General features: G+C 38.5%; 134 protein-coding genes, 1 tRNA gene, 4 pseudogenes and 1 riboswitch (2 of these 140 running past the window's edge). Of the genes and pseudogenes, 15 read left to right on the plus strand and 124 right to left on the minus strand.

Annotation, left to right across the window (positions count from 1 at the left end; genetic code table 11):
• The 4 genes from T543_RS14910 to T543_RS16360 form a co-directional block, all read right to left on the minus strand.
• Nucleotides 1-649: the 5' portion of a DnaJ domain-containing protein gene (locus T543_RS14910; protein WP_051638441.1), read on the minus strand. 239 nt of this gene lie to the left of the window's left edge; only the first 649 of its 888 coding nucleotides appear in the window; the start codon lies at nt 647-649; the stop codon falls past the left edge of the window.
• 170 nt (nt 650-819) lie between these two features.
• Nucleotides 820-1,275: a flavodoxin family protein gene (locus T543_RS01050; protein ID WP_035764844.1), complete on the minus strand. Its 456-nt coding sequence runs from the start codon at nt 1,273-1,275 to the stop codon at nt 820-822.
• Nucleotides 1,276-1,292: 17 nt separating this feature from the next.
• Nucleotides 1,293-1,862, minus strand: coding sequence for a rhomboid family intramembrane serine protease (locus tag T543_RS01055; RefSeq protein ID WP_035764846.1), 570 nt, complete (start codon nt 1,860-1,862; stop codon nt 1,293-1,295).
• Nucleotides 1,859-1,993, minus strand: a complete 135-nt coding sequence (locus tag T543_RS16360; RefSeq protein WP_035765808.1) for an NUDIX hydrolase — start codon at nt 1,991-1,993, stop codon at nt 1,859-1,861. Before T543_RS16360 ends, T543_RS01055 begins: the two co-directional genes overlap by 4 nt.
• A 188-nt stretch (nt 1,994-2,181) precedes the next feature.
• Here T543_RS16360 and T543_RS01065 point away from each other — a divergent pair, with 188 nt between their 5' ends.
• Nucleotides 2,182-2,826, plus strand: a complete 645-nt coding sequence (locus T543_RS01065; protein ID WP_242839432.1) for a Crp/Fnr family transcriptional regulator — start codon at nt 2,182-2,184, stop codon at nt 2,824-2,826.
• Between the two features lie 72 nt (nt 2,827-2,898).
• On the opposite strand, the gene rhaB is transcribed toward T543_RS01065, so the two are convergent.
• From rhaB to T543_RS01080, 3 genes are read right to left on the minus strand one after another with little or no spacing between them, the layout of a single operon-like run.
• Nucleotides 2,899-4,281, minus strand: a complete 1,383-nt coding sequence (rhaB, locus tag T543_RS01070; RefSeq protein ID WP_035764850.1) for a rhamnulokinase — start codon at nt 4,279-4,281, stop codon at nt 2,899-2,901.
• Nucleotides 4,281-5,126, minus strand: coding sequence for a rhamnulose-1-phosphate aldolase (rhaD, locus tag T543_RS01075; RefSeq protein WP_035764852.1), 846 nt, complete (start codon nt 5,124-5,126; stop codon nt 4,281-4,283). The genes rhaB and rhaD overlap by 1 nt, the downstream gene beginning before the upstream one ends.
• A 15-nt stretch (nt 5,127-5,141) precedes the next feature.
• Nucleotides 5,142-6,563, minus strand: a complete 1,422-nt coding sequence (locus T543_RS01080; RefSeq protein ID WP_035764853.1) for an arabinose isomerase — start codon at nt 6,561-6,563, stop codon at nt 5,142-5,144.
• Between the two features lie 161 nt (nt 6,564-6,724).
• Here T543_RS01080 and T543_RS01085 point away from each other — a divergent pair, with 161 nt between their 5' ends.
• Nucleotides 6,725-7,639 carry an AraC family transcriptional regulator gene (locus T543_RS01085; RefSeq protein ID WP_051638442.1) on the plus strand — a complete coding sequence of 305 codons (915 nt, stop codon included), beginning with the start codon at nt 6,725-6,727 and terminating at the stop codon, nt 7,637-7,639.
• Between the two features lie 128 nt (nt 7,640-7,767).
• On the opposite strand, the gene T543_RS16615 is transcribed toward T543_RS01085, so the two are convergent.
• The 24 genes and pseudogenes from T543_RS16615 to T543_RS01180 form a co-directional block, all read right to left on the minus strand.
• Nucleotides 7,768-7,950, minus strand: coding sequence for a GNAT family N-acetyltransferase (locus T543_RS16615; protein ID WP_081829907.1), 183 nt, complete (start codon nt 7,948-7,950; stop codon nt 7,768-7,770).
• A 28-nt stretch (nt 7,951-7,978) separates the two neighbouring features.
• Nucleotides 7,979-8,563: a DUF1349 domain-containing protein gene (locus T543_RS01090; RefSeq protein ID WP_197023916.1), complete on the minus strand. Its 585-nt coding sequence runs from the start codon at nt 8,561-8,563 to the stop codon at nt 7,979-7,981.
• 549 nt (nt 8,564-9,112) lie between these two features.
• Nucleotides 9,113-9,313 carry a TraX family protein gene (locus tag T543_RS16535; RefSeq protein ID WP_334291515.1) on the minus strand — a complete coding sequence of 67 codons (201 nt, stop codon included), beginning with the start codon at nt 9,311-9,313 and terminating at the stop codon, nt 9,113-9,115.
• A 39-nt stretch (nt 9,314-9,352) separates the two neighbouring features.
• Nucleotides 9,353-9,742 (minus strand): hypothetical protein, encoded by a 390-nt coding sequence (locus T543_RS01095; RefSeq protein ID WP_035764861.1) that lies wholly within the window; start codon nt 9,740-9,742, stop codon nt 9,353-9,355.
• A 65-nt stretch (nt 9,743-9,807) separates the two neighbouring features.
• Nucleotides 9,808-10,998, minus strand: coding sequence for an ATP-binding protein (locus T543_RS01100; RefSeq protein WP_035764863.1), 1,191 nt, complete (start codon nt 10,996-10,998; stop codon nt 9,808-9,810).
• A gap of 173 nt (nt 10,999-11,171) precedes the next feature.
• Nucleotides 11,172-11,831, minus strand: a complete 660-nt coding sequence (locus T543_RS01105) for a CatA-like O-acetyltransferase, family 3 (RefSeq protein ID WP_330369903.1) — start codon at nt 11,829-11,831, stop codon at nt 11,172-11,174.
• 152 nt (nt 11,832-11,983) lie between these two features.
• Complete coding sequence (locus tag T543_RS01110; protein ID WP_035764866.1) at nt 11,984-12,979, minus strand: SIR2 family NAD-dependent protein deacylase; 996 nt, start codon at nt 12,977-12,979, stop codon at nt 11,984-11,986.
• Nucleotides 12,980-12,999: 20 nt separating this feature from the next.
• The gene (locus T543_RS01115) at nt 13,000-13,782 is read right to left on the minus strand and encodes a protein-ADP-ribose hydrolase (protein WP_035764868.1); all 783 of its coding nucleotides are present in this window, start codon (nt 13,780-13,782) and stop codon (nt 13,000-13,002) included.
• A gap of 56 nt (nt 13,783-13,838) precedes the next feature.
• A complete protein-coding gene (locus T543_RS15750) occupies nt 13,839-14,402 on the minus strand; it encodes a cyclophilin-like fold protein (protein WP_051638443.1) in 564 nt (187 codons plus the stop codon).
• Nucleotides 14,403-14,414: 12 nt separating this feature from the next.
• On the minus strand, nt 14,415-14,957 hold the full coding sequence (locus tag T543_RS01125; protein WP_035765813.1) for a flavodoxin family protein: 543 nt from the start codon (nt 14,955-14,957) through the stop codon (nt 14,415-14,417).
• Nucleotides 14,958-14,999: 42 nt separating this feature from the next.
• A pseudogene (locus T543_RS16620) lies at nt 15,000-15,104 on the minus strand (sugar O-acetyltransferase); the annotation flags it as partial.
• Between the two features lie 7 nt (nt 15,105-15,111).
• On the minus strand, nt 15,112-15,501 hold the full coding sequence (locus T543_RS01130) for an MATE family efflux transporter (RefSeq protein ID WP_035764871.1): 390 nt from the start codon (nt 15,499-15,501) through the stop codon (nt 15,112-15,114).
• 291 nt (nt 15,502-15,792) lie between these two features.
• The gene (locus T543_RS01135; RefSeq protein WP_035764874.1) at nt 15,793-16,035 is read right to left on the minus strand and encodes a hypothetical protein; all 243 of its coding nucleotides are present in this window, start codon (nt 16,033-16,035) and stop codon (nt 15,793-15,795) included.
• A 168-nt stretch (nt 16,036-16,203) separates the two neighbouring features.
• Entirely contained in the window at nt 16,204-16,716 is a 513-nt protein-coding gene (locus tag T543_RS01140; RefSeq protein ID WP_035764877.1) for a nitroreductase family protein, read from the minus strand.
• Between the two features lie 16 nt (nt 16,717-16,732).
• The gene (locus T543_RS01145) at nt 16,733-17,212 is read right to left on the minus strand and encodes a YbaK/EbsC family protein (protein WP_035764880.1); all 480 of its coding nucleotides are present in this window, start codon (nt 17,210-17,212) and stop codon (nt 16,733-16,735) included.
• A 259-nt stretch (nt 17,213-17,471) separates the two neighbouring features.
• Nucleotides 17,472-17,849, minus strand: a complete 378-nt coding sequence (locus T543_RS01150) for a zinc ribbon domain-containing protein (RefSeq protein WP_035764883.1) — start codon at nt 17,847-17,849, stop codon at nt 17,472-17,474.
• 22 nt (nt 17,850-17,871) lie between these two features.
• Nucleotides 17,872-18,048: a peptide deformylase gene (locus T543_RS16140; RefSeq protein WP_242839433.1), complete on the minus strand. Its 177-nt coding sequence runs from the start codon at nt 18,046-18,048 to the stop codon at nt 17,872-17,874.
• Entirely contained in the window at nt 18,045-18,656 is a 612-nt protein-coding gene (locus T543_RS01155) for a sugar O-acetyltransferase (RefSeq protein ID WP_035764885.1), read from the minus strand. Before T543_RS01155 ends, T543_RS16140 begins: the two co-directional genes overlap by 4 nt.
• 78 nt (nt 18,657-18,734) lie before the next feature.
• Nucleotides 18,735-19,511, minus strand: a complete 777-nt coding sequence (locus T543_RS01160) for a GNAT family N-acetyltransferase (RefSeq protein WP_330369905.1) — start codon at nt 19,509-19,511, stop codon at nt 18,735-18,737.
• Nucleotides 19,512-19,545: 34 nt separating this feature from the next.
• Nucleotides 19,546-19,695 carry a hypothetical protein gene (locus T543_RS15765; RefSeq protein WP_155843094.1) on the minus strand — a complete coding sequence of 50 codons (150 nt, stop codon included), beginning with the start codon at nt 19,693-19,695 and terminating at the stop codon, nt 19,546-19,548.
• Nucleotides 19,696-19,702: 7 nt separating this feature from the next.
• Nucleotides 19,703-20,251: a GNAT family N-acetyltransferase gene (locus T543_RS01165; protein ID WP_035764887.1), complete on the minus strand. Its 549-nt coding sequence runs from the start codon at nt 20,249-20,251 to the stop codon at nt 19,703-19,705.
• A gap of 130 nt (nt 20,252-20,381) precedes the next feature.
• Nucleotides 20,382-20,678: a HigA family addiction module antitoxin gene (locus tag T543_RS01170; protein ID WP_035764888.1), complete on the minus strand. Its 297-nt coding sequence runs from the start codon at nt 20,676-20,678 to the stop codon at nt 20,382-20,384.
• A 17-nt stretch (nt 20,679-20,695) separates the two neighbouring features.
• Nucleotides 20,696-20,953: pseudogene (locus tag T543_RS16540) on the minus strand (type II toxin-antitoxin system RelE/ParE family toxin); the annotation flags it as partial.
• Between the two features lie 254 nt (nt 20,954-21,207).
• Nucleotides 21,208-21,756 (minus strand): TetR/AcrR family transcriptional regulator, encoded by a 549-nt coding sequence (locus T543_RS01180; RefSeq protein ID WP_035764889.1) that lies wholly within the window; start codon nt 21,754-21,756, stop codon nt 21,208-21,210.
• Nucleotides 21,757-21,901: 145 nt separating this feature from the next.
• Here T543_RS01180 and T543_RS01185 point away from each other — a divergent pair, with 145 nt between their 5' ends.
• Complete coding sequence (locus tag T543_RS01185; protein WP_035764890.1) at nt 21,902-23,395, plus strand: radical SAM/SPASM domain-containing protein; 1,494 nt, start codon at nt 21,902-21,904, stop codon at nt 23,393-23,395.
• Nucleotides 23,396-23,538: 143 nt separating this feature from the next.
• Here the strand turns inward: T543_RS01185 and T543_RS01190 are convergent, their stop codons facing one another.
• The 4 genes from T543_RS01190 to T543_RS01205 all read right to left on the minus strand — a co-directional run bounded on the left by T543_RS01190 (nt 23,539) and on the right by T543_RS01205 (nt 28,922).
• Nucleotides 23,539-24,384, minus strand: a complete 846-nt coding sequence (locus tag T543_RS01190; protein WP_035764891.1) for a carbohydrate ABC transporter permease — start codon at nt 24,382-24,384, stop codon at nt 23,539-23,541.
• 16 nt (nt 24,385-24,400) lie between these two features.
• Nucleotides 24,401-25,324 carry a carbohydrate ABC transporter permease gene (locus T543_RS01195; RefSeq protein WP_242839434.1) on the minus strand — a complete coding sequence of 308 codons (924 nt, stop codon included), beginning with the start codon at nt 25,322-25,324 and terminating at the stop codon, nt 24,401-24,403.
• Between the two features lie 153 nt (nt 25,325-25,477).
• The gene (locus T543_RS01200) at nt 25,478-26,929 is read right to left on the minus strand and encodes an ABC transporter substrate-binding protein (protein ID WP_035764894.1); all 1,452 of its coding nucleotides are present in this window, start codon (nt 26,927-26,929) and stop codon (nt 25,478-25,480) included.
• A 52-nt stretch (nt 26,930-26,981) separates the two neighbouring features.
• Complete coding sequence (locus T543_RS01205) at nt 26,982-28,922, minus strand: glycoside hydrolase family 127 protein (protein WP_035764897.1); 1,941 nt, start codon at nt 28,920-28,922, stop codon at nt 26,982-26,984.
• 296 nt (nt 28,923-29,218) lie between these two features.
• Here T543_RS01205 and T543_RS01210 point away from each other — a divergent pair, with 296 nt between their 5' ends.
• Complete coding sequence (locus T543_RS01210; protein WP_242839457.1) at nt 29,219-30,232, plus strand: LacI family DNA-binding transcriptional regulator; 1,014 nt, start codon at nt 29,219-29,221, stop codon at nt 30,230-30,232.
• A gap of 220 nt (nt 30,233-30,452) precedes the next feature.
• Here the strand turns inward: T543_RS01210 and T543_RS01215 are convergent, their stop codons facing one another.
• The 13 genes and pseudogenes from T543_RS01215 to T543_RS01265 all read right to left on the minus strand — a co-directional run bounded on the left by T543_RS01215 (nt 30,453) and on the right by T543_RS01265 (nt 39,817).
• A complete protein-coding gene (locus T543_RS01215) occupies nt 30,453-31,424 on the minus strand; it encodes a DNA/RNA non-specific endonuclease (protein WP_051638445.1) in 972 nt (323 codons plus the stop codon).
• A 44-nt stretch (nt 31,425-31,468) separates the two neighbouring features.
• A riboswitch (cyclic di-GMP riboswitch) is annotated at nt 31,469-31,543 on the minus strand.
• Nucleotides 31,544-31,721: 178 nt separating this feature from the next.
• Nucleotides 31,722-31,898 carry a hypothetical protein gene (locus tag T543_RS15530; RefSeq protein ID WP_330369906.1) on the minus strand — a complete coding sequence of 59 codons (177 nt, stop codon included), beginning with the start codon at nt 31,896-31,898 and terminating at the stop codon, nt 31,722-31,724.
• Nucleotides 31,899-32,005: 107 nt separating this feature from the next.
• Nucleotides 32,006-32,419, minus strand: a complete 414-nt coding sequence (locus T543_RS01220; protein ID WP_035765819.1) for an EamA family transporter — start codon at nt 32,417-32,419, stop codon at nt 32,006-32,008.
• Nucleotides 32,420-32,540: 121 nt separating this feature from the next.
• Nucleotides 32,541-33,917 (minus strand): replication-associated recombination protein A, encoded by a 1,377-nt coding sequence (locus T543_RS01225; RefSeq protein WP_035765821.1) that lies wholly within the window; start codon nt 33,915-33,917, stop codon nt 32,541-32,543.
• Between the two features lie 160 nt (nt 33,918-34,077).
• A pseudogene (locus T543_RS01230) lies at nt 34,078-34,554 on the minus strand (virulence RhuM family protein); the annotation flags it as partial.
• A 215-nt stretch (nt 34,555-34,769) separates the two neighbouring features.
• Complete coding sequence (locus T543_RS01235) at nt 34,770-35,858, minus strand: hypothetical protein (RefSeq protein WP_035764903.1); 1,089 nt, start codon at nt 35,856-35,858, stop codon at nt 34,770-34,772.
• 99 nt (nt 35,859-35,957) lie between these two features.
• Nucleotides 35,958-36,371 carry a P-loop NTPase family protein gene (locus T543_RS01240; RefSeq protein WP_197023906.1) on the minus strand — a complete coding sequence of 138 codons (414 nt, stop codon included), beginning with the start codon at nt 36,369-36,371 and terminating at the stop codon, nt 35,958-35,960.
• A 43-nt stretch (nt 36,372-36,414) separates the two neighbouring features.
• Nucleotides 36,415-36,975, minus strand: coding sequence for an NUDIX hydrolase (locus T543_RS01245; RefSeq protein WP_035765825.1), 561 nt, complete (start codon nt 36,973-36,975; stop codon nt 36,415-36,417).
• A 33-nt stretch (nt 36,976-37,008) separates the two neighbouring features.
• Nucleotides 37,009-37,374, minus strand: coding sequence for a cupin domain-containing protein (locus T543_RS01250; RefSeq protein WP_035764906.1), 366 nt, complete (start codon nt 37,372-37,374; stop codon nt 37,009-37,011).
• A gap of 144 nt (nt 37,375-37,518) precedes the next feature.
• Complete coding sequence (locus T543_RS15775) at nt 37,519-37,656, minus strand: hypothetical protein (protein ID WP_155843096.1); 138 nt, start codon at nt 37,654-37,656, stop codon at nt 37,519-37,521.
• Between the two features lie 96 nt (nt 37,657-37,752).
• Nucleotides 37,753-38,778, minus strand: coding sequence for a virulence RhuM family protein (locus T543_RS01255; protein ID WP_026659688.1), 1,026 nt, complete (start codon nt 38,776-38,778; stop codon nt 37,753-37,755).
• Between the two features lie 21 nt (nt 38,779-38,799).
• Nucleotides 38,800-39,159: an NADPH-dependent FMN reductase family protein gene (locus T543_RS14920; RefSeq protein ID WP_155843098.1), complete on the minus strand. Its 360-nt coding sequence runs from the start codon at nt 39,157-39,159 to the stop codon at nt 38,800-38,802.
• A gap of 115 nt (nt 39,160-39,274) precedes the next feature.
• Nucleotides 39,275-39,817 carry a type IV toxin-antitoxin system AbiEi family antitoxin domain-containing protein gene (locus T543_RS01265; protein WP_035764909.1) on the minus strand — a complete coding sequence of 181 codons (543 nt, stop codon included), beginning with the start codon at nt 39,815-39,817 and terminating at the stop codon, nt 39,275-39,277.
• 534 nt (nt 39,818-40,351) lie between these two features.
• Here T543_RS01265 and T543_RS16145 point away from each other — a divergent pair.
• Both T543_RS16145 and T543_RS16545 read left to right on the plus strand, forming a co-directional pair.
• Entirely contained in the window at nt 40,352-40,678 is a 327-nt protein-coding gene (locus tag T543_RS16145) for a cyclic nucleotide-binding domain-containing protein (protein ID WP_242839435.1), read from the plus strand.
• Nucleotides 40,679-40,734: 56 nt separating this feature from the next.
• On the plus strand, nt 40,735-40,995 hold the full coding sequence (locus T543_RS16545) for a Crp/Fnr family transcriptional regulator (protein WP_334291516.1): 261 nt from the start codon (nt 40,735-40,737) through the stop codon (nt 40,993-40,995).
• Here T543_RS16545 and T543_RS16425 read toward each other — a convergent pair.
• From T543_RS16425 to T543_RS15785, 6 genes are all read right to left on the minus strand, one after another.
• On the minus strand, nt 40,893-41,390 hold the full coding sequence (locus T543_RS16425; protein ID WP_155843100.1) for a hypothetical protein: 498 nt from the start codon (nt 41,388-41,390) through the stop codon (nt 40,893-40,895). The two genes, T543_RS16545 and T543_RS16425, sit on opposite strands and share 103 nt — an antisense overlap.
• Nucleotides 41,391-41,418: 28 nt before the next feature.
• Nucleotides 41,419-42,828: a carbon starvation CstA family protein gene (locus T543_RS01275; protein ID WP_035764911.1), complete on the minus strand. Its 1,410-nt coding sequence runs from the start codon at nt 42,826-42,828 to the stop codon at nt 41,419-41,421.
• A 126-nt stretch (nt 42,829-42,954) separates the two neighbouring features.
• Nucleotides 42,955-43,653, minus strand: coding sequence for a 5'-methylthioadenosine/adenosylhomocysteine nucleosidase (locus T543_RS01280; protein ID WP_035765829.1), 699 nt, complete (start codon nt 43,651-43,653; stop codon nt 42,955-42,957).
• 200 nt (nt 43,654-43,853) lie between these two features.
• Nucleotides 43,854-44,180, minus strand: coding sequence for a hypothetical protein (locus T543_RS01285; RefSeq protein WP_035764914.1), 327 nt, complete (start codon nt 44,178-44,180; stop codon nt 43,854-43,856).
• Nucleotides 44,181-44,869: 689 nt separating this feature from the next.
• Nucleotides 44,870-45,955, minus strand: a complete 1,086-nt coding sequence (locus T543_RS01290; RefSeq protein WP_035764917.1) for a radical SAM protein — start codon at nt 45,953-45,955, stop codon at nt 44,870-44,872.
• 48 nt (nt 45,956-46,003) lie between these two features.
• On the minus strand, nt 46,004-46,147 hold the full coding sequence (locus T543_RS15785; protein WP_155843102.1) for a hypothetical protein: 144 nt from the start codon (nt 46,145-46,147) through the stop codon (nt 46,004-46,006).
• A gap of 219 nt (nt 46,148-46,366) precedes the next feature.
• On the opposite strand from T543_RS15785, the gene T543_RS16625 reads away from it, so the two are divergent.
• Nucleotides 46,367-46,456 (plus strand): TetR family transcriptional regulator, encoded by a 90-nt coding sequence (locus tag T543_RS16625; RefSeq protein WP_442856075.1) that lies wholly within the window; start codon nt 46,367-46,369, stop codon nt 46,454-46,456.
• A gap of 18 nt (nt 46,457-46,474) precedes the next feature.
• On the opposite strand, the gene T543_RS01295 is transcribed toward T543_RS16625, so the two are convergent.
• Nucleotides 46,475-47,317, minus strand: a complete 843-nt coding sequence (locus tag T543_RS01295; RefSeq protein WP_035764920.1) for a DegV family protein — start codon at nt 47,315-47,317, stop codon at nt 46,475-46,477.
• A 17-nt stretch (nt 47,318-47,334) separates the two neighbouring features.
• On the minus strand, nt 47,335-48,822 hold the full coding sequence (locus T543_RS01300) for a radical SAM protein (RefSeq protein ID WP_035764921.1): 1,488 nt from the start codon (nt 48,820-48,822) through the stop codon (nt 47,335-47,337).
• Nucleotides 48,823-48,985: 163 nt separating this feature from the next.
• Between T543_RS01300 and T543_RS14925 the strand changes: the two genes are divergently transcribed.
• A complete protein-coding gene (locus tag T543_RS14925; protein ID WP_051638447.1) occupies nt 48,986-49,570 on the plus strand; it encodes a TetR/AcrR family transcriptional regulator in 585 nt (194 codons plus the stop codon).
• A gap of 175 nt (nt 49,571-49,745) precedes the next feature.
• On the opposite strand, the gene T543_RS15790 is transcribed toward T543_RS14925, so the two are convergent.
• The 8 genes and pseudogenes from T543_RS15790 to T543_RS01330 all read right to left on the minus strand — a co-directional run bounded on the left by T543_RS15790 (nt 49,746) and on the right by T543_RS01330 (nt 52,508).
• Nucleotides 49,746-49,916 (minus strand): hypothetical protein, encoded by a 171-nt coding sequence (locus T543_RS15790; RefSeq protein ID WP_155843104.1) that lies wholly within the window; start codon nt 49,914-49,916, stop codon nt 49,746-49,748.
• Nucleotides 49,917-50,011: 95 nt separating this feature from the next.
• A complete protein-coding gene (locus tag T543_RS15795) occupies nt 50,012-50,164 on the minus strand; it encodes a hypothetical protein (protein ID WP_155843106.1) in 153 nt (50 codons plus the stop codon).
• A gap of 346 nt (nt 50,165-50,510) precedes the next feature.
• Nucleotides 50,511-50,747 carry a CopG family antitoxin gene (locus T543_RS01310; RefSeq protein ID WP_051638448.1) on the minus strand — a complete coding sequence of 79 codons (237 nt, stop codon included), beginning with the start codon at nt 50,745-50,747 and terminating at the stop codon, nt 50,511-50,513.
• Nucleotides 50,744-51,127, minus strand: coding sequence for a BrnT family toxin (locus T543_RS01315; protein WP_330369911.1), 384 nt, complete (start codon nt 51,125-51,127; stop codon nt 50,744-50,746). Before T543_RS01315 ends, T543_RS01310 begins: the two co-directional genes overlap by 4 nt.
• 29 nt (nt 51,128-51,156) lie before the next feature.
• Nucleotides 51,157-51,579, minus strand: coding sequence for a pyridoxamine 5'-phosphate oxidase family protein (locus T543_RS01320; RefSeq protein WP_035764922.1), 423 nt, complete (start codon nt 51,577-51,579; stop codon nt 51,157-51,159).
• 38 nt (nt 51,580-51,617) lie between these two features.
• A pseudogene (locus T543_RS15800) lies at nt 51,618-51,701 on the minus strand (TfoX/Sxy family protein); the annotation flags it as partial.
• Nucleotides 51,702-51,712: 11 nt separating this feature from the next.
• Nucleotides 51,713-52,162, minus strand: a complete 450-nt coding sequence (locus T543_RS01325; protein ID WP_035764923.1) for a GNAT family N-acetyltransferase — start codon at nt 52,160-52,162, stop codon at nt 51,713-51,715.
• 4 nt (nt 52,163-52,166) lie between these two features.
• Nucleotides 52,167-52,508 carry a hypothetical protein gene (locus tag T543_RS01330; protein WP_197023907.1) on the minus strand — a complete coding sequence of 114 codons (342 nt, stop codon included), beginning with the start codon at nt 52,506-52,508 and terminating at the stop codon, nt 52,167-52,169.
• Nucleotides 52,509-52,606: 98 nt separating this feature from the next.
• On the opposite strand from T543_RS01330, the gene T543_RS01335 reads away from it, so the two are divergent.
• Nucleotides 52,607-52,801 (plus strand): (2Fe-2S)-binding protein, encoded by a 195-nt coding sequence (locus T543_RS01335; protein ID WP_035764925.1) that lies wholly within the window; start codon nt 52,607-52,609, stop codon nt 52,799-52,801.
• On the opposite strand, the gene T543_RS01340 is transcribed toward T543_RS01335, so the two are convergent.
• From T543_RS01340 to T543_RS01370, 7 genes are all read right to left on the minus strand, one after another.
• Nucleotides 52,792-53,352, minus strand: coding sequence for an NUDIX hydrolase (locus T543_RS01340; RefSeq protein WP_051638449.1), 561 nt, complete (start codon nt 53,350-53,352; stop codon nt 52,792-52,794). The two genes, T543_RS01335 and T543_RS01340, sit on opposite strands and share 10 nt — an antisense overlap.
• Nucleotides 53,353-53,390: 38 nt before the next feature.
• Nucleotides 53,391-54,164, minus strand: a complete 774-nt coding sequence (locus T543_RS01345; protein ID WP_330369912.1) for a DUF6429 family protein — start codon at nt 54,162-54,164, stop codon at nt 53,391-53,393.
• Between the two features lie 159 nt (nt 54,165-54,323).
• Nucleotides 54,324-54,602 (minus strand): hypothetical protein, encoded by a 279-nt coding sequence (locus T543_RS01350; RefSeq protein WP_035764930.1) that lies wholly within the window; start codon nt 54,600-54,602, stop codon nt 54,324-54,326.
• Nucleotides 54,603-54,619: 17 nt separating this feature from the next.
• The gene (locus T543_RS01355; RefSeq protein WP_035764933.1) at nt 54,620-55,009 is read right to left on the minus strand and encodes a hypothetical protein; all 390 of its coding nucleotides are present in this window, start codon (nt 55,007-55,009) and stop codon (nt 54,620-54,622) included.
• 121 nt (nt 55,010-55,130) lie between these two features.
• Nucleotides 55,131-55,325 (minus strand): hypothetical protein, encoded by a 195-nt coding sequence (locus T543_RS01360; RefSeq protein ID WP_035764936.1) that lies wholly within the window; start codon nt 55,323-55,325, stop codon nt 55,131-55,133.
• 22 nt (nt 55,326-55,347) lie between these two features.
• On the minus strand, nt 55,348-56,019 hold the full coding sequence (locus T543_RS01365) for an SIMPL domain-containing protein (protein ID WP_035764939.1): 672 nt from the start codon (nt 56,017-56,019) through the stop codon (nt 55,348-55,350).
• Nucleotides 56,020-56,037: 18 nt separating this feature from the next.
• The gene (locus T543_RS01370; RefSeq protein ID WP_035764941.1) at nt 56,038-56,688 is read right to left on the minus strand and encodes a 3'-5' exonuclease; all 651 of its coding nucleotides are present in this window, start codon (nt 56,686-56,688) and stop codon (nt 56,038-56,040) included.
• Nucleotides 56,689-56,994: 306 nt separating this feature from the next.
• Here T543_RS01370 and T543_RS01375 point away from each other — a divergent pair, with 306 nt between their 5' ends.
• Nucleotides 56,995-57,315, plus strand: a complete 321-nt coding sequence (locus T543_RS01375) for a hypothetical protein (RefSeq protein ID WP_022770946.1) — start codon at nt 56,995-56,997, stop codon at nt 57,313-57,315.
• Between the two features lie 2 nt (nt 57,316-57,317).
• The gene (locus T543_RS01380) at nt 57,318-58,124 is read left to right on the plus strand and encodes a DUF6444 domain-containing protein (protein WP_035764948.1); all 807 of its coding nucleotides are present in this window, start codon (nt 57,318-57,320) and stop codon (nt 58,122-58,124) included.
• Nucleotides 58,125-58,336: 212 nt separating this feature from the next.
• On the opposite strand, the gene T543_RS01385 is transcribed toward T543_RS01380, so the two are convergent.
• The 21 genes from T543_RS01385 to T543_RS01480 form a co-directional block, all read right to left on the minus strand.
• Nucleotides 58,337-58,654, minus strand: coding sequence for a type II toxin-antitoxin system RelE/ParE family toxin (locus T543_RS01385; protein ID WP_035764951.1), 318 nt, complete (start codon nt 58,652-58,654; stop codon nt 58,337-58,339).
• On the minus strand, nt 58,651-58,935 hold the full coding sequence (locus T543_RS01390) for a type II toxin-antitoxin system Phd/YefM family antitoxin (protein ID WP_035764954.1): 285 nt from the start codon (nt 58,933-58,935) through the stop codon (nt 58,651-58,653). The genes T543_RS01385 and T543_RS01390 overlap by 4 nt, the downstream gene beginning before the upstream one ends.
• Before the next feature lie 694 nt (nt 58,936-59,629).
• Entirely contained in the window at nt 59,630-59,899 is a 270-nt protein-coding gene (locus T543_RS01395) for a hypothetical protein (protein ID WP_026492897.1), read from the minus strand.
• Between the two features lie 168 nt (nt 59,900-60,067).
• A tRNA-Ala gene (locus T543_RS01400) sits at nt 60,068-60,140 on the minus strand.
• A gap of 149 nt (nt 60,141-60,289) precedes the next feature.
• Nucleotides 60,290-61,522: a site-specific integrase gene (locus T543_RS01405; RefSeq protein WP_035764957.1), complete on the minus strand. Its 1,233-nt coding sequence runs from the start codon at nt 61,520-61,522 to the stop codon at nt 60,290-60,292.
• Between the two features lie 81 nt (nt 61,523-61,603).
• Nucleotides 61,604-61,855 carry an excisionase gene (locus T543_RS01410; RefSeq protein ID WP_051638450.1) on the minus strand — a complete coding sequence of 84 codons (252 nt, stop codon included), beginning with the start codon at nt 61,853-61,855 and terminating at the stop codon, nt 61,604-61,606.
• 65 nt (nt 61,856-61,920) lie between these two features.
• Nucleotides 61,921-62,130 (minus strand): excisionase, encoded by a 210-nt coding sequence (locus tag T543_RS15540; RefSeq protein ID WP_081679474.1) that lies wholly within the window; start codon nt 62,128-62,130, stop codon nt 61,921-61,923.
• Nucleotides 62,042-62,500 carry a type II toxin-antitoxin system PemK/MazF family toxin gene (locus tag T543_RS01415; protein WP_035765842.1) on the minus strand — a complete coding sequence of 153 codons (459 nt, stop codon included), beginning with the start codon at nt 62,498-62,500 and terminating at the stop codon, nt 62,042-62,044. Before T543_RS01415 ends, T543_RS15540 begins: the two co-directional genes overlap by 89 nt.
• 626 nt (nt 62,501-63,126) lie before the next feature.
• Entirely contained in the window at nt 63,127-63,330 is a 204-nt protein-coding gene (locus T543_RS01420; protein ID WP_035764959.1) for a hypothetical protein, read from the minus strand.
• Between the two features lie 75 nt (nt 63,331-63,405).
• Nucleotides 63,406-64,437 (minus strand): restriction endonuclease, encoded by a 1,032-nt coding sequence (locus T543_RS01425; protein ID WP_035764962.1) that lies wholly within the window; start codon nt 64,435-64,437, stop codon nt 63,406-63,408.
• 12 nt (nt 64,438-64,449) lie between these two features.
• Nucleotides 64,450-65,112 (minus strand): YARHG domain-containing protein, encoded by a 663-nt coding sequence (locus tag T543_RS01430; protein ID WP_035764964.1) that lies wholly within the window; start codon nt 65,110-65,112, stop codon nt 64,450-64,452.
• 208 nt (nt 65,113-65,320) lie between these two features.
• Complete coding sequence (locus tag T543_RS14930) at nt 65,321-66,106, minus strand: GIY-YIG nuclease family protein (protein WP_051638451.1); 786 nt, start codon at nt 66,104-66,106, stop codon at nt 65,321-65,323.
• 17 nt (nt 66,107-66,123) lie between these two features.
• A complete protein-coding gene (locus T543_RS01440; protein ID WP_035764966.1) occupies nt 66,124-66,774 on the minus strand; it encodes a hypothetical protein in 651 nt (216 codons plus the stop codon).
• Between the two features lie 94 nt (nt 66,775-66,868).
• On the minus strand, nt 66,869-68,356 hold the full coding sequence (locus T543_RS01445; RefSeq protein ID WP_035764969.1) for a hypothetical protein: 1,488 nt from the start codon (nt 68,354-68,356) through the stop codon (nt 66,869-66,871).
• Between the two features lie 45 nt (nt 68,357-68,401).
• Complete coding sequence (locus T543_RS01450) at nt 68,402-68,878, minus strand: hypothetical protein (protein WP_035764972.1); 477 nt, start codon at nt 68,876-68,878, stop codon at nt 68,402-68,404.
• Complete coding sequence (locus T543_RS01455) at nt 68,875-69,441, minus strand: NUDIX hydrolase (RefSeq protein WP_035764975.1); 567 nt, start codon at nt 69,439-69,441, stop codon at nt 68,875-68,877. Before T543_RS01455 ends, T543_RS01450 begins: the two co-directional genes overlap by 4 nt.
• Entirely contained in the window at nt 69,428-69,799 is a 372-nt protein-coding gene (locus T543_RS01460; protein ID WP_035764978.1) for a hypothetical protein, read from the minus strand. Before T543_RS01460 ends, T543_RS01455 begins: the two co-directional genes overlap by 14 nt.
• A 148-nt stretch (nt 69,800-69,947) precedes the next feature.
• On the minus strand, nt 69,948-70,529 hold the full coding sequence (locus T543_RS14935) for a sigma-70 family RNA polymerase sigma factor (RefSeq protein WP_081829882.1): 582 nt from the start codon (nt 70,527-70,529) through the stop codon (nt 69,948-69,950).
• A 324-nt stretch (nt 70,530-70,853) separates the two neighbouring features.
• Nucleotides 70,854-71,057, minus strand: coding sequence for a hypothetical protein (locus T543_RS01470; protein ID WP_026496681.1), 204 nt, complete (start codon nt 71,055-71,057; stop codon nt 70,854-70,856).
• 138 nt (nt 71,058-71,195) lie between these two features.
• A complete protein-coding gene (locus T543_RS01475; protein WP_035764981.1) occupies nt 71,196-71,774 on the minus strand; it encodes a hypothetical protein in 579 nt (192 codons plus the stop codon).
• A 137-nt stretch (nt 71,775-71,911) separates the two neighbouring features.
• Nucleotides 71,912-72,403, minus strand: a complete 492-nt coding sequence (locus T543_RS01480; protein ID WP_035764982.1) for a hypothetical protein — start codon at nt 72,401-72,403, stop codon at nt 71,912-71,914.
• Between the two features lie 339 nt (nt 72,404-72,742).
• Here T543_RS01480 and T543_RS01485 point away from each other — a divergent pair, with 339 nt between their 5' ends.
• A complete protein-coding gene (locus T543_RS01485; RefSeq protein ID WP_035764984.1) occupies nt 72,743-73,492 on the plus strand; it encodes a metallophosphoesterase in 750 nt (249 codons plus the stop codon).
• 46 nt (nt 73,493-73,538) lie between these two features.
• Here T543_RS01485 and T543_RS01490 read toward each other — a convergent pair whose 3' ends face one another.
• Genes T543_RS01490 through T543_RS01495 form a run of 3 tightly spaced genes read right to left on the minus strand, consistent with a single transcriptional unit; the run spans nt 73,539 to nt 75,569 of the window.
• Nucleotides 73,539-74,810, minus strand: coding sequence for a hypothetical protein (locus T543_RS01490; RefSeq protein ID WP_035764985.1), 1,272 nt, complete (start codon nt 74,808-74,810; stop codon nt 73,539-73,541).
• Nucleotides 74,804-74,950 carry a hypothetical protein gene (locus tag T543_RS15805; protein WP_155843110.1) on the minus strand — a complete coding sequence of 49 codons (147 nt, stop codon included), beginning with the start codon at nt 74,948-74,950 and terminating at the stop codon, nt 74,804-74,806. The genes T543_RS01490 and T543_RS15805 overlap by 7 nt, the downstream gene beginning before the upstream one ends.
• Before the next feature lie 7 nt (nt 74,951-74,957).
• The gene (locus tag T543_RS01495; RefSeq protein ID WP_035764987.1) at nt 74,958-75,569 is read right to left on the minus strand and encodes a DNA-3-methyladenine glycosylase I; all 612 of its coding nucleotides are present in this window, start codon (nt 75,567-75,569) and stop codon (nt 74,958-74,960) included.
• Nucleotides 75,570-76,236: 667 nt separating this feature from the next.
• Here T543_RS01495 and T543_RS15810 point away from each other — a divergent pair.
• Both T543_RS15810 and T543_RS01500 read left to right on the plus strand, forming a co-directional pair.
• A complete protein-coding gene (locus tag T543_RS15810; RefSeq protein ID WP_155829897.1) occupies nt 76,237-76,401 on the plus strand; it encodes a hypothetical protein in 165 nt (54 codons plus the stop codon).
• A 331-nt stretch (nt 76,402-76,732) separates the two neighbouring features.
• Nucleotides 76,733-77,002, plus strand: a complete 270-nt coding sequence (locus T543_RS01500) for a hypothetical protein (RefSeq protein ID WP_035764990.1) — start codon at nt 76,733-76,735, stop codon at nt 77,000-77,002.
• Nucleotides 77,003-77,122: 120 nt separating this feature from the next.
• Here T543_RS01500 and T543_RS01505 read toward each other — a convergent pair whose 3' ends face one another.
• The 25 genes from T543_RS01505 to T543_RS01625 form a co-directional block, all read right to left on the minus strand.
• Entirely contained in the window at nt 77,123-77,443 is a 321-nt protein-coding gene (locus T543_RS01505) for a TIGR04076 family protein (RefSeq protein ID WP_330363539.1), read from the minus strand.
• Between the two features lie 7 nt (nt 77,444-77,450).
• Entirely contained in the window at nt 77,451-77,864 is a 414-nt protein-coding gene (locus T543_RS01510; protein ID WP_026509216.1) for an EamA family transporter, read from the minus strand.
• A gap of 4 nt (nt 77,865-77,868) precedes the next feature.
• A complete protein-coding gene (locus T543_RS16160; protein WP_242839437.1) occupies nt 77,869-78,420 on the minus strand; it encodes a DUF4298 domain-containing protein in 552 nt (183 codons plus the stop codon).
• Nucleotides 78,421-78,745: 325 nt separating this feature from the next.
• Complete coding sequence (locus tag T543_RS01525) at nt 78,746-79,381, minus strand: tetratricopeptide repeat protein (RefSeq protein ID WP_035764997.1); 636 nt, start codon at nt 79,379-79,381, stop codon at nt 78,746-78,748.
• Nucleotides 79,382-79,466: 85 nt separating this feature from the next.
• Nucleotides 79,467-81,296, minus strand: a complete 1,830-nt coding sequence (locus T543_RS01530) for an IS1096 element passenger TnpR family protein (RefSeq protein ID WP_035764999.1) — start codon at nt 81,294-81,296, stop codon at nt 79,467-79,469.
• Nucleotides 81,297-81,473: 177 nt separating this feature from the next.
• The gene (locus T543_RS01535) at nt 81,474-83,498 is read right to left on the minus strand and encodes a tetratricopeptide repeat protein (RefSeq protein WP_035765002.1); all 2,025 of its coding nucleotides are present in this window, start codon (nt 83,496-83,498) and stop codon (nt 81,474-81,476) included.
• 15 nt (nt 83,499-83,513) lie between these two features.
• Nucleotides 83,514-84,761 carry a hypothetical protein gene (locus T543_RS01540; protein WP_035765004.1) on the minus strand — a complete coding sequence of 416 codons (1,248 nt, stop codon included), beginning with the start codon at nt 84,759-84,761 and terminating at the stop codon, nt 83,514-83,516.
• 391 nt (nt 84,762-85,152) lie between these two features.
• Nucleotides 85,153-85,350, minus strand: a complete 198-nt coding sequence (locus tag T543_RS01545) for a hypothetical protein (RefSeq protein ID WP_035765007.1) — start codon at nt 85,348-85,350, stop codon at nt 85,153-85,155.
• 218 nt (nt 85,351-85,568) lie between these two features.
• Entirely contained in the window at nt 85,569-85,847 is a 279-nt protein-coding gene (locus tag T543_RS01550) for a hypothetical protein (RefSeq protein ID WP_035765847.1), read from the minus strand.
• Nucleotides 85,848-85,864: 17 nt separating this feature from the next.
• Nucleotides 85,865-86,389, minus strand: coding sequence for a hypothetical protein (locus tag T543_RS01555; RefSeq protein ID WP_035765009.1), 525 nt, complete (start codon nt 86,387-86,389; stop codon nt 85,865-85,867).
• Nucleotides 86,390-86,532: 143 nt separating this feature from the next.
• Complete coding sequence (locus T543_RS01560; RefSeq protein WP_035765012.1) at nt 86,533-86,886, minus strand: hypothetical protein; 354 nt, start codon at nt 86,884-86,886, stop codon at nt 86,533-86,535.
• Between the two features lie 86 nt (nt 86,887-86,972).
• Nucleotides 86,973-88,685 carry an NERD domain-containing protein gene (locus T543_RS01565; RefSeq protein WP_035765015.1) on the minus strand — a complete coding sequence of 571 codons (1,713 nt, stop codon included), beginning with the start codon at nt 88,683-88,685 and terminating at the stop codon, nt 86,973-86,975.
• On the minus strand, nt 88,685-93,838 hold the full coding sequence (locus T543_RS01570; protein ID WP_035765017.1) for a DEAD/DEAH box helicase: 5,154 nt from the start codon (nt 93,836-93,838) through the stop codon (nt 88,685-88,687). The genes T543_RS01565 and T543_RS01570 overlap by 1 nt, the downstream gene beginning before the upstream one ends.
• On the minus strand, nt 93,835-97,044 hold the full coding sequence (locus T543_RS01575; protein ID WP_035765020.1) for a hypothetical protein: 3,210 nt from the start codon (nt 97,042-97,044) through the stop codon (nt 93,835-93,837). Before T543_RS01575 ends, T543_RS01570 begins: the two co-directional genes overlap by 4 nt.
• A gap of 350 nt (nt 97,045-97,394) precedes the next feature.
• Nucleotides 97,395-97,901, minus strand: a complete 507-nt coding sequence (locus T543_RS15995; protein WP_197023908.1) for a hypothetical protein — start codon at nt 97,899-97,901, stop codon at nt 97,395-97,397.
• Nucleotides 97,902-98,085: 184 nt separating this feature from the next.
• On the minus strand, nt 98,086-99,240 hold the full coding sequence (locus tag T543_RS01585; protein WP_035765023.1) for a hypothetical protein: 1,155 nt from the start codon (nt 99,238-99,240) through the stop codon (nt 98,086-98,088).
• 266 nt (nt 99,241-99,506) lie between these two features.
• Complete coding sequence (locus T543_RS14940) at nt 99,507-101,300, minus strand: KAP family P-loop NTPase fold protein (protein ID WP_051638454.1); 1,794 nt, start codon at nt 101,298-101,300, stop codon at nt 99,507-99,509.
• Between the two features lie 126 nt (nt 101,301-101,426).
• Nucleotides 101,427-102,260, minus strand: a complete 834-nt coding sequence (locus T543_RS01595) for a hypothetical protein (protein ID WP_035765026.1) — start codon at nt 102,258-102,260, stop codon at nt 101,427-101,429.
• Between the two features lie 96 nt (nt 102,261-102,356).
• Nucleotides 102,357-104,825: a DUF262 domain-containing protein gene (locus tag T543_RS01600; protein ID WP_242839438.1), complete on the minus strand. Its 2,469-nt coding sequence runs from the start codon at nt 104,823-104,825 to the stop codon at nt 102,357-102,359.
• Nucleotides 104,809-106,092, minus strand: a complete 1,284-nt coding sequence (locus tag T543_RS01605; RefSeq protein ID WP_035765029.1) for a DUF262 domain-containing protein — start codon at nt 106,090-106,092, stop codon at nt 104,809-104,811. The genes T543_RS01600 and T543_RS01605 overlap by 17 nt, the downstream gene beginning before the upstream one ends.
• A 387-nt stretch (nt 106,093-106,479) precedes the next feature.
• The gene (locus tag T543_RS01610; protein ID WP_035765032.1) at nt 106,480-107,946 is read right to left on the minus strand and encodes an ISLre2 family transposase; all 1,467 of its coding nucleotides are present in this window, start codon (nt 107,944-107,946) and stop codon (nt 106,480-106,482) included.
• A gap of 208 nt (nt 107,947-108,154) precedes the next feature.
• Entirely contained in the window at nt 108,155-108,472 is a 318-nt protein-coding gene (locus tag T543_RS01615) for a nucleoside triphosphate pyrophosphohydrolase (protein WP_035765034.1), read from the minus strand.
• A complete protein-coding gene (locus T543_RS16630; RefSeq protein WP_081829883.1) occupies nt 108,463-108,837 on the minus strand; it encodes an HNH endonuclease domain-containing protein in 375 nt (124 codons plus the stop codon). Before T543_RS16630 ends, T543_RS01615 begins: the two co-directional genes overlap by 10 nt.
• Before the next feature lie 118 nt (nt 108,838-108,955).
• Nucleotides 108,956-109,150: a hypothetical protein gene (locus T543_RS01620; protein WP_035765037.1), complete on the minus strand. Its 195-nt coding sequence runs from the start codon at nt 109,148-109,150 to the stop codon at nt 108,956-108,958.
• Nucleotides 109,151-109,172: 22 nt separating this feature from the next.
• On the minus strand, nt 109,173-109,844 hold the full coding sequence (locus T543_RS01625) for an SIMPL domain-containing protein (RefSeq protein WP_242839439.1): 672 nt from the start codon (nt 109,842-109,844) through the stop codon (nt 109,173-109,175).
• 752 nt (nt 109,845-110,596) lie between these two features.
• On the opposite strand from T543_RS01625, the gene T543_RS01635 reads away from it, so the two are divergent.
• Nucleotides 110,597-111,382 carry a DUF7663 domain-containing protein gene (locus T543_RS01635; RefSeq protein ID WP_035765042.1) on the plus strand — a complete coding sequence of 262 codons (786 nt, stop codon included), beginning with the start codon at nt 110,597-110,599 and terminating at the stop codon, nt 111,380-111,382.
• 84 nt (nt 111,383-111,466) lie between these two features.
• On the opposite strand, the gene T543_RS01640 is transcribed toward T543_RS01635, so the two are convergent.
• The 4 genes in view from T543_RS01640 to T543_RS14945 are tightly spaced (each overlapping or abutting the next) and all read right to left on the minus strand, a layout consistent with a single transcriptional unit that may run on beyond the window.
• The gene (locus T543_RS01640) at nt 111,467-111,808 is read right to left on the minus strand and encodes a hypothetical protein (protein WP_035765044.1); all 342 of its coding nucleotides are present in this window, start codon (nt 111,806-111,808) and stop codon (nt 111,467-111,469) included.
• Nucleotides 111,805-112,386 carry a hypothetical protein gene (locus T543_RS01645; protein WP_035765047.1) on the minus strand — a complete coding sequence of 194 codons (582 nt, stop codon included), beginning with the start codon at nt 112,384-112,386 and terminating at the stop codon, nt 111,805-111,807. The genes T543_RS01640 and T543_RS01645 overlap by 4 nt, the downstream gene beginning before the upstream one ends.
• A complete protein-coding gene (locus T543_RS01650; protein WP_051638455.1) occupies nt 112,379-114,223 on the minus strand; it encodes an AAA family ATPase in 1,845 nt (614 codons plus the stop codon). The genes T543_RS01645 and T543_RS01650 overlap by 8 nt, the downstream gene beginning before the upstream one ends.
• Nucleotides 114,216-115,070 carry the 3' portion of a VirD4-like conjugal transfer protein, CD1115 family gene (locus T543_RS14945; RefSeq protein ID WP_051638456.1) on the minus strand. 408 nt of this gene lie beyond the right edge of the window, so the window shows 855 of its 1,263 coding nt (coding positions 409-1,263); its start codon lies beyond the right edge, outside the window; it ends in the stop codon at nt 114,216-114,218. The genes T543_RS01650 and T543_RS14945 overlap by 8 nt, the downstream gene beginning before the upstream one ends.

Raw genomic sequence — 115,070 nt, forward strand, 5'->3', positions numbered from 1 at the left:
CGATAACGGCTCTATCATCCCTTAGAAATATGTTCAAAGGCTCTCCGGTTCTTACTTTAGATTTTCTATTATATGCAGCAGTTTCTTTTATAAATCCTGTGAAAGAAAATGTTTCTCTGATCTCATCTTCTTTTACCTTATTGCCTATCTTGCGAGCTGCATCAGCCGGGAGAACATACTCCTGCATCATCAGATGAAAGATGTCTTTTACTTTTTCAGGAGCCAGTGCAATCTGATAGTCTGTCAAAATGTCCTTGCATGCCTCAAGAACGCTCTTTGAAAAGAGCCTGAACTCCTCCATATCAGGATCCCAGACAAATCTGCCACGAGCCATCTTCGATAATGGCAGGGCCTCATCATACATCTTGAACTGAACATATATATCTCTTTCTGAGAAAGCATCTTTGTTTTCAAAGGCATCCCAGGAAAACTCATATGGTTCAAATGAAGGCTCTCCTTCAGATTCCCTGATCTTTCTATACGCCTCGATGACCTGTCTTATCTTTTCATCGTCCTCAGGATTTCTTTTCCTGTTAGGATCCGAGTCCGGGTGATACATGATGAGGAGCTTTTTGTATTTTGTTTTAATTTCCCGGTCATCGTCATGTTTTGACGCGCCGAGAACCTTATAGGCTTCTTTTAGTGTCATATTAAAAATATTCCCGTCAGCCTTGAAACATTAAATCTGTTTGTGAATAGCTCACACTTACACAGGAAAGAATAGAAAATGTGGCGCCCTTGATCTTTTCTTTAAATCCGTCTTTACAAGCTTGATCCCATGGCTATTTTAATTTAGTATCGTTTTATTATCTTCTGACATTACTCAGCCCTGCCAACTCTCACAAGTCCCCTGAAGAACTCTACTGCGTCTTTGAGATCATTTTCATCTGGATGTCCCTTGGAAGTACCTCCTACAAGCTTAAATGGTCCAAAAGTGTTATACCCGTTGCACGAAAACTTGCCAACTACCTCAGCATTTTTTCCTTTTATAGAATCTGCCATAGATTTTGAAAAGTCCTTATTCATTGCACTTGTCATTATGTAAAAAATCTTTTTATTCTGTGGAAGGTTCACCTGTGCAAAGTTCTTAACCTGCTGATGGAACTGAGCAGCATATATTCCGGATGCAAAACCGATCAGATCATATTCAGATAAGTCCTTCTCATGAACAGTAGTTACATCGATAATATCTACCTCAAATTCTTTGGCAATAGCATCGACCACTTTCTTAGTATTTCCGTGATGTGTAGAAGCATAAGCAATGCAGCATTTCATTTATATTTCCTCCATTTTCATCTAATCTTTTTATTTAGCTTGTATCCGACTATTGCTCCTATAATGCCACCTATGACATGTGACAGGTTAGAAATGTTATCCTGTAAAAACACTCCCTCATACACCTGCTGCCCCAGAAAGACTATCGCTACAAGAATGAATGTCAGCGGTATCTCACCATTCCTGAAGCTTGTAAATGAAGTCAGGAGAATAAAAGCAAACACCACTCCGCTGGCCCCGCAGAGAGCCACATTCCAAAACAGGATATAATTCACCAGACCTGTAACAAGAGCTGTGATCACAATGACCTGCAATATTCTTTTTGAACCATATTTTTCTTCAAGCATCGGGCCAAGCAAAAGAATATATGCTGCATTGCCAATATAATGTTCCCAGCCACTGTGACCTAAAACATGTGTAAAAAATCTCAGATAGGTAAGGGGATTTGTAAGGGATGAATGGTATGTCATAAACAGCAGCTCATTACTTTTGCCCCTTGTGACAAATCCAAGTATCAGTACCGCCAGACTCAAGAATATAAATCCCAGTACTACGGGCGAATTAAAAGTTATCTTCAGCTTTTTCATATTTCAATCTTTCCTCCAGGGAATTCCCACCAGCCTTTATAATCGCCATAACCTCTTTCTGCAGCAAAGACTTTATTATCATTTTTTATAATGGCTGCTACTTCATTTATTGATTTAAATGATCTGCACATAATTACCTACCAATTACCCGAACAGTTATTGCTCTTATCATTATATGCAAAAAAGCACCTCCATGCTACAGTAAACCATTCCTTTCCTTGTTTTCATGATGCAAGTATAGTATGATTAGAAAATAATTATGTTGTTATAACCACATTTTTTAAAATAAAGGAATACTTTTATGTCTTGGGATAAGAATATGTTAAAAGATAACATCATCTTCAACGGGATGATGCCTGAAGAAATTGACCTTGCTCTTAAAGAGCTCTCTTCTGTAGAGAAAACATATACTAAAGATTCTATAATTTTACGTGCCGGTGTTATTACAGACTCTTTAGGTCTTGTCATTTCAGGAAGTGTAACAATAGAAAGCAATGATGCATGGGGAAACCGCACTATTCTGAGCAATGTAGGAACGGGTGGATTCTTTGCTGAGACCTATGCCCTGCTTGAGAACGAACCTCTATTAGTAGATGTTATAGCAAATGAAAACTGCCGAATCCTCTTTTTTAAGGTTGGCAGTTTAAAAAAACTAAAATCAAATATGAACTTATGGAGCTTTAAGCTGATATCTAATCTTCTCATGATATCCGCTAACAAAAATCTGCACTTATCCGGGAGAAGTTTTCATACATCTCCAAAGACAATCCGCGGACGTGTTATGGCTTACCTGAATTCCGTATCCCTGAAAAAGGGCAGCAACGAATTTGACATCCCTTTCGACCGCCAACAACTTGCAGATTATCTTAATCTTGAACGCAGTGCTCTCTCAAAGGAACTTGGCAAAATGAAAAAAGACGGTCTTATCGAAGTCAGGAAAAATCATTTTAAATTGATGTCCTGAATTTATCCATTTCGATAGCTATATAATCCTCGATATATAATGTGCTAATAAAAAATGATAGGGAAGTCAAGATTAAATATCAGACATTAGTATATTTCTAAACTCCTTCAGGCCTACCACCTCGCCTGCTGCCACCATCTGGGCGCCAATATTGCCAAGAGCTGTGGCCTCTGAAGGACCTGCTACAACTGTTTTTCCGGTGGTTTCAGCCGTAAGCTTATTCAAATATCCAGCCTTTGAACCGCCGCCAACTACGTTGAGAATATTAAAATACTTGCCTGTAATCTTTTCTACCTCGTAGCAGGCCATTTTATAACAAACAGCCAGAGATTGGTAAATGACCTTTGCCAGCTCTCCTGGTGTTTCAGGAATCTTCTGTCCTTGATTTTTGCAGTAATCCTTTACCGCATCAATCATGGATGCAGGGGCAAGGAAGCACTCATCATTAGCATCCACTATAGAATCTATGTCTGCTGCCTCTGCCATTTCACAAAGCTCAGCAAACGAATACTCCTGCCCTGCTGCAATCAGCTCATTTCTAACAGACTGAATCATCCATAGTCCCATGATGTTTTTAAGGAAACGATAACGTCCCTCATAGCCACCTTCGTTGGTAAAGTTGGCTTCCATTGCATCTTTTGTACATATGGCCTTCATGTTCTCACAGCCTAAAAGTGACCATGTACCAGAAGAAATATATAGTACATTATCAGATGTGTTTGGAACTGCAAATACAGCTGAAGCAGTGTCGTGAGTAGGTGGAAGTACAACTTTGCAGTCAAATCCCACTTCTTCCTTAACTTTCTCAGAAAATCTGCCAATGCATGTTCCTGGCTGCTTAATCTCTCCGAATAAATCCTTATTAAAGCCTAGCATCTCAATTAGCTCATAGTCCCAAATCTTAGTTTCTGGATTGAGAAGCTGAGTTGTGGAGCAGTTGGTATACTCATTTGACTTCACACCTGTCAGCAGATAATGAAGATAATCCGGTACCATCAAAAAGCTCTTTGCAGCCTTCAAATAGCCTGCCTTCTTGTCCGCCATAAGCTGATAGATTGTGTTAAAGATAGCCTTTTGAATACCAGTACGCTCATATAGCTTATCCTCAGGAATGATTTTATAAACCTCTTCGTCCATTCCAGCTGTTCTGCTATCGCGATATCCAAAACATGGGCGAACCACATTATCATTTCCATCTAATAGAACATAGTCCACTGCCCATGTATCAATGCCCATTGAGGTTGGGATCTTTCCAAGCTCCTTGCATTTCTTTAAGCCAATAATTATCTGTCTAAAAAGCTCATCAATATCCCATCTCTTATGACCATCCACCTCAATCATTCCATTGGAAAATCTATGGATTTCCTCTAAAACCACTTTTCCATCTTCAAGATGGGCAAGCATATGCCTGCCCGAAGATGCCCCAATATCTACCGCTAAATAGTAATTAACCATTATCTTTCTCCAATAATATCGCTCTTCTTTTCGTATAAGCATTCTTCATTAATCTGAACACCAAATGGTGCATTTAATGCTCTAAACTCATCTGGCTGAATTGTCTGTCGCTTTTTGTTTGTCATTGAAATGACCTTTACAAGAACCTCTGCAGCCTTTTCTACTGTGTGCATAAGACCAAATGCAATATCAAAATCTGTACCACATACAAACATTCCGTGATGAGCCCAAACAGCTACATCCTTTGTTGTCATGATTTCAGATGTTGCAACTGCAATATCTCTTCCGCCTGGAACCATCCATGGTACTACGCCAATTCCCTGTGGGAATACGATTGGACATTCTGTTGCCATCTCCCAGATTTCTCTAGTGAAGATTTCATCCTCTAATGGAAGTACATATGTAAGTGCAATAACATTTGTTGGATGGCAGTGGTATACCACGCGGATTTCCTTGTCTCTTGCCTTGCAAACCTCAAGGTTCATAAGATGAGATGGAAGCTCCGATGTTGGTCTACCACCATTTACAAATCCCCAAACTATTCTATAGTTGGCTCCTGTTTCATCTACCTCAATAATTCCAATTGAATCTGTTGGATCGATAATTACATTTCTGAAATATTTTCCAGAGCCTGTTACAAGAAAATATTCTCCTGCTAAATCTGCAACAGTTGTTCCGATTTCTCTCCAATCACCTGGGTTGAACTCCTCTTTTACACTTTCAACTTCTGCTGGCTTAATTCTATAAGAAAGGTTTCCACCATTACGCTCATGCCAGCCCTGCTGCCAACCATCGTCAGCCATTCTCATAAAACCTTCTACAAACTTTGCTTCTAAAACCTTCATCTTTTTAAAACTCCTTTATCTAACTACTACTTCTACTGGAACATTAAATACCTTTGCAACTTTTTTGATTGTCTCTATATGGTGTCCAACTGCTGCACCAAAATGATGTGTAGGACCTGTCTCGCTCCATCTTGTTACAAATTCTGCAGCGCTGCAGCTGAATCTTGTACGCATCATAGTGTCACCGTTCTGAAGAATCTTTCCTTCTTCGTTAACACCCTCAGCAACCACGAATTTGAAGTGGCCTTCTCCATCCTGTGTGATACCAAGGTAAGTGATAGGTCCTGTAGGTGGATAAAACTGTGTAAGATATCCGCCTCCAGTCTTTCCATGGAACACATCCATCATCTTCATAGTTGGTTTCTTTGCCTGAGAGATGGCTGCATCACCAGATCCTGAATGTCCAATAAGAGTTACGTCATCGTTGAAATCAATAGTGTACATTTCAGCTAACTGACCTGTTCCAGAGATAGTCTTCAAAATGCTCATTGCCATAGCAACCTTCATGTCTCCTTCAACAGCACAGGCTGTTCCCTGCTTTATCAACATTGAGAAGGCTGGAATAAGAAGGCTGTCCACCTTGCCAGCAATTCCCTTTGCAAATCCGTCATAGTGAGATGCTATAAGGCCAAGTTGTTCATCCTTAACCCACTGTTCAAAGGCAACAACATACTTTGCCATTTCCCATACTTTATCTACATCTCCACCACCAACGATATCGAATGTATCTAAGATGTCCTCAGCCTTTGCTTTAATAACAGCCTCATCAGTAATATCATCTGCGATAGCCCAAATCTTTTCCCAGTCAAACTGCTTTGTGTAAAGTCCCATTCTTCTATAGAGATTTGACTCATCGATATATAAATCCATCATGCCAGGATATGGTCTTCCAATCTGGGCAATGTTTGTATCTCTGAATCTACGACGGCAATTTGCTGCAAGGCACCACTCACCTATTTCTCTTGCAACATTTTCATCGCCACCTTCTACAACACCTGTGATTACAGCGCTGCGCTTACCATAGCGATTAAGATCTGCCACCATTTCACCAACTGCACCGCAAGCATAGGCCTCTCCAAGCCACTCTGCTGTACCAGCTGTATCATAATCAAGTGCCTTAAGCTTCTGTATATTCACAAGCACTACAGGAACATCTAAATCCTTTACTGCTGGAAGCATGTTGTAGCTTGTAGCATAGGTTAGAAGCTGCATGAATACTAAATCTACATCTGCTGCTCTAAACTTATCTCCTGCGGCCTGTGACTGCTCCTTTGTTGTAACCACACCGCCATCGATTATTTCTACAGTGTCCGGAATTGACTTTTTAAAATCCTCAAACTGCTTTTCAAATTCTGGTACCAACGATGGAAACTGTGGTAAATATGCGCCAAGGGCGATAGAAAACACACCCACTCTTGCTTTTGTTTCTACTAACATCTTAACCCTCCTAGAACCTTATTTGCTCTTTATTTAAGCCTATAATATAATGATTTTGATTTATGTAACTAGAACAGCAGATTATATATTTTGGGACCTTATTTGACATTATGAAAAATGATATATATGAACTCCTAAACCGAATAACAGATGAGGAAAAAATGATTCTTGAAGGGGATGCCAGCATTAGAAAAGAGCTGTATACCTCTGAAGATGAATTTGTAATAGATTCGGGAAAGCTTTTGGCACAAGGCAAGCTAATCGATATTCGCCCTCACACTAGATTTGCATATTTCCCTACACACAGACACAACTATATAGAAATGGTTTGTATGCTAAAGGGCCATTTAACAACTCATTTTGTGGATGGTGAAACTTTAACTCTACATGAGGGTGATATATTACTTTTGAACAGACACGCAAGACATGATATAGAGCCATGTGGCAAAGATGATATTGCTATTAACTTTATTATTCTTCCTGAATTCTTTTCCCGTACGCAGGTTTTTTATGATAGAAATGATATTTTGAGAGATTTTATCGTAGCATCCCTTTCAGAAAGAAAAAATTATAATGACTATCTTCTATATCATGCCAAGGGCATACTACCTGTTGAAAATTTATTAGAGAACTTAATCTGGACTCTCACATATCACAAAAATGATATGAACACTATCGCTATGTCCACAATGGATTTGCTTCTAATGAATCTTTGTACCCTCTCATCAGACACATTGACCGATATGAGCCGGGGTAGTAACTCAACCACAATCCAGGCCCTTGAATACATTGATACCCATTTTGACAATGGCACACTGGATGAACTGGCTCAACTGACAGGGTATTCAACCGCATATCTTAGCAGACTTTTGAAACAAAATACCGGCCTGAATTTCAAGCAGCTTCTTCAGCAGCGTCGCCTTCAGGAAGCTGCATACTTACTAGAAAACACTACTCTTACAACAGAAAAAATCATAAAAAAAATTGGCTACGAAAACTCTGCTTACTTTTACAGAATCTTCGAAGCCAAATATGGTCTATCGCCTAAAGAATATAGAATTAGATCAGGGCGATAAGACAGATTTTTTAACCTATTATAATTCACAAATATAGCTTCCTTGAACTATTACCTCTTCACCATTAGGCTTCTTTTGTACCCAAATCGTAATCCTTCCTACTATCAATATCCAGAGCAAATAGCTCTTTAGATGGTTAATTTCTCCATCTTCACATGCGGAATACCATCTTCCATAAACGGCTCTGATACCACCTCAAAGCCCTCTTTTGCATAATAACCTATGGCATATTCCTGGGCTTCAAGGTATATCTTCTTAGCCTTAAACTGCTCAGTTGCTACCCTTACACTTATAAAGAATTGCAGATACAGGTGCGCCTACATAAATTCACACACATCATTAGTCTGGCTGCTGACCATCATGAGCCTTCCAGGCGCACTCTGTTATCTGCATATCTGTAAATACAGCCTTAAAGCTTGAATCCTCTGGACTGCACGCATAGATTCCGAAGGAAATCGTTCCGGCTCCTTCCCACATATGGCAGACTCTCATTTGTGAAAAATCTTTTCCATCGTAGGAACACTCAATACAGTAATCATCTTCTCTCCTGCTAAATCTATACCACATCTGCTTTACATCGGCTGGAATAGCCGTAGTTGCCCAGTCAGAATATCCATGGTTTGTAACAACAGAGCCAAGATGCTGAAACTCTTCATTTTCATACTCAACAGAAGCCTTGAGCCAGTTCTCTGAATCAAGATACATGACAATTCCGCACTGATCAAAACGATGATGGCTATCGGTAAAGTCTGTCTTTACCATAAAGGAGAAGAATTTATCATCTGTTTCCATCTGCAAAACAGGAGCATTGTCATTCCTAAAATGATAATATGTTCTCTGCCAAAGATCAGTAAAAGGCTCAGTTGTGATTGTTACTTTATCCTCAGTAATATTGCATACGTTCGGTTTTCTTATCCATTCCATTGTTCTTGCGTCAATTTTCATTTCTTCTGTTCTCCCTTACATATACTATGAAACCACTGATAATAATAATTTCTTTCTCATCCTGCACCCATTCCATGCGTAACTTATTTTTCCCTAATGATATTGTTACAGCCTGTTATGAATTCCTGCAGGTCATTATACATATCTTTTATGCTTTCCGGATCACCATCACCCATGCCTGCGATATTTACATACTAAAATTAAGTGGTAACGAAGTAGATATTTATTTCGATTTCCATGTTTATATTCTTTATTCATGGGATAGAATTATATCTTGTTTATCTCGCTTAGGCGAGATGTTAATTAAGTAAAACGGCTTTCATCCCATCAGCTGAAGCTAATGGGTTTTCAGCCGAAAGCAATTTTATAAACTTTTTCTTCATACTCGTTCCCTCTGTAAATTCATTTTTATCGCACTAATACTGTGTTCAACGCTTAATATTGTATCACACATGCTTCACATATAAAAAAATAGAGGGGCTGTCGCTTTAGATAAGTTCCTAGAGGTACTGTAAGTTGATAAGGCATTTAGAAGATTGTTGATATGTTACCATGCAACAAAATCCGGACAATTCCTATAACAAACGGTATCCCAAATGCAAAATCATATGCAAAATGCGATATAACCGCGAGTATAAACAATCTCGTAATATATTTCTTCCTGTCATGCGTGTAATAACACCCCTCTGCAATAAAAAACCACATAATCGGAGCAGTAAGCCTTCCAATTCGTTGGTATTATTTTTGCACCATTCAAGAAGCATAGTTTCAAAGGATTTCCAAATATTGCATCTTTACGACATTTTCATTAAAAAACATAAATGCCTTGTGTGATAAATCTGCTATAGGATTATAATGAAAAATCATAATAAAACATATACCCAAGGCAATGGTATAACTAACCAATATAGGCCATATCTTATACGTTAATTTTATTTTTTTATTCAATAAATCTATAATCAACGGAATAATCATTATGATTGCAAAAATAGCGCTAACTATATTATTTATTAACCTTCCCGCTTCTGTATAACATACTGCGTACATAGTACCATCGCCAAAATCTACCGAAAGTGAAGGTGCCTGAAGATTAAATCCATAAAAAAAAGATATAAATATAAAACCATAAATAATAAATAATAATAATTTCTTTCTCATCATGTCCTCTGGCAATTTGAAGTTATCAAGCTTTTCGCTTATAGAAGAGCCCTACAAATATCGATTTATCTCATTAACCAATTAGTTAAATCTAGTACTTTTATTCCTTCTATGTCATAGTCATCATGCTTTGTATTCGCTATCAAAATCTTAGGATATGCATCTTTTATCGCTCTTAGTGGAGACAGCTCTCTTTCCAATGTATCTGAATCAGAAATATTATCTGATACTTGGATATATAGCTTCTCATTTTGTTTCATAGCTACAAAATCTATCTCCCTCTGATACAGCTTGCCAACATAAATCTCGTAGCCCCTCCTGAGTAATTCTAAGGCAACTATATTTTCATATGCTCGTCCATAATCCATATTTCTTGTTCCAAGCATTGCATATCTAAATCCTAAATCGCTAAGATAGTATTTATCTGATGTTTCTAAATACTTTTTTCCACGAATGTCGTATCGTTTTACTTTATAGAACATAAATGCACTGCAGAGATACTTCATATAATTTCCTATTGTTATATGATTCGTCTCAACCTTATTTTGCTTAAAAACATTACTAATCTTACTTGCAGATGTCAGATTGGAAATATTATCCATCATATAATCTGTTAAAGAATCCAAAAGCGCCTCTTCCTTAATACCATACTTGTCTACAAGATAACGTTTTATACTTGTAGTGTAAACATCCTTTATATATGATGCCTGATCCTCTTTTTCGCTGTACACATATGCCCCAGATAAACCACCACTCATAACATATGAATCCAATACATTTGCTGTATTAGAATCATATCCATAGTACTCACAATATTCAGCAAAACTAAATGGATAAACAGGAATTTCTATAAATCTCCCCGTAAATAACGTCGATAAATCTGAGCTTAGCAAAAATGCATTGGAACCCGTAATATAGATATCGTATTTTCGGCTGTTATATAAACTATTGATAGCAAGCTCAAATTTTTCACACATTTGAACTTCATCTACAACAATGACATTTGTTTTACCATCAATGTATTGTCCTTCGCAAAAATTATAGAGTTCCTTATATGTTTTTAAATCATCGAATTTAAAATCTGCAAAATCAACGTATATTATATTTGTATCTTCGTTTGTGCGTATCAGTTCCATATATGCTCGCACCAACTCAGACTTTCCAGAACGTCTCAATCCTGTTATTATCTTTATATCAGGAGTATTCTTTAATCGAATGAGTCTATCCAAATATTTTTTTCTTTCAATAATCTTCATACAGGCCTCACTTTCAAAACTTCAATTTCTTTTCACTTTTGAAAGCATTGTATCATTCACTTTCAAAACTTACAATATTTTTCTTTTTTGAAAATGCAAAAAGAGCAGCCACCTCGATTTGAGATAACTGCTATGTAACATTCAGTATTTAATTAGATAGACAAATTTATCGATTATAGCCCGACAAAACATCTGATTTCCTGTTCCAAGAGTCGAAATACGTTTGCGACCAGATACCCATCAGCAATCGCATGATTCAGACGAACGGTCACAGGCATGACAAGCCTGCCGTTTTCTTCTCTGTATTTTCCCCAGTTAATGATCGGCGCAAAATATAGATATCCATCAGGAAGTTCAAGATGAAGTGAATCATAGGAAAGCCAGGATATATAAGATGCATCGAACCAGTTGGGATGATTCGTCGTATCCAGGCCGTATTCTCTTGTTTTCTTTGCCTCTTCAACATCACGCAATGCAGCATTATAGAACTTTTCATAGTCCTCATCATATTCCGTATATACAGGCGTACAGGTTTCCGTATCTTCATGAAAAACATACTGCGTAGGATTGATTACGTCATAGCAGATCAGCTCATCTGTCTGCCAAAGATATCCCATTCTGTAGTCTTCGCGTGAATTCATGGCTTTTGAAAGGATAAACAGGAAATTGATGTAAAACTTCGTACCTGTGTTCCTGGAGTATGCGGCGAGCTCTGTTACGTCTATTCTCGAAGTTATCGAGGTCGAGCACTTACAATCTTCCGTAAAGTGGCGAAATACACCTTTTCGATAATACGTCCCTTTATCAATTACTTTATAGTTAATTTGCTTCATTCTTACACCCCGACCTTCTGCTCGTTCAGAAGAAGTATAACCGTATCTCCACAAACACCGATTCTTAATTATTCTATCATGAGCAACACAAATGTAAAAAGGGAGAAATGTATTTTCTCTTTAATACCGATAATATCTTTCTTTTTCTGAAATCATGCCAGCTTATCCAAAAGCTCATCTATATCACTGTTAATGCATACGCTCCTATCTTCTATCTCTCTGGGACAGTATGCCTCTTTGTAATTCAAGCATGCATATGTAGCTTTTTCATTTTCCATTGTCATTTGCCAGAATGGATACTTAATTATTACTGGTGTATTGCTGCCTACCCCAAGTTCCAGGAAAAGCACATGCAGATTTTCATGTCTTCTAAGGAAATCAGAATAAGCCGCTGATGCTCTATGCCAGCCTCCATCTTCAAGGAATGTATCATCACTTCTAAGATTCATGGTGACATCACTTCCATCAATCGGACACTTTGGAATCAAACTGCTGTCAATTTCCATTCTGACCACGTCGCCAGATGGTATTGCAAAAATTCCATTCCCATCCTTAACAAATCCCTGAGATTCCATGGCATTCATCACCCAGTCTTCATTATCAAAGTTTTCCCTAATTGCCGGATTCAAACTTTGAAACAGACCATAATCTCCCTGAGTGTAAAATAATCTTTTCTTATCAAAGCCTGCTTTCTGAAAGCAATGATCCACGTTTGTAGTAATCACAAAGTAATCTTTATCCTTAACAAGGTTATAAAGTTTTGTATAAGTATCTTTATGTGCATCAAGGTATCTGTTGATGTAGATATACCTTGACCAATATGCCCAGAACTCTTCCTTGGTTTTGTATGGGTAAAACCCGCCTGAATACATGTCCTGAAAACCATATTTTTCTTCAAAATCAGAAAACCACTTTTTAAACCGGTCTCCACTGTACGTAAACCCTGCGGAAGTAGAAAGTCCTGCCCCAGCTCCAACAACAATAGCATCAGCAGCCTTTATTTCTTCTTTTAATCTGTCAAGCTGCTCTGTATCATCATCTTTCCCAAGGGACATACCGCTGTTAAAGCTATGTATGGCACTTAAACCTTTTTCTATTGTTTCCTGATATCCATTTGGCTGAAACGATCTGATCTTAGCCGTTATCATTTTAAAACACTCCTTATAGCTTAACCATTTAACAGTTTTTCATATATTTCAAAATCAAGATCCTTAAATACATTGAAAACAATCTTCATCTCACTGCCTGTCTCATCAAGCCAGTTTTTAACTGTCTCTACAGCAATCTCAGCAGCTCTCTGATTAGGAAACATGAAAACACCGGTAGAAATGCAACAAAGAGCAATGCTCTTAACACCGTTTTCCTCTGCTATATCAAGACATGACTTATAGCAGGATGCCAAAAGCTGCTCATGCTTTTTAGTCAGAGGACCTTGAACTATAGGACCCACGGTATGAATAACATAATCACAAGGTAAATTATACGCCGGAGTAATCTTAGCCTGCCCTGTTGGCTCTGGATGTCCCTGCTTTTCCATGATGCAGTTACATGTTTTTCTTAGCATGAGTCCAGATTTCGAGTGTACAATGTTATCCGCACAATTATGCAGGATTCTCCAGCAGCCCAAAAGCTCCGAATTTGCGGGATTCGTCAATGCATCCACTCGAAGTGTTGTCATGTCTCCTTGCCATAAATATAGACGATTATCACTTTTTATGGGTTCTAAATCATTTATATCTGTAATACCGGCACGTCTATTTTCTTCTGTTAGATATTCATCCTGTATCTTAAGAAATTCATCACTTAGATCTTTAGGTACCCATATATTCATAAGACCACGAAGTAAATCCTTCTGCCCTTGCTCATCATTTGGAATAGGATAATCACTTAGCTGGGATTCATCTCTTTGTAATTCTTTAATTAACCAAATTCTCTGTTCAGTATGGTTCATGAGATATCAACTCCCTTTCATTACTTCAGAGGACAATTCTTTTGGCATACGGATATTCATCCCATGCTAATAGTTATTGTAACATCGCCATTTGAAAGCAACTCAGTCATGCCAGCCTCATCCTTATCAGATATGTGACCTAACCGTGTGTATGACCAGCTATTAGAACCATAAAACACAACCATTTGATTCCCTGAATAAAGAACTATATCCCCTGATGATGTTGTCGTCTGTTTGACATCTCTTGGAAGACTCTGACCTATAGATCCCACCTGCTCAAATCCGCCATACATTGACATCTGAATTATGACATCGCCTTTTTCAGCCATATTTCGCAGCGCGTCTACTGCCTGATTATTTTCCCAATCTACATTTACTTTAATATCACCAATTTTCATTATCATAGTTTTTTCTCCAATACTCGTATCATCAGAAGAAGTGTCACTCTCAACAGCTTGATTATCAGTTTCTTCTGTACTTTCTGCTTCTATATCTTCTGATTCAGAAATGGCAGCGCTCGAATCATAGTTTTCATATGGTATCTTAGTATCACCTGAGCATGCGCTGGTACAAAGCATCATGAACACACAGAGTGTCATCATAATCAATTTCGTTTTCATCGCAAACTTCCTTTATTTTAATGTTTTTCCAAACTCATAGGCTTCACTTAATTCCTCTTTTTTACCTAATGCCTCACCCATATCGCCTATGCCTCCGCAGAATAAGGAACCGGAGAATTCTGCCTTTTCAAAACAGTCAACCCATCCCTGAAGTCCGCTTTCAGCCTTCTGGGGCACAAACTCTTCATCCTCAGCCGCAACAGAGAGCATATAAACATTCCTAAACTTATAGTCTGAAGGATACAGCGGATTGAGCCTGTCCAAAAGAGTTTTCATCTGGCCGCTCATCTCGTAATAATAAATCGGAGTTGCAAATACAAGGGTATCTGCATTCTTTACTTTTTCTGCAATCTCAGCAGCATCATCCTTAATGACACATTTCTGGGTATTCTGACAGGCAAGACAACCTATACAGAAACTGATATTTTTCCCTTTCAGGCTTATATGTTCCACATCATGACCTGAAGCTTTTGCTCCCTCTATAAGCTTTTCCGTAAGTATGTCGGAATTACTCTTTGCACGAAGACTTGTAGAAATTACTAACACTTTGCTCATATTTTCCCATCCTTTCTTTTCTATTGGTCTGACATTCTCTATCTTCTTTTTAACTTTTGCAGGAACACCTCCCACAATCGTGTTTTCCTCAACGTCTTTTGTTACAACAGCTCCGGCTGCAATTACAGCTCCATCACCAATTGTCAGGCTCTGCCTAAAAAGATTCAGTAAAGCTCTTCCTCCACAGGAACAAAAGACAGATAACAGTATTTATTATCCAGCAGCATATTGCTATGAATATGGCGGCATTTGCTGCGTTCTTGACCTTGTCGGGGCGCTTTTCACCCAGTGCTTTGGATATTACCGCATTTAGTCCTACCGCATTTCCAAGACCAAGGGATGAAACGATGAGCTGAACCGGTCCCGCAAGTGAAAGCGCCGTCAGCGCATCTTCTGAAATTCTTGACACAAAAACCGAATCCACAAGGTTATAAAGTGAGTTGATAAGCAGGCTGAACATAAGAGGAATTCCTGTAGTGATCACAAGCTTGCTTATCTTTTCTGTTCCCATGATATTTTCGCCGGATGATATTTGTTTTGCCATAAATCTCTCCTGAATTTCTTTTCTTTCCAGTTTCCATATTAAAACCTTGACCTGGTTTTCGCTAATGAACAAAATAAATATCATGATATTCATTTTTGGAATAACACTTAAATGGTCAGCTTTTTATTATGCTTTTTTAATGAAGAAAGCATATTATCTATGATGCTTACGTTATCCTGAGGAGTATCATTTCCATTAACACCAATACCAAAACCTGCGATGGATATGTTGAATCCCTGTTTAAAGAAATCCGGGATTTTCTTGCAGGAATCGATCAAACACATAGCACAGTCATTGATAAGATCCTGCGTTGAATTTAGGTCTATTACAATCCTTATCCTTCCCAAGTTCATTTGTTATTGAAGTCATAAGTACAGTCTTGCCACTTCCTCTGATTCCTTCGATAAGATATGCCTGACTGATTGGATTGTCAGCCTCAAATGTACTTAAGATCATATCCGTATTTTCATATCTGGATATATATTCATTTGGCTGTTTTCCAAAAGTAAGAGTAAATGGATTATTCTTTTTCATAACATGACATCCTTTCATAATTCTTCATAATCCATTACACTTTCATAATTCTTCATAATTCAATATATTTTTCATAAACTTTCATAAGTGAACTACAAAAGTTACCTCTACATAAAAAGAATCAGCTCCAAATCCATCCTTGAATTCTTTGCTGATTCTCTGCTTTTCTTAAATATAACTTACTGTTTCTGTAAGGTTCTTCCTGATGTTATGATTATCAAGAGGTCCTGCACCATCTGCCGCATATCCAAGGTCAAGAAGCATCAAAATCTCTTCATTCTCCGGCAAACCAAGATCTTTAGCGAGCTTATCAGGATCAAAGAAATTTAGCCAGCAGCTGTCTACCCCAGCATCAGCGGCAGCCAACATGAGATGTGTTGCCACAATCGACGCATCCTCCACTCCGGAATCTCTCTTGCCACCCGGATATGTAAATACATTGTTTTTATCAAATGTTACAACAAGAACTGTCGGCGCTCCGTAACGGCATGGCGTTGCCTTATCGATCTTAGCCAGGTTATCATCAGTCTCAACAACATAAATATGCTGTTCCTGAAGATTCTTTGCCGTAGGTGCAAGCTTTCCGGCTTCAAGGATGTCATTAAGCTTTGCCCTGTCTACTTTCCTTTCGCTGTATTTCTTACATGAATAACGGTTCTTTACTACTTCTTTAAATTCCATGGTAACGCCCCTTTCTTTACTCGTCTTCTTCCCATCCCTTACATACATCACACCAACCCTCGGCTCCGGTAACAGCTTCAAGCTCTGAAGGTGTTACCTTAACAGAAGTAAACTCATTACCTCCTGCAGGATGGACATATTCAAATCTCTTCATTGAAACATCCAGCCATATAGGGATGTTATTAGCCACCGCAAATGGGCATACTCCACCCGGCTGAAATCCCGTGATACTCTCCACCTGATCTCTGGGAATCATGTGTGGCTTAGTGTGAAATAGTGATTTGAACTTAGAACTGTTAACCTTACCATCGCCTGCCATTACCACAATTACAGGCTTTTCATCTACAACAAAAGACAATGTCTTTGCGATCTCCGGTTCGGTACAGCCTATCTGCTGTGCAGCATGTTCAACTGTATCAATCGTTTCGGTATGTTCAGTAAGCCTGTCACCAAGGTTATTTGAGACAAGAAACTCTTTTACCTTTTCATTTATCATTTCTGCCCTCCACGGAAACAGTTATTTCTATGCTACCATTATAAGCACAATAGTGCATACTCTGTGTATGTATTTACCTATGGCTGATGATAGCCTTGGGTTATATCAGAATTATCACTTAATACACTTCCATATCCTTGCGTTTATTCACAGTTGGGTTTACCGCATTTATTGAATTCTTCAGGGACTGATACATGCCCTCAGTGATTTCCATTTCTGCGAACTCATTACACAAGCTTTTCCATCCTTCTTACGTCTATCAAAACCTCGTTCCACATTTCGGACAAAAATCAAAATCCTCAGTTGTCTCATATCCGCACTGCCTGCATCTCTTATAGCCGGTAGTAAATCCTCTTCCACCGCTTACCTGAGTCAGATGGCTTGGCAAGATTTCTACCTCCTCGCCCCTGGCAATCATCTTACCAATCTCCGGATCAAGCTCATAAACAGTTCCGCAGCAACTGGTCTGCACGTAGTAATGTCTGTTCCACTTGAAAGTCGGTATAAAGAAAAGAGACAGCACTGTATATGTCATGAACACATTGAATCGTCCATATTTCCCGCAGATGGAACAGGTGATCAGCTGATTAAAATCAAAATCTTTCCTTCCATCTGTAATTCCCATGATAAAAAACATTTATCTCTTCACTCCTTCTCCATCAAATAAGCACCCCTGAAAAATGATCGATTTCATGCTGGATTATCTGTGCCGTAAAGCCGTTGTATTTCCCATGTTTCCCCCTTACTTTAACTCTGTAATAGTCTCTCCGGTCAGCTGTTCCATACTCAATAACCCCCACAACAGCAGGATCAAGAGTTGTTTTTATACGAATCACTTATAGTCATCCACATCAAATTTTCTGTCTTTGAAATAATAATCCCTGTCATCTTCAGTGATTTCCCTGATTATTCTGCAAGGAGCTCCTACAGCAATAACATTATCCGGCAGATCCTTCGTAACGACACTTCCTGCTCCGATAACAACGTTATTTCCTATCGTTACTCCCGGCATAATGCAGGTATTTCCACCAATCCACACGTTATCACCGATAGTTATGTCAATACCATATTCATATCCCGAATTGCGAGAATCAGGATGAATCGGATGTCCAGCCGTGTATATGGAAACATTTGGAGCAATCTGGGCATTATCGCCAATCCTGACTTTTCCAACATCAAGAACAACTAAATTATAATTGGCAAAGAAATTCTCTCCAACCTCTATGTTGTAGCCATAATCGCAGTGAAAAGGTGCTTCTATATTCACATATTCTCCTGTTTTTCCGAGTATTTCCTTAAGCAGCTTGTCCTTCTCCGAACTGTTCTCTGGATCCAGGTTGTTGAATCTAAATATTCTCTTTTTGTTTTCCATCCGTTCTTCGCTAAGCCCATCCATCCAAGCTTTGTATGGGAGATTAGCAAGCATCCTTTCTTTTTGGTTCATTTTATTTCTCCTGTAAATCACGAACTGTATTTTCTACATGTTTTGCTTCGCAGCTCTCATTGTCTATATAACTGAAAGTTATGAATTCATCTCATCAACAACGTCCGCCGGCTTTACAGTCATTTCTACCCATGCCGGAATAAAACCGCTTTTAGCCGCATTTCTGGCTGATCTGATGTTTGACCATGCAGAGCAATAGAACGGAACTTTTCCCCGATTTAGAATCTCTTTTGCCAGTTTGCTAGTCAGTGCTGATGCAATCCCTTTTTGCCTGTATTCCGGCAGAACGTCTATGCCTATCTGCCACATTTCATCGCAATCTGCTGAACAGGCCGCAAAACCAATCAATCTGCCATTATCGTATGCTCCAATACCCAGCATATCCAGATGGCTGCGATCCTTGCATAGTGCATTACTCCATTCAGGCAGGTACAAATTCTTGAAATCATCCTGTCCAAGTATTCTTGTCTCATATAAACATTGTATATTGGGAATCCTCTCCACATCAGGAAGGTAGTACTCCGCCATAAAACATATCTTGTACCCACGCTCTGCAAGACGTTCCTCAAGCCAGTGCATATTTGGAGTCTCAAAAAGATGGTAGAACTCATATTTTTCTATGTATTCAGAAACCAGATCTTCCACTTCGCCCATTGTGGCAGCTACAACATTATTACCATAAGAAACAAAGTTGCAGGTGATTGGTTCTTTATAATACCTGCGTGCCTTTTCTCCTAAGCAAAACTTACATATTATATTTTTCTCAGATAAAAAATCCTCCGCTTTACATCCTATATCTTCAGCGGATTGTCTTATTGCGATTTCTTTAATCTCTTTATTTGTCAGCATTTTCATATTCGAATAAATCCTCTCTATTATCGGAGATTTATCAGTTGTTTTTCTTGTACCTCTTATATGTTGGATGAGAATCTCCATAGGTAAAAGAAACTGTGCTCAGATCCAAATCTGCTGTATCTATCACTATATGATCGCAGTCTTCGAACCAGCTCTGTGTTCTCTTTTTGTTTAGTAAGAACAATCCAATCTCACCTATCTGATCTTAGAATTGCATACCAACTGGAATCATTAAGTCCCTGGTTGTTAATATCTGAGCTACGGAGTGTCCCTTCGTACTTCATTCCACATTTTTTCATGACCATACCGGAGTGTGGATTATTAACATCATGCCTTGATTCGATACGATTTGCTTCCACTTTGTCAAAAAAGAAATCTATGACTGCTTTTAATGTTTCAGATGTAATACCCTGATTCCACCAACACTTTCCGATACAGTATCCGATATGGATCATGTTTATACTCTCTTTCATACCAACTGCAGAGATACTGCCTATCGGTTCATCTATTTCTTTTAGAACAATGGCCCACTGATAGTACCTTTCATCCTTATATGAATCCACCCACTGTTTTAAAATCTCTTTTGTAACATCCACCGTTCCATGAGGTGGCCAAGTCAGATACTTAGTAACTTCTTCGTCATTTGCCCAGTTCTTAAACATGGCATCGGCGTCTTCACTCTTGAATTGTCTCAGTATAAGCCTTTCTGTTTCGATTGTCTGTGTCCCACAATGCTTCATCTTATCCTACTCTCCCTCGTATTTCCTATCATCTTTTCCGACAACTTATGGATTATCATACCTTTTTCAGACAAAAATAAAATAGCTCCGGACATCAACTAATCAAATCTTGATTCCAGAGCTATTACAATCATCCCTCTTTTACTGCGTCCAGAGGAAAGGGTATTACATTTGATGGTTCATTTTGCTGTGCTATCCATAGCGTCAGTTTCTGCTGCATATTCATCCAGCTTTCTGGAGATGTATTAGTTGCCTTGCTTATCCTTATGGTCATTTCCGGGCTAAGAGAAGCTTTCTCATTAACAAACTCTGACAATGCTTTTCTACTTACTCCTAGCATTCTCGCTGCATCGGTAACTGTGAGATTCAATGGTTTCATTACATCTTCCAAGAATACATTTCCTGGATGTGTCGGTCTTCTAGTCATGTATTTTTCCTCCTTCCTCAGTGATAGTCCATGTAGTCTACAAGAAATGCATCCTGACCCTCAAAGTAAAAAATCATTCTCCAATTACCATTGACGGTAACAGACCACATATCCTGCTTATCACCTTTAAGTGGGTGTAATCTATACCCAGGCAAGTTCATATCTTGAGCACTGGTGCTGGCATCCAATCGGTCAAGCATTCTCGCTAATTTCGGTGCATGATCTGGCTGAATTCCCTTCTTTGAACCAGTTTCATAGAAATCTTTTAAGCCTTTATGTGCAAACGATTATATCATGTTATTATTATAACCTGTAACGTTACAGGTGCCAAACTCCCTTTCTGTATTATTTACCTTCTCCAGAATCTGATATTAAGCAAAATAGTTATAACTGTTCCAACACCAGTAATTATCAGCCGCGTGTTCATAGGTGTCACATCACTTCAAAGTTAAGTGCAACATCACAATCGGTAATATTACACCATCTTCCTAATTATTGCTTGCATTGATAATTTCTTCTGCCATATCCATCATTCCAATCTTAAGGTTTCTGAGCATACCCTTGCCATATATTCAGGAGATTCTTTCATACCGTTTTTTATCCATGTCAGCGACACTTCCCATAAGCCGGCAGCAATACCTCTGGCAATGTATTCATGTTGGGAAGCGTATTCGCTGTCTGAGGCAATAGACAAGGCATTATAGAACATATCCGTAAAAGAGATATTTGAATTACGGATAAGTACACACATGTCTTTATCGGAGTGCAGCCTTGAAAACACCTTTAAAAACCACTCATATGTGTTACTTTTCTGCAACACTCCTGTCAGAGAAGCGCTGAGCTCGTCAGTTATGTTTTTTGTAATGTCCTGAATGATAGCCTCTTTTGAAGGATAATTTCTGTAGACAGAAGCTCTTGAAGCTCCTGATTTTTTTATTATCATGGTCATATTTATATCTTTGTACGGATGCTCTTTCATCAATCCGATCAGCGCATCACAGATGCATTCTTTAGTAATTCTGTTGGACTCCTTATTTGACATTCTTCGTATATTTCTTTTTTCAAGCTCTGTGGACATTTTGGCCTCCATTTGTATTGTCACGACATTTTGTAAAATTATGTATCAAATACGCACAACATATTGTTTGACATTTGTATAGATGATATAACTGTATTATCAGACAAATGTTTTGTCAATATACATAAAAATACTGGGAGACGATATGAACACATTTACAAATATTTCACATGCAGCGCAAAGACAAGCTTTTAGTGTCCTGATAGACAAATTCCTTGGCCATCTTGATAAGACTGAGGACCGCACCAAAACATACTTAAAGCTCGTTGATGAAGCAGAACGCTTTTGGGGAAAAAAGGCTGCTGATCCTGAAAAACTGGAAGCTGTTAGACGTGCATTTAAGGATCCGGATAACCGCTGGGTAAACTTTATAAACAGAGTATTGGATGAAACTGATCCGCATGTAGCCAAAATGACCATGCTCAATCTGGGGTACGAGGCTTTCTTCAGGGGAACAAAGACTATACGGAAGAACAGGGAAAAATACGGCTGTAACATACCATGGCTTATACTTTTTGATCCTACTTCTGCCTGCAATATGCACTGTAAAGGATGCTGGTCAGGCACTTATGGACCAAAGAACAATTTGTCTTTTGCCGATATGGATAAGATAGTAACTCAGGGAAAAGAGCTGGGCGTGTATCTCTATATGATGACAGGTGGAGAGCCCCTTGTCAGGAAGGCAGATATACTTAAGCTTGCAGAAAAGCATAATGATGTGCAATTCGGAATATATAGTAATTCAACTCTTGTGGATGATGATTTTTGTAAAGAGGTTGTACGGCTGGGAAATATTACATTCATGCTTTCCATAGAGGGGACACCTGAAACTAATGATGCAAGAAGAGGAATCGGTCATTATGATGCAGTGATGAATGCAATGTCTCTTTTCAAAAAATACGGGATTCTCTTTGGTACATCTATTTGCTATACAAGAAATAATATTGAAGCCGTGACAAATCCTGAATTTATAAAGTATATTGCAGAAAAAGGCGCGAGATTTGGCTTTTTCTTCCACTATATGCCGGTTGGAAATAATGCGGTACCGGAGCTGATGCCTACCGTAGAACAGAGAAAGCTGATGATAGAACGTATCAGATGGATTCGCTCAAACGAATGTGATACAGGCTTCTTTCCGATGGATTTTCAGAATGACGGAGAAGCTGTAGGTGGATGTATTGCAGGTGGAAGGAATTATTTCCATATTAACTCAAACGGAGATGCAGAACCTTGCGTTTTCATCCATTTTTCAAACACTAATATACATGACAATTCTATTTTGGAAATGCTAAAGAGTCCGCTTTTCATGGAATATCATAAGGGACAGCCCTTTAATAAAAATCACTTAAGACCGTGTCCGATGCTCGAAAATCCAAAACTTCTAAGGGAGATGGTGGAAAGATCAAAAGCACATGGCACAAATGAAGAATCGGATGAGAGTGTAGAGCATTTATGTGCAAAGTGTGATGACTATGCTCTCAAGTGGGCCCCTGTTGCCGATGAGATTTGGAAATCGCAGCCACATCAAAAAAAGAAGTATGAAAATTATGCACCGGCTAATAGGATAGAAAATGATAATCTTATGAAATTTGAAGAGAAGAAAACAGACCTTGCCAAAGATTTCAAAAAACATGCATGATTATAGATAAGCGTTCTGGAAAATTAACAACAAGATATAAGATGCGGAAAAGAGCCGTCCTTAGGCGGCTCTTTTTCCACATCGTTTTCTCCAAGATACCATTTCATAAAACGATTCAAGTATTTCATTTTTTCCCCTATATATTAGTTTTTCATACCAGTCAGTACTATACCTTCTACAAAGCTCTTTTGCCCAAATATATAGATTACTATACCAGGCAGAATAGTCATAAAAGTGGCTGCCATAGCCATGGGCCAGTTTGTTCCAAAAGAGCCTGTGAAATTGGTGAGTGCAATGGCAAAAGTAAACTTGCTCATACTGTTAATGTAGATTATCTGCTGGAGCATATCATTCCAAATCTGTATAAATAACATCATTCCAACAACAACTACTGCTGGCTTGATCGCAGGAACAAGAATTGTCCACAATATCCTCATGCGGCTGGCCCCATCTATTGATGCAGCTTCATCAAGATCCCTGGGGATTGTCATAAGAAACTGCCTGATCAGGAAGATGTTAAAGAATCCTCCACCTGTTAAAAACGGCAGGATCAGAGGCCAATATGTGTCACCAAGTCCTAAGAATTTTGTCCACACAATATAAAGTGGAATCAGCGTAACCATGCCTGGAAGAAGAATTGTGCTGACACAGATCTTAAATATAAGATTTTTGCCTCTAAACCTTAGTCTGGCAAAGGCGTAGCCACAAAAGATGGCAGTAATAACACCAAATGTCACAGCCGGAATGATAATCAAAAAGGTGTTTTTAAAATATGTCCAGTATTCGAAGGTCTGAAGGGTCTTGGTGTAGTTGGACCATAGCCACTCTGTTGGAATAAAGGATGGCGGATAAGCGTTGACCTGCGCAACACTCATAAGTGAAGATCTGAATATCCACCATATTGGAAGGAGTGTCAGAAATGCAAAAAATAAGGCAATCAATGTTACAACTGAGCGGTTTGCCAGTTTCCTTTTTTCTTTTCCTGTCATGTTTGCTCCCCCTTTCTCACGCTTCATCGCTAAAGATGCTATCTTTTTGAGTTACAAATAATACTATTGTAAAAATGCCTACTAGAACAAAGAATATAACTGAAAAAGCTGCTGCATATCCAAGCTTATTTTTTTCAAATCCATACATGTAGATAACATAAGATAAAAACATAGACTTCTTGTCCGGGCCGCCATTTGTAAGGGCTAGAGCCGGATTAACTACCTGCAGATGTGTGATAAGAGCAGTCAATACATTATAAAAAATAATAGGCTTGATGCATGGAATAGTTATGTTCCAAAATCTCTGCCATGAGTTGGCTCCATCTATCTGAGCTGCTTCCTTGTACACAGTAGGTACATTTTGAAGTCCTGCAAGGAATATTACTATGAGATTTCCGCTGGCCCATACTGCGATGAGAACAAGGGCCGGTATTACCTGCCTTGGACTGTCCAAAAATCTCTGGGGTGGAATTCCTAGCATTCTGAAGATGAAGTTAAAGAGTCCATAGTTCTGCTCATAAAGCCATTGCCAGCCTTTGAAAACACCTATTGCCGGTAGCAGATAGGGTATAAAGAAAATAGATCTGAAGATAGTTCTTCCAAAAATATCCATGTTTAGAATAAGTGCTATCACCAAAGAATAGATAACCGCGCCGATAACTGCCAAAAATGCATACAAAAGCGTTGCCTTTACAGCACTTGTAAAATACACATCTTTTGTAAAAATCCTAATGTAATTATCCAGACCCACAAATTCAGGGGTGGACAAACCATTATAGCTAAACAAACTAAGTACAAACACTGCTATGGTAGGAAGATAACTTATAAAGGTGATTCCAAGGAATGCCGGAATCAGGCACAAATAGGCACATCTTTCCTCTTTTCTATTATATTTGGACTGAGAAGTACGTATTTTTCTTTTGCTGGATGCTCTTTTCATACTCTTCGCCTCGCTTGTACTATATATCCCCGCAACTTCCATTGTATAATCTCTCTCCCCTGATATCAACGCCGGCGAAGGCAGTTATACTGCACTTTTGACCATGTTTCATGGGGTATAATAAACTGTCTTCGCACGGCAATGTATTAATTGTTAATTATTTGTGCTGAAAATATCATTTAGCTCATCATAATACTCATCGATAGCTTCTTTCATTGTCTGATCACCAGACCAAACAGCCGAGAATGCTGAATCAAGAGTTGCATTAAACTCGTCTGTTGCATTGATGTAATACCATGCTGTTGACTGAGAATTATCTCTTGCGTAGTCTACTACTGCACTCTTGTACATATCATGGTCAGGATAATTAGGGTTATCAATCCACTTATTTGTAAATTCATCATCTGTGTACCACTTATCAAGAATAGGCATCCATGTTCCTGCTTCAATAAGTGACCAGCTGTTTTCTTCCTGGTAGTACCACTTGAGCCATGTCATAGCTTCTTCAGGGTGCTTGGATGTAGCAAATACCACGTTTGGTCCGCCAGTACAAATTGTAACCTTCTCCTTCATGTAAGGAAGAACGCCTACGCCATATTTAAAATCTGCAGATGGTCCAAGGAAGGTTCCAACATTCCAGGTTCCATCTGTAGCCATAACAACCTTCTTGGAACCAAGTGAGGATTCAAGCGCGTTAGCTGCGCTTGTTACAGGAGGTGCACAGTGATAAACATCTGAAAGGTCTGCAATTTTCTGCAGTGCTTCTACTGTTGCATCGTCATTGATAGTACATTCTTTGCCGTCAGCACTATAATATCCGCCACCGTTACTCTTTGCCCATACTTCAAGCTGCCATGGAAGAGTGTTAACTGTGCAGCCGTAAACATCAACGTTTGCTGGATCAAAGTCTGGACTTAATGCGTTATTACCATTGATATCAACTGTGAGAGTCTGAGCTATCTTAACAAATGTATCCCAGTCCCATGCACTGTCTGCACTTGCAGGAGGTGTAAAATCAGCAACATTTAATCCCTGTTTGGAACAGATTTCTTCCAAAAGATCTATGTTGTACCAAAGGTTAAGTACCTCATTGGCTGCTGAATAAGCCACAGGTGTTCCCTGATATTTAAAGGTTATGGAATCAAGAGGTTTGGAATCACCTTCATCGTACATTGAGCTGATGTCTGCAAGTAATCCATTCTCTGCAAATTTTAATACTCCAGCTTCACTCATGATGGCTGTATCAGGAAGTTCTCCTGCTGTAGCCATTGCGTTTAACTTGGTTACATAGGTATCATGGTCAATCTTGATTACTTCTACTTCAATTTCATCCTGGGATTGATTGAACTTATCAGCTACCGCCTGAGTTGCAGCAGTCTCTGTCTCATTGCCCCACTGAGCATAGGTAATATGTACCTTTTCTCCAGTGCTCTCACTAGTTGAAGCAGGTGTCTCTGTCTCTGTTTTAGATGTCTCTACTGCGTTCTGCGTTGTGTCCTGCGCTTCCCCCTGTGCGCTTTGAGAACTAGCACCACAACCTGTTACCAACATTGCCGTAGTAGTAACAACAGTTAATGCCATGCTCAACAATCTTTTCTTTTGCATACTTGAAATATCCTCCTTTAGAAAATTATTTTTCAGCAGTAATGTTCTATCTTTAGATAGAAATATTCTGCCAGACTTCCATCTCTCCAATACCTCTGTTGTTCCAAAAAGCATAGGGAACCGCTCTGATCTTCACAGGCTTCTTAGTAAATCTTGCCTCTCCGTAAAGGCTGCCATCTTCAATACCAACACTCTTAACCCTGTAGCCCTCATACTCTATCGTCGGTACTTCTCCCGGGAATTCTTCATAAGCTTTGCCCTTTAGCAGATTAGCATCAGTGTCCACGTAAATGTCAGATAAGTTCTGTCCATTGTCCGCCTCCTCCAGGCAATAGACCATAGGTCCATGCATTACAGCAACCTTACCTGCATCAGCCCTGACATTGTGGTCTGCTGCCACAAATCTTGGATGAACCCCCATATTAAGCTCAATCCTGTGTTTACCACCCTTAAGAGCAATTACTGCATAGTTATTGTCAGCTATATAGGAAAGCTTTTCACCATCAAGGGCTATCTCCATATCTTTGGCATAGGCCGGAACTCTTATCCTGATATCTGTAGCCTGCAGAGTAGAAATCCTGATATCTACTGTTCCATCTGTCAAAAGAGCTGACTTAAGCTCCGCAAATATTTCCTGACCGGAATTATCCACCGAAAGGGTTGATGATATGAACTGATTAATGTAGATTCCCTTTTCATCACAAGCATATAAATACTGAGAAAGAGAAGCCAGCGTTCTCGCAAGATTAGGAGGACAGCAGGCAACACTAAACCATTTCTGCCTGACAGGTTTAACGTGATCCATATAGGTATTCTCAGTACAAAACTGCGGAATCATCTCTAATGGATTTACGTAAAAATATCTGTCTCCTTCCAGATTCATAGCTGCCAGAATAGTGTTGTACAATACTCTTTCAACTGTATCGTAATAGCTTGCATTTTTCTTTAGGGCAGCCATCCTCTGTCCAAACATCATCATTCCCACAGAAGCACAAGTCTCACAATAATTTGTGCTGTTAGGCAGGTCGTAATCTGTGGTAAAGCACTCCAAAAATCCGCTGCTGCCAATTCCTCCTGTGATATACATTCTCTTGCCTACCATGTTATCCCACAGTCTGTCACAGGCTTTTTCCATTTCTTTATCCTGCTGCCATTTTGCCAGGTCTGCCATAGCACTGTACAGGTACATTGCCCTTACAGCATGACCTTCAGCCTCAGTTTGTTCTACTGGAGGTTTCTCTGCCTGTGCATACTTCATAGAATAGTTTCTAAACTCAGGAAAGAACTCAGGGCCTTTTCTGCCATCAATCTCATTCTGCAAATAATTAGGTGCAGTTCCCCTCTGCCTGACAAAATAATCAGCCTGCTTTAAGTACTTGTCATCCCTAGTCCACCTATAAAGCTTGATCAAAGCCAGCTCAATTTCTTCATGCCCTGGAACTCCAGGAATCTGTCCTTTCTTTGTTCCAAATACCCTGCAAATAAGGTCAGCATTCCTCATTGCAATTTGAAGAAATTTCTCCTTACCTGTGGCCAGTGCATAAGCAACTGCTGCCTCAATCATATGTCCTGAGGTATATAATTCGTGTCCCTCAACCAGGTTTGTCCATTTCTTTTCCGGAGCTGTTATCTGAAAGTAAGTATTTAAATATCCGTCTTTTTCCTGAGCCTTTTCCAAAATATCAATCACCTGATCAATTTTACCTTCAAACTGAGTCCCGCTACCTATTGCAATGCAATAGGCAGCTGACTCTATCCACTTATATAGATCAGTATCAAGAAAAACTACTCCTTGCCGTTCTCCCTCTTGTAGTCCGGCAGCTATACGGAAGTTTTTGATACATCCCGTAGGATCAGTTCCTTCCAGTTCATCATTTAGAGCTTTCCACTGATGAACCAGCATGACTTCACTTACTTTATTGATATAATGTCCGAATAAAGGATCAGTGACTTTTACCTGCTGAAGTTTCAATGGCCTTATTTCTTTTTCCATACCCAATGCCCCTTCATATTTTTTCCTCCTTCTAGTTGTGTGCAAAGTTAACGTTTTCCCTTTTCATATATAAAGCTGTAGTCCTCGCTACAACTCATGATATTCTTTTAACTCATCTCCCAATTTCATTTTAGGTAATCGTTTACCTTAATTTGGATTTTATATTGTTGCATTATATATGTAAATAGCAATTTTCAATAATATTGCGAGCAATTTTTTGGTTGTTTTTTATTAAGAAAACGTTTACCATTATCTTGTAATTAGTATTTTGGAAGTGAGGACGAACTGTGTCTAATATGAAGGACATCGCCAAAAAAGCCCAGGTATCTGTCGCAACAGTATCCAAGGTTTTAAATGGCACCGGAAATATAAGTGAAGAGACCACCAGAAAAATTCTGGAAATTGCTGAGGAACTTAATTATCATCCCAACCTCTATGCCAGAAATCTAAAAACTGGTTCCAGCAGGACAATTGGAATCCTTGCAGAGGACCTTACCGTATTCAACACTCCTCCAATAATAGACGGCATCGGAGCCTGTTGTGAAGAGAAGGGTTATCGTTATCTCTTGGAAAATCTTCGCATAAACACTCTTGGTATTGATCCTGACAATGACAAGGATAGATACTCAGAAATCAAAAACAATGCAGTTTCACACATGAGTTCCATGCAGGTTGATGGAATTATTTATCTTGGCTGCCATTCTCACAGAGTAGTACCAAGCATATTTGAAAACAACATTCCTTTCGTATGCGCTTACTGCATTTCTCCATCCCTTGCGATTCCTTCTGTTTTGTATGATGATCAGCACGCCGCCTGTGAAGCAGTTTCTCTTCTGATCAAAAAAGGGCACAAAAAAATAGCCACCATAACTGGCAAAGTAAGCAGTGTTCACACCAGATGGCGACTAACAGGTTATCAAGAATCCTTATATGATCACAACATACCATATAATCCGGGATATGTAATCAACGGAGACTGGTCAAGAGACAGTGGCTACAGTGCCACCAAGAAACTTATCAGACAGCATGTGACTGCTATTTTTTCCCACAACGATGAAATGGCCATGGGCGTAATAGATGCCTGCAATGATGCCGGGATTCAGGTTGGCAAGGATATTGCACTTATTGGCTTTGATAACAGGGAATTATCAACAGTGTGTCGTCCAACACTCACAACTGTTGAGCCTCCACTTTTTGATATCGGCTACAAATCAGCCGAAGGCCTGATTTCAAAAATTGAACATAAAGAAGACATTCTGCAGGGCGAAGTGCGACTTCCTTGCAGGATAATAGAAAGAGATTCTACCTGATTGGTATCTGGTTGCAGGCACATAAAACATAGTTAAAGAAATATGCCCGGTGACAAATGAGTCTCCCGAGCATATGGCATACGTTCTATTTCTTTTTGTTTCCTGTTGAAACTAATGATAATGGAGTTTTATCATCTTGGCTAATACGTGATGGTTATTGCCTGCGATAAGCTAAGACTATAACCAAAACTTATTTCTCTGTAAGTTTTACCAATAAAACTTATGGATGGCAGTGTCCGCATGAAGAATATCCCTGAGCGATGATATCATCACGGCTTGAGGACGATGTTGCATAGTTTTCAGCTTTAATCTTCTTAACATCCTTACATGAAGGATAGTGGAACTTCTTAGTGTTTTTATTGGCAATATAGCTTGCACTCTGGACTTGCTGATCTGGTTGTTCCACCTGTGATTCTACAACTGCTTCAGTTTGAGATGGCGAGCTTCTTGTGGTTTCCTGCCCAGAACCATTTGAAGTTATGTTAAAACCTTCATCAAGCTGATTGCTGCCATCTGCATAATTGATCAGGACTCCGGGCTGAACATTGTAGCAGAATACATTAAAGCTTACTCCCTTTCCACCATCTTCAACAGAATAGGCTTCCATCTTCACACCATCGCACAGAAGATTATTACCCGAGAAGATCGGTGTAACACGATACATCACATGATTTCCGGTTGATTCTACGTAACCTGCAACCCTGTTCTCATAGGGTAGCATCTCCTCGATATTGAAATACCTTGTCCCGGTTATGAGATTCTTTTCATTAGCGTTCTCACCGGTCAGCTGATAGCCAATGAGATGGCATCTGTTATAAAGGTATGGTGGTTCAGAATTTACAATTCCTGGATATTTGTTTTGGTCCCAGCCCGTGGGCTTCACAGAACCGATTGAGCCACGTTCTTCTGTTGGCATTATATCCTTGCCAACGCAGGCTATTGCTGTTGTGCATCGTCCAAGAGAGTCAAAGTCTCCATATCTCTCATATGAAGCTGTCGTAATTTCATCAGCTGTAAACTCTGGTACATTATTGTTTATGGCCACTGAAGCATTTCCTGAAAAAGAGGCAGCTGACTCAGCTGCTTCTACCTGAATCGCTGACAAATTGAAGGAGAAAACTGTGCATATCAACAATTCAAAAGCAATTATCAGTGCCTGTGCACTTGTACCTGTTCTCCTTTCCCGCATCATTCTTTCCTCTTAAAAACAAAAAACACCGCAAAGCTGCGGTGTGTAGTTGCAGCTGGCTGACTCATTAAGTCCCTATAGCTTTGTGTCGCCGGATCACTCCGGTTTTACCAAAGTATTTTACTACAAACATTGTAGTGCCCATGTTAAATTCAATCAATCAAATTTCTATTAACAAACCATTAAAAATATGTCTTCTCCCACCGTAATAGTGGTAATTTCAGGTTTATTGGAAAGGCAGTTCTTCATCATAGCTTTCTTCCTCTTTGATCAAGCCATCTTCTCTGGTCTGTTCCCAGGTTATCCCATATGAAGCACCACCAGATGTATATCTGGCAATAAAGTAGAAATATCTCTGTCGAGCATTGTTCCCCAAGCAGCGTTCATGACATCAACGCTGCCATCTTCGTTGAATGTCGATATCATAAGTACTGGCATTGGGAATATTGCTTCTGTTGTCTTGATTTCCTGTTTCATTGCTTCTGTCCTCCTATGTTTATTTTTTTATAAAATTGATTTTGTTTTGTTTATAATGTTATCCCTACGAACCACCGATTTGTCGTTTTTTGGATTATCCTGAAAAATTATACTACCATCAGCAATGTTCCGACTCCAATCAAGATACATCCTAAGATTGATTTTGCTGTAAACTGTTCATGCAGGAACAAGAATGCAAGCACTAGCGTAATCACCACACTGAGCTTGTCTATAGGCACTACTTTGGAAGCTTCTCCCATCTGCAATGCTTTGTAATAACATAACCACGAAGCACCCGTAGCTAAACCTGAAAGAATAAGAAATATCCAGCTTTTTTTACCGATCGTTGATAAACCGTTCTGTGCATGAGTTATAAAAACCATAATCCAAGCCATTCCGACCACTACCACGGTTCGGATAGCCGTAGCTAGATTAGAATCAACCCCTTCAATTCCTATCTTTGCCAGTATTGATGTCAATGCTGCAAATATTGCCGATAACAATGCAAATACAATCCACATATATCTAAAGCCTTCCCATCTTTTTTTCTTCCTACAAACGCCACTTTGATTAAAGCTCATGGTAATAAGGGTAGATGCTATCATTATGCCCATCCATCCTTCATGCAAGATCCTTTTGGTATTATTCCCACGGTCTCTCGGGATTACCCTCTTCAGAAGGATCCTTATATTCATATCTCAGCGGATCTTTTCCTATGTTTCTAAAATACTCTTTTATATCTTTTTCATGACCGATATCATTCGGCTCATAGAATGTCATATCCTTTATTGCATCCGGAAGATACTGCTGCTCTACCCAATGATTGGGATAATTGTGAGCGTATTTATATCCAACACCCCTTCCAAGCTTTGCGGCCCCTTTATATGAGGAGTCCTGAAGATACGGAGGGATTGGGAGGTTTCCGGTTTCTCTTACTGTCTGCAGTACCTTCTCAATTCCGAGATAAGCTGCATTGGACTTAGGAGCAGAAGCGATGTAAGTTGCTGCCTGGGCAAGTATTATTCTTCCTTCAGGCATCCCGACACGCTCAACTGCTACAGCTGCGGATGCTGCAACACATATGGCCATGGGATCCGCATTTCCAACTTCTTCAGATGCTGCAACCAGCATTCTCCTGGCTATGTACTTAACATCCTCTCCTGCAGCAAGCATACGTCCAAGATAGTAAAGTGCTGCATCAGGATCTGACCCACACATGGATTCTATGAATGCTGCTATGGTGTCATAGTGATTATCACCGGTCTTATCATAGCGGATTGCTTTCTTCTGGATGCATTCCTCTGCTACCGCAAGATCTACATGGATCTTTGCATCTGCTGAAGGCTTTGTGGTGAGCACTGCCAGCTCTATTGCATTGAGCGCCGCTCTGGCATCGCCATCTGCTATGTCTGCAAGGAAATCTGCCGCTTCATCCGTTATCTCTGCGTTATACTGCTTTACACCCCTGTCTGACTCAAAAGCTCTTTTTATGAGAGTCAGAATGTTTTCTTTAGACAGAGGCTTTAGTTCAAATATCCTTGACCTTGATATAAGCGCCCCGTTCACTTCAAAGTACGGATTCTCAGTAGTAGCACCAATCAGTATCAGTGTGCCATCTTCAACGTATGGAAGCAGATAATCCTGTTGAGCTTTATTAAATCTGTGTATCTCGTCGATGAAAAGGATTGTCTTTCTTCCGTATCCACCAAGGTTATTCTTGGCAGTCTCAACTACAGACTCCATATCTTTTTTGCCAGCTATCGTAGCATTGACCTGATGGAAGTCTGCCGAGGTAGTATTGGCAATCACTTTTGCAAGTGTTGTCTTTCCTACCCCGGGAGGTCCATACAGGATTATTGAGCTCAGTCTGTCTGCCTTGATAGCACGATAAAGCAGCTTATCTTCGCCGATTATATCTTCCTGCCCCACAACTTCATCAAGTGTCTGTGGGCGCATTCTTGCAGCTAAAGGCGCTTCTTTTTCTTTTCTACCATCTGCCATGTATTCAAAGAGATCCATATCAGCATATGCTCCTTTGTCCAATTTCACTCTCTAAATTATATCATGTCCAGGTGTTTACTTATCACCACTTTTCCCGCCCTATCTGCCTTACATCACTGGACATTACCATATTCCATGCTTATAAACGATTTAGCACTTTCAGATGTCGTGAATCTTTTATACTTAGAACCTGACGATATAGCACCTTCTCAGATGAGCGGATGTCCCTAATTCGATCCAGAAGTTCTTTCCAGTAGTTTCCGCCGCCATTCCCCTTTAGCCTAGCATCATCCATTGCAAAGCCTTTGATGATATATTCCTTTAAAACAGAATTTGCCCATATACGGAACTGAGTTCCGCGGATAGATTTCACACGATATCCGACAGAAATAATTACATCTAAATTATAAAAGTCTACATCATAGACTTTTCCATCAGCGGCAGTGTAGGCAAATTTTGCCCACACTGAATCTTTCACCAACTCTCCTTCTTTAAAGATATTACGAACATGCTTACCTATAACACTTCGGTCTCTTTGAAACAGCTCCGCCATCTGATCGATTGAAAGCCATACTGTTTCATTTTTTAAGTTGACCTCAATCTTGGAAAGTCCATCATCCGTCTGATATATAATAATCTCACCAAATTCATCCATATCTTTCGCACTCTCCTCAAAACCCAAAACTCATCCTTAAAATATCCCGCTTCAATACGTGAAGCATCCTTTCTCCTTTTTGGCAGCTGCTACTGGAATCACAATTAAGGCATTACATCTGAGTGTCAACCTAGTTTTGTTTTTATTCAAATCGCTTTGTTGTACATGAATAAAAATATGGCGCCCTAAGAACTGACGTCAGAATCCATGTGTTATTATTTATGCCCTTTGCTCTCTTTTAACCATACGCGATATGCCACCCTAGCATCTTTAATGAGATCCTCTTCATTAAGCAGCCCTGCCTCGATAGCAGCTTCTACTTCTTCCGGTGCCATTCGTCTTAAGAATGTCATAGGATTCTTTTTAAAATACCATGTCTTTTCAGTAGCATACCATTTCTTCTGATCCGGACTCCATTTACAACCAAGCCTTTTATACCTTTCTTTGTCGCCATAAGAAACAATTAAGTATAACGGCTGCCTTGAAGCCATAAATTCGTTAGCTTTTCTAAGAAATAAATCATGCGCTTCCTGGTATTTTCGGATTGTTTCTTCCTGTAATAATCGCTCTGAATAAGTTATTTTATCCATGTATTTTTTTAGCTGCTTGCTGCATTCTTCTGGCTCTTTTTCTAAATCATCTAACACGGCGCAGGATTTCTCGTGTATAGACTCTTTGATCTTTATACCTCTGGCTTCTGAATACTCAACATAATCTTTGTACCGGCTAGCAACTTCATTCTTTTTTATTACCATCCAGTCGACTATTATTTCGCAGGGTATCAACTCTCCATCTTTAAACTCATGCATGCTGAACGGATATGGTAATTGTCCCATTTCATCTACCCTATGCACATAATCCTTCTTTGATGATACTGCCTGCCTCAACGCATCCCATAATTCATCCTTCATTATCCTTTCATAATCAGACAAATATATGTTGTACCTGGACTCAGCTTCCTTAATTTGGCTAAGGGTAGGCATAATAATATCCTTCCCAGAATCCACCGTACTATTCTCTTTCAAATAATCCTCAAGTAAAATCCAGTCCGGTTCCCAAAGAGGTTGTCCATCAAATTTGGGCTCCTTGGAATTACTCTCCGCATTGTATTTGGGACGATAGTAATCTATCAAGAGATCTTTATATGCTCGTTGGCTAATCCTATTTGGACAAATGCCTAAGAACACCTTACAATCCTCCTGTATTTTCCTCTTATGCTGGAGTACATTTTCAGCATGATCAGTCATACCTATATAAATAATCTCATCACCTGCAACATATTTATATAAATACCTTGTCTGCATTACCACACCTCCTACAACAAATAAGGAAAGGCAAACATTTAAGTTTATTTGCAGCTCTAAGAACTTCTATTCATGTGGTGACGAGCACATCCAAATCTTCTATTGTTGCCTTTCTGTAATCCATTTATCAGCCTCTTCTCTTGTTTTAAAAGTTATCACGTTCTTTTCAGGATAATGCGCAAAAAGCTCCAATAGCTTTGGTCTGTTTTCTTTTTCATAGTTCCTGACCAGTTCCACAAGTTCTGGATCAATTTTTTCTTCTGTCCATGGAATATCCGGACGTATTTGTCCCACTCGTTTGCTAATTCCATCCATGCAAGTATCTTCGGAATAATTCAAAAAAAAGATAGTATCACAGGCAGCAATACGTTTTTCATAAGTCCTGCTATAATCACCATCTATTATCCAACTATCAAGTTTAACAAGTTTATCAAGCTTTGCATCAAATTCATCTCTGGAAACATGTGTCTTGTCAGCCTTCCACCAGATGTTATCAAGATGATAAAGTGGCAATCCCAGCTTTTCGTGAAGCTTAATAGCAAAAGTACTTTTTCCGCTACCGGAACACCCAAGGACAATGACTTTTTTTCATTGATAGCTGATTAAACATCTCACCTTTTATAAGCTTGAGCACTCTGAGTTCACGTTTTATCATAACCTCATTAAAATAGCTTTCGCTTGTATAAATGTCATTAGCAGCTATCGCAGTATCAAGATCAACAACTCTCAGGACAAAACCCGCATCTTCTTCATAATCATCAAGATCCTGGTCTACAAGTTCATCCTGCACGTCACAATAATAGTAATAGTTTTCCTGTTCAAAAATAGTATTCTCGCTCTTATCGCTTTTCTGTCTACGAAGAACACTTCCAAATTCCCGAATACTATCAGGAATAACAACCATTCCTGATTCTTCCCTGACTTCTCGTATCAGAGCTTCTTTTTTATCTTCATCATCATGTATTCCGCCGCCAGGAAACTTGAAATATTTCTCTTTCTTGCTATAAACAAGAGCTATCTTATCTCCTTGAAAGATAATGGCTCTTGCCGAAGGTCTGCGAAATACAGCATCAGTATCCTTATAATCGTTTAAGTCTATCTCAAAAAGTGTTTTCATATCCTCTTCATCCAGTATGTATCTATAATCCAATCATTTCTTTTCTTGATATGCATAGCCAAAGTTAATAGGAGGCGCTGTTACCGACACATATACAAATTCCTCATCACCATCATTTAACAGGCCATGCACATCTTTATCCTCACACCTCACCACATCCCCTGCAACAAATTCTTTTTCTATATCATCTGCAAGCAACAATTTGCCTGTACCTTTTGTTGCATACCAGATCTGTTCTGATGTTTCATGGATATGCCTTGGCTGACAGGAGCCTATTTCAAGATGAACTTCAGTGATTGTCACTCTCTTACTGGAAGAATTGTCAGGGTTTAATAGTTGTCTGGAGATTACTCCTGGATTCGATAATTCAATAATGCTATCACTACTTATAAATTCCATTGCTCCCCTTCCTCCAAAGCTTTTTCGTAATCATCTTTTATCAAGTAGTCTCTGTGCCAGTATGGTTTTCCCTGTATGAGACGCTCCTGTAATAAGTATTATCATAATGTCCTCGCCAACTGTCTGTAGTTATTCAATCTATCTTCATACATTCTGTCCTTCGCTGTCTATTTTTTCTAGCGTATCGTCAAGAATAGCTTTTCTAAGATCTGTGAGCCACTCGGAAAAAGCAACAGTATCAAATGCATGCCGATCATTAGTAATATGATACTCACCCTTCAATATCTTCCCTAATAGGCGTCTAAAACCTTTTATTCAATGGCACACCTACCGTATTATCATCAGGTCATTCCTGCCTTATGTTACTTTATGCGATTGTTACTTAGTTGAATCTGCGATATTCTCAGTACTGTTAATCAACTTATCAAAGTCACTTTCATATGTCTTGTCCTGTATAAGTCTATATTTTTCAAACTCGCTCTCTGCAAATTCTTTTGCTATAGCCGCAGTTACTTTCCCTTTATTTTGCAGAACTTCAGCATCGTTAAAAACAAGAAATGCATCTAATTTCGATTTCCAATCTGCCATTGTCATCGGAACATGCCTCTTAGCCTGCCTCGTCGCATAATCAAGATACATTGTTACTATCTCATTTAGTTCTTGGATTTCATCTTTTAACAAATAGTTTTTTGCTATTGAAACATCCGTCTTTATGATTTTCCCATCCGGTGCGTTTTTCCATGAAGTTAATCCCATGTGTTCCTTTGTGTGATCAGCTCTGGATACGATAAGTTCAGCAGCTGTGTTTCCATGAACAGCATAATGCATTTTATTCTGCACCGTTGCATAGAATTCTCTTGTCACAGGAGCATCTTTATCATAATCTGCAGCAGTTGCATATATATCTGTTATTTTCTGGTAGAATCTTCTTTCACTGGCTCGTATTTCCTGAATTTCAGCTACTAACTGATCAAAATAATCTTCATCAAATATTTTTCCATTCACTAGTCTGCTTTTATCAAGAACATAACCCTGTTTAGTAAATGCATCTAATACCTTCGTTGCCCATTGTCTAAATTGTGTTGCCTTATCAGAATTTGTCCTATATCCTACAGCAATAATCGCTGCCAAAGAATAAAACTTATAATTGTAGTTTTTTCCATCATCAGCAGTTTGTGCATATTTTGCACAAACTGAATTTTCATCCAATTCCCCCGAAGAAAAAATTTTTTTGAGATGCTTCGAGACAACTGACCTATCAATATCAAAAAGCTGTGCTATCGCATTTTGAGTTAACCAGACATCTCCATCTTGCACTCTAACTTCTATTCCATCACTTTTAGAATCTTTGGTAAAAATCAAAAAATCAACAGTACTATTTCTTATCTGAACATTCTTTTTCATACGAAAACCCTCTTTTTATCTTTATAAAAGATTCTTATAAAAATCCACAGCCCTCTTTATCTCTTCCTCAGTCGGATTCCCCTTCTGCAAACCTCCCACCAACTTAAATAGGCCATAGGTGTCATATCCTCTTGAAATATAACGTCCAAGCCCGTTATAATGCTTAGACTTGTAGTCCTGATGATTAAGCTCTGTGATGTTGCCTGCAATACCAATCTTTAAGCCATCAAGACAGTTCAGCTTTCCTATAAATCTTTTAATAGAATCATCCGAAATTGAATATCTTATAAAATCAAGGTCAAGATCCTGCGTAGCACGTCTGGCATTCTTAGAAATACTGCGCATTACAACACCGCCCTTAATCGTGGCATTTCTCCCCATTCCACTCTCTGCAATTGCTTTAAGCACTATATCCTGGCATAGCTTAGCTTCAGCATTTGCTTCCTATACCCTTCGCCTTTAATCTTTTCTACTTCATCATGTAAATTCATTTATATCAAAGAACCTCCATCTGTATCTGATTCATAATAATTTCGCCTTTATGGAACATGTAGGCATAATCTTCTACAAGACCAAAATCCATTTCTTCGGTGATACGTCGATAATTTTGAATGATTTCTTTATAATAGTCAAAAGGTATTTTGGATCTAAATCTCATCAATTCTACCAACATGCGTTCCCTATTATATATCCTGATGGATATATTATTGTATTGCATCTCTTCAATGCCAGCATCAAAAATTTCATCTTTTAAAAAAGATTGTTTTACGCGACTATCTCTTATCCGGCTATCTTCCCTCTTTGTAGCAAGATGAAAATAATCGGGAATGACATCTGTAAGAGAGTGATAATAATATGCACTCTTATCAGTAAATACAGCTTTAGGATATTTACTCATTATTACTTCAATATCTGATATATTGCGTCTAGTAGAATATATTCCCTTTTCTTTCATGAAGATATTTCCACTAAGGATCTCTTTTTTGAGTCTATAGTCGCTTCCATATTTATCTATACATTCATTATATGTAAGAAGCATATCTACCCTCCTTTAAAGTAAATATACACACCATATCGTCCTTGTGTGTATGTTTACTTTAATTATAGGATATCTTCCGCTCAATCGCAACATAAATTTGAGTAAACATACACACAATACACCTCTAGTGTGTATATTTACTCCACTCACACACCTTTAAAATTCAGCTAAAACTCTTAGCTGAGCCAAGGCCACCTGTTGCATCTGGGAATCCTTAATCCGTGAATCCACCTCAATTACCTCTTCATACCCCAATACTTTATTCCCTCTATTATTTCTTTCTCATCATCAGACAAATAAATAATTTCCTTGCTCTGGTAACTAAAGAACTTATAAAGGTTAATTCCTAAGTCCAGGCAAATTTTATTTAGTGTTGATACTTCCACTCTATTTTTTCCGTTGACGACATTATATATGCTGTTTTTGGGTATCCTTGTTTTCATGACGCAAGTATAGTATGATTAGAAAAATAATTATGTTGTTATAACCACATTTTTAAAATAAAGGAATAATTTTATGTCTTTGGATAAGAATATGTTAAAAGATAACATCATCTTCAACGGGATGATGCCTGAAGAAATTGACCTTGCTCTTAAAGAGCTCTCTTCCGTAGAGAAAACATATACGAAAGATTCTATAATTTTGCGAGCCGGTGATATTACGGACTCTTTGGGTCTTGTCATTTCAGGAAATGTGACAATAGAAAGCAATGATGCATGGGGAAACCGCACTATTCTGAGCAATGTAGCAATGGGTGGATTCTTTGCTGAGACCTATGCCCTGCTTGAGAACGAACCTCTCTTAGTAGATGTCAGAGCAAATGAAAACTGCCGAATCCTCTTTTTTAAGGTTGGCAGTTAAAAAAACTAAAATCCAATATGAATTTATGGAGCTTTAAGCTGATATCTAATCTTCTCATGATATCCGCTAATAAAAATCTGCACTTATCCGAGAGAAGTTTTCATACATTTCCAAAGACAATCCGTGGACGTGTCATGGCTTACCTCAATTCCGTATCTCTGAAAAAAGGCAGCAACGAGTTTGACATCCCTTTCGACCGCCAACAACTTGCAGATTACCTTAATCTTGAGCGCAGTGCTCTTTCAAAAGAACTTGGCAAAATGAAAAAAGACGGTCTTATCGAAGTCAGGAAAAACCATTTTGAATTGATGTCCTGAATATATATTCTTTTCGATAACCGAATATTGATTCCTGTAAGGGATGCAACCCGTGGATCCATATCATATTTGTCAGTAAATACTTTTGCATTTTTCATAACCTCAGTCAGAATGTCTTCCTGAAGTGTCATTGTCGCCAGACATATGGCAGTAATACCGTTTTCGGTTTCATAGCCTGCTATCTGATATAGCCCTTCAAGAGTCGCATTGCAAAAGTCATGCCCCATGGCTCCGTGAAAATGAATATCAATCAGTCCCGGTATGGCGATAAGTCCCTTCGCATCAAGCACCTGTTCGTCGCCTGAGCATTCTGCAATACGCACTCCTGCTGTGGCAATATCAGTTATTTTAAAGCTTTTATCCTTTGTAAATACTTTGACATTTTTTATCAGCATAGGCTATATCAGCTTTCCTTGATTGCATTTATATCTTTTGCCTTATAAGCTGAAAACAATAATAAGCAAATAAGAATAATGAAACCAAAACGCCTGCAGGATAACCTACGTCAGATCCTAGCTTAAGCCCCTCATCAGCCATAAGGATGTAGGTTACGCTCACAGCTGACATGAAGGTTGCCGGCAATGCCGTATAAAGACTGACTATTTTTCTTTTTTTATGCTTCAAAAGATATGCTGTGCAGACCCAGAGTGAAATCATGGCAAATGTCTGATTGCTCCAGGATGTGTATCTCCACAGTACGTTAAAATCAAGCTGTGAAATAATCGCTCCTAAAGAAAGTAAAGGTATGGTAATTATCAGCCTGTTTTTTATGGGCTTTTGCTGTAGTCCTGTGATTTCTGCAAGGATCAGTCTAGCCGAGCGAAACGCAGTGTCTCCTGATGTTATAGGACAGACAATGACTCCGATTATTGCCAGCACGCCTCCTACCTGTCCCAAAAGGCCACTTGATATTTCATATACTGTACCTGCCTGACCATGTGCTGTTATGGCACTATTTAGCGCTCCTGTCACCCCATAAAAAGCAACTCCTCCTGCAGCCCAAACAAGGGCAATCACGGATTCCGACAGCATAGCACCATAAAACACTTTTCTTCCAAGCTTTTCAGAAGTAACGCATTTTGCCACCATCGGTGACTGAGTCGCATGAAAACCCGAAATAGCGCCGCAGGCAACAGTAACAAACATAAATGGCCATATCGGAAGCCCTTCCGGATGTAAATTGGTAAAAGATATTTCGGGAATTCTGTAGCCTCCTGAGATAATACCCACCAGAATTCCCAGTGCCATTGTTATAAGTGCTGCACCAAACACAGGATAGAGTTTTCCAATGATCTTATCGATGGGAAGCAACGTCGCGAGCACATAGTAGATAAGTATAATTATAGTCCAGAACCGGTTTCCGAATATCTCCGGGGTCAGCCTGGCAAGAAGTGCCGCAGGAGACGTAATAAAGACTGTTCCTATAAAAATCAACAATACAATTGAAAACACCCTGACAGCCCATTTTGCCAATTGTCCCAGGTATATCCCGCTAAGTTCAGCAATGGATGCTCCGTCATGCCTCTCAGAGATCATTCCGGTCATATAATCATGAACGCCACCTGCCAGTATTGCTCCAAAAACAATCCAGAGGAAAACAACCGGTCCAAAGCACGCTCCCATGATAGCGCCAAAGATCGGTCCGGTTCCCGCTATATTAAGCAGCTGCACCAAAAAAGCTTTCCAGGCCGGCATTGGAATAAAGTCCACACCATCATTTTTCGTGTAGGCAGGTGTATTACGCTCATCCGGGTCGAATGCTCTTTCAATTATCCTTCCATAGATGAGGTAACCAAATATTAACACAACAAACGAAATAATCAGCGAAATCATTTTCACCTCCGTACTCATATCCTTTGCTACATCGTGTAGCATAGTCTGGAATAAGTAAATTATTATTGGTCGAGGTAAATGTACGCTCAAAAACCGTGCCTCGTGCTACTGCAGTAGAAAAAAATATCAGTCACTTTCATGTAAAATCATATACTTTGTAACAGCGGCACAATGGATAGCGGCCTCTTCCTCGAACTGTTCGTAGGACATTTCCTCCGAATCATCTGCCTTGTCTGAAATAGCTCTGATGATGACAAAAGGCGTATTATTCAGATAACATGCCTGCGCTATAGCCCCGCCTTCCATCTCGCAGCATAGTCCTCCAAAAGTAGAAATAATATATTCTTTCTTCTCTTTTGAAGCTATAAACTGATCTCCGGTGCATATTCGCCCTTCAAAGACATTTATCTCGGGCGCAGCCTCTTTTACTGCATTCACTGCATCTTTTACCATTGATTCATCTGCCGGAAAGGCTACAATACCATCCACATCCGTTTCACCCGGGGCATACCCTAATGGAGTTAAATCAAAATCATGCTGCACTGCCTCTGATGATACGACAATATCGCCTATATCTATATCAGCATCCAAAGAGCCTGCGACACCGGTATTGATTACTTTATCTACGTCAAAGTTTTGTATAAGAAGTTGTGCGCAGATTCCGGCATTCACTTTTCCGACTCCGCACTTAACAATGATCACATTTTTTCCTTCAAGTTTGCCTTTGTAAAAGTCCATCCCTGCAATCGTGGTAACTATCTTATCTGTCAATTGATCTTGTAGGCTGGAAACCTCCTCATCCATCGCACCTATAATGCCTATCACCTCACGTTTCTCAGAATTCGATCCGCAACCGCACATTATTAAAGCTACCATCAATACGCATGTCATGACCTTAAGTATCTTTTTATTCTGCATAGAGTGAATCCATCCTTCCTAATTTATTTGTGTCTTATTGCTCCAGAATGTGTATCTCAACTGTACATTAAAAATCGGTTTATTGAGACTTGCGTAGATAGCACGGATTATTTCCCCTCCAGGTCAGCAACCCTCACGGGCCCGCCATTAAGCAGAATATATCCGGCTCTTCTGTGCTCATGAGGCATAGCAGATGACTCTTTTGCCACAGTCGGAATCTGTGACTTTTTGCGGTCAATCACTGCGCCAATCACAGCAAGATAAAAAACAATCGATAATAATGCCTCCATATTATATATTCCCTTAAGCGCCTCCAGATCCTTGGTTTTTTCCTGTATTGTTTCCAAAACCACCGGATTATATCCTCTGCGTACTACATCCTCAACAAGGTTGTATCCTGTTGAATACGGATCAACGATAATAATATTTCTCATATTTTTTTCTCCACGATTATGTCTATTCTTCGATATTGAATTTATCTTCTCTGATATGCCACCTGATGATGTACTATCTCTCTTTGAGATTCTGTATTAAAAAAATCAGATATCCATCATGCCTTTTCCTACCTCAAAATTATGCATTTACGTGATTTTGGCTCATTGATTCTTAAACCCAATATACCATATTGCGTTTATATCTTTTGTTAAAAATGTATAAACACCCTAATTAGTCATGCACTTTACAGCATTATTAAATAATCACCTTTCCCTATATCCAAATGATATTTCAGCCGAACATCTTTTTTTGTAGCATCCCCAATGTCAGTTAAAGCTAAATGTATAAAATATAAAATCACTAGAAAGCCCTGTTTAGGGAAGCTCTAGTGATGTGCTTTTTACAGAAGTGAGCTTTTAGCTTTAATAATTCAAGTAGTAAATATATAAATCAGAACTTTATAAGATAAATACGCCAAAAGCAGTACCAAATCTAACGAACGTCAATTTTGGTATAAGGAAAACCATAAAACGCCAAGCACGGAGAAAATCTCTTCTTGCTTGACGTTTTTCTTTTAAATTTCAACATGATATACGTGAATGGAGCATACGGGACTTGAACCTAGAATTCACAGCGCACCATTAGAACATAAAATAGGCGAGATAATTTTCATTTAGCTTTGTGAATTTTATAAAAGAGCTTCAACCTGACTGCGTTTTTCATAGAGCACACAACCGCCCTTGTGATCATCGTTAAGGACACCGCCATTTTGTAATTCCTTAAACAGCCTGGATTTTATTGCTTCCTTCAGTGATGTGTCTTTTACATTTATGTCAGAGTATGGTGAAAACGGACATGGCTCCGCTCCGCCATGGGAATTAATGTGAAAGAACCCCCTGCCTGCCGCAATGCAGCCTCCGGAACTCTTCTCATCTCCGGGGAAAGATACAAACACCATTTCTTCATGTTCTCTTCTAAGACGCATGATTTCTTCTTTGAGGTATTCCCTGTCTTTTTCGCCGGGAGCAAGGTGCTCTGAATTTTCCGAAACCGGAACAAACTCAACAAAAATCACTGCCTTGCAACCTTTTTCAAACAACATGTTTATAAAACTCTCAGAAGACACTTCCCTGATATTCTCAGTTGTTACTGTCACAGATGCACCAAAAACAATGCCTTTTTCCTTCAAAGCATCCATATTTGAAATAAGCTTATCGTAAACGCCTTCGCCACGCCTATTGTCTGTAGCTTCTCTTCCGCCTTCAATGCTCATAATAGGAATCAGGTTCCTGCAATTATCAAACTCTTCAAAGTACTTCTCAGTCATGAAAGTCCCGTTTGTAAAAATCGGGAACAATATCGATGGCTTTTTTCCTGCAGCTTCTATTACTCCACGTCTTAAAAGAGGTTCTCCTCCGGCAAGAAGGATAAAACTCACACCAAGATCTTCAGCCTCATCAAAGATATGCTTCCAGTCCTCATCAGAGAGCTGATCTACTGGCTCGGAATCCTCAGTTGCGCTGTTGCATCTTGAATAACAACCTGCGCAATGAAGGTTACAACTACTGGTAATACTTGTGATAAGAAATGGAGGAACATGGTCTCCATTTTTTTCCATCTTCTTTCTCTTTGCGGACGCATTCTTGCTGGACATAGCGAATCTTGCCATATATGCACTTTCCTTGGGATTCTTAAGGGTCGCCCTTACTGCATCAGCAACAACACGCTCAACACCCCTTGTCATGTAATCCTGAATATCAAATTCTTTTGTCATAATATGTTCCTCTGACATTAACTATATACCACTTAAGCCAACTATATATCAGCCTAAACGGTTCTCTTTTTTCACCCAGCAATGCCACTTGGGGGCCTTAGGCATCTCACTTCCTGTTATTAATGATTTTATTACTCTTCTATGTGTTCCAAGGCATAAGCCAACTGCAAAAGCAACTACTATTTTTACCATATCATTATCTCATTTGTTTGCGCGCTATCTTATTGTTTACAATTTACATTATTAAGATAAATCATTGACAGGAAAAATGCAATAAGCAAAACTATACATAATGATAGTTATTTATCACTTGCTTATTAATAGATAAGGAAAAGATATGTATAAGACATCCAATGACAGGAGATTTAAAAAAATAAAAAAGAGATCAGACGTGCTTTCATTGACCTTGTAATAGAGAAAGGTTATGACAAACTAACGATCTCTGAGGTAACAGAACGAGCTGATATTAACCGAATGACTTTCTATTCAGAAGTTCATTAGTCTCCAATATGCACGATATCATCTGGCAATAAAAAGTACTCCTAGTGTTCCTGGTCCACAGTGCGATGAAACAACACTTCCTGCACGGGTCTCAAGGATTTCTTTGAACACGCCAAGACTGGCCAGATATTTTCTAACAGATTCAACTACTTCCCTGTCGCACCCGGAATGGGTTATAAATACGCGCTCCGGTCTGGCATTCTTCAGGTCAGCTTCCATGTCCCTGACATAATCAAGTACATAGCGTCTGCTTGATCCGCGATATTTCTTTTCCGGATGCATGGCTCCGTCAGATACCGCGATACGCGGATGGATCTTCAACGCTGTTCCAAAGAAGGCAGCAAGGCCAGAACAGCGACCGCCTCTATGTAGATAAACTAGGGTATCTATCACAAAGCTTGCACGAACTTTATCTTTGGTTTTCTCTATCTCGCATGCTATTTCTTTTGCTGTCTTTCCTTCTTTAGCCAGCTCTGCAGCATACACTACCAATAGTCCGATACCTGTGGAAAGATTTGCAGAATCAATGACATGAACTCTGTCAGGCATGCCAAGATCTTCTGCAGCAAGCCTTACATTGTTAAAGTTTGCCGACATTGAAGATGATATCGTGAAAATAACGTACTCATCTGTTCCTGACGGATCCAGGTATTTGGAAATATCCTCAATGCTGGCCGCTGCTGTCTTGGGCGTTTCTCCATGTTCATCAGACCATTTATAGATCTGTTCGGGAGAAATATTGAGGCCATCGAGATATTCCGCATCCCCGAGCCTTACATATAGCGGGATTATACCGATGTCGTATTTTTGAATCAGTTCCAGTGACAGATCACAGGTACTATCTGACAGAATTTTTATCATTATTTTCCCCCTGGCAATTATGCGCCTCTGTTCTCTTTCTTCTTGGATTCCTTAACATCAGGAAATTCCAGTTTTTCTGCGCTTTCTATATTTTCTTTTGCATAGTTCTCGTAAGATTTTCTGTAGTGCTTCTGGTGAGCCCAGATATCATCAGCTACAGGTCCCCACTCTTTTGAATAATTATCACACTTTGCGCAGAGGTGTTCAACGCTTTCTTCTGATTCTTCATTGGTGCCATGGGCTCCGGATCTTGCTACCATCTCTCTAAGAAGCTCAGGATTTTCAAGCATAGGACATGGCCTTAAATGGTTCTCATTAAAGGGCTGTCCCTTATGATATTCCATGAAAAGAGGGCTCTTTAGCATCTCAAGGATTGAGTGAGTATGGATATTGGTGTTGGAGAAGTGGACAAATACGCAAGGCTCAGCATCTCCGCTTGAATTGATGTGGAAGTAGTTTCTTCCGCCAGCGATACAACCACCAACAGCTTCCCCGTCATTTTGGAAATCCATTGGGAAGAATCCGATATCGCACTTATCACTTCTAAGGAACCTGATCTGTTCCACCATCTTTTTTCTCTGCTCTACTGTTGGCATAAGCTCTGGAACAGCATTGTTACCAACCGGCATGTAATGGAAGAAGAATCCGAATCTTGCGCCTTTTTCAGCTATAAACTCAATAAACTTAGGATCAGTTACTGCCTCGATATTATTCCTTGTATAACAGATGGAAGTGCCATATACAATTCCGTATTTCTTAAACAGGTCCATGGCTTTCATAACAGCATCGTAGTGACCAATTCCACGTCTTGCATCATTAGTTTCCGGAGTACCTTCGATAGAAAGCTGGAACGTGATGTTTCCAAGCCTTACTACTTCCTTGCAGAAGTCCTCGTCGATTAAAGTGGAGTTATCAAAAATAGAAAACTCTACATCATTGTGCTTTTCAGCAAGGCGTAGCACATCCTTCTTTCTGACAAGAGGCTCACCTCCTGTCATCATGTAAAGGTAAACACCCAGCTCTTTTCCCTGGGTAACGATCTTATCCATGTCTTCAAAAGAAAGATTGTGCTTGGGGCCGTAGGTTCCGGACCAGCAGCCCTGACAGTGCATGTTGCAGGCACTTGTTGGATCAAAGAGAATAAGCCATGGTATATTGCAGCCATACTTTTTCCTGTTAGCCCTTATCATCTTAGTGCCTCTGAAAAAGGCCTCATAACCAAGGTTGAGCATTGTCATCTTGGCAACATGAGGATCTGTCTCATCAACTACTTTATTCAGAAACTTGACCCATCTGTTATCGGGATCCTTAAAAGCATCCCTTACCTGATCAAGCTTTTCTTTTCTTGTGGCATCTTTCCCCCAAAATTTCTCTGCCTGGTCCACGAGCTTTAAGTATGTTGCTGTTCTGTTCTCAGACTTATCCAGATTTGCAAGAAATCTGTCTATCAAAATACTGAATGCCTGTCTCTGTGCCTTGTGAGAAATAGTTTCTATAACCTGCATACTTGTTTTGCCTCCCCATGTAGTGTTACAATCATTCTGATGTTACAAGTGTAACGCCGCAGAAAGGGGAATACAACGGCTCTGAGCTCGGACATGACAGTAGCAATACCATTTGGAGCGATGTTACATAATCGTACATTTTGTAACAGTGAGGAAAAGAAATATGACTACCACAAAAGAACCTTTGACAGAAATGCAGAAAAAAGATGTTCTGCGGATGAATAATAAAGAATCTAACCAGCTGACAAGAGAATGTCTTCAGCTTGCGCTGATGCACCTTATGGGAGAACACCCATATGAAAAAATCACCGTCAGCGAGATCGTGCGTCGTGCCGGAGTGTCAAGAACGGCATTCTACCGCAACTATACAGATAAAGAAGATATTTTACATGAACTGGGAAACAAACTTATAAACAGAATAGCTGAGATAAGTGAAAAACCCGAACTTCATGAGAATCCCCGTCAGTGGTTTGAAGATGTTTTTAGAACTGTACGTGACGATAAGGAAACCATTACCTTATTTGATCAGGCAGGTATATTACAGCGTGAACTCTTTTCCGGAAGATCCATTTCAGAGCTTCTCTACCCTGCAACAGATACCGAGACAAAGTACATCAGGCTCGCTTCAGAAGCAGCTTTTTTCCAGATACTTATCAGTTGGTTCAGGGACGGGATGCATGAAAGCGAAAAGGATATGGCAGACATATGCGTATATGTCTTTGAGAACACACTGAAAAAATTGCCATAAAAATAAAGGTTGAGACAGTTACATTACTTGCCTCAACCTTTAAACCTAATATCAGATTTCTACTCCCAGTTTTGCTCCGGAATAAATAGCATCTACAGTGTTACCTGGTTTTCCGGCATCACCTATTGAATAAACCTCAAAATTAGCATCGCTACAATAACAATTTCTTTTCGCCTCATTGTCTCTTTTTCTCTGCCATTCTCTCTCTTATTACCACCACAACAGTTCCAACTGCTGCAACAGCAAAAGCTATAATGCCATAAATCATCATGATAGCCGCACCAAAAATCGGAGCCTCAGGATTAGCGCTGACAAAGTAGTAGTAATAATATGTGTAAAGAATCATTCCTAGTAGATTATAGTTTGCCTGCCTCTATATCATGTTTCCAAAGCTCTACTATACTGTTATCGCTTACATCCGTCTTGTAGCATTAGCTAAGATCAGATCGCTTCGCCGCCCTTTGACTTGGTTGCCTTTTCTACAGCCTCCTTCTTAGGTGCTTTAGCAACTTCTTCCCTCTTCGCCTTCAGATCATCAAGAAGAGAATCCTTCAAGTCCTCCACGAACCTCTCTTTGAAATTCTCATAATCCATAAATGTGTTATCCTTTCTTTTGTTGTAGTATGCCTTGGATCGTCATCCGCTGGCTGTCTGATTTTGGGCAAAAGAAAAGCGCCAAACCTACAACTGCATTTCACATTCACAAGCTGACGCTTCATTCACCGTTATTCTTTTGCAAAAGAAAATGGACTCGGCGGCTGGGGAAGTGTTTTTGTTTTTCCCTATCGCTTTGTCCATTGTAAATATAACACAGTAATTTTGATAAAAAAAAATATAACCTTCCCACTTTTTCCCGATTTCGTACCAGTTTTTCCCGAAAATTTCCCGAAAGAGAAAACACAGAACTAAAATATGGGGAATAATGCGAACTTATGCATCATCATTTCCAAGTCATTTTTAACTTCTTTTTTGAAGTTGCACAATCGACCAGATAAAGGTTTATAAGCGTCTGATAAGGTATACCGGAATCTGCTGACTGACTTTTAAAGTACTCAAGGGCATCAGCATCAACATTCATTGTTATCTTCTTGTGTAGCTTCTTAGCATAGGGATTCTTAACAGCTTTACTGAGGTCAAATTCCTGTTCCAAAAATTCATCATCGTTAAGTCTTTTCATGATCTTCTGCTCCTTTCATAGCCTTTCTTCTCGTTTGGTGTAGCCTTACGTGAAGATATAATCCTGATTATTGTGTCATTCTCTCTGGTACAGTGAGCAACTAGTAAAACATTACCCTTCTTACTTAATCCAAGAATACGGAAGCAATCCTCTGTACCGGAGTTTTTCTTATCATATTCCAACAGTGCAAATTCATCATAAAACACCGTCTTGGCTTCTTCAAAAGAAACTCCATGTTTTTCCTGATTAATTATGTTTTTGTTTTCATCCCACTCAAATCGTATTGTATCAATACATATATTATACATATCATAGCCATACTTATCAACCATTTCCACGTTTAAAAATCGGCAGGTTTTTCCTGCCGATTTTTTCAACATTCGCTACTTTTATATTCCGAAATATAGTGCTACTGGTCTATCGAAAAACTCTCAGTTTTCAAATCGCAATAATACCTTCCGCTCTCTGCTCTAAATCTCAAAACACAGTAATCCGGATTGGTAACACCACCCTTATAAAACACGGTGTCGCCTTTTAGCCAGATCATATCTTTTGCTTCTTGATTGGTAAAGACTTCTATTTTTCCCTTCAGCATAACACCAACATTCTTAATCAGCCCTTTGTGATAAAAGTATATGCAGGCATTTGGATTATTCCTATACTGTTTTACTCTCATGGAAGACGTATTTGTAGAAAAATAGAAGCGTTGCATACCATCGATATTTCTCGGTTTCAGCATTGCTTTTACATTAGGAAATCCCTCTTCATCAACAGAGCAAATAAAAGCAACTTTTTGTTTTCTGATGAAGTTCTCTATTATATTGATATCCATAATCAGCGTCCTCTTTTATTTCAAAAGTTATAATCTATCCCTATACTTGCCTTATATGTTATTTCATCAAGCCCCGAAAGCTGTTCTAATATAAAATCCAGGTACTCTTTAGTTGATGCCATACTTACCTCTTTCACTCATGTTTCTTAGAATAATAAATAAACTCGTTATCACGTCTTGCTTCTGTATACCCAAGCTTAGAATAAAATGCATTTGTTCTGACATTCCAGATGGGCGTATCCAACGTGAATTCCTTTACATCTGAAAACATCGCCTCAATTTCCTGCATCATGTAGATTCCATAGCCTTTACGGAAATGCTCTGGACTTACAAATATCCTTCCGATGTTCAGCTTGTCTTTATCAGGAAACAGAATAGCTCCGCCAACAATCAATCCATTATCGATTAACTTGTACAAGTGATTTGATCTGGCCATCTTGGTATGATAAGGCACAGACATATATCCAGGAGGACCACCTACTGAAGGGGCTCCGACCTGAACATCGCTGTCAAAAGCTCTTTTAGATATTCCATTTATTGTCAAAGCATCAGAAGTGCTTGCTTTTACAAATTGTAGACTCATGTTCTTATGCCTCTTTCCAAATATGAACCTCTATATAGCGTTCCGGACCATGGGCACCATCATCATTCCAATTCTGCGGCAAACCATACTTATCGATAATCTTAAGGATTTCATCATAAGTGTATACTTGCCCGCGATATTCCTTACCGCCTTGAACAGCAAATGTCGGCATTGAATCACCATACGTAAAAGAAACATATCGAAGGTCTATCTCTGAAGCAGGAATCTTCATAAAATCCTTCACATCCAACTCCTCTTCCGTCCCGAAGATCGTGAGCTGTTTTGCATTCTTAGTCATTTCATCGTAGGTCGCTCGCTCAGCCTCTGTTAATTCTCTTATTTGCAACAATAACCCCTACCTTTTTTGATAATACACGTAATATCCCTTCAAACAACTGCCGATATCTATACTGTCACAATCAATCTTTGGAAGGATAATCTGATATGAAAAGAGATAAAATCGCATGCTCCTGCAAGAACATTAATTATGGCAAAATACTCGATGCAGTCAAAAATGGTGCAGATACATATGAAAAAGTCCAGAAAGCAACCGGATGTGGTACCGGCTGCGGAAAATGCCGTGATTTCATCACTACAATGATCCGCGATATTCTTATTTTTCCCGAAGATTACGCATGATCATATCCCAGATATTTCATCACAGTCTCAAGCCCTTCCATCGGAACACAGAATGTTCCGTCCCGATGTTTGCAACCTTCAAGTACTTCATCTATGTTGAACCACTTAACTTCTTCTACTTCCTCGGTCTGGAGGACGAGCTTTGTCTCATCCACGGGCTTTTCATAGACATATACGAAAGCAACCTCATTATCCCTGAACATCTTGCCATGGAATTCCATCTCGTATTTTATATGGAACTTACCGGCAAAAGTAAAGTCACCCTCATGCGCTTTTATTCCCAGCTCCTCGAACAGTTCTCTCTGCGCTGATTCCAGCGGATCATCACCTGCCTGGATGTGCCCAGCTGAAGAAGTGTCATACATTGAAGGAAACGATTCCTTATTGGAGCTTCTCTTCTGTAGCAACACCTCATATGAACCACCAGCCTTACGGACTATCCATGTATGAGCAGTCCTATGCGAAATTCCCTTATCGTGTGCCTCAGATCTTGTGACCGTTCTGCCCACAGGAAATCCATTATCATCTGTTACATCAAAAATCTCTTCCAAAATATCCTACCCCTCTCATATTCATTTTGCGAAAAACCTTAATTTAGAAAAATATCCATCTCATGCCATTTTTCTCCACCCCATGTAGATGCAGCTTCTCCGCGATCCAAAAATCCGAATTTTGTATACATCTTCACTTTATTGGGGAGACAAGTAAGGACAAGTCTTTTTCTATCACGATTCTGTTCCCTGCGACAGTAATTATATACAAGCTCTCTTCCAAGCCCCTGCTTCCGGTACTCTGGCAGGACATCAAGCCCAAGAATCATTATATTCTTGCCGTCTGCATTATGGAGCTCTGCATCCGTAAAGAATTCATCACGAAAATCATACTCATCTGTAGCAATACCATTAAGAAATCCCGCCATCTTTCCGGTTTCTTTATCGATTGCCACATAGAAAAAGTCTGCAGCCACTGAAATTCTTTCCTTTATACGCTCCGGAGTGCATGCTTCATTAGGTGGGAAACAGATCTGCTCAATCTCAGCAGCTTCATCTGCTTCTTCCGGCTTTATTGTGCGGAACTCGAACCTCTCATACAGCTTTTGATCCTCCGCATCCAGTTCCTTAAGTATCTCCCTCGCTCTCTGACGGCCTTTTTCTGTCAAATATGCATGCTTATATGCGCCGCCCCTGCTACGCTTAGGATCAAATATATAATCACTCTGGTCTAACCGCTCAATAGAATCAAAGTCGTATCCTTTCCATGCCATCTCATTGAAATGGCTTCCCTCCCTGTCATTAAAGCGTGTCAGATACATTAACGCCAGGGTCAGTTCATCTATTGTTTCCTGCCTTGTCTTTTTGCCCACTGGAATCTCCTTAAACTTACTACGTTATCAATTCCGTAGTTTTCTTTTTTATTTTTAGTATTGAAACAGTGAGGACTGTTAACTCCTCCTCATTTAATAACACAGATCTCCATGAACTACCTCCACCAACTCTGCGTCGGAAGAGGTTTTGTAAATTGCTTAAAAATCAAAATCATCAAAATCATCAGCATCAAAACCTGCATCCTCGAGGGCTTCACGTCTCTCATCCGGATCCATCATCTCCAGCTCATCCCTGGAAAGGCCAGCCATTTCAAGCTCGTCCTCGAGTTCATCTTCCTCATCATCAAAATCGGATGAATCATCATCCTCCTTGAAAACTGTATCATTTATAAAAGCCAATTCACCGGCATCTATATGCCCGTCATTATTCAGATCAAATGGAGTATTTCCAAACATATCATCAAAAGGTCCCTTCATAACAAGCTCCTTTCTGATCAGTGATGATCATTCCAATAATCTTCAGCTGCATCATAAGCTTCATCTTCATCATCGTAGTCATCTTCATAGTCGTAGAATTCTTCATATTTATCATCAGCAAAATCCTGAGCGGATTTATAATCGTAAACATCATAGGAATCATATTTCTTCTTGGAACTTGAATATGACTTCTTTGAAGAGCTCTTCTTGCTACTGTATGAAGAGCTGCTGCTTGATGCTGTGGTAGGCTTATGCTCGTAGCAGTAGATGCTGCCGGTACTTCTCTTCCTGGTGCATCCAGATTTAGCACACTGGCTGTTATATGCGCCTACACTCATATGTATACTTCCAAATATGGTAATCGCTACAGCGAATGCTGTTACAAGAGTAATTATCGTCTTTTTCATGATCCCGCCCTCCATAACTTCTCTGAAAACGGTGTGGTATCTCTATATACAAGATAATCCTTTTGGGTTGCCAGTTACATATCTATTTTGGTGAATTGCACGTTCTTATTTTTCTATCATGTTACTCTCCATGAAGCCATCCCGTATCCTGATTATAAGGAATATCCGGATAATCCTTCTTAAGCTCGTTCTTGAAAAGCACTATATGCAATAGCACCGATAAAAAAGCTGTCAGTTCAATATATCCAAACCAAAACACAATAATATCAGAATGACTTCCTATAAAACTTCTTAATACAAAATCAATATATCCCATTCTGCACTCCCCTCATCAATCTTTAGCATATTCCCCATACAACCATAACTGTATCAGTTATATCGATGTCATCTGGCTCAATATCCATATCATAGCCATCAGTACTGCATTTTGCAGTTTCACAACAAAGCATATCCATGTGCATAGGAGCGATTTCCATATTGATCTGCCCCCAGGAATAATCAATAGTCTGTATATCTCCGAGCGTTACTCCTGCAGCTGCAGTCAGTATTTTAGCTTTATCCCCAGAATCCTTTATAGCCTTACCAAGTAGTTCATTCTTCGCAGCTGTCTCATCCTTCACAAAGAAGCTTATCCTAAACTCAGGGCGAATTATCAATGCATTAGCAAGGGAATATAAAATCTTTCCAAGTCTGTCATTATCAGACTCAAACTCAACCTTAAGAACATGACTGAATCTATATCCGACGAATCTACTTTTCCAGTCTCCATTTTTGTCATGGTAACTCTCATTCTCAACTTCAACATTAAAAGAGATCGTCTTAACATCCTCACTTGAAAAATCATGCTTCTTCAGTATTTTCTTTAATTCTTCTGTATCCTCAGATGACTGTTTCAGCGTGCTGGAGTATTCCTTTTTTACCCCTTCCAGCGTAATAGTTATCCTGGTCATGTCAGGCTTTACCTTAAGATTTCCTTTACCAGTGACGCGTATTGTTCTCTCAAATGCCATAACTTCGTTCCTCCTTTATTATGCCAACGCTAATCCTGCAAACAAATCTCCCATACAGAAACTCAGGTGATCAACATCCTCTTTTCTTGCAGTCTCATACAGCTCATTGAGCCTGTAATCAGGATCTGTCTCCAGCTTTGTGAAAAGAACTGCTGTGTTGGCAGCATCAACAAGTCCATCATGTGCTCTTCCTTCAGGTGCTATGTTAGATATAAAAAGCGCTTCCTCAAGGCTATATGCCATTCTTCTATCCATCTTCCGTCCGAAGGTCTTCTGACAGTCAATCCAGTTTGCAAAGATAATCTCAAGGCGATCATCCTCTATACCCTTTTCAAATGTTTCACGGATAATCTGCTTAGGATCAGAGTTGCTCCAGGATACACATCTGACATCATCTGCCGGCAGCCAATCCAGGAAAGATTCCAAAGCTTCTTCAAAGCAAGGAGCATTCTCAACATCTCTCTGAGAAATACCAGTCAAATTCTCGATAAAGCTATCTATGTATCCAAATTCAGGTCTCACATACGTATTAAACTCGTCTATAACCTCATATTCCTCATCAAGAAGAACTGCTCCAATCTGAATAGTTTCCTGACGATATTTATAACCACTTTTCCTAAATCCCTTAGGAACCATACACATTTCAAGATCTATAACTGCATATTTCATATATATTTCCTCTTAACACTCCAGTGGATTTTCTTATGCATCATTGCTGCTACTGACTACAGTTTACTTAATATGCTGTCCTATAACTATACCTGTATAGTCGAATTCCTGTTCCTGTGTTACTATTCACAGCCTATCTGCATTCCGGACTCATTTTTTCACCACAAGGAAAATACATAACCATTAATTCACCACAGCATCAAATGCCAAAAACCTAGATTTTTCCTATGCTTTTTGGCATTTTTCTATTGTGTTAAATATCGTCATGTGTTATACTATATACATGACGATATAGGAGGTGAAATCATGTCTATAATTCATCAAAAAGATAAAAGATCCGGAATCACGTATGTCTATGAATGCAAATCTTTTTGGGACAAAGAAAAGAAACAATCCCGGTCAAAGAGAACTCTTATAGGCAGGCTAAACGAAGAAACAGGGGAAATTATTCCAACCGACGGTCGCGGAAAAAAACGAAGTCCTAATTATGTTCCATCCCCCGATGACTATGAAATGCCCAAGACTATGAAAGGGCTTAAAGATGAAGTCAGGCGGCTGCTTGAAGAAAACGCAATGCTGAAGCAGGAACTAAAAGAATTAAAATCAAAAAGGACTAAACAGGGCTGAAAATGACTTTAGAGCAGGCTTACGAGTATAGACGCAAAGAAAACTTACAACTCCAAAACGAAAACAGAAAACTGCAGAAAAAACTCGACCAGCTTGCTGCAGGAACTTACACCAATGAAGAGAAAGCCAAAAATATCAGAACCATCAATAGACTGACGCAGGAAAACCAGCATTTGAAAAACCAGCTGGAAAGATATAAGGATTTATATCACAGGCAGGTTATCATTACAGAAAACTTTGATGCAAAGGCAATGGACTCCGTCTTTGATCAGGAAGATATGGCCAAAGAGCTTGATGAGTATAAGGAAAAATGCGCCGAACTCCAGTCTCGTATGGATGCCATACTTGGGACAAATAACGATGCATCAGATTCTGAAAGCGATAAATTAAGAGCTCAGGTAGAAGCACTAAAGGATGCTCTGGCAAAAGAAAAAGCAAAGAATAATACTGATGGCACCAACAGCTCTCTTCCCACCAGCCAGACTCCCATAGGCAAGAAAAAAGTAATTCCTAACTCTCGGGTAAAATCCGGAAAGAAGCGTGGCGGACAGCCCGGTCACAAAAAACACACCCTTGCTCCGCTTTCGGAAAGTGAAATTACTGACCGCGAAAAGCACACATTAAAAAATTGTCCTGACTGCGGGAGCGATGACCTTACCCTTATAGAGAAACGTACAAAAGATGTTATCGACTACGAGGTAAAGCTCGTCAAAGAATCATATAGTATTCACCTGCTGCAGAGCCCGGATCTGTTCCAGTGCCACCTTACGGAGCACCGGATTATGCAGTTGTACATATTTTCCCTTTAATGATTCCTTTGATAATTCCTGGAATCTCTGACATATCGTGGTCTGCCTTAAATCAATCACCTCTTAATCATTATCAAAATTTTAACAATAGACTATTGGTTTTTAAATTTGATTTACGACCAACAAAACATTGGACTATATGCCAATTTCCTTTCAAAAAGGGACGCTCAAAATTGAACGTCCCTACCAATCAACATGTATGTTATTCAGTTTTACAAACCTCTGATTATACTGAGGTAGTCCTGTCTCTGGTCAACAACGGCATAGACCGTCACGACCTTATTTTTCTCATCAATCTTGTAAAACACGAGATCCATCTTTGTTATCAAGACCTTGTAGCCCTGCCTTCTAAGAACCGCATACTTTGGATCAACACCTATATAAGGATCATCTCCAAGCGACATGATATCTTTTTCAAGCTCATCGAGCTTTTCCAGAGCAACATCGTTTCCAAAGTTCTCTGCCACATAAAGAATGATCTTTCTGATGAGGGAATCTGCGGTATCAGTACGAATCATCTTGTATTTCAATTCAGTCCCTCCTTCAGGATACTCCTAAGGTCATCAAATGTATCCTGAATAGGCGCTACACGTCCATTCTTAACATCCTCATCTGCCTCTGCAAGAATTTCCAGCAACTCAAGCCTTGCCTTGATTCTCTTATACTCCTCATATGAAAGAGACACAGTATCGCCTCTGCCGTTTACAGTAATGATAACTGCCTCTTTCTCTTCCCTGCACTGCTTAGATATATCGTTATAATGATTTCTCAAATCAGCTGATGGTCTGATTGTCTCTTGTAATGCAAACATGATTGGCACCTCCTAGCTTATATAGACATATTATATCATAATATGTCTATGCTTTAAAGACATGTCATAACCCTTATAATAGCAAAATCTCTCACCTAAACCAAAAATCCGTTTTAGGCGAAAGATTTTTTGAGCTTTTTAGGATAAAAAACGCATCAAAATGGCTAAAATAACACTTAGGTACGAAATAGCTTATCCACCTATCATAATGAAAGAAAACCATGACTAAATAGCAGCAGCATCAATGTTTTAGTCAAAAAATGGAAATTTCCACCCAACAGAATGATGAGCGGAGCCACGAATCAGTAGTGTGGCGCGGGGAACACCCCCTTTAGTCAAGAATACGGGCGCAAGCACTCCCAGGAATGCAACCACATCTGATGATCAAGAATACGGGCGCCACAAGGGCGCCCGAAAATATGCACAATAAAGTTTTATCAAGCTTCTACGCATATCCAAATCAATAGAAGTTTTTCAAGCCTCTACGCATATCCGGTTCAGTACCGGATTTATCAATTACTTTGATGATTTCAAAGTCGGGAAGAGCTCCTAGGATTTTTCAACATTTGTCATACCCCGTCAAAGCCTGTCAGCACCTGCCTTTTCCCACCCTACACCTAGCACCTTATATCTTAGTTTGGCACTCGTTTACACCCAGCGGGTGTATTATGGGTGTATAGGTGGGTGTAAATTATTAGTCCGCAACTCGCGGACGCATAATCCTAGGAAAACACCTGAACCTGTCAACACATCCCTTGGTACTCATAACGATTTCCCCAACAACGTCCAGCTCATTTTCATCCATATCCTCAATAAGCAAAAGCGCTGCCCTGTATACAGCTCTATATTCCTGCAAAGTTCTAATAATTCCTCTTTCCTTCATTACCAACACATAATACAGATTGATCCATGTTGGTATTCCATTTTTCCTAGTCATGACACCTCCAAATAATATAAGCGCCATGCATCTGATCTCCTGATCAAATTCACGACGCTATGTATCATAACTCCGGTTCTATCATCATCCATCTAATTTCAGGCACTATCATCTGACAAAATCCGTATAAGCTGTAAAAGCCCTCCGTCAAAGTATGACTTTTCCATATTCTGTTACCCCCTCAATTAGCTTTGATGGAACATACGGGACTTGAACCCGTGGCCTTCGCACTGCCAGTGCGACGCGCTCCCAGCTGCGCTAATGTCCCAAGTAGTTACTATATTAATATACACTCCTAACCTGGGAAAGGGAAGGCGATGAATCATATCAAAACGACTCACCGCCTTTTATATGGAAAAGAGGAATGAAAATAGCGCCATGTGCCAGATCCCATGATCAGACTCACGACGCTATGTATTATTCGTTATCTTTCTTATTCATGAATTCCTCAAAATTCAGCATCTCCTTCTTTTTAAAATCCTTTGTTGCATCAGTATATATATCAAGCGTAGTTGATATATCCGTATGTCCCAGGAGCTCCTGAATTACTTTTATATTTACACCGGCTTCGCACAATCTCGTTGCAAATGTATGTCTGAGATTATGGCAGCTGAAGTTAGGAAGAAGTATCACCTTTTCATTTCCCTTTCTGTTATCAAGCACCTTTTGATTACAGTCTCTAATGATTCTCTTAAGTGCCTTATTAAGAGTACTCTGGTTCTGAACATTTCCATTTTGATTAACAAAAATGAAATTGGTATATCCATCAATACTCACCTTACAGTGAATCCCGGTATATTCCTGATATTCCTTTTCCTGTTCCAGGGCCTCTTTTACTGACTTCATCATCGGGATTGTTCTCTCTCCCTTTTTCGTCTTTGGCGTATTGATTCCAAAGTAGCATCCATTATCAGAATGCTGGTAGTAAACTAGGGTGTGATTCACATCAATCAATCCTTCTTCCTCATCAACATCTTCGAAACGAAGGCCAGTTATCTCTCCTACCCTTAAACCCGTCCCAAGCATAAAAGCGAATACCGGATACCAGTGATTATACATAGGTGTCACCCTAAGATATTCAAGGAAAAGATCCTGCTGTTCAACCGTAAGGGCCATTCTCTTTTCGGAGCCAAGATTTCTTGACTGCTTCAATTCTTTTATGGCCTTATCACCAATGTTGTTTCTGATATATCCGTCTTCAACGGCAACATCCAAAACCTGATGGAGTACGGTATGTATACTATCGATGGTTGCAACCTTCAGACCTCTCTCATCCAGCATCTTGTTATAATATCTTCTTATATCAGATTTTTTCAGGGTAACAATTCTGTTCTTTCCTATGTCATCCCTCACAAATCGCTCCCATGTATACATATAGTTCTGAAAAGTATTATCCTTAAGTCCCTTTTTCATGATCTTCCAAAGATCGAAGACTTCATTCAATGTAACATTTTTTGCATCTGTTCGAATTCCATCGTACTTGTCCCTCTGGATGTTATCTTCCTTTTCACGGAGCTTATCAAGTGTCGGTGCATATATGGTCTCCCTCTTGCCAATACTGCTTCTCCAGCGATACATATATGTACCATCTTTTCTCTGGGTTTCATTTTCTTTTAAAACCCTACCATTAGAATCTTTTCTTCGTTCCATTCATTTCCTCCTTCCAAAAAAACTAGGTTGATATGCCTTGAAATTAGCACACCAACCTGTTTCACACCATGATGTCGATTTTTATATAGAAAAAGACCTTCCTATATATTCATCAAATTGTTTTCTTTTAATAAGCCGCTTACGGCCAACAAACAAAACAAACTTACACTCATCTGCATCCGTCAATTCCCGCAGTTTATTCTCTCCGATGTTATAGAGAGCCGCTGCTTCTTCGATTGTAAGTGTTGGTCTTTCACTGAGCCTTATCTCATTGATTTTCACAAATTTCGTATTATTGCTTTGAGATTCCAGACTGCTGTTTTCATTATCCATATGTGACCTCCTTCATGTTTTTCTTGAAGAATATCATCATAACCGCAATCCATCCATGATACCGATTATATAGAGAACGCCTTTGCTATATAGTCATCAAACTGCTTTCTCTTTATAAGTCTTTTGCGGCCCACATACAAAACATAGGGACATGAGTCCTGCTCAGTAAGATCCCTGAGTTTATGTTCACCTATATTGTAGAGAGCTGCCGCTTCTTCTACAGTCAGTGTCGGCCTTTCGCACAGTCTTATTTCGTATTTTTCTACTCTTTCCATCCTTTTTCCCTCTTTTCTTATTATCAATATTAAGTTGCACCAGAATCGAATTATCGATACATCTTCTCATGAACTTTTCATCGAGAATCCCCATATATTCGATCAACCTAGTTTTGTCTATTGTCATGATCTGCTCAGCAATCGTTGCTGATTTTTCTTTAAGCCCACCCACTCCATCAAGAATCACATGGGTAGGAAGCCCGCTGCTTTTGTGTATCTTAGTTGTAATTGGTAATACTGTTACTGTCGGGGAATACTTATTTCCCCTGTTGTTCTGCACAATAAGAACCGGCCTTATGCCTTTCTGTTCAGAACCAACTCCCTCGCCAAGATCTGCAAGATAGATTTCGCCACGCTGGATTTCATTCATACCCATCACCACCTTCTTCTATCTTTTTTATGTAAAGAGGGAGCCCTTCCATATTGTTATATAGAAGGAACACCCTCGTAATATTCCAGCGAAATTAACGTATCTACTTGTCCTCGACACCCCGATACAATGAATCTTCAGATTCCGGGAAATCATCAGGCGGCTGCAGCACAGCTCCATAGGTTCTCTCCTCCCCGCGGGTCTCGCCGGGCCGCTCCCATTACGTTTAGTTGTGGCTGAGCGGAAGTCTCATTATCCCTGTACCTATCTTCGCCATACCGGTGCTACCGGCATTCCAGAGGGGCTATCTCGCTCAAGGCGTACCCTTGCGGCTCCACAGTACAGGACTGTACCTGATGAATGATTATTCAGTTTTCAAAGTCCGACGAAGGGATTTATTTGCCCTTTCACCTATACCCACAGAGAGAAAGAATTTTACAACCTACTAAAAGAAAATTTTTCAAATATTTTTTAAAACCCTATTTTCCGTTTAAAAAAATAATAAAAACAGCAGACCACATTCTTAATGATCTGCTGCCTCACGCAAATTATTTCTCACATCATATTTTGTTTTGAAAAATACTCAGTTTTTTACAATATGTCTGACAATCTTTACATCATTACAACTATTGTCCCTGCTCGACATCACTTATAAATTTTTCCATTAATTCACTTATCTTGGCCGCCTGACTCACCCCTGCTTTATCACACGCTTCAGCAAATCGTTCTGCCAGATCACCTTTTAGCTTAAAACTTTTCACTTTATATCCTGCTTTTTTCTGATAACGGTCAACTCGTACCGTATTTTTATTAGGTTCTCCCTTCGGCATTCTCATTCCTCCTTCGCAAATCATCTAGAAGTTATATTTATAATCCCAATGAGCATATATCCTGCTCCATATTATTTAACCTAAAACAGACGGAACCATTACAACTCCAAGCTTATCAAGTGTTCCCTTTGATAATCGACCCAAATTTGAATATATGATTTCTACCAACCTATCTCCATCGACAACGTCTATATTATTGTCCTCAGCTATTCTTGCATCTTCTTCTGAGATTTTAGCACTTGTTATAAGCATTCCTTTACAGTTCTCTCCAGCGATCACTTTAGATTCAATAACCTTAACAATTTGCCTGATTCCTTCATTACCTGTAGTCCCACTATGATGCTTGACCTGTGCAAATATTCGAATCGAAGCAAAGGCATCATCCCTCCACGCCTCAACATCTGCATCAGCACTTCCCTTAAATGAGGTCTTGGCCATTACTCTTGCATAATACCCTTCACACTCAAACAACTCTTTAACCAGATTTTCCATACCAATTCCACCTGTCTGTAAATTGGTCTTCCCGTTTTGTATATTCTTAAGCAGATCCTTTTTAAACTGTTTTTGTAATGCATCTTCTTTTTCTTTAGCTTCATTAGAATACGAATACGAATCTGGGTGTGAAAACAACTTCTCTATCTCATCTGAAAATTCCGACAAATCAGAAACTGACATTCCAGGAACACGCAATCTCCTTTGTAACCCCTCCGACAAATTATTGCGCGGCACGCTAAGAATATCTCCATCCTTATATAAGTATGACACCTTATGTTGATTTCCCAAATCAATCTCAGCTGCTTTTTCTGAAAATAGCGCCTCAGATTCCGCTATAGCCAATGCTATTCCTGAATAATAAGGAACAATTATAAGATCCCCTGCTAAAATCCCACTGAACCTAGCACACTCATTTAAATTCATAGCCACATGGGGTCCACTTTTATCGAAATAATATTCCTCTTTTACTGCCTCCTTTAATAGCTCCCTGTCACTATAATCTGTAAAGTTAATCTGACTCCATCCTACTGCAACAACGCTATTATCAAAGAACTCTCGAAAATGGATTTCTTGTGATGTCATTGCCCTAACCATTAAATATTGCTTATCCATAAGACCCCCACTCTATCTATACTTAACAAGAAGCTTTATGTTAGCCTTTTCATACTCGTTAAAAACCTCTTCAGAGAACTCCGATTTTGAATATTGTGGATTATACCAACTCTTCGAAGAAAAGTATTCTTTTAGTTCCGGTGTTTCATATGCTCTTCCACGGCGTGCATAAATTTCATTAATAGCTATTCTTATCTCATCCTTCGAAAGATTTTTTACCTCATCATCAGTCAAAAATCTTTTATCAGAATCCTCAAATATAAACTCTGATTCTGTTGATACAGTTATTTTTTCTGTTTGTTGCTCATTTTTTTGTGTCGTCCTTTTACCACACATCCCGATAAGGCACAAAATAATTATGACGAATAATAAACCTCCACCTTTACTACCACTTTTAGTTTTACTTGATCTACGGGATTTTTTCGTATTTTTTGTGCTTCTTTCGAAATCCTGTAACTTCCTCTTGAATTTTTGGTATTCTGAATGTTTATCTAGCCGAATATAATCCTGGCAACAATCATCATTTTTGTGAAACCTTCCATCAGCCTCACATCTTCCAGATGCATATCTATCACACCTGACAGGATCATATCCCCGTCTCGGGCCTTTCCACATATGACATCTTAAGCACGAGTAACCCGGATCTTTCAAATTTTCTGATCTATCTAAATCCATAAGTACACCTCGCTATTTAAAAAATACTAATTCTACTTTATTGCTAATCTAGCAGATTAATTTTATCATCATAAAATTATCACTTTATAAAATATCCATTAACAATAAACTAAATGACTAACAGGGGCACATTACTGGTTCTTTACTATTCTTATGCGCAAAAGAGGACTCCCGCCTTAGCGGAAATCCTCTTTACATAATTATCATCCTAATTATTATTCAATCCAAACTCACGTGTCATATAACGTTGCTTATAAGCATTCTCTCTATCAATAACTTCCCTATCTGACAATTTCATAGGAAGAACCTGAAGAATTATATATTTAAATTTCTGGAAGTAGTCAGCTCCGTACTCATGATAAAGTTTTAAAAGCTCTTCATTTTGTCCATGATATGTTTCTGAATAGGAACTCCACCTTCCCCAGATACCATCCTTGCCATATGCACTGCCAACATATAATTTACCGGTATTGCCATCCACAATCATATATATTCCTTTAACACAGGACAGCGCTTTATAATAATCCGGATAATGATTATCAACAGTCTCTCTTAACTCTGAAAATGACAGCTCCACCTCATCATACGTGGAAAATGGCGTTACTGTACGATTAGTAACCTTGCCCCATATTTCATCTACAACAAAGTCTTTTGCAGTTTTAGCACTGTTATAGAATGAAAAACCGCTCTCACGATAAAAAACTATACGGCTTCCATATTCATCCAAATTTAGTGGAACTCTCTCCCATTCAAAATAGTCATCATTTCCTGTTTCAATAAGTTTGATTGCAAATCTGTACCTGCATGTTTTTCCCGTCTCACCTGACATAATAAGATATACACAGTCCAAATTTGCATTTCTCAACGGTCTGGTCTTTTGAGGCTTTTTTAGCAGTTTTTCATCATCCATGTAGTCATCGGCGATTCCTAAACCATACCACCAAATGTTATAATCATCTATATTTTCAAAGGACATCAATTGCTCTAAGGTCATTCTAATCACTCCTATTTCTACTTATGACAATAACCATAATACCAACATTCATAAGGGTTACAGCACTGTTCCCCAACTTCAACCTGTATTTCTTCTGGATTTTTCTGCATTTTATTCAGATTCCAAATATTATCGTTAACCCATTTATATAGCCCCTTGGCTTCTGTTGTAACATCATTTATCACAAATGGATTATCCTCATCTTCGCCATGAGTCACGACAAATATATTTCCTACATCTATCTTGGATCTGCTTAGAATATAGTTTTGAAATCCACAGTCCTTAATGTACTGTTCATGCACTTCAGGAGAATTTTTAACTTCGTAAAAATCATATCCCTCTTCAGTTTTTCTAAGTATATCTACTGCACAATAGTTGTTGTAATAGATAAAAGCTGCTTCACAAATGACTGGCGTTCCTAACCGAATATGCTCTGTCGTCCTTTCAGCCATGGCTTTAGTATCAGGATAGTTCGTACCCGGTCGCAAAATGGTCATTTCCTTATAATCACCAAACATGCCCATAGCCCTGTCGCCAAAATCATTGCCTGCATCAAGCCTTTCTTGAACTTCAGGTGGAATAACCTTCAGCCTTGGTTTATGTTTATCAAGCCAGAGCATTTTCTGGCATTGCATTCCTCTCATAAAATCTGTTTTTGTTATTCCCATCACTTATTCTCTCATATAAATTTGATTTATAAGCCTATGACTACAAAATTAGCACGGCTAAATCTGATTATAATACTCTTCATAAAATTAAAAATCAGGAATCTAACAAATGATACTTCGCTATATAATCCGACATTTTAAGCCATTCTATTCCAACCTGTCTTGAATCCCATTCGTCCATAAGTGTTCTCCACTCATCATCTGATATTTCGCTTTCTGGACGCCTTGCTGCTTCATCTATATCATAATAGGGTCCATTAATATGCACAGGTCTTTCCCAGTATCCCAGGAACTCCTCTTCTATAAAGCCCTGACTGCCCCAATCTGTATCTTCATCAACCTTTAACTGCGAACTGTCATACCGGAGCCTGGATGTTCCGCTATAAGCAGCCCCGCTACTTCCAGTCTCATAAATATATCCATCTGAACCAAGCCAGTGATAGTCCCTGCTTCCGCCTTCACAAATCTTAATTGCTCTTCCATTCACCAAGCCATAAGCTCTTTCAAAGATATTATCAGGAGTCCACTCATCATATTTTAAAATGCCAAATATAAGTTCAAAGGTTCCATCACTATCAAGATCAACATAGGTATAGCCTACATTATCAAGGTTAAAGTCAAAATCCATTTCATAATATGAGCCTGTTTTAACAACGCTGTTTTCTTCATTATTCCTTAGCACAAGACTATTTGCAGTATATTTCTCTTTTGATCTATAGCTCTGGTTCTGCCATTTCATTACTTCGTTATATGAATCTATGAAATTGGAAAACGCACCTGTATACAACTCATCATATTTTTCAATGATGGATGCATCTGCCAACCTGTATGTATAGACCCCGTCTTTTTCTTCAAGGTACGTGCGATCATATCCCTCTTCCTGAGCTTTGCCTATTCCTCCTGTACTATCCTCAGTAAGGGTTTTATCGGAACTGCTGTCTAAATCATTCTGTTTAAACCTATCAGCTTTCTCATAAACATCATAAATTGTGCCATCATCAGGCATAGTATCATTTATATACTCGCTTAGATCCTTAGCATATTCAAATGCATCTCCCTTATCCTCGAAAACTCTTACCTCTGTACGTGGTAACATCCCCTGCGGTCCGGCACCGGTAACGTATAGTTCTCCTACAATTACCTCATCTTTCTGATCTTCGTTTATATCCTTGAATGCAACAAAAGAAATGTCCTCAAAAATCCCCCATTCTCTGATGTCGTTTTCGTAAACAGAAGGCATTTTATAAATCACTTTCTCATCATCCATGATATAAAACGTAGCATCTGACAACGGATTTTTATCTGTATCCGGCAGACAAGATACAAATCTTACGTCTCCCCATCCATTTAGCCCAATATCAAATGACTGATCTTCTATGATTTTGGATGCGTCTAATCCTATAGCACTACCTTCATCCTCAGTTGGTTCTTCAATGCTTACATCATTGCTATTTTCATCCTGAACCACTTTATCAGCGCTTGCCATGCTACTATCCTCATTGTCTGTAACAGTTTTATTTCTATTACCGCATCCAGCCACAAGACATAATGCAAGCACTAATATTACTACTCGTCTTTTCATGTTTCCCTCATTACTCACTGTTCAAAACAAGCTATAGCCTAAAGTTTAATCACATCTGCTAAGAGAAGCGCCGCCACTGTACTTCTCTGAAAACTCATCCTCGTTCCATGTCTCATAATATTCCAGGATATCCGCATTTTCTTCAGAAGACTGATACGTGTACTGTACTCCGTTATCAGACTCTGCCTGAATCTTGTATCCTCCAGTCTTCAGTTCCTCGAATAGCGAAATACTATCAAAATGATCCGGAACAAAATCATTATTTTCCATATGACCATAAATTATCTCTGCATCACCAAACTGTACATAGTATTCAGGCTGCATATCCCCATCAGTCTCATAGCCTATGGATGCTGTCTGCCAGGTTCCTGATACCACAGGATCACTCACTTTTGATGCCAGAAAAATAGATGTTGGACCGTCAGCTCCACCGATTATCGCTGCATCTTCTTTTTTCGCACCACATCCTACTGTTCCTATTACCATTATCAGCACAAGCGCTGTCACTACTATTTTCTTCATCTTAGTCTCTCTTCTTTTTCCTTAAGATACTTCATTACTGTCTCAAGCCCTTCCATTGGAACACAAAATGTGCCATCCCTGTGTATGCATCCCTCATGGACTTTATCGATATCAAACCACCTGACTTCTTCTACTTCCTCTGTCTGAAGCTTCAGCTTGGAAATATCCACCGGCTTTTCATACACATAAACAAAAGCAACTTCATTGTCCCTAAACATTTTTCCATGGAATTCCATCTCATACTTTATGTGGAACTTCCCTGCAAAAGTAAGATCACCGGCTACAGTCTTTATTCCAAGTTCCTCGAACAGTTCTCTCTGAGCTGACTCAAGCGGTTCATCTCCCGCCTGTATATGTCCTGCCGATGATGTATCATACATCCCGGGAAAAGATTCCTTTTCAGCGCTTCTTTTCTGAAGAAGGACCTGATATTTTCCTCCCTCTTTTCTCACGATCCATATATGAGCTGTCCTGTGAGGAATACCATTGTCATGTGCATCACTTCTGCTAACCGTCTCTCCGGTCGGAAAGCCATTGTCGTCAGTTATATCAAATATCTCCATTTTTCAAGGCCTCTTTTCTGTTCCTGATGGCAAAGACAGCTGTACCAACTCCCGCCAGCACAAGCACAAATATTCCATAGACCATCGCAATGAAAGCACCGACAATAGGCGTTTCAAAATCAGAACTAATAAAATAGTAGTAATAATATGTACTTAGTACCATTCCGGCAACGCATGATATCAGCAATAATAACGAAGACAGGAGATACTCCTTCATGCTTTTAGCCATAAAAACATTCATTATGACAAATGCCGCAACAACTATCATCCATATAGGATTAATATCAGCTATTCCGAGCATATCCCTAATCACAAACATTACAAGGGGAATTAGATTTAACCACTTCAAGAACTTCACTTTTTTCCTCCGCCAACAATTATTCTTTAACAAAATATATCTCTACCATTTTACACCATTGCTATCATTACAAAAACTTACTTTTACCTATTTAAGGCATGCATATCCCAGACTGCCTGGAACATGCACACCCATTGTAAATAGCATTTTAAAGCTTCAGGTACTTCTTAAGGTTTTTCAGAGCTCCATCAAGCGAAAGGGAAACCATCTGCTGTGATACACCCTCAGCTTTAGCGATTTCTTTTTCAGAAAGGCCATGATAAAAATACAGAATACATCTACGTTTTTGTGCAGGAGGAAGCTTGTCCAATGCCTCCTTGAATCTCTCATACTCCAATTTCTCCATGACTGTTTCTTCCGGTTCTTCTTTAGAAAACACAGAATTCATATACTCTGTCATACCCTCTTCATATCCACCAAAGATATGATGTCTTATCCTGCGCATCTCATGCTTCGCCTCATTTCGCTTATAATCACGAAAGGCTTCTCCCTGTTCTGAAGTCATGACCACATAGGGCATATACTGAGTCAGCTCCTCTCCGTATTTCCTCATTAACACATCAATGTCCAGATCCGTTACCACAGCCCACTTAACGCCTCCTGTTATCCCAGGATACTCGTATCCAAGGTTGATCACTTCATATTCTTCAATATTCTCTTTATTATTCACTTTCCGTTTCCTCCGATTTTTGAAAAAGTCATTAGTTTCAAAAACCGGGAGGTCACGGATACCTACCTATTGAGGTTTCCCAAACAAAAACGTTCAAATCTGAACACAACTCGGATAAAACAGAGGAATTTCATCGTTTTGTGTTCAAATCTGAACGCGCATTTTTAGACATAATAAAAAGACGGTGCAAAACAGAATACCCATAACAATGGATATTTCCTCTGTTTTGCTCCGCCTTCCAACGATACTCAGCCGCTCATAGCCGCCAGCTAAAACTCAAAGTACTGCGCATATCCCTTCCAGTCCCATGCTGAATCCGATATCATTAGCAGTTTCCTTTGAACTATATTTTTAATTCCAAAGACACTTATATATATGAATCGATTATGCCCTTCTTCTGGCACGCCTGTCCGTATGCATATCCAGCCATCCAGAGCGGTCATATTTTATCACGTATTTCCTCAGACATTTTGGGCATTGGCAATCATCATTAACCTTTTCTCTGTCCTTTGGAGTTCCCAGAACGTGTTTTCCACATAAGGGGCAGTAGAAGTCTCTTTTCTTTTCTCTTTGATTAAACCTTTCCATCTCTTTTCTCCTCATTTATAGCAATCTAGCTCGCTCCCCCTCTCTCCAGAGCCTCCATTATACTAGCACACTTCAGCACATTGCAGTGACAGATTATTTACAGCAAAAAGAATGCCTGCATTTCTGCAGACACGCTTATTAACTGGCTTTATCCAACTTTTCATTTACAGCATCAGCCGGACTGACCTTCCCTGCAATTATATCTTCAGATTCTCTTCTTTGCGCATAAGCCCATATATAAAACGCAAACAGCTTTATTGCCTCTCTTCTTGTATTTCTAACTCCAGATTCACTCATTGAATGTTTTACAGCCATTTTTTCAACTGTCATTATCTTATCATTGAGATAGCTTTCTTCAAGTATTTCCCTATACAACGATCCCACATCATGAAAATCCGCTACCATCCCAAGTACCATATCTATTTTTTCAACAATCCAGGATGTATTGAGGACCCTTGTAACGAACAAAGACTGTTTCTTCTTTGCCTCCTCACCTTCATCCTGCATTATTAGAAGATATTCTCTTCTCATTTCCTGCTTTTGCTTCTCCACCTCTTCCGCTGTAAGCGGCACAGTTATCAATGGATTACCTGAATGAAGTATCTCACAATACTTCTCCAGTAACTGCTTCGTTATCTTTGATGCAAACCGTTTCTCCAGGTGCACCATCTCCAGATACTCATTGATTCTTGCTTCATGTTTTGAGATCCCACTCATATCATATCCTCCTTGAATAATCCCTCCGTCACAATATCCCCACATAAGAAATCTCAATTCTTTCCACAAAAAAATCATGGACCCAAAAAACATACAAGAGGGTTGGTCCCCCTTGTGTGTTTTACAGGATCCATGATTTATAATTCGGAGTCTTCATCATCAAGCGTATCCGAATCCTCAGCTAATTCCTTCATCAGATAATTCAGTATTCTTCGTTTGTCTTTTTCATTTTTCAGATTTCTATATGATAATATAAATTCCTGGCATTTTACTGAACTTGTCATAAAGTCATCATCAGTAGACAACTCCAGCCTCTTAGAAAATCTGTCATCTCCGGTTATCAGCCAAAGGATATTTATGTCATCAACATATATCAATCTGCTAAGTTTCTCTGGCGTCAGAGCACGACCATAATTTTTCATTTTCGAAAAATTCTTTGGATCCGTCTCAAGCGATTCAGCAAAAAGCAATCCGTTAAAGCCATAATTATCAATCATGTACTCAAAATTATCCTTTAGCTTTTTTCGCCAAAAACGACCTGGGTCTTTGCTCCCTTCGCTATATATCTCGTGCCAGATCTTTAGCTTCTTTTTTATTCTTTTTCTAAGGTTTTCGTTACTTTTTCTCATAAGCATATCTCCACCGTTAATGTATAGGATTTCATCTGAAATAAGAACTCACTAAACGGCGATTCATATCGCCTATTTGGCGATATTCACTTCAACATGCCTATTTACTTATAGTTTCACAATATATTATATTTTTAAATTATTTTAAACCACATATTGTGTATTGGTTTCCTCTATTCCATTCTATACAGCATTCTCAGATTGGTTTATTTTTGTAATCGCATCGCTCTATTGGCGATCCTTAACTCGTTTTTATGACCCAAAAGATATGACAAACTTTACAACATTTTTCATGATGCTATCGTTATAATAAAAAATAGGAATAAAGGAGATAACCATATGGCAACATACGCTGTTTCAGACCTTCACGGACAATATGATATTTTTGAAAAGCTTCTTGAGACCATCCATTTTTCAGAAGATGATTTCATGTATGTTCTTGGTGATGCCATTGACAGAGGTCCTGACGGGATCAAGATCCTTCAGATGATTAAGGATGCTCCCAACATGGATCTGCTCCTTGGCAACCATGAATTCATGATGCTTAACGCTGTTGCTCCTGATGGATCTGTGGATGATACACCAGGAAAAGATGCGTATCTGTGGTTATACTCAAATGGTGGAGAAGTTACCTTCGAACATTATAAAGAGTTTTCCCTAGAGGATAGAAAAGACCTGCTAACATGGCTTAACTCCAGAGTGCTTACCACTCTTGTTTTCAAAGGTGATAAGACTTTCTGCCTCACCCATTCATATTTCAAGGTGGCACTGATAGACACGGAATACAAAGATTGCGATTATCACGTAGTTTGGAACATAGTATGGAAAACTCCATTCAGAGCAGACATCTTTGTTCCAACGGATGATTATATAGAAAATGACTGGGAATTCATAATCGGACATGTACCTGTCCAGCGAGTGGTGGGACTTGATGGAAAATTTGAAGCCTTCCACGAGCAGAACATTACGCTCATAGATGGAGGCTGTTCCTTCCGGGAAAGAGCAGCCCTTGATAATAACGAATATGGAGTTATCTGCATCAGGCTTGATGATATGAGAGAGACTATTCTGACCTTCGCTTCCTTATAGATTTTTCAATCAGGCGTAAGCAGTACAATTCCAATAATGCAAAGCTTTATTTCTTAAGCATCTTCTTTATGTTTCCTATTGTAGGTTCCATGCTGTAAGGCCACTCGATAAGCCTGACATCATTGGCATCACAAAGATATTTTTTCGTCTTATCAAGTTCCTGCCTCTGCAAGAGCGCTTCTTCGCCTCCAAAAAAATCAACTGGCTGATAATGCTGGATTCCCTGGTATTCGATACCGGTCTTAATAGAAGGAATGTAGATATCAAGGCTCTGCCTTTTTAGCCAATCAGGCCTGTACTGGTATAGTGTATCCGGGAACTTCTTTCTTATCTCCCTGAAAAGTGATAACTCATGTTTCCATTTTGGTTTTATTATTCCTTTATCAGTAAGGTCTGTCCTTATCTGTGTACGTTTAAGCCTCCAGTCAGTTTTAAATCCGTCCTTTTCCTCATAAAGCAAAATATCCGTATACCACCATTGGAAGATAGGCATTATATCCCTTGTGAGCGCAAGGAAAAACTCGAGCTCAGTGGAAAAATACCCACATTCAAGCATATGCTTTATATTTCGCCTCACATATACTGTTTTTGCCGGATTGTGATAGTAAGGGATGTTTCCCTGGTATTTTGCGAGTTTGTCGGGAAGATACGGAGATCGGAATACCGTTTCTCCATCCCATAGGTGGTTATGGTACCAGGGGAACGGATAGTCATACAAAGAATATCCGCCATATATCTCTTCAGAAGAGCTCGTATACAAAAGATGATACATTAAAAGTATACGGTCCATATCAGTCTTATCAAACACTGCAAGATAATGCACCTTTTCCTCATCGGGGAAAAGGCTCTTAATGGGTGAAACAGATTCTGCATTCTTACATACTTCCATTACAACAAAGAAATGAGGAACAAAACTCTCAGGAAAAACAAAACATGCTTTCCTTTCAGTGTCTATCCCCCTAAACTGATCCATAAACTCTTTGACATAATAGTTTTCTGGAATATCACCTGCTTTTTCAATCAGGCGCTTTGTCTCATATCTGTAGGGAAGATCTGCCCAGGAAAGCTGAATAAGGAACTTCTCATATCCGCATGAAATATATTCATCCTTAACCTCTTCGTAGTCCTTCCTGTAGGATTCATGCTCTTCCAATAGTTCATCCATCGTTGAAAACAGTGTCTTTTCGTGATACTGGGGATACTTATCCCAGAGCATAGTTAGCCTGTCATAGTCAAAAGGATATTCTGTTCTTTTATGCACTGGCGGATACATGGTCATAAGCTTTCCTTTTTTTATCTCATCGCATCTTATCAGCATTCCCCAGAATCAGGACGCTCAATAACAAAATCCTTTGCGTCCAGTTCCTCCTCATCTCCGAAGAGATTAATCTGTCTTGCCCCCTCTATCATTTCATCATAAGCTTGTTTTTCAATCTCAGTCAGTTCCCTGATTTGCATGTTATAACTAATAAACCTCTTTATCCCTACGTTTGTTTACTGTCTCATTCTCCGCATTTATCTTTGAAAAACATGGACAGGTTTCATCATGGTCGTTTATGATGCCGCAGGCCTGCAGGTGTGAATAAATCGTCACCTCACCAACATACTTGAATCCCCGTTTCTTCAGATCTTTGCTGATAGCCTTTGACAGCCCGTTACTAACGGGAATCCTGCCGCCAAGCTTGCTGTGTCCATTATATAAAATGACCTTGTTATCCGAGTACGACCACATGTAGTTGCAGAAGCTTCCGAACTCTTCCCGCACCTTCTGAAAACACTTCGCATTGTTTATTACTGCAGCTATCTTCCGTGGAGACTTTATCATATCTTCCGTATCAAGGATCCTCTGAATATCTGTATCATCATAGGCAGCAATCTTGTCATAATCAAATCCATCAAAACATGACCTGAAAATTTCGCGCTTTTTAAGCATTAAATCCCAGGAAAGGCCGCATTGCATGCACTCCAGCATCAGATGCTCAAACATCTTACGATCGTCATGCACCGGAATTCCCCATTCATTATCATGGTACGTCTTATTCCGTTCGTTGAAATCAGCCCATCCGCAATAACCCATGCTATCCCCTTCCTTCATTTCTGCGCCATGTATAAATTATATCTCAGATGAAGCCCTCAATATAGGCATAAAATAGAAAAAGCCGCCTGTAAAAGGCAGCTACTATTTTAGGGAGGATGCTGTCTGGTTCTTCACCAGACAGCAGTTATGAAAAAGTGTTTTATCAATATTAACAAGAGTTTCTGTCCTCTTGATAGCTTTATGATACCGTCAAAAACTTAACTCATCTTAAAAATGCTTTGAACAGATTGTTAATAATATCCCCGCATCGTTCATAATCTGTTTACATGACTTTTTGTTTTACTTTAGGTTGGAAATGTATAGTAATAACATCAAGAGGAACAAACCTCTTGGGTCTACGCTCCGCTTCGGTCGAGCGCAGAGCAATCGTCCCCCGGACGATTTGCGCCCCCTCATATGAACACTTTTCTTCATAACACAAAAGCCAGTAGTCGCGATGATTGCTGGCTTTCCCTCATTTTAGGCATGGTTATTCCATGAATAAAAATTTCATATGTATCACCCAAAAAAGTATTTTTAAAACATTATAATTTCCTCTAAAGTTATCTCCCCCATCCATCGATATATTTCCTGTAAGCGACAAGGAACATTCAAATGGCCAATACGAATGAAACAAAAATAAGATGATTAAATGGAGGTTTCTCTTATGTATATGTACGAACTGTTTCTTTCAAATGACGTAGAAGGCAAAAGCATTCACTTTATCCAGACAAACCACAAGGTTGACAACCTTGAGAAATGGCTTAGAAAGCTAGTAAAAGATAACACTATCACAGAAGATATTGCTAACGCAGTAACCTTCGTTTGGTAATCCATATATAGCACTAACGGAAGATTTCAAAAGGGATCTTCCTTTTTTATGCTCACTTAAGTTTCGGATGCTAATATACATCCATCGGGAGATGAAAATCTTCTGGAAATAGAAACAGAAACTTTTTTTCATATAATTCTTCATAACAACATGCCCGGGACAGCGCAGTTCCGGGCAACTCCAAAAACAATGCCGCGGTACTTGTATGTCTTCATTTAGCTGTGAATAGTAACTGTTTTCTCGAGATCTCGATAGGGGATAAAAAGTGTCCGGGGAAGTCGGATAGAATCGTAATCTTCTGATGGATAATTTTCGTAGGAGGCAACAATAAATGCACAGTATTACAGGCATAAAGAATGCTGATTGTAAAACATATTTTGAGGAGGTATCTCGTAAGATGCATACACTTATGTGTCTTAATAACAATTTGCAGCTCTTATCAGATGGATTGGCCCTAAGTGAAAATGATCAGGCCAGCAATGCTCTTATGTTCGCTGCAGAAACAATGGAGAGAGAGCTTAGGGAGCTCAGTGAATACCTTGAATTCATCGAATCAGATTTTTCAAATAATAAAGGCGAATCTGCCGTAGTCAAAGAATAAAAAGTATAGTGTTTAGAGGAGAAAAAGCTGCCACAATTCTAGTGTCAGCTTTTTCATAACTATCCTCTTTTTCTCTATTGCCCTCAAGTTCTTTTCTAAAGACCTCATCTTTGCGGCACGTCACATGATCATATCCTCATCCATTGTTTCCAACAGAAAACTTACCGGTCTGAATCCATCGTTACAGGAAATCATTGCTGACTTTGGGTTCTTCATCCATCCGTCATAGAAATTCTCACCACCATGAGCCAGTGTCATTACAAAAGGCGACACGGTTTCCCATGCACTCTCACAGAAACCCTCCGGTCTTTCCCATCCATTGCATATGAAGCTCTGTTCAAGCTTCATGCTACACGCATGCTCTATCGGATTTTCATACTTTTCCATCAGATCAGAATACTGAGTAATCTTTTTTACTGTGATCCTAACTTTCTTCATCATGCCTCCGTTACATCACCATAATCAGAGTGCCTGCACCAATAAGCACACATCCTATAAGAGATTTCGTTGTAAACTCCTCATGCAGAAAAACAAACGCCAGTACAAGTGTAATGACAACACTGAGTTTGTCTATCGGAACCACCTTAGATGCCTCTCCCATCTGCAAAGCCTTGTAATAACATAGCCATGATGCTCCTGTAGCCAGTCCCGAAAGGATAAGAAATATCCAGCTCTTTCTGCTTATGGTATTGATACCACCCTGAGCATTGGTGACAAAAACCATACCCCAGGCCATTACCACCACAACGCATGTCCTTATTGCTGTGGCAAGATTCGAATTAACTCCATCTATACCCACCTTTGCCAGGATAGATGTCAACGCAGCAAACACTGCTGAAAGAATTGCAAATAACAGCCACATGTCTTCAATCCTCACTCCCTGTATTTATCCAGTCCATCATTTCCTTATTGCGTTCCAGCAGGTTATAGATTCCGTCCTCTGACAAAACACCACGCTTCAGTCTCTCAGGAAAAGTCCCTTTCTCATCCATGGCAAAATCATCCTTCCACTGCTGACTTGTATAGTATTCCTCAAGCCTTTTGATATCAGACTGAAATTCCTTATACTCTTCTATTTTCGCTTCCAAAGCATCAAGCCTTGCAGTCGCTTTATCCAGCAGAGCTTCCATTTGATATATATGCTGTGGTATGTTTTCACTAGCAAGCCTTCTTTGGAATTTATTCTTGCTCCCGTTGTACTTTTTCTCCACCTCGTAATCAGGTACCCATATCTGAGCCTCATCTATCTTATCCAAAACAAGTGACAGTGCTTCTTCATTGCTGATACCTTCATTTATCTGCTTCTTGTAAGCCTGGTACATCCACTCCGCTATCTTTGATTTCTGTTTATTCTTAAGCTGGCCATAGCTCTTGTTCATCTGAAGGAGCTTTCCATTTACCATTTTGTGTTTACTCATATGTCTGTTCCCATCTCATCGCATCTTATCTTATGAAATATTATACTCGCATTCCGGCACCACAAGCACCCATTTTAGGCAGATCACGTTTTCACCGAATCTTCACACTTTCCCCACAGAATTTTAGTTTGGCTTAAGTAAGATTAGTTATCATAAAAGCATCAAGAGGAACGCAGAACCTCTTGGAACCCCTCATAGAAACACTTTTCTTCATAAAACACAAGCTGCCAGAAACATGACAATCTGGCAGCTAACCCTCAAAAACTCAGCTGCAGAAATGCAGCTTTTATATATTAATCACATAGGGCTTACGATCACCGTATTCTTACCCATCTTCTTCCTGCCACTTTTCCTCCTCAAGCACCGACAGAAGAGACGTTGCAAGCGAATCCCCTTTTTCTCTTAACTCTGTCAGGACTCCCTGCTGTTCCTCTATTATAGACAAAGCTTCCTGCTTTCTATCAAGGTTCAGATAACACAGTGCAAGCATAATCCTGTACATGATCTTCCTTCTCTGATCAAGGACAATCTTGTCGCCCATATTTTCAAACTCCGAAAGAGCAGCCTGATAATCCTGCTTGCAGACATAGGCTCTTCCCCTGTTCAGATGCAGTATCTGCTTAAGCACTGCCGATTTGGGATTTCCAATCATATCCGTGAGTTCTGCCATGTACATGTCCGGATCTTTCTCCAAAAGCGGATTCAGTGACTCTATCTTTTTCAGAAGTCCCATAGCCCAGACAACATTTATAATTGCAGTTATTATCAGAACAGCTACCCCATATATCAGATAAACTAATATTGATGTAGCCTTATTATCAAATTTCAGGTCACAAAATGAAGCTGCCATTATCGATACGACAAATATTGTCACCAAGCCTACAACTCTTATTTTTTTCTTCTGTTTTTGTACAGCCTTACCGTACCCACTCTGAATCTCTATTGCAGATCCATCTGACATTTTTAAAGTCCTCCCAACAACATCAATAATAATTGCAGCCCCGCAAATCATAACAAGCCTTACTTCACCTTCTGATTTCTGTAAATCATAGCATATTTCCAGGCCTGCTCATCCTTCCTGTCCATCCAAGGCTCCTTGCCCACGTCTTGGTCTCAGCCTTTTCCTCCGGATCATCGCCTGCCAGTGTCTCAAGCATTTCATAAAAACCGCTTATCCCGCCTACATCATCAAGGACATATAAGCCGTCTGCTGCCACGCATTTCGGATGCTGTTTCACATCCACATATGCAAGCACGTCGCGAAGTTCCTCCTCCACAGCCTGGTCCCCGTTGTAATATCTGTATCGCTCAAGGCCATCATTCTCATTCATTATATCGATCACGAAAGCCTTGCATGTTGTCAGGTCTGCATTAGTCTTTCTGTCATATTTATCCATCACGGTGATCTTTACACACCAGCCATCGCCATAATCATACAGATAATAAATCGTATCAAAAAGCGGTGTGAGTCTCGGGTTAAACTCATTAAAAAGTCTGTGGCATCCGTCTTCATATAGCGGAATCATATAATCCGCCCTGTCCAGCCACTCCTCAGCTGTTCTCCCGGTCTCATCCATCAGCCCATCAGCATTCCCGAAATATAGCCTGTCTTCCACATTATTTCTGTTATGGCGCCATAATTTCAGGTTATCTGCTGCCTCAATATAATCCTTAACTGTCTGCTCACCCAAACCTGCTATCTTCTCATCGATTCTCTTCTTCTTTTTATCAAGTCTCTCGAGCCATTTTGCATAAGCCTTTTCCCTGGCCTTCCCTGCCCTGGGTGCCTTATTTGTCAGAAGCTCACCGAGCGTAAGTCTTTCATTCAGGAAGTTAAGATTTTCCTCCATGATTATCTTGCTGTTCATCTCATCAAGTGACATGTCAGCTGTAAACTTGGGATAATCCTCTGAAAACTTCTTCACCTTTCTCTGCGAATCAAAATATGTCTCACAAACAGCTTTCTGAGAATATGGCCCTTCGTATTTCCTCTTGAGCCAACTTTTTACACTCTCGCCTTCCTGGTAATCATCATCCCAGTAAAAGTCCGTGGAATCATCTGCTGGAAAATGTAAAAGGCTTCCGCACAGATTTTTCCATCCGCCTACTGTACCCCTTGTAATTCCTTGGAATTCATCCTTGGATATACAGAAGTTATGCAGGTGACCGTTCTGCCATCCAAAAAGTCTCTGTATCATGTAATGCATTGCATGAAGGTTCATTGTGCTGGGCACCAGAACTTCGCGGGATATACCCTCTTTTGCTTTTGCAAGCTTCAGAAAATCATGTTCTTCATCCGCATCAAGACCAAGCCCGTTTTCTCCCCACATGAAATGATCCCTTAATTCAACCTTCAACCTGTATACTGATTCATTATTCAAAAACGGATTTCGTTCAAGTTCTTCTTCGGTGTGGGGCTTTATGTTTATATTCCCTTCGCCCTGCGCTCCGTTCTCCATCAGGTAATCAATATCAATGCCCCGTTCTATAGTCATGGCAGCTTCACCCTTATTTCTCATGTTCTCAGCTGCAACATGCATACGGTCACGATACTCTTTTGATTTCATGGCATCCGTTGAATCCGATTTACCGTACTGACCACGGGAATATGGTAAAAACGTCTGTATTGTCCTGACATCCTTCCCCAGCTTCTCAGCGATTTCCTCTGTTGAAAAGCCCTGCTGCCGAAGATCTGCTATCTGCTTCGTCCTCTTAGAACTCCATAATCCTTCCGTTATCAGAACCCTCTGCACCCTCACCTGCGTGGTATTAAGTTTTTTTGCGATCTGGGCTATTGACTTAGTAGTCTCATACTCGTCTATAATAGACTGGTAAAGCTCATCAACTTCGTTGTTATCCGGCATCTTTTCCGTCACAGCTTTCGTTTCCTTTCGATAAGGTTGTAGCTACTGACCTAAAGATATCGTTTATTGCACTTCGTGTCAACCTAGGTTTAGAAAATAAAAATTTTGCTGATCTCGATTCCTGTCACTTGAATGAGACCAGCAATTTTTTAATAAAGTCAATGCATTACTTTCTGAGAAAATAGTTCTTTAATCATTTTTAATCATAGACAACAATTCGTTACTTCTTTCTAAATTCCTTTTTACACCAATTCCCTTCGAATAGCATTCTGCTAATGCTTTAATTGCTCGCTCATCACCATATTGAATTGCATCTTCATAATAACTGATTGCCCTTTCGTTATTACATTCTGTGCCAATGCCATTTACTAACATATAACCTAACTTGTACGCAGTAGATGCTCTCCCATAATTGAATAGATATTTTACCACCGATGCATTATTAGTGTATCCTTCATAAGCTCTTTCATAATGTTCAAAAGCAGCTTCTCTGTCCACTCCCGCATGTTTATCTCCAACACCAGTATAGTATAGATCTCCAAGTTCTTCTAACCCACTTGGTTCATCACTATCCAAACCTTTGTAGTAAAAAGGTTTTATATCCTTTTTACTAATTTCATACTCTTCTGATTCTCCAATTAAGTCTGCATTCAAAAAAAATGAAATCATTCCACATAAATAATCTGTTTTTTGTAATTTATACGCTTTAAGAAAACACTCTATTGCATTTTTATAGTATCTCTTTTCTTTTTGATCCAGAATAAGGTACCTAGACCCCATCATTATTTGTATCGTACTCCATTCGACATTCTCAAACATCCATCCATATTTTTCAATATTTTTCTCTCGTCCATCACCATCAACCATACATTCTGGTGAAAAACATTTATTAAAGGCTGCAAGCCAGTATCCTCCCTCCAAAGCTTTTGAAGTATAATTCTTATATACTCCACAAGAGGCGCTTAACATCCTTTGTTCTCTCTCATTCAATTCGATATTCTTATCTTTTTCTATAGAATCCATAATATAAAAATGGAAAAATATATTTGATAATAATTGACTTGCTATTAAATCTCCCCTATCAGCCATTTTCCCAACTTGTGGAAGAGCTTTATTTCTCCAAGATTCAGCTTTAGTTTTACTTCCCTGATTATACATGTGCAATGAATATTCAAGACAACAAAGAGAATCTCTTCTCTGAATTCCCAAATTCACATATTTCAAGTATAATTCATCATTTTTCTCTGTTGTACCATACGCACTGCGATAATAGCGTGCAGCAAAGTAGCATGCCCTTGCATCACCAATATCTGCTGAATGTATAAATTTAGGATACGCTTCTATCAATCTGCCAGCATAAAAAAGTTTTTCTGCTTCCTCACGCTCTTGTTTTGCAGTCGGATTTGTAATAGAAAAATCTCCTTCAGCAACCTTATGAGATATTACACTGTTAATTAATGACTCAAAAACATGATTGAGGTTTGTAGTATCATATTTTTTTTCGATTCCATATTGCAATGCAACATCCAGGACAATATCCTCCCTATCAAGATTTTCATCTTTTGCAAAATAAATTTTGTGTATCAGCAAAAGAACCAACTTAGCATACTCATTATCTTCTATTGTTGATAATTCTGTGTATACTAACGGAATTTCTTTTTCGTCCATATCAGAAACATCTATCAAGAAATCTATAACATCTATATTTTTACCATTAAGAACATCATGATTATTCATGCTCATGCAGATATTATTCAGCGCTCGAGGGTCAGATAATATCACGTTGTCTAATTGGGCGATTATCATACATATAGCTGTGATTGGCTTAACACTGCTATAATATCCATTATTTATTTCATTTAATAACAATACTAGATTAGAAAGGCTAGTTAATTTCTCCTTAAAACATACGGTATTCCCTGCAAGTTTTTTGATATAAGAAGCATTATTACGTACAATATCTGATATTTCTTTTTCATCCAGTGATTTTTTCAAAAGATATTGCGCTATAATCTGTTGTGCTTGCGCAAGCGTACTTACTTGCTCTGAGAGCTTCATTTCTCCTTTTCTGGAAAAAGTTACTGTCTCCCACAAACGGATATACCATTTCTCATGTTTAATTATTTCAAATTGTTCTTCTGAAACAGAAGACAACTTTTTTATTGCATCTTCCATATCAAAGGAATTATTATTCTTGTCAATACCCATACTCATTGATTATATCTCCGCTCATTTATCTAACTCGTTCATCAAAGTTTCAATATCCTTTTGTATACTCTTAGTCTCTTGAATATTATGTAATATCTCTCTATCATTCTTATCTATCTCTCTTATGCAGTAAGCAAGACTATAAGTCATTCCACATACATATCCAGAAGCATCTAATGCCGCTGCGTATGCTCCTTTCCCATATATCTCATCTAAAACATTGGAAGTTGATGAATTTACATATATGCCCACAGCATTTCCTGTAATAACACCCATTACACCTATTGGAAGAAAAATCGTCACTCCTCCAAGTATTCCTCCAACTAATGCTCCATTCAGACAACCTTCAGAGATATCTTTGTATGCCTCTTCTCTAGACAATTCACCATTACGATAACGAATATATGTTGTAATTGCAGATACCGACAATGATACTGCGCCTCCTACTATCGCACCATTTAAAGCATGTTTGGCAATTTGTGAAGATGGAACCTTGGTGTACGCCTCGCCTTTAGCTATTTTTCTCTCTTGCCTTCTTGTTGATTCTCTAATATCCAGAACAGTATTCTTTTCTTCTACCGGATTAAGTAACCCCGCATCCGAAGCTGCTAGCTTTGTTCCTGCTGGTCCAAAAATAATATCTTGTTGATTAGCATATCCTTTCTCAATTGCTTTTTTCACATCAGCAATACCTGTGCTATTCTTTGTCATTTGATTAGATGATGCTTTAATAGTAGTTCTACTTATCTGTTTTCCAGTAAATCTATTGTATGTAATGCCATCAATTCCAGGAGCATTATTTGATAATAGTTCGTTTCTTTCCCACAATGCAGATAATTGCCCCTGCTTTTGCCTTAACCAATCAACTTCTTCAGAGTATCCCGTAAGTTTTGATTCAAAACTAGTCAAGGCTCTTGGTCTTTCTTTAGCATTCTTTATTACATTTTCCATATATGTTCTAGCCTTCTCGGGAGTCGAAAATGCACCACACTTCGAAAAAGGTTCCTCGTTTAATCGCTTGAATACTTGTATATCTCTCGCAAATTGTTGTGTCCCTTCATAAGATAACTCACTCCCGGTCAAAGAATTAATGTACTGCGCAGCTTTATCTAATGCCTGTGTAGTAATAAGCGCTTCCTCACCTGCAACAACGGAAAAATCTGCTGCTTGATAAAGCAATTCTGGATGCGTTTTCAGTTGAATTCTAATCTTAGGGCATAACTCATCCTCATTATGAAAAGATTTACACTCAGAACAATACCACTTCATTTATATCCTTTTCCTCTCTAAAAGAGCCATTTAAGCAATTTAACTCTCATTGTGCCTTTAAATATGCTAAACGGACATTCCATACACAACAAAACGACTTTTACAATAAAATTATACTTCCGAGCAAGATTATCACATATTAAATATCCATAAAAATCATATTTATTACTTACAAATAAACGCTCCTTACCTAATATATTTCAAGTAAGGAGCGCCAAGTACGTATTCAACTTCCCGCAACTATTTACTTATTCTCACCATCAACCTTAAATCCAAAAGTATACTCAGTCTCATACTGCTGTAAATCCTGATAATATATCTTCAATACAGTAAAAACCCCCATCTCATTCTTTCATTACGAATGTAATGCATCATACCACTAGTATAATAATCAATCATTCTCGTCCCAATCTCCCATAGCCCAAAGCCAGGCTTCCTTATCGGCTCGATCGCGCTCAAGTTCTTCCTGCCTTCGGTAGAATTCTTTCTTTTCAGAACGGGACATATTCTTTGTAAGCTTCTCTATTTCACTATCTGTTAATCTGACATCATGTTCATCATCACTTGAAAACAATCCAAATATACCCATGCATACCACCTTTCACGAATTTAGCCTTTTGTATAAAAGATTCTTTTATGTTTCACTTACTATATTCAAACGTTTATTTTAGAAAGGAGTGCCCGGCTAATCTCACGAAATCCCCTACCAGACTAAATGCCCTGTGATCACATATCCAACTACCCAGAGGATGGATCATTCCATTCAGATATGCTTTATGTCAATCAAAACACCTCTTTGTAAATAGCTTAAAAATCAAAATCATCAAAACCGTCTGCATCAAATCCGGCATCCTCAAGAGCTTCTCGCCTCCCATCAGGATCCATCATCTCCAGATCATCCCTGGAAAGGCCAGCCATTTCAAGCTCGTCCTCGAGTTCTTCTTCCTCATCATCAAAATCGGATGAATCATTATCCTCTTTGAAAACTGTATCATTTATAAAAGCCCATTCACCGGCATCTATATGCCCATCATTATTCAGATCAAATGGAGTATTTCCAAACATATCATCAAAAGGTCCATTCATAACAAGCTCCTTTCCCATCAGTGATGATCATTCCAATAATCTTCAGCTGCATCATAAGCTTCGTCTTCATCATCATAATCATCTTCATAGTCGTAGAATTCTTCATACTTGTCATCAGCAAAATCCTGAGCGGATTTATAATCGTAAACATCATAGGAATCATATTTCTTCTTGGAACTTGAATATGACTTCTTTGAAGTGCTCTTCTTGCTGCTGTATGAAGAACTGTTGCTTGATGTCGTGGTAGGCTTATGGTCGTAGCAGTAGATGCTGCCAGTACTTCTCTTTCTGGTGCAGCCGGACTTAGCGCAATGACCTACAGAAGCGCTTGTATAGGACTTGGTACTGCTAGAATATGAGCTGCTGGAAGAGCTCGTAGATGGCTTATGAACATAGCAATATATACTTCCAGTACTTCTTATCCTGGTACATCCGGATTTAGCACACTGGCTACTATATGCCCTCGCGCTCATGGGTATACTTCCAAACAAGGTAATTGCTACAACGAATGTTGTAATAAGAGTAATTATAGTCTTTTTCATGATCCCGCCCTCCATAACTTCTCTGAAAACGGTGTGGTATCTCTATATACAAGATACACTTTACTGATCCACAAAAAAATATCTCTTTTCGAAAAATAAGCGTATATAATTCGCTATATATTCACTTGCCCTAAATCTGATACTTAAACACTTGCTAATACCTTTATTAAAACAATTATGGCAAGCATAATTAATCCCGGCACAGGTGCATAGAAAAATATGTTTATAGCTATAATAATCAAGAACCAGAATACCGCCTTACTATGCCTATCTGCTTGGATTATTTCATCTACACTCTTTTCCCGTTCTGTTCTACCGCTCCTCTTTCGTTCTCCTCCATTATAAGAACCACTTGTAGAAGATGTTTTACCACCCAGGCTACTGCCCGAATCTCTATCACTATAATATGTATCATGTATAAAAGAAGCTTCATTTGCATCTATATGCCCATCATGATTCGAATCAAACGGAGAATTATCATATACACTGTGACTCATCTTTGCACCTCCTTATCGCCATAATTACAAAAGGGGAGCTCGTGCCCCCCTAATTACTTTTCTTTACTCCCAGATACGAATTCAATCTACATTTTCACATATTTTGCATTGAAATCAGTTGCAAAAGATTTATATATATTCCTATTATACTTCATATTTTTATCTTCCATAACCTCTATGCATTCTTCTTCAGTCATGTTAAGAATACAATCCAGCTTATATCTGGCTCTAGAAGTACCAACGTACATAATTTGTTCCCCTACAGAATCGAATGAATTCTTATCAATATCAACTACAATTACAACATCAGATTCAAGCCCCTTGAACTTTCTACATGTTGTAAACTTCACATAACCCCTTTTATATTTATACTTTGAGCCATCACAATAATCTGCAATAATACTGGTTTCTTCCGTTTTACAAGTCAAAACCGTTATGCTTGAATACCCATAATCCAAATATTTATCAATCTCACTATTTAGGAACGAAACCGTATCTTCAACTTCAGTCATAAAAGCAAATTCAGGAATGTCACCCATAACCGCATCTGGCAATAGTTTAGGACTTTTATCAGAACCAAGAAGTCGAAGCGAAGTTAGCGCAATGTTTTCCGTATTTCTACAATTCCTAAAAAGTGTCAGTTTACAGTCTGCATCAGCAATATAAGCTGGAACACTATCCGCCTGAATTAACTGATTTTTATCATAAAAAAGATAAAATGTTCCTCCCCGCTTCTCGTCATCAATAGCATTGTCCTTAAGATACTCTATTATTTTTTCTTCTTCCAAATCAGACTTGCCAAAGTCCTGCCCTTCATCAATGATCACATGCTTATATGGAAAAGTTCCTTCATAATACATATCTTCCAGTTTCTTCTTGAGTAAAGTATAATCCGGGTGATTTGTTTCGCATAATTTGCATGCCAAGCCATCTATTGTATAGTAATGAACATGAGAATACGGATAAGCCTCTTTCAAATGATCCTTTAAAAAGGCATTATAGCAAAGAAATAGCACATCCTCATTATTTTCAGAATGACGCCTCGCTTTTTCTATAGCCATAACTGTCTTACCTGTTCCTGCCAAGCCATTTATGATTGCAGTATTCTGATCTTCTAAGTAATTTAATAAAGCTACCTGCTCTTTCAGCATTCTCTTAAAAACATTTTTTGTACGCTCTTTCTCAACTTCCTGTAAGGAAATCAAGCTAAATGACGGCGCCAACACCCTATCTAATATTCTCTTTACATCTTTTTCTGATAGGCATGTTGTCCTTCTGTCTTGTCCGTCGTATTCGAATATTCTGTCTATACATTCCTCAATATGCCCAAACGAATCCGAAGTCAGTGTTATACTAATATCTCCATCACCAGGCAGGTGTTTCCCCTTAAAGTTATCTAAAGGAACATCCGGAAACCAAACAGCATGCAACTTCTTACAGTGCTCGTTTTCATATTCCAGTCCATGTTCATTCATATAATCACTAAGATTCCATTTATTCCTATTTGCCTGGATGTATGGTCCATCATGCTTCATCCTTTTTCCACTACCGTACTGCCAATAGCCATTTTCGAACTTCACTTGTCCTGCCTTTGCTTCAAGGCATAATAGCCCCTTTTTGGGATGAAAAATGACAAAATCCGTTTCGCTTTCTGTTATAACATTGCCCTTAATTGTAATTACTTGAAATGAATGAAAAACATAGTATTCCTCTGAAAGATTATTTAATTCCTCAAACATAATTCCCTCATGGCTTCGAGGATCAAATTCTTTAGGAATATCCGGAATCATTTTTGCCATTACAAACTCACCTTACCAAGCAGTTCATCAGTATCGAAACCATCCTTTGTACAGAATACGTTCCAACCTGTTTTTTCTGCCTTCAAATAATCATCATATGCATCATCAAGGAAAAGCATTGTTTTTTTCTCTTCCCATAATAAATTTACAAGTAATTCTTCATCTGTCTCTTCAATTTTCACAGTCTTGTTATAGTATGGTCTGCTTATGATCTCAGGACTATTGTTCTTCAATTTCTCAATAAGATCTATCTCTGATTGCTCAAAACAATCATCCAAAAGATCTGACCATATTTCATCAGCTGTCTCGTTACCAGGATTTCTTCCATCTGATCCAAGAACAACCTTCATTAGTTTGTTTTTAGCTTGCTTGCCATTAAAATGCCACTGTTCTTTTTGAAAAGTCTCTGATGAATTACCAATTTCAAATAACAAGCGCTTTATGGCATCAATGGCCAGCTTTCTCTGAAGCTTATTATGATACGACTGATTATAGTAATTTCGAAGACAGTTATAGCATGAAGTGTTTTCATCGCAGCATGGTTTACTAACCTTGTCCAACCCTGCCTTTAACGAATTCACAACTGCATCCCTATTCAAAAGTCGCTTAACATGTCCCGCTCCACCTGGCACATTATCATATAAGATAATGTCATAGCTTTGCCATTCACGATTTAAATCCAAAACACCATCTATATCATTACGCTCAATACCAAGTGCAAGGCTTACCCCTTCCAAAAATGCATAAAGAAACGATAGAGCTTGCGGATATCCTATTTTATCTCTTGTGTCCAAAATGGGGATCGTGAATCTAGCTACATCAGTTTGAAACTTATGCCCTAGCCTTAAGTAGCCAAGTTCATCATTTGGGCAATCATACTGTTTAAAGTTCTTATGTTTCTTCAATCTTGTAGGAGAATTACCTCCTCGCTTTACAAGATCACTATATCCACAATCTGGACACATATAGAAGCCTGACTTATTCAGAACTAACAACTCATCTTCACTGCTTGTTTCGACACCTAAAGCATTGCCTAATATAAGTCTTGTTTCATCGGTCTTTCCGTTTCCTACATAGGAAACTTCACCCGCATAAGAGCGCTTAGGCTTAATTCGGGTACTTTCTTTTGTCATCCCACTCTTGAATCCATTAGTCGGCTCTATATAGTATTCTGCAATGGATGTAGATATTGATTGTCCACAGTACTTACATTCGGTATTATCACCTTTATTTAAAAAGACATTTATCCTTTTGCAAGTCGGGCATGCTACAAACCAATTTTTTATGAACTCGGATTGCTTTTTCAGTGTTATATACTTCGATGTGTATTTATTCCCGTCAACAATTATCTCTGAATCCGGTGCATATTCCGATATTGCAATTTTTAAGTCACGACTCAAGTCATACTTATTTACAGGAGTTCCATTATCATAGATCTGCAAATCAACTACATCAACTGGAAAACCATATTTGGGAATAACACAGTATTTTGAAAGACACTTAATTACATCTTCCTGCTGTAGATTCTTGATTTGATTCATAAAATAAGTAACATTTCGACTTGCTTGCGCATCTCCCTGTGCTTGTTTTGCAATGGCCTCTTTTTTTGCCTGCTCAAACTCATTTAACATTTCCAAAATGGTTTCAACAAAATGAGTCATTTTTTCATCTTCACCACCCATTTCGTCTAACCATTTGAAATTTCTATATTCCTCATATATTGGCTCAGGGAGAATTTTCTTATTTATGTAATCATTCAAGTCCTTTGGGCGCGACTTCATATAATCCTTAAATTTGTCAATTCCACCACCACTTATTACAAGCGCATCCACTGTCTTAAAGTACTCCGGATACATTCTGAAGAAATATCCCAGACTTGTAGCCATTAAATGTCTTACTATTATTTTTTTATTTACCACATTAAAATATGGTGGATTTATAATTCCCGAAATCATTTTTTCTGGCTCCGAGAAATATGTATAATCGTGTGAGCCAGTTCCACAGTATGTAAGTATATAAGCAGAGCTATCCTTTCTTCTTCCTGCGCGACCAGCTCTTTGCACATAATTAGCAGGAGTAGGTGGAACATTACGCATAAAAACAGTCTCTAACCCACCAATATCTATACCCATTTCAAATGTAGTTGAACAGCTAAGGATATTTATTTTTTTATTTTTAAAATCAATCTGATATTGCTTAGCTTGCTTCCTCTCTAATTGAGCAGTGTGCTCTTTTATAACTATTTTTTCAATTTTCTTATTTTTATATTGCTGTCGATAATAATTCGTTGCTAATGCCTCATCAGGATCAACTTCTTTCAGTTCACCCATGCACTTATCTTGTACGCACTTATTATTTATATTGTAGGGGGTTAATCTTCCGCATTTACTACATTGGTAAAATTTGGAAGTTTTATAATTTCTTACTATATAATGACTAGCATCTAACTGATATGCGTCTTTTTTTTCATGTTTTATCACAAACTTATCGGATCCTGCCAATTCAATCGTCTGTATCAGAAGATTAAAAATAAGCTCAAGTGCATTCTTGGCCTTCTCTGAATCTATACCAAATGCCTTCATGGTATATCTTACAACCATATTTGTTTCACCTGATACCGGCAAAAAACTCCTGATGCCATTAAAGGTCTGATCCTCCGATTCTCCCTTCTTTGCCTTTTTAGGATTGCTAAGTGTCACATAATTTGAAAACCTTCTATATTCCAAAATATCCTTTTTCTCTTCTGGAGTAAGCGTTGACTTAACATAACTTATAGCTGGTGTAGTCTTAAAAACGCCAAAGGCAACCTGCATAAATGTGTACAGTTTTTCCTTAGTCATGTTACATCCGTCAAAAGCTTCCGCTATATCATTATCCTCAAGCTCATCAAGCATGCTTTTAATATCTAAATCGAAGTAGTATAATCCCAACCCTTCACCATCATAAGCACCGTCAATCCTCAAAAGGTCAACTAATACCGCCGCCCAGGCATTCTTATGAGATGTAAGTGTATTTGAGAATAATTCTCCTCTACTAATAATATCTTCCAAATACGCCGTCAGTTCATCCACATTCAACTCCGCGTAATTATGCTTTGTTATCACTTCCCAAATCAAACGTTTACGGAGCATACGAACATGATTGCTGTCGAAAAATACCGCTGCAAAACTAGCCTGCTGACGGCTGTCTGAAAATTCAAGGTATTGTTTGATTTTTTTCTCTTCTGATCCCAATGGAGCACTTATTGGCTTTAATGATAGTTTTTTTGTTGTCTTTTTCTCGCTCTCACCTTCATCAATTGCTTCATACAACATCTGAGCTATAAGCGCAGTACCCTCATCCTTACCAATATTTAGCGCCTTGACTACACCAGATTTTCCTTTATGCCCGCAACATGGACATTGAGATATATTGTTGTATATTATATCCTCTCCGCTTTCTTTCCCTTGTAATACCTTATAAACTGTGAATCTGTATTCTTCTCCGCATTTGCATTTTTTTGCATTCAAATTCTGTGCCATGTGAATTTCACCGCACTTTGCACATACTGAATATGGCTCTATCTGATCACTTTCAACTTCTTCCTCATTAATTGCATTCTGCAATAGGAAATAGTCTATTCTCACAAATTCTTCATTTCCGTAATTTTCGTAGATATCTATTTCTTTATTCTGCAAAAGGTATTCCAACTGGTCATCTTCTTTTCTTTGAATCTTCCCTATGATATATGGAGAATTGCAATATCTGCAGTTTCCTATTTCAAATGCCTTCATTCCATCAATCTCATTTGTCTTTGTAAGACTAAGTTTGGGATTTTTACCATATGTTATGTAGGCGCCAGAAAGAGGGCGTACAAAAGAATGATATTTCAAATCAAACAGACCAATCCCATTCTTTTCCGCATAATTAATCAAATCAATCAGAGCAATGAGTTGATCTTGAGTAATATTTTTGCTTAATGCATCATGAAGATCATCAAAACTCTTACTTCCTTTTCCCAGCAATCTGCTTATATCATGCACATTTTCATCACTTGAAAGTAATTCATACAGCAGTTCCTTTATATCCGTGCTACTGCCTTTATAGTACTTTTTAGCTATCTCCTTAACCGCATCTACATTTGCAGTGTATGCCTTAATCTGACTATAATCGTTGCCAGCCACCCTATATTCTGGCTTATTATTTAGTGGTATTCTGGATGAAAAAATAATATCACTAACATCATACTCAACAGAAGTAAGGTTATGTGCAAAACGAACTATATCATTTTCGGATTTCCCTTGTACCCCTAATGTCGCACTTGTAAGAATAAACTGTGGTTTTTTGATAGCAAGCCCTGTAAGTCGTCTAAGAAGTAAAGACAGCTCAATACCAAGAGATCCGCTGTATGAATGAGCCTCGTCCAAAACGACATATTTCCAATTGTTAAGCCGCTCAGGAATAAACAATGAATAGTCATTCGGTCTAATAAGCAAATACTCCAGCATAGAGTAATTCGTGAATAGGAGATGTGGTGGATTTTCTCTTATTTCAGATCTTGATACTAATTCATTATCCGTTATAAAAACATCATTTTCTTCTCCGAGCTTTTTTCGATAATTTGCTGAAGCATTCTCAGGCGTTTCTCCGGTAAAAAAGCCGAAAGTTATCTCCGGACAATCAGAAAGAATTTTCCTTATACGATCAATCTGATCATTGACCAATGCATTCATCGGATACAGAAAAATAGCACGTATTCCCACATCCCTATTGCCTGCTTCCAAATCCTGAAGCAATTTGTTTAATATAGGATATAGAAAACACTCCGTTTTTCCTGAACCTGTACCAGTAGTCACAATCGCACTTCTTCCTGACCCAATCAGCCTTAGTGCCTCTTCCTGGTGTTTATACAATGGTCTTGTAAAATTTATATCCTTAAGCTTATGGAACGATTTACATATAACGCCTTCATCTATGAGTTCATCTATGTTCTTCCCTCTTTCAAAGGGATAACTCATGTCCACATATGGGCCTTTAAAAAGCTTTTCCCTTTCAAGCTGTCCCACAAACAACTTTTGCAAGTCATTTTTTCCAAATTCAAATGATGATTTCAGATATTCTTTGTACTCTTTATTTATATATTGCGACCGTTCAATAGGATTTAGCTTTTTCATATTTGGTAGTCTCCTTTCACATCAATTGTATAAAGGAAAATATCTGGTGCAGTCGGATTCTCAAGTGAATTCAATATTCCATGCTTTTCAAAATCCAATAATAATCCATCCCCATTATTTGTAATATAAACATCTATGGTATTATCAATAATATCGCTACAAAGTTCTACTTCAACCGGATTGATTCCATCTAGGAACCACTCTCCACGCATAGTTTTTACAAATATACGCCCCTTTAACTTCCCGTCAACGCGTGTACCTTCAATATATAAGTATGCCTTCGAAAAATGGTAAACCTTCTCGACAAACTCTCCTCTATATTTATCAAAGTGATTAAAATATGCATCCACAATTTTAAATGTTCGACGAGAAAAATCCGATTTTGCAAAGAAGAATTTATTCATCTCATATAATTGAGTGTTCTTTCTCAGCATGAGTACTTTTGTTTTTTCATGAAAACTTATAGTATAGTCCTCGAAAGATTTTATTTTTTCGATTACATCAGTCTGTCCACTGCGCAAAATACCACTCTGATATATTTTCTCTCCTTCAGCGTTTTTAACTTCATAGAATACTCCGTTGCCACCATGGTAAAAAGGTGTAACCCTCAGTTGCCTTGGATAGTCTGAAAATATAACATCGGTTTTATCTGTATCCATAACACACTTATTGTAACAGGCTAATGAATACTTTTTTCTTCCTTCAGATGTCAAAACCACAAGAACATAGGTGTTTTCCGTTTTATATGAATTTATGAAACCGATCCTTATCGTTTTATACGCGCCAAAATCTTTTACTTCAATGTTATCTTCCAATAAAGACCCATTATCAGCATAAACAAGTACCCCATCACACTCTGAATCGTATATAGTCAACTCTGAATCCAATGAAATATCCTCTATCCATAATTCAGAATCTACTGTCTTGAAATTCTTTTCATCCAGCTTGTAAATGCCTAAATTAAAAGGCAATAAATAATAGTAATCACTCCCTTCATAAGAAAAACTAATACAATCATCACTAAATTGTGATATAGGTATATCCAAAGCAACCTTTTCTTTCATTAGCCCAGAAGAAACACTGATAAGCATTGATGTATCATCTATAGGGTTAGCACAATACTCCAAGCCCGGATCATAAGCCAACCTTTCTTGTAAAATATGTTTCTTTTTACCACTAACAAATTGATTAACTTCTACTGTATAAATCCCGCTTTCATCCAGATTATTTAACTTAACCACATACTTTGTTGTAGAATCTTTGTATGTCTTTTTTAATTCATAATCATTAAGCTTATATCCTTTCCCATTGATAACAACTTCAAATTTGTCGGAAGCATTATCTGCTTCGAACAATAATGTATCAACAGTTTTATAAACTGATAACCTTACTGATTTATCACAGATAAAACAATTCTTGTGTAACTGTCCAAAAATGCCTGGTTTCACCATAGATGAAAAGTTAAAGACATCATTTCCAATTCCTATACAGTCTCCAACTCTGACAAGTTTATATCCAATGTTAAAGAAATCTTCTCTGCTTTTAACCATTAGGTCAGCAATGCCATTAAAGCAGAAATATGCAGGTCCTTCATAATCTGTATTATTTTTTATTTCCTTGCCAAACTCATCAAAGACAATAAACTCTCTGAAAAGAGTCTTTTTACTGTCATAAATAATTTCATCCCCGGCAATAAGTTTGTAAACCATTTTTGATAACGGTTTTTTTATCATAATCTTGTCTGGACTAACTTGATACCCACCAATTATCTCTTTGATGAAGCAGTCATTATCCCTATATAATTCCTCGTCACCATTTAAAACCACTACAGAAATATCCCGATAATCATATTGTGCCTTCACCTTATGTATAGGCGGAATAAGATAAACAACATTATTGATAAATTCGAATCTTGGTTCCCATTTTGAACGCAGTTCAGACATTTCATGCTTTGTAGAGCGTTCTTTCTTATCTGTGCCCTTTAACAGTCTCTCCCACTTTTCATAGCCTTCCTTTAAATAGGGATTAAATACACGTACTTCTTTATTCCAGAATCTTTTATCAATTATTGTAACAATCAAAATGCTTAGCTTTATTAGTGCATCCAAACCAGTCTCCTGCCTGATCAGTTGCTTTGTTGCAGCAGTCAACTTATAGGTTTTTTGCGTGACATTAAGAGAAATATCATCACCGTCTGATAACATATTATTTCTAAGACCTTCATAAACGAACATAAATTCATCATATGGTTCCTTAGGAAGATCATAATCAAAATTCAGCTTATAAATATCAAATATAAACTCAAAAAAAGCTGCCAAAAATGCTTTTGGAACTATAGCATTTTCAAGTGCAACATTTATAATCCTGGTTCTACTACCAGAATCACTATTTTTCTTGTACCTGCTTAAAATTGAACGAATTGTTCCTTCGACTTTCTGCTCCGAATAATATCTATAAGCCTCTGAGTATATGGCTCGAACGTTTTCATAGTAGTTTCCATCATATTCAAGCATCGCAATTAATACCAATGAAATCACAATTATTTCATTGTTTATAATAAATGTGCTTCCTATTTTTAATGCATACAAAAGCTGTTCCTCGGCTCTGCTGTGTATTTTCTGCATCGCCGATTCATTGTCAAGGATGTCTATCAAATCGACACCTATATTCTTTTTTTCCTTTACCAACCGACACAAATAATCTAGCTTAGATTCAAACTGAGAAATTCTTATCCTTTCTGAAAGCATATCAAGAAGGCACTGCTGCTCTTCCTCAGTCACTATGCCATCTTCAAGTATATCTTCAACCAACATGCATAGCTTTTTACTAGCTTTATTCTTCCGCACTATTTTCCCATGCTTATCCATCCATTCATTAAGATGTCGCACTTCTGCATCGTTTACTTCTCCATCGCATACGATCCCCTCAATAATACCGTTTAATTCATAAATACTCCCAGAATCATCCCCAGTTTCCTTAAGGAATTCTTCTGATTTACTCAAAAGAATGTCGCGCTCATCATCATCAATAATATGATCTTCTAACACAGAATCAACTAATCTAATCAGCTCAATCTGATCATGATCATAAGCAAGGTTCCTATTTGTATCAGCCCATGCCTGCAATCTTAACACTTCTCGATCATTTATAACACCATCAAAGTTTATCCCTTTAATGATTCCAATAAGTTCATTTATATTACGCATTATGCTTAACCCTCGTAAGAAAAGAAAATCTATAATCCAAGTATAATTGTTAACATAACGCTGATCAAATGAATTTTAAGTTAACTTACACACTACTCTAAAGCTCATCAACTTCGTTGTTATCCGGCATCTTTTCCGTCACAGCTTTCGTTTCCTTTCCATAAGGTTGTAGCTACTGACCTAAAGATATCGTTTATTATGTTTTGTGTCAACCTAGGTTTTTAAAATAAAAAATATGCTGATCTCTTTCCCTTTCACTGGGGTGAGGCCAGCATATTTTTTATTTGTTTCCAGCTTCATGTATGAAAACATTATACATATCTGCGGCAACCGACCATATTATTGGATATTCATTTTTTATTTTTGAAATATATTCCGCCTAAGATAAAAAGTGTTCCTGTAATTAAAAAACCCATTGCCAAAACAAAAAAACTTGTAGCATACGTTCCATTGATAATGTAATTATATGCATCTCCTCCAACATATGCATTTTTATTTAAAGAGATATAGTTTTCTGAATTGTAATAATTTGTCAGTTTATCGTATCCCTTATAAAGCATTGCCGAACATATTATATACATAACAGCGGCTACCACATATAGAGTCCTTGATATGCTCTCCGTTTTTTTACCATTTTCACTTACTTTTTTATCTGCGGAAATAGCTACTTGAGAATTACTCTCTCTATTATTGAATGCTGCTCGCTTAACGTTTTCTTTACCCGCTTCATCTAAAGCATTCCATTGATCCACAGACACAGGTAGCACAATAGCCTTTTTACCACATCTTGGACAAATTCCATCTCCATCCTGAATAAAGCTGATATTACAATCATGACAATAAAATACCTTTTCCATATACAACCTTCCTTTTTCTAAGTATCCTCAAATTACTATTATTTGCAATTTCATTCAAACAAATAGTAATTTAACTTATCTGATGATATGTTTTGTGAACAATTAAACGTCAAGATTGTATCTTCGCCTGCCTTCCAATCTTGAATCTATCTTAATTACGGTTCTTTATAATACTCTCCCGTACTTATCTTACTGTATAATCAAAATCACACCCATCTATAGTAAAGCTTATTACTATAGATTCAGAACTATTCTTTACTTCTTCTGGCACTTCAAAGAGATAATGAATATATTCTGTAGAAAGTGGAGCTACACTTGTTATATTTGAATACGTAAAATCCCCTCGATTGTCTTCTTCTATCATGGAAAAACCTGTGTAATCATATTTATCAGCATATTTTAATGATGCACTCATAATCTTATCTGCTCCGATGTTACTTCCAGAAGTATTCTTATATGCAATACAGAAATCAACATACACCTTTCCTGCATCCGCCTCATAATGAGAATAGAAGTTGGCAGGGCTCTTGGGCATAACATCGTTAGTTATGTTAGAATAATCAACACTAAACTCTGAATTACTTGTTGTTATTGCTTCACCATCATTAACTGTTCCCCCCACATTAGTAGCTTCGGTCGTAGCTTTCACTTCACTGGAATCAACAGAACCTTGATTTACTTCAACTTTATATTCTTTGTCAGAAACTGTGAGATAAACATCAACTTCCTTTCCACTATTTTTTACCTCATCCGGGACTTCAAACAAATAGTGAATATACTCTGTCGATAATGGAGAAATACTGGTAATATTCGAATAAGTAAAATTCCCTCGATTATCTTCCTCTATCATGGAAAAACCTGAATATTCATATTTACCTGCATAAACCAATCTTCCCTTCATCGTATCATCTGCAGTAATAGCAGAAGTATCTGTATTCTTATATGCCACACAAACATCGACATATGCCTTACCCGCATCAGCTTCATAATGAGTATAAAAACTTGCCGGATTTTTAGGCATAACATCGCCTGTTATATCTGTATAATCTAAGGTTATTTCACAGATTTCACCTACAGTAACTGTATTCCCTTCTTTTAGCAATTCCGCATCTGGATTATTTAATTCATCTACTGGCTCAACAGGTTCTTCAGAAACCGCTTTTTCGGAAGTATTCTCATGAGAATCTGCTTCAGAAAAAGCATCATCAGCCATCTCTTTAACAGCTTCTTCTGCTTTCTCCTTCATTTCATTATTAATGGTTTCTGTTTTTCCGCAAGCAACCAAAGTAATTGACGTAAATACTACGCAGCAAATTAGAGCACATATTTTTTTCTTCAATTATATTTCCTCCATAACATATAAATAACAAATTACAACAATTAGCCAGTAAAGTTTCCAAATTGCCATTAAATTATAATTTAATATATGCCGGGATAAAATAAATAATCTGTGAATATTTTAAATATTATTTTCAAATATTATAGTAGTCTCTTGAATAAAATAAACATTCATATTAAAAATGCTGATCTCTTCCCTACCTTAGAGTCGAGACCAGCAAATGCAAATTATTTAATGCGTATTATAATTCATTTACTTTTTGGCATTCAATGCTGCTTTGCTTCCCCCATAACGTCCTCAAAACAAGCCTTAACCGACATCATCAAATCCTCATCTTGACTGTCATCCTTTTCATCAAATTTATACTTAAAAGAAATACCTCTTGAGTAAAAGTATGATATGCCTTTCATAATAGAACGACTTTCACAAATTGCACTTAAATCAGGTCTATCCCAAATGAGTACATTTGTTGGTATGCAACCAATTTCAACCCACTCCCTATCATCATCATAGAATATCACATCAATAAACTTCTTTTTATTTACACGGTACTCAGCATGCCCATAACTCTTGGTATTGATATATTTTATGTTCACATCTTTGTTATCTGCAATGATACCATCAATCAAGTTCAAGATATGATCTACCTGTTCCTCTGAATACTTGATGTGTTTAAGGTCTTTTCTATCAACCGGAAGCGCAACTTTTTTCTTTTCAGCTACAGGGTCCGTATTTCCTGTGATTACAGATAATGCCAATACATCTTTTAGTATGGCAAGATCGCTATCCGAAACAATTTCATTTCTCACTATGAGATTCTTAAGTTCTGGAATAAATCTCTTGATTTTCTCTAATTCCTCAGGTTTTACCTCTATGTCCAGACTATCATTTATCTGATCGACATCCATCGACAGCAAAACATTAAACTTATCTACATCAATGTCATCCTTATTTAGTGAAAAATAATCATATACCGGTTGACATGCTTGCTGAAGGCACATCATAGCAAAAAGCATTTGCAACTTGTCACCATCCTGGAATATACCAGTAGATTTCTCATTGTTCCGATCCACCATTTGTAATAAAAGTAATGCATTAAACAGCCTTTTTATAGCGCGTGGATTTTTCCCTACAGATGTCTCAATGAGTGTTATTAACTTATCCGATTTCTTCTTGAGTTCTTCTGCAATTTCAGTCTCATCGACGCATGAATCAAAGAATTTCTTGAGGTCATAGTTTCCTACAGGCACTTGGAATGGAACCTGAATTATCTTATCAAAGAAATTTCTTCCCTTCTCATCGTCAAAGTCTTTTCCATACTTGGCCTTTACCCCCCTTTGCACGACTGAATAATCAATTGCCAATACAAATACACACTTAGGCGACTCCAAAAATATCTTTAGAACTTCAAGTATCTCTACAGCAAGTGCTGGATCAAGCCTATCCAAATCATCAATAAATATAACTACTTTATCTTTCTCTCCCGATGCGACAGTCGATATTACCTCAGAAAAATTACTTTTTAGCTCACTAATGCCATTGGCGCTTCCATTAGGCAAAAGAGACTTTATATTGCCAGAATCCAGCTGAACCATTCCTCTCGTCACCATACTTAATGATACGGTAGCAAAAACAGATACAAAATCTCCTATTTTATCAGAATACGCCTTTAGTTTCTTGAGGACATCTTCCCCTGTTGGGCTTTTTGCAACCTCTGCCTTAATCTGATTCACGAGTGCATCAATCATTATCATCGGGAGCTGTGAAGCAAGGTTAAATTGCGAATATTCCCATGTATTGAACTTTACAGGGGTAATATTTCCACACATATCATTCTGGCTCGCATTTATATCATCAATGACCATTTCCATTATGCTGGTCTTACCAGTTCCCCAGTCACCCTGAATTGCTATTGTCATTGGAGTATTACATGTCATTATAAAATCACGAAGTCCATGAACATAATTCTTTATCTCGAACTTGTCATCATCCACATGACAAGAATTCATATCTGTCATACCAACCTGTTTTCTATTAGCTGATTTAAATGAAATGGCCATATTTCTACCTCCAGTACTCACAACATAGATAGCCTCTAAATAAGCTGACTTAAAGCAGCAAGTATCACTCTATATAGTAATATTCCAACCTGAAATGCTCTACCCGAACCTCTAACACTTCAAAATTCATTCAGACCTATATTGCCTTGAACCAAATTTTTTAAACAATTTATCAAGCTCAGTATTGATGTAGTCCACGGCTCTATCAGTAATCATCATATGCATCTTCTGTGTATGTTTACCTCGTAACTTTTCTATTGATACATCTTGTCCTTCTGATGAAGGATAAGTATCTGCGCCAACCGCTTCCAAAACTTGGTTTAGCATTAGTCCATCTTTTCTAGCTGCATCGATGCATTCAAACTCTTTCAAAACCAAATAGTATTGATAATGACTCATCCAGCTATATTTCTCTATCCACGCAGGTTTTACCGTGTCATCGTTACTATATCCACACAGTATGCCTCTCCCGATTATTGATTGTTGTGCATTTCCATAATCGTCTTGAATTCCAGCAGCCATAAAGACTACTGCATTATCCTGAACTCCTGAAGGTCTTTTCACATAATTCAAAATATAGAGCGTTTTGCCATTATCTTGAACACTCACCATCTCATGGGGCTGATTTTCATTCTGAGGTCCTTCAAATTTTATCCAGGAAGAATATTTATTAGAATTGGATGTACGCCTTATATCTCGCTTGACCACATTCTCATTTACCAACCTCTTGATTTCTGCTTTCTTATCTTCTTCAGCCTTCTCTTTCTGTTCCTTTTGAGCATTCGCTTTATGTGTTATCTCTTCTTGTACTTTCGGATCATCACATGTGAAAAACTTTTCAAATGAATAATATGGAAAAATCTTTTCATCAACGCCAAACTTCACATAAACCTTTCCATCTTCTTCCTTTAAAATTGTTCCTTCCCCAAACTTTATGTGTTTTACAGTTGCCCCTACCATATACGAACTCCTTTCCATATGATTCATGAATAAATCATATACGCATAGAATTGCATTATTTACGAATATTGGGTCCATTCTGATAAAACCTATGAACTATTCAAGAAGTCGATCTGTTATCATTTGCTCAAAATCCATAATTTCCTCATAGGACTCATCCAGTATTCGTGATATATCTTCTTTCGTGGTAGTCTCATCCAATCCCACTCTCTTTGATACGAAAGGCAGTTTCCACTGCCAATTCTCTTTTTGAGTTCTTGATGGGCTTATTTCATTTATTCTATTGCATATTTTTCGTTGTTCTTCTGATAAGTTTTTCCCGCTCATAGCAAACTGCATGAATAGCTTTTTTCCCTGCTTATTGACTATCTCATAAAAATAATGATTCCTAGTTGCCCATCCGCTATCAGCTGTTTCTGATTCAGGCATGATTTGGGACATTGCATCTGTCGTGAAACGGCAATACATCTTTCCACATTTATTATCATCAACGTGTATAGCCCCAGTAGCTTCCTTAGCTTTAGACCACTCATACATGATAGTTGCTACATCCAGCTGGGTTCTACTTTCAATATTCCCCTTCTCCTCATCAAATCCTTCATCTGAATCAGGAAACACTATTGCAGTGTTCACATTGCAGGCTTCCTTAAGAATATTGATCATTTTTTCCTCGTGACAACGATATTGCGTTTCCTTCCAATATAGGCTAGCTACTTTATTGTCATGTTTTTCAGTAAGTTCGCTCATTATTCTGAGTTTAAGACTTCCTTTTGCAATCATATCCTTAAATGTGCTTTTTTTAGCCTCTGGTGACATATTTGAAAACTTTGAATTCACATTTCTTTGAATTATGCACAGATTCCCAAACTGATCAACTCCATCTTTCCACTGTTCAAAAGTCCCTTCAGACGGGTTCTGTGGATACCAATGTTCTACAGAGTTCCTAAACTCAAAATCAAAATCCGAATACTTTTTTCTGTCAGAATTCCAAAGCAAATAATCCAAATAATTAAACACGATATGTGGAGTATTAACTCCCATTGCAAAAGAACCATCTTTACATACATCGAAAAAGTTCTCTCTTACTGCTTTTTTAGCAATGTCTTCAGTAATACTTTCAATCCCAACAATATACTCATCCTGCAGATGTACACAGTCGTCTTCTGACAGCCAAATAAGTAGTTGGGTAATCCAATGCATTACCTTTGGAGAAGTATATGACACTCTCAATGCTGACTGTAACATTATATTTGTCTTTGTTCTCCAATCATTAGTCGAATTCCATTCGCCGGTTTTTGTGAATTTTGAATTACGATAATATGGTTTTTTCTTTGTTTGCTGTCCAGACACAAATAGGGACTTCAAACTCCATTCACCATCTGCACTGTCATTGGCATATTCACGTTTAACGATATACCTGTCAAACAAAAACCTGGTTCGCAAAAGACAGATTATAAATCCTCTGGAAAAATCCGCTTTTTTATCACTGACCCTACCGGCGCCAGTTACACCATTTGTAATCACCTTCTTAAAACTATCAATAAGTTTCTTATCATCCAAAAGCTCTGCAATTATAGGCGTTTTTCCATCTTCATGTTGTATTTGATTTTCTGCAATAAATACTTTCAGTACATGCAGCAAAAAGAAAGGGTACTCAATTATACTTTCAAACCTTACTCTTACATCGTCATCAATATACCCCTCATCATCCTCCACCTTGAAATTGATATCAATAATATCCCGTATTGTGTGGCCGCCTGTTTCCCAATTGTCTGTTTGTATTGCTTTTTCATAATCCTTCCATTCTTTTGAAGGAAGATGATTCCAACCGCCCCCGAAAATACTCTCCCTGACCTCATTAAGTCTGCTTATAAAATGCATCTGTACATAGCCAGTCATATCACTGCATGCATCCCAGATTTTTGAAAAAATGAAGTGATCTGCTGGAGTATCCAGGTAGCTCATAAGCATTGCCTTTAAAATATCGTGCTGTTCAAGTTGCTCTCCCCTGGTATTCATGATTTCAAAATACCTGTTCAAGTCAGTGTTTTTGGGGACTTCTATCCTATATATCACGACTTTAGAAAGCTTCTTGATGAACTCTTCCTTATCAAAGCCATCTCTATTCAATTCCTGATTCAGGATTGTCATACCTCTCTGTAGGCCTGCTTCAATCCTGTCCATATCAAGTTTACTTCTATTTTCACTAAGGAGTTCTCCAATATTCTTTAATGTATAGTTAGATTTTTCTCTGCATGCAAAAGTAAGGCTATTCTTTACTGAATACCCCAAACAATTAAGCAGAAGGAATAATGATGTCAGTCGTTGTTGCCCATCAACCACCTCATATTTTCCTGCATGCTGTGACACAATCAATGCCCCAATATAATAGTTGTCATCCAATGATACATCCATTATATCCTCTATCAATTGCGTCAATTGCTTATCTTCCCATGCATATGCTCTTTGATATAGAGGTATTACATATTCAATATCAGTATCGAAAATGTTTCCTGCACTGTTTATAATATGAAGTTTACTTACAAATTCATCTATCTGATACATCCGAAACTCCGTTCATCTCTTTGAGTTTTAAATATAGCCACTCCCATCTCTTACTACCAGGTTCGTCTCCGTTCCTAAGTACTTTAATCTGTAAATTAGCAATTTCATTATGCAATCTTGCAAAACTTATTTTTGAAAATAAGGGAATCGAATTAGTATACCTAGCATTATTTTCATCCCCTATAGCGTATTTATTAATACTGTCAAAGCCTAGGTTTTCCATATCAACACGAATCATAAATGACCAGGTGAAGAGCTTCTTTATAGCCATCTCATCAAAATTATGGAATTTGTCATAATATGTAAGAACAGCACAATAAAAAAGATTCTTTGTATATCCAAAACCCGCAGAACCACTTTTATATCCAAGAATTTCCTTCATTATCGCAAATGAAGGATTAGTCGCAATCTCAACAACCACATCTCTAAGGAGATTTATGTAATGATCAACCATTTCAAAAAAGTCATTCCCGGCAATAAACGGTTCTGTTATCTGAAAATATGGCATGGCTTTGCTAGCTCTTTTGGCATATGTATATCGCTTCGTTTCATCAATCCCTTTATAGGTATCTATCTCCTTGGCCGTAAATGGTCTGCTCTTTATACCTCTCGACCAATTCCAAATAGGAAAAAGATATAGATCAAAAAGCAACCTTATTTGCGTAGTGTCTTTCGCTTCCCACTTAGTTACTGCATGTTCCATTTCATACGGATATTCTTTCATCTCCCTCAAATGATATGCCTTTAGTAAATCATGTGGATCAAGTTCTTTTCCCCTTGTATTTTGTGAATCAAAAAGCTGGAATGCCTCTGCTATTTTGTCCACACTGATCATAACCACTTCAAGGATATCATCTAAGGCATCCTTAAATTCTCGTCTAGTAGTATCACCTTTAAGCGAGAACCACTCTCTAACAAACATATAGTTATTATGTATATTCGTCTGTGTTACCTTACTAAAAAAAGACTTGTTCAAGATACTGCACTGAAAATGCGGGTCAAGATATGTCTTTAGAAGGGTAAGAGAGATTATCCTCTGTTGACCATCCACCACTTCGAAAACATCCTTATTTTTATAAACAATAACGGTTCCTATCCTATATCTAAAATCTCCATGATACTTCTCATAATCTGATATTGCATTTGATATATCACTAAGCAGTTCTTCAACATTCTGAACATACCACTTATATGGGCGCTGATAATCTGGAATGTCCAGATTTAGCGCTAACAACTCATTTATGCTCATTCTTTTTATATCAGCCATACAATACCACCTTGCTATAATATATGTCTTATAATTTGTTCACCGAAATAGCCCCAAAAACAAATACCCCTGAATAAAAACAAAAAGGGAGCATACGCTCCCCAAAACTATTATATCATTATTTTTTATAGACTAATATCAAGATTACCATTTAAGACCGCGTAAATTTACTGTAGGATTTAATAGGTTAAAGAAACCTTGATATGCCTAAGCATCAGCTGGCATCTATAGATACGGAAATTCTTTATCCGCTCCATTTAAGCTAACATTGATAGATATGTATGTCAAGGACAAGCCAACGGTGCATCCATGCATCCTTGACATACATATCTATCAATGCACTTATGTTATCATGCGGATAAAGGATTCCCTTGGCTTTTCAAGCCGTTACAAAGTCCATATCCCACTATTAAAATACAACTGCTCCTTTGTCTGGAGACTCAGTTTATGATTCATGGCTTCATAGTATTTTCCAACGTTTCCATGTGTATTTTTCTCTGTGCGTATCATAGCTGTTGAAGACAGTATACCAGTGTATTCCTCCCCTACAGCTGGCATCATCTCATTCTGATATCTTACCAGTTCTAACACGTCACCGCCGTTTTTATAGTATGCCCTAAGTCGACACATCTTATCTGCTCCAGTTTTACTCCAGCCTCTGGGGCGAGAACTCATCCGGTCAGAAAGGATATGACTAACATGTCCCTCAGCGCTGCATCCAATTACTGTGTCTTCTCTGCATACTCTTATGCGTGCAGCAGCCCAATTATTTAATATATAATCGCCAGCTTCTTTGATCCGCTTCTGTTTCTTCTCTGATTCTCCATATCCGGCTATTTCTTCAACCCTTTCTTTAAATGCCTTTTTTTCGCCCTTATAAATATAGCCTGTAAGTTCTGAACGAGCATCCTCTGCACTGTCCAGAAGATGGCCTGTGAGCTTAAGTAGATACTTCTGCATATGGAATTCATCCAGAACAGTTGTAATTCCGTTTGTTCTGTTCTTTCCTGCTTTTATCCATCCACCACAATCACCATTGAGATAGATTTTTGTTATCTTTTCTACATCGTAGTTATCACAAATGTACTTATATATGGAATCCCAAAACTTAGCATTGTCTTCGCCTTCATATACACCACAAAAGTAGTGAGGATTTACGAGATGATGCCTCTTGCTCTTTGGGCTATCTTGTTCTATACCTTCATAAACGTAAACTATCTTTCCAAGAATGCAGTTGTTTTTCCAGTTGTTCTCACCAATTTCAAGATCACCTTTCTTTTCCTTAAACTGCAATGGAATGTGATCTTCATCCGCATCGATATATATATAATCAACCACTTTCTTTTTCACGGCTATCTTTTCTGCCGGAAACCTTAAATGGTGCAGAATATCTTTTACAGCCTCCTTACTGACTTTATCTTCAGAAGCACAGGCTGCCTCACCTCCACGTCTGTATGATGTCTGTACTGCTTCCTCAAGTATCTGTGCCTTAGCAGCCTCGGTGACTCTTTCATGTGAGTCGAATCCAAGTAACTTATCCAGAAGATACTCGCTATGTCCATCTTTCTTGTTTTTAAACAGCGTTTTATTAAAAGTAACTGTCCCGGCAATTGTTACCAGTTGCTTTTTGTCCTTTCTTACAACCACCCAGTTCTCAAGCCTTTTTAAACTTCCTCTTATTTGGTTATCTCTATCCTCCAATGTTTGCCTGAGAAAATCTCTTTCCAGTCGACCGAATTCGGCATGTACACCTCGTTCAAACTCTGCCATTCGGGTAGGCTCTTTTGCAAAATCCTCACGTAGCTTTATAAGATTTTCTTCCACCTTTTCCCAAACTTGTTTTATACTGTCCATAAGGACACCTCCCGTGCTTTTTGTTTTGGCCAACAAATACCTTAACACAGAAGGTTGTCCTTTTTATTTATGTTGTGCACAATTCTTGTGCTACATTCTATCAATCCTACAAAAACTTTACCCTAGCACCATTTAATAGTTTGCTCTGATACTACTATTCCGTAGTTGCCTCCCCTATTACCAAAAAACATGTTTAAATGGCATAAATTCACCCAATAACGGTCTCCAAAAAGACTTTATTTTCAAATCCCCCGCGTTCTTTTAGTTTTTTATTTCTAATTACATCCAGATCCTTTCGGCTATATCCTCTGGCCTTTGCAGCCGCATAGATTACTTCCAATAAATCTGCCAGTTCCTCGATACTCTTGTCATTATTATATTCTGTTAGTTCTTCAGATAATTTTGCATCTATCATTTCCATGTATTCATCATCATCAAGTATCCGTATATTACATGATTTACCATCATTTTCTATAATCTGCGGAATCTTATCTCTAACCAATTTATTATATTCTATTATCGACATGATTCTCCTCTATACACCCATTCCTTAAAGCCACTGTTTCTGGTTGCTATATAAATAGGATTTATCACATTATACAAACGATTTCTAAAATCCTCTGACGAAAGCCCGTCACAATATAGTTCTTTTGCTATCTCAGAATTATTCAAATGGAATTTGGCCACATTATCAAAAGCTTTCTTGACTAACTCATTTTGTTTTGATAATTCATAAACGTTATATTCAAGTGCTGAAAGCTGTATAAAATACTTGTCCCATAATGGAAGATTATTACTTTTGCTGCTGTTGATTGACTTAATGGTTGGATGTAAATTCCATAATTCATCGTGCGCCACATACTGCCAAGGGACAAAGTGATCGACTGAGATTTTTGGTCAACCAGCAGTATTTCTCCATAAATATCCTTGATATCAGGCCTTATATCTATTATCAGTTTCCAGAACTTTCTTACTCTTTCAATATCACGAGCTTTATTTCTATATCATGTTACTCTCCATGAAGCCATCCCTTATCCTGATTATAAGGAATATCCGGATAATCCTTCTTAAGCTCATTCTTGAAAAGCACTATATGCAACAGCACCGATAAAAAAGCTGTCAGTTCAATATATCCAATCCAAAACACAATAATATCAGAATGACTTCCTATAAAACTTCTTAATACAAAATCAATATATCCCATTCTGCACTCCCCTCATCAATCTTTAGCATATTCCCCATACAACCGTAACTGTATCAGTTATATCGATATCATCAGGCTCAATATCCATATCATAACCGCCCGTACTGCACTTTGCAGTTTCACAGCAGAGCATATCCATGTGCATAGGCGCTATTTCCATATTGATCTGCCCCCAGGAATAATCAATAGTCTGTATATCTCCAAGCTTTACTCCTGTAGCTGCAGTCAGTATTTCAGCTTTATCCTTTGAATCCTTCACAGCCTTGCCAAGTAGTTCATTCTTCGCAGCTTCCTCATCCTTCACAAAGAAACTTATCCTGAACTCAGGGCGGATTATCAATGCATTCGCAAGCGAATATAAAATCTTTCCAAGCCGATCATTATTAGACTCAAATTCAACCTTAAGAACATGACTGAATCGGTAGCCGACAAATCTACTTTTCCAGTCTCCATTTTTGTCATGGTAGCTCTCATTCTCGACTTCAACATTAAAAGAAAGAGTCTTAACATCCTCACTTGAAAAATCATGCTTTTCCAGTATTTTCTTTAATTCTTCTGTATCCTCTGAAGACTGTTTCAATGTACTGGAGTATTCCTTTTTTACGCCTTCCAGAGTAATAGTTATCCTGGTCATATCAGGCTTCACCTTCAGATTCCCTTTACCGGTGACACGTATCGTTCTCTCAATTGCCATAACTCAGTTCCTCCTATTATTATGCCAACGCCAGTCCCGCAAACAAATCCCCCTGCAGGAACTCAGGTTATCAGCATCTTCTTTTCTAGCAGTCTCATAAAGTTCATATACTAAGTTTGCAGTACTTTAGTTATTACATCTCCTATTCGAGTCCCCAGAGCTCTAAATATCAGTTTGAATGAACGGTATCTGCGGGTTTTTCTTTCGCATCTCAAGCCTGAAATACACAATATGAACCAAAAAAGACATTTCCATTGTTAATTCCAATAAGATAAGAAAAAATCCCCAACTCATTCCTACCATAGCAAACAAATTCTCCATAAATACATTAAAGGAATAAAGTAAATCAGAATTCCAGAACACGTTATAAAAGCCAAACATTATACTTCCCTCCTACGTGCATCGTCACCCGTCCAATAATCAAGCATTAACTTTTATGCCAGATAATAAGCACTTGACGTATTGTCCTTTTCTGCTAATCTCTTTGTCACACCACTATGATACATCTCTATGTGTCCCATATATAAGACATCACTTATGAACCTATAGCAAAAATAAAAAATTGACTTCTCAGGAAATATGTTTTCTAAAAAGCAGCTTTATTATTAGTTTATTCAAAAAACTATTAGAATATGTCAAAACTCATATTAAATGATTCTCCCCATAGCACAAAATGGTATAATAACTATTAAATACTTATTGTTTCGTTCATAATTCCAAACAAAATATATTTCGAAAGGTCACATTTAGAAATGAAAAGTGTTGATGAAATAATAAAATCACATAAAAGGATATGTTGGTATCCCTCAGCAGGGGCTGACTTTAGAGAATTACTTTTTCTTTCACCCAAATATTTAAAATGGAAAAGTGTTTCTATTAGTAAAAAAGAATTACCAGATTTATTCATTTTGACTGATTGCTTTCCACATGATTGTTCATTTAAAAGAACCCCATCTCCATCTTATATTGAAAGACTAAATCATGATAATTATTCAGATTTAAATACTATTGTCCATGATTCTCGAACAAGAATAACGGTAAATGATAAAATAGAAGAAATCAGTTTTTCCGGAATTCCATTTGATGAGATTTTCTTCAATTTTGATATTTCTGACAATTATAATAAAGCATTTTTAATGAACTTACATATTGATTCCGATAAATTAGGTGAGTGGGATTCCGAAGTTTTATATATTCTAGTTGAAAATACTAGATTTGCATTGGATTACTTATATAAAAACAAAATCCATATTGATTGGATTATAAAAGTTAGATATGGAGACGCCTTTGGAGGCAGTACGTTGAGTGGTGATTGGCTTCTGAAACTACTGGGCCCATTAAATGTAAAATATTATCTTTCCAATAAAGTCACAGAAAGTAGTTTTGAATACATACCGGAAAGCATTATTAAAGAATATCCTATTCACAAAGAAATATTGAACGATACCAGTTTGCAAAATCTTGAAGAAGTCCATCGTGTTGATGCTGTTACTTGGTCGGATCAAGGCGATATATATTGGTACAGAGTTTTGCATTAATAACTGTTGATGAAATATAAAAAATGTATGTAGAAAGAAAAAAAATAAGCAGAACCTTAATAGAAGGCTCTGCTTATTATCTGTCTAATTATTTATCAGTTCTTCCAGACATGGTTCATCTGTAAAAATGCCATATGCCACAACCCAACTGGATACGATGGTATCATGGCTAAGGCCGTCAATCAGAATATCAAAGTCACTTCCTGAAATTATTTCCATTCCGTTTCTATGGGATATGACAACGTAAGCATCAGAATGTCTTTCCAGTTCTTTCCGAAGAAGATTAGCATTATTGTAGGCAATACCCATGCAAAATCTAAGATCAGAGAAATCCTCAAAATCTTTCCGAATATTTTCACTGATGAAGGCAAGACCTTCATCAGTATATCCCAGTCCTTTTTGCGTTAATATGTATACGTTCTTCATCCTGATATCTCCATCCCATATGCCATGTCATCAAGCATGATACCTGCCACCATACATACAGCTATCATTGGTGATAACCTGCCAAAGTAGCCCAGTCCTGTCTCACTGCCCTTTGCCATCATTATGAGTGAATACTGGTAGCACACAAACAGGGCGTACATCGCAAAAATCCCGACCTTATACATTATGGTGACTAACCTGTTTAATCTGTAACGCCCAAGGTCATCGAATAAAGAAAATGCTGCCAGCGGTACAAAGACATAGATAACAGCTTCAATGGGAACAGGCAGGTAACGACATATATTTAGCCATATTGTACCGTTAGCCCTTACTCCGAAAACAGCTGTCACGAATAATACTCCTGCAAGGATTGAGAGAATCGCTTTACGGTTCTCGATTACAACCATCTTTATTTCTGACTTCTGGTACTGAATCATGACCACCATCCCCATGCATACAGCAGCAACATTTATCAGGGTCCAGTGTCCCGGACCGCCTGATATATATGAAAAAGCAAGCTGTAATACCATGCTTGATATAGCAGTTACGTTAAATAATACTGATACCATCTTAGGCAACAGTTATCACCTCCTTTTTGTATTCAACAGTACAGTCATTATGTTTCTTCTTATCACCCAGGGTTTTCGGCGGTCTCTTTATGCAGTTTTCATCAATCATCTTAAGAAGCATGCCATCCACATAGTCTCTTACAGCTGTCTGTGCTGGGCGTGCCCCGAGCTTTGGATCATAGGATGCATCCACCAGATGCTCTACATCTGTTTCTGAAGTGGAATTCTCAAGATATACACGGGCAGCTCTCCCACCGCTCGTAGAACCAACCTCTCCAATCTCTGTAGCCAGCATGTCCCTTACGACCTGAAGATAGGTCTTCCTGCTAATCTCATGAAATGTATATCTCCTTGAAAATCGACTTATCAGCTCCACATCGAAATACCCTGCAAGATCAGATGTAGTCAGGTTCTCCTGCCCCTGCCCTGCCCCAAAGCCGATGGCTTTAACTTTTGCGGTACATCCTGCGTTTGTGGTGGCAATGATGATTGTCTTTGAAAAATCTATCTCCTTTCCGACATTCGTCTTCATCGTACCCTCATCAAACACCGACATGAACAGTCTCTGCACTGACCTGTCGCACTTTTCAAACTCATCAAGCAGGATCACCTGATATGGATTGGTATCAAGTGCGTCAAAGGGGAGCTCCCTGTTACTGTCAGAGCCGACATATCCTGAAGGTGCGCCTATTATCCTGTTTATGGATGCAGATGAATTAAACTCAGCCATATTGAGGACTATTGGCTTTTCGCCAATGTATTCGGAGGCTATGACCTTTGCGGCCTCGCTCTTTCCAGCTCCCGAAGGACCGGCGAAGAGGAATGTGAGCGGCTTCTTCCTTGGTCTAAGGTGCAGGTCATACAGCTTCAGGGTTCTTGTAATGTCCTCCAGGATGTCATCCTGCCCCCTTATATGGGAAACAGCATTCTTGAACGAGACCTCATCAAAACGTTTTAAGCAGCTGTTTCCGGAGGTCATTCGAAACGCTGTCTCTTCTATCACATTCTCATCAAGGAAGATACACCCGTCCTGCCCTTCCTTCTGCATCTTCAGTACCTTTGCAGCTACAGCCCTGTCCATAAGTGTCAGTGCATTATCAGGTCTGTGTGAGCCCACAGCACAGAACTCGTCTGCTGTGCGGACAAGAAGGGATGCGGTGTCTTTGTCAAAACTGATGCCTCTCTCGTAATGTTTTTCCAGCTTTGTCTTCACACGGGAGAGAATCTTCTCAGTCTGCTCCTTTGTAAGCTCGTTGACCAGTACCCTTGTGAATCTTCTGCTGAAGGCAGGATCCTCATCGATCTTCTTGACTTCCTGTGTGGTAGTTGCAGCGATGACCTTGAAATTCCCCCTGCTGAGAGCGGGCTTTATCATCTGAGCAACCTTTTTATAGGATTCGCCACTAAAGAGCATGTGAACCTCATCAAGGAACAAAATTGCCTTGTTATCGTCATTTGCGAGATAATCTACGATATCCCTTACCTTCCTTTCAAGTTCACCAACTATGCCGCATCCGGAGATAATATCTGACAGACCAAGGGAGTAGATCCTGTAACCATACAGCATGGAAGGAACCCCTTTGTGTTTACGCTTTATTCTCCTAGCAAGTTCTTCAACTATGTTTGTCTTACCGCTGCCCGCTGGTCCGATAAGCAGCGCATTTGGTTTGGTTCCACTGATCAGTATTGAACAGATTTCGCAGATGATATCATCACGGTAAAGAGTCGCCGGGGACTTGGAATTTGACATATCCGAAAGGAGACTTTCCACATTTGCCTGTGACATAGAAATGAATGTAACCGGCTCCAGCTTTGGCAGATTATTGTTTTTATTCTTGTTATTCAAACGTTACCTCCTCGTTATCTTCATAGGAATATGGCGGTACTTTCTCAACCAGCATGGCGGGTTTTCCGCCCTCCAGGATGTACTCCATGGAGCGGTCCATTGAAAGCACGGACTCCGGTGTCTTTCTTGCCCTGGTACCGATGAACTCTGCTGATTTAATGTCGTTGCTGCCCAGATAGATTATGTGATCGCAGTTGTTGATTATGGTCTGTGCCTGCTGGTAGGTATAGAGTGATTCAAGCTGGGTAAAGGACTGTATGCATATGGTGAGCCAGATATCCCTGCTTCTTACCACCGACAGTATCCTGTCAAAGTCAGGAATGATCGCGCTTGATGCAAAGTCATCCAGGATTATTCTCACAGGGATTTTAAGCTGACCACCGGGAGACTCATCCGCTTTTGCAATGAGTGTCTGGAGTGCCTGCGTGTAGAACAGATTCACGAGGGAATCCATGCTGTGATCAGTATCTGACACATTGAGGAAAAGAACTGTCTTTTTTTCTCCAAGTGATGCAATATCAAGTGTCTTTTTGATATATTTGCTATCGTTGTAATACGGATCATAGATATATCTCATCTCTGATATGTCAAAGGGAAAAATGGCTGAATTTATGAATCCGTATATGCTTGCCACCGTCCTGTCAGCAGGGTTATTTCCGCACATCTCGTCGTATCTTTTCTTTGCAAAGGAATCAGGATTCTCGTTAAGCCAGGGAATAAACCCAGTATCACCGTCCTTCTTTATGAATGCACGGTACAGTCTGAGCACCGAGTATATATTATGGTCTTTCTTAGGTAATGCCGACAGGGCATATGCAACAAAGAATTCCAGATACATTCTCGCCGA

Source organism: Butyrivibrio sp. NC2002 (genome assembly GCF_000702265.1).
Lineage (GTDB): Bacteria > Bacillota > Clostridia > Lachnospirales > Lachnospiraceae > Butyrivibrio.

Excerpts from the sequence above, each read along its gene's own strand:
- T543_RS01050 (WP_035764844.1), bottom strand. The coding sequence starts at position 1,275 with ATGAAATGCTGCATTGCTTATGCTTCTACACATCACGGAAATACTAAG.
- T543_RS01055 (WP_035764846.1), bottom strand. The coding sequence starts at position 1,862 with ATGAAAAAGCTGAAGATAACTTTTAATTCGCCCGTAGTACTGGGATTT.
- T543_RS16360 (WP_035765808.1), bottom strand. The coding sequence starts at position 1,993 with ATGTGCAGATCATTTAAATCAATAAATGAAGTAGCAGCCATTATAAAA.
- T543_RS01065 (WP_242839432.1), top strand. The coding sequence starts at position 2,182 with ATGTTAAAAGATAACATCATCTTCAACGGGATGATGCCTGAAGAAATT.
- rhaB (WP_035764850.1), bottom strand. The coding sequence starts at position 4,281 with ATGGTTAATTACTATTTAGCGGTAGATATTGGGGCATCTTCGGGCAGG.
- rhaD (WP_035764852.1), bottom strand. The coding sequence starts at position 5,126 with ATGAAGGTTTTAGAAGCAAAGTTTGTAGAAGGTTTTATGAGAATGGCT.
- T543_RS01080 (WP_035764853.1), bottom strand. The coding sequence starts at position 6,563 with ATGTTAGTAGAAACAAAAGCAAGAGTGGGTGTGTTTTCTATCGCCCTT.
- T543_RS01085 (WP_051638442.1), top strand. The coding sequence starts at position 6,725 with ATGATTCTTGAAGGGGATGCCAGCATTAGAAAAGAGCTGTATACCTCT.
- T543_RS01090 (WP_197023916.1), bottom strand. The coding sequence starts at position 8,563 with ATGGAATGGATAAGAAAACCGAACGTATGCAATATTACTGAGGATAAA.
- T543_RS01095 (WP_035764861.1), bottom strand. The coding sequence starts at position 9,742 with ATGAGAAAGAAATTATTATTATTTATTATTTATGGTTTTATATTTATA.
- T543_RS01100 (WP_035764863.1), bottom strand. The coding sequence starts at position 10,998 with ATGAAGATTATTGAAAGAAAAAAATATTTGGATAGACTCATTCGATTA.
- T543_RS01105 (WP_330369903.1), bottom strand. The coding sequence starts at position 11,831 with ATGAAGCAAATTAACTATAAAGTAATTGATAAAGGGACGTATTATCGA.
- T543_RS01110 (WP_035764866.1), bottom strand. The coding sequence starts at position 12,979 with ATGATAACGGCTAAGATCAGATCGTTTCAGCCAAATGGATATCAGGAA.
- T543_RS01115 (WP_035764868.1), bottom strand. The coding sequence starts at position 13,782 with ATGAACCATACTGAACAGAGAATTTGGTTAATTAAAGAATTACAAAGA.
- T543_RS15750 (WP_051638443.1), bottom strand. The coding sequence starts at position 14,402 with ATGAAAACGAAATTGATTATGATGACACTCTGTGTGTTCATGATGCTT.
- T543_RS01125 (WP_035765813.1), bottom strand. The coding sequence starts at position 14,957 with ATGAGCAAAGTGTTAGTAATTTCTACAAGTCTTCGTGCAAAGAGTAAT.
- T543_RS01130 (WP_035764871.1), bottom strand. The coding sequence starts at position 15,501 with ATGGCAAAACAAATATCATCCGGCGAAAATATCATGGGAACAGAAAAG.
- T543_RS01135 (WP_035764874.1), bottom strand. The coding sequence starts at position 16,035 with ATGAAAAAGAATAATCCATTTACTCTTACTTTTGGAAAACAGCCAAAT.
- T543_RS01140 (WP_035764877.1), bottom strand. The coding sequence starts at position 16,716 with ATGGAATTTAAAGAAGTAGTAAAGAACCGTTATTCATGTAAGAAATAC.
- T543_RS01145 (WP_035764880.1), bottom strand. The coding sequence starts at position 17,212 with ATGATAAATGAAAAGGTAAAAGAGTTTCTTGTCTCAAATAACCTTGGT.
- T543_RS01150 (WP_035764883.1), bottom strand. The coding sequence starts at position 17,849 with ATGTTTTTTATCATGGGAATTACAGATGGAAGGAAAGATTTTGATTTT.
- T543_RS01155 (WP_035764885.1), bottom strand. The coding sequence starts at position 18,656 with ATGAACCAAAAAGAAAGGATGCTTGCTAATCTCCCATACAAAGCTTGG.
- T543_RS01160 (WP_330369905.1), bottom strand. The coding sequence starts at position 19,511 with ATGAAAATGCTGACAAATAAAGAGATTAAAGAAATCGCAATAAGACAA.
- T543_RS01165 (WP_035764887.1), bottom strand. The coding sequence starts at position 20,251 with ATGAAGCATTGTGGGACACAGACAATCGAAACAGAAAGGCTTATACTG.
- T543_RS01170 (WP_035764888.1), bottom strand. The coding sequence starts at position 20,678 with ATGACTAGAAGACCGACACATCCAGGAAATGTATTCTTGGAAGATGTA.
- T543_RS01180 (WP_035764889.1), bottom strand. The coding sequence starts at position 21,756 with ATGTCCACAGAGCTTGAAAAAAGAAATATACGAAGAATGTCAAATAAG.
- T543_RS01185 (WP_035764890.1), top strand. The coding sequence starts at position 21,902 with ATGAACACATTTACAAATATTTCACATGCAGCGCAAAGACAAGCTTTT.
- T543_RS01190 (WP_035764891.1), bottom strand. The coding sequence starts at position 24,384 with ATGACAGGAAAAGAAAAAAGGAAACTGGCAAACCGCTCAGTTGTAACA.
- T543_RS01195 (WP_242839434.1), bottom strand. The coding sequence starts at position 25,324 with ATGAAAAGAGCATCCAGCAAAAGAAAAATACGTACTTCTCAGTCCAAA.
- T543_RS01200 (WP_035764894.1), bottom strand. The coding sequence starts at position 26,929 with ATGCAAAAGAAAAGATTGTTGAGCATGGCATTAACTGTTGTTACTACT.
- T543_RS01205 (WP_035764897.1), bottom strand. The coding sequence starts at position 28,922 with ATGGAAAAAGAAATAAGGCCATTGAAACTTCAGCAGGTAAAAGTCACT.
- T543_RS01210 (WP_242839457.1), top strand. The coding sequence starts at position 29,219 with ATGAAGGACATCGCCAAAAAAGCCCAGGTATCTGTCGCAACAGTATCC.
- T543_RS01215 (WP_051638445.1), bottom strand. The coding sequence starts at position 31,424 with ATGATGCGGGAAAGGAGAACAGGTACAAGTGCACAGGCACTGATAATT.
- T543_RS15530 (WP_330369906.1), bottom strand. The coding sequence starts at position 31,898 with ATGAAACAGGAAATCAAGACAACAGAAGCAATATTCCCAATGCCAGTA.
- T543_RS01220 (WP_035765819.1), bottom strand. The coding sequence starts at position 32,419 with ATGTGGATTGTATTTGCATTGTTATCGGCAATATTTGCAGCATTGACA.
- T543_RS01225 (WP_035765821.1), bottom strand. The coding sequence starts at position 33,917 with ATGGATCTCTTTGAATACATGGCAGATGGTAGAAAAGAAAAAGAAGCG.
- T543_RS01235 (WP_035764903.1), bottom strand. The coding sequence starts at position 35,858 with ATGCAGACAAGGTATTTATATAAATATGTTGCAGGTGATGAGATTATT.
- T543_RS01245 (WP_035765825.1), bottom strand. The coding sequence starts at position 36,975 with ATGAAAACACTTTTTGAGATAGACTTAAACGATTATAAGGATACTGAT.
- T543_RS01250 (WP_035764906.1), bottom strand. The coding sequence starts at position 37,374 with ATGGAATTTATAAGTAGTGATAGCATTATTGAATTATCGAATCCAGGA.
- T543_RS01255 (WP_026659688.1), bottom strand. The coding sequence starts at position 38,778 with ATGAAAAAGAATGTTCAGATAAGAAATAGTACTGTTGATTTTTTGATT.
- T543_RS14920 (WP_155843098.1), bottom strand. The coding sequence starts at position 39,159 with ATGGGGAGAAATGCCACGATTAAGGGCGGTGTTGTAATGCGCAGTATT.
- T543_RS01265 (WP_035764909.1), bottom strand. The coding sequence starts at position 39,817 with ATGCTTCTTACATATAATGAATGTATAGATAAATATGGAAGCGACTAT.
- T543_RS16145 (WP_242839435.1), top strand. The coding sequence starts at position 40,352 with ATGTTAAAAGATAACATCATCTTCAACGGGATGATGCCTGAAGAAATT.
- T543_RS16545 (WP_334291516.1), top strand. The coding sequence starts at position 40,735 with ATGATATCCGCTAATAAAAATCTGCACTTATCCGAGAGAAGTTTTCAT.
- T543_RS16425 (WP_155843100.1), bottom strand. The coding sequence starts at position 41,390 with ATGCTGATAAAAAATGTCAAAGTATTTACAAAGGATAAAAGCTTTAAA.
- T543_RS01275 (WP_035764911.1), bottom strand. The coding sequence starts at position 42,828 with ATGATTTCGCTGATTATTTCGTTTGTTGTGTTAATATTTGGTTACCTC.
- T543_RS01285 (WP_035764914.1), bottom strand. The coding sequence starts at position 44,180 with ATGAGAAATATTATTATCGTTGATCCGTATTCAACAGGATACAACCTT.
- T543_RS01290 (WP_035764917.1), bottom strand. The coding sequence starts at position 45,955 with ATGACAAAAGAATTTGATATTCAGGATTACATGACAAGGGGTGTTGAG.
- T543_RS15785 (WP_155843102.1), bottom strand. The coding sequence starts at position 46,147 with ATGGTAAAAATAGTAGTTGCTTTTGCAGTTGGCTTATGCCTTGGAACA.
- T543_RS01295 (WP_035764920.1), bottom strand. The coding sequence starts at position 47,317 with ATGATAAAAATTCTGTCAGATAGTACCTGTGATCTGTCACTGGAACTG.
- T543_RS01300 (WP_035764921.1), bottom strand. The coding sequence starts at position 48,822 with ATGCAGGTTATAGAAACTATTTCTCACAAGGCACAGAGACAGGCATTC.
- T543_RS14925 (WP_051638447.1), top strand. The coding sequence starts at position 48,986 with ATGACTACCACAAAAGAACCTTTGACAGAAATGCAGAAAAAAGATGTT.
- T543_RS15790 (WP_155843104.1), bottom strand. The coding sequence starts at position 49,916 with ATGATTCTTTACACATATTATTACTACTACTTTGTCAGCGCTAATCCT.
- T543_RS15795 (WP_155843106.1), bottom strand. The coding sequence starts at position 50,164 with ATGGATTATGAGAATTTCAAAGAGAGGTTCGTGGAGGACTTGAAGGAT.
- T543_RS01310 (WP_051638448.1), bottom strand. The coding sequence starts at position 50,747 with ATGAAAAGACTTAACGATGATGAATTTTTGGAACAGGAATTTGACCTC.
- T543_RS01315 (WP_330369911.1), bottom strand. The coding sequence starts at position 51,127 with ATGTTGAAAAAATCGGCAGGAAAAACCTGCCGATTTTTAAACGTGGAA.
- T543_RS01320 (WP_035764922.1), bottom strand. The coding sequence starts at position 51,579 with ATGGATATCAATATAATAGAGAACTTCATCAGAAAACAAAAAGTTGCT.
- T543_RS01325 (WP_035764923.1), bottom strand. The coding sequence starts at position 52,162 with ATGAGTCTACAATTTGTAAAAGCAAGCACTTCTGATGCTTTGACAATA.
- T543_RS01335 (WP_035764925.1), top strand. The coding sequence starts at position 52,607 with ATGAAAAGAGATAAAATCGCATGCTCCTGCAAGAACATTAATTATGGC.
- T543_RS01350 (WP_035764930.1), bottom strand. The coding sequence starts at position 54,602 with ATGAAGGGACCTTTTGATGATATGTTTGGAAATACTCCATTTGATCTG.
- T543_RS01355 (WP_035764933.1), bottom strand. The coding sequence starts at position 55,009 with ATGAAAAAGACGATAATTACTCTTGTAACAGCATTCGCTGTAGCGATT.
- T543_RS01360 (WP_035764936.1), bottom strand. The coding sequence starts at position 55,325 with ATGGGATATATTGATTTTGTATTAAGAAGTTTTATAGGAAGTCATTCT.
- T543_RS01365 (WP_035764939.1), bottom strand. The coding sequence starts at position 56,019 with ATGGCATTTGAGAGAACAATACGCGTCACTGGTAAAGGAAATCTTAAG.
- T543_RS01370 (WP_035764941.1), bottom strand. The coding sequence starts at position 56,688 with ATGAAATATGCAGTTATAGATCTTGAAATGTGTATGGTTCCTAAGGGA.
- T543_RS01375 (WP_022770946.1), top strand. The coding sequence starts at position 56,995 with ATGTCTATAATTCATCAAAAAGATAAAAGATCCGGAATCACGTATGTC.
- T543_RS01380 (WP_035764948.1), top strand. The coding sequence starts at position 57,318 with ATGACTTTAGAGCAGGCTTACGAGTATAGACGCAAAGAAAACTTACAA.
- T543_RS01390 (WP_035764954.1), bottom strand. The coding sequence starts at position 58,935 with ATGTTTGCATTACAAGAGACAATCAGACCATCAGCTGATTTGAGAAAT.
- T543_RS01395 (WP_026492897.1), bottom strand. The coding sequence starts at position 59,899 with ATGGCGCTTATATTATTTGGAGGTGTCATGACTAGGAAAAATGGAATA.
- T543_RS01405 (WP_035764957.1), bottom strand. The coding sequence starts at position 61,522 with ATGGAACGAAGAAAAGATTCTAATGGTAGGGTTTTAAAAGAAAATGAA.
- T543_RS01410 (WP_051638450.1), bottom strand. The coding sequence starts at position 61,855 with ATGGATAATGAAAACAGCAGTCTGGAATCTCAAAGCAATAATACGAAA.
- T543_RS15540 (WP_081679474.1), bottom strand. The coding sequence starts at position 62,130 with ATGGAAAGAGTAGAAAAATACGAAATAAGACTGTGCGAAAGGCCGACA.
- T543_RS01415 (WP_035765842.1), bottom strand. The coding sequence starts at position 62,500 with ATGAATGAAATCCAGCGTGGCGAAATCTATCTTGCAGATCTTGGCGAG.
- T543_RS01420 (WP_035764959.1), bottom strand. The coding sequence starts at position 63,330 with ATGCCGAAGGGAGAACCTAATAAAAATACGGTACGAGTTGACCGTTAT.
- T543_RS01425 (WP_035764962.1), bottom strand. The coding sequence starts at position 64,437 with ATGGATAAGCAATATTTAATGGTTAGGGCAATGACATCACAAGAAATC.
- T543_RS01430 (WP_035764964.1), bottom strand. The coding sequence starts at position 65,112 with ATGGATTTAGATAGATCAGAAAATTTGAAAGATCCGGGTTACTCGTGC.
- T543_RS14930 (WP_051638451.1), bottom strand. The coding sequence starts at position 66,106 with ATGACCTTAGAGCAATTGATGTCCTTTGAAAATATAGATGATTATAAC.
- T543_RS01440 (WP_035764966.1), bottom strand. The coding sequence starts at position 66,774 with ATGGGAATAACAAAAACAGATTTTATGAGAGGAATGCAATGCCAGAAA.
- T543_RS01445 (WP_035764969.1), bottom strand. The coding sequence starts at position 68,356 with ATGAAAAGACGAGTAGTAATATTAGTGCTTGCATTATGTCTTGTGGCT.
- T543_RS01450 (WP_035764972.1), bottom strand. The coding sequence starts at position 68,878 with ATGAAGAAAATAGTAGTGACAGCGCTTGTGCTGATAATGGTAATAGGA.
- T543_RS01455 (WP_035764975.1), bottom strand. The coding sequence starts at position 69,441 with ATGGAGATATTTGATATAACTGACGACAATGGCTTTCCGACCGGAGAG.
- T543_RS01470 (WP_026496681.1), bottom strand. The coding sequence starts at position 71,057 with ATGGAAAGGTTTAATCAAAGAGAAAAGAAAAGAGACTTCTACTGCCCC.
- T543_RS01475 (WP_035764981.1), bottom strand. The coding sequence starts at position 71,774 with ATGAGTGGGATCTCAAAACATGAAGCAAGAATCAATGAGTATCTGGAG.
- T543_RS01480 (WP_035764982.1), bottom strand. The coding sequence starts at position 72,403 with ATGAGAAAAAGTAACGAAAACCTTAGAAAAAGAATAAAAAAGAAGCTA.
- T543_RS01485 (WP_035764984.1), top strand. The coding sequence starts at position 72,743 with ATGGCAACATACGCTGTTTCAGACCTTCACGGACAATATGATATTTTT.
- T543_RS01490 (WP_035764985.1), bottom strand. The coding sequence starts at position 74,810 with ATGCTGATAAGATGCGATGAGATAAAAAAAGGAAAGCTTATGACCATG.
- T543_RS15805 (WP_155843110.1), bottom strand. The coding sequence starts at position 74,950 with ATGCAAATCAGGGAACTGACTGAGATTGAAAAACAAGCTTATGATGAA.
- T543_RS01495 (WP_035764987.1), bottom strand. The coding sequence starts at position 75,569 with ATGGGTTATTGCGGATGGGCTGATTTCAACGAACGGAATAAGACGTAC.
- T543_RS15810 (WP_155829897.1), top strand. The coding sequence starts at position 76,237 with ATGTATATGTACGAACTGTTTCTTTCAAATGACGTAGAAGGCAAAAGC.
- T543_RS01500 (WP_035764990.1), top strand. The coding sequence starts at position 76,733 with ATGCACAGTATTACAGGCATAAAGAATGCTGATTGTAAAACATATTTT.
- T543_RS01505 (WP_330363539.1), bottom strand. The coding sequence starts at position 77,443 with ATGATGAAGAAAGTTAGGATCACAGTAAAAAAGATTACTCAGTATTCT.
- T543_RS01510 (WP_026509216.1), bottom strand. The coding sequence starts at position 77,864 with ATGTGGCTGTTATTTGCAATTCTTTCAGCAGTGTTTGCTGCGTTGACA.
- T543_RS16160 (WP_242839437.1), bottom strand. The coding sequence starts at position 78,420 with ATGAGTAAACACAAAATGGTAAATGGAAAGCTCCTTCAGATGAACAAG.
- T543_RS01525 (WP_035764997.1), bottom strand. The coding sequence starts at position 79,381 with ATGTCAGATGGATCTGCAATAGAGATTCAGAGTGGGTACGGTAAGGCT.
- T543_RS01535 (WP_035765002.1), bottom strand. The coding sequence starts at position 83,498 with ATGAGTATGGGTATTGACAAGAATAATAATTCCTTTGATATGGAAGAT.
- T543_RS01540 (WP_035765004.1), bottom strand. The coding sequence starts at position 84,761 with ATGAAGTGGTATTGTTCTGAGTGTAAATCTTTTCATAATGAGGATGAG.
- T543_RS01545 (WP_035765007.1), bottom strand. The coding sequence starts at position 85,350 with ATGGGTATATTTGGATTGTTTTCAAGTGATGATGAACATGATGTCAGA.
- T543_RS01550 (WP_035765847.1), bottom strand. The coding sequence starts at position 85,847 with ATGAATGGACCTTTTGATGATATGTTTGGAAATACTCCATTTGATCTG.
- T543_RS01555 (WP_035765009.1), bottom strand. The coding sequence starts at position 86,389 with ATGAAAAAGACTATAATTACTCTTATTACAACATTCGTTGTAGCAATT.
- T543_RS01560 (WP_035765012.1), bottom strand. The coding sequence starts at position 86,886 with ATGAGTCACAGTGTATATGATAATTCTCCGTTTGATTCGAATCATGAT.
- T543_RS01565 (WP_035765015.1), bottom strand. The coding sequence starts at position 88,685 with ATGGCAAAAATGATTCCGGATATTCCTAAAGAATTTGATCCTCGAAGC.
- T543_RS01570 (WP_035765017.1), bottom strand. The coding sequence starts at position 93,838 with ATGAAAAAGCTAAATCCTATTGAACGGTCGCAATATATAAATAAAGAG.
- T543_RS01575 (WP_035765020.1), bottom strand. The coding sequence starts at position 97,044 with ATGCGTAATATAAATGAACTTATTGGAATCATTAAAGGGATAAACTTT.
- T543_RS15995 (WP_197023908.1), bottom strand. The coding sequence starts at position 97,901 with ATGGAAAAGGTATTTTATTGTCATGATTGTAATATCAGCTTTATTCAG.
- T543_RS14940 (WP_051638454.1), bottom strand. The coding sequence starts at position 101,300 with ATGGCCATTTCATTTAAATCAGCTAATAGAAAACAGGTTGGTATGACA.
- T543_RS01595 (WP_035765026.1), bottom strand. The coding sequence starts at position 102,260 with ATGGTAGGGGCAACTGTAAAACACATAAAGTTTGGGGAAGGAACAATT.
- T543_RS01600 (WP_242839438.1), bottom strand. The coding sequence starts at position 104,825 with ATGTATCAGATAGATGAATTTGTAAGTAAACTTCATATTATAAACAGT.
- T543_RS01605 (WP_035765029.1), bottom strand. The coding sequence starts at position 106,092 with ATGGCTGATATAAAAAGAATGAGCATAAATGAGTTGTTAGCGCTAAAT.
- T543_RS01610 (WP_035765032.1), bottom strand. The coding sequence starts at position 107,946 with ATGGACAGTATAAAACAAGTTTGGGAAAAGGTGGAAGAAAATCTTATA.
- T543_RS01615 (WP_035765034.1), bottom strand. The coding sequence starts at position 108,472 with ATGTCGATAATAGAATATAATAAATTGGTTAGAGATAAGATTCCGCAG.
- T543_RS01620 (WP_035765037.1), bottom strand. The coding sequence starts at position 109,150 with ATGGGATATATTGATTTTGTATTAAGAAGTTTTATAGGAAGTCATTCT.
- T543_RS01625 (WP_242839439.1), bottom strand. The coding sequence starts at position 109,844 with ATGGCAATTGAGAGAACGATACGTGTCACCGGTAAAGGGAATCTGAAG.
- T543_RS01635 (WP_035765042.1), top strand. The coding sequence starts at position 110,597 with ATGAAAAGTGTTGATGAAATAATAAAATCACATAAAAGGATATGTTGG.
- T543_RS01640 (WP_035765044.1), bottom strand. The coding sequence starts at position 111,808 with ATGAAGAACGTATACATATTAACGCAAAAAGGACTGGGATATACTGAT.